Annotated in this window: 124 protein-coding genes, 1 pseudogene and 1 other annotated feature (2 of these 126 cut by a window edge); of the genes and pseudogenes, 77 read left to right on the forward strand and 48 right to left on the reverse strand. The window is 36.6% G+C overall.

Annotation, left to right across the window (positions count from 1 at the left end; genetic code table 11):
- Window positions 1–177, forward strand: the end of a protein-coding gene (locus MHB58_RS08640; RefSeq protein WP_340735048.1) for a hypothetical protein. It extends 294 nt beyond the left edge of the window; 177 of the gene's 471 nt are visible here — the last part of the coding sequence; its start codon lies beyond the left edge, outside the window; its stop codon occupies window positions 175–177.
- Between the two features lie 1,269 nt (window positions 178–1,446).
- Here the strand turns inward: MHB58_RS08640 and MHB58_RS08645 are convergent.
- Together MHB58_RS08645 and MHB58_RS08650 are read right to left on the reverse strand one after the other, a co-directional pair.
- The gene (locus MHB58_RS08645) at window positions 1,447–1,803 is read right to left on the reverse strand and encodes a Fe3+-siderophore ABC transporter permease (RefSeq protein WP_340735049.1); all 357 of its coding nucleotides are present in this window, start codon (window positions 1,801–1,803) and stop codon (window positions 1,447–1,449) included.
- Window positions 1,804–1,929: 126 nt separating this feature from the next.
- On the reverse strand, window positions 1,930–2,319 hold the full coding sequence (locus tag MHB58_RS08650; RefSeq protein WP_340735050.1) for a carboxymuconolactone decarboxylase family protein: 390 nt from the start codon (window positions 2,317–2,319) through the stop codon (window positions 1,930–1,932).
- 114 nt (window positions 2,320–2,433) lie between these two features.
- Between MHB58_RS08650 and MHB58_RS08655 the strand changes: the two genes are divergently transcribed.
- Entirely contained in the window at window positions 2,434–2,844 is a 411-nt protein-coding gene (locus MHB58_RS08655; protein ID WP_014824001.1) for an Lrp/AsnC family transcriptional regulator, read from the forward strand.
- 238 nt (window positions 2,845–3,082) lie between these two features.
- Here the strand turns inward: MHB58_RS08655 and MHB58_RS20290 are convergent.
- Both MHB58_RS20290 and MHB58_RS08660 read right to left on the reverse strand, forming a co-directional pair.
- A pseudogene (locus MHB58_RS20290) lies at window positions 3,083–3,154 on the reverse strand (3-hydroxyisobutyrate dehydrogenase); the annotation flags it as partial.
- Window positions 3,155–3,230: 76 nt separating this feature from the next.
- The gene (locus MHB58_RS08660; protein ID WP_340735051.1) at window positions 3,231–3,920 is read right to left on the reverse strand and encodes a Dph6-related ATP pyrophosphatase; all 690 of its coding nucleotides are present in this window, start codon (window positions 3,918–3,920) and stop codon (window positions 3,231–3,233) included.
- Window positions 3,921–4,295: 375 nt separating this feature from the next.
- Here MHB58_RS08660 and MHB58_RS08665 point away from each other — a divergent pair, with 375 nt between their 5' ends.
- Both MHB58_RS08665 and MHB58_RS08670 read left to right on the forward strand, forming a co-directional pair.
- Window positions 4,296–5,945 carry a catalase gene (locus MHB58_RS08665; protein WP_008408902.1) on the forward strand — a complete coding sequence of 550 codons (1,650 nt, stop codon included), beginning with the start codon at window positions 4,296–4,298 and terminating at the stop codon, window positions 5,943–5,945.
- A 237-nt stretch (window positions 5,946–6,182) separates the two neighbouring features.
- Window positions 6,183–6,605 (forward strand): PhoU family transcriptional regulator, encoded by a 423-nt coding sequence (locus MHB58_RS08670; RefSeq protein ID WP_340735052.1) that lies wholly within the window; start codon window positions 6,183–6,185, stop codon window positions 6,603–6,605.
- A gap of 78 nt (window positions 6,606–6,683) precedes the next feature.
- On the opposite strand, the gene MHB58_RS08675 is transcribed toward MHB58_RS08670, so the two are convergent.
- Both MHB58_RS08675 and MHB58_RS08680 read right to left on the reverse strand, forming a co-directional pair.
- Window positions 6,684–8,231: a hypothetical protein gene (locus MHB58_RS08675; protein ID WP_340735053.1), complete on the reverse strand. Its 1,548-nt coding sequence runs from the start codon at window positions 8,229–8,231 to the stop codon at window positions 6,684–6,686.
- Window positions 8,224–8,763: a sigma-70 family RNA polymerase sigma factor gene (locus MHB58_RS08680; protein WP_340735054.1), complete on the reverse strand. Its 540-nt coding sequence runs from the start codon at window positions 8,761–8,763 to the stop codon at window positions 8,224–8,226. The genes MHB58_RS08675 and MHB58_RS08680 overlap by 8 nt, the downstream gene beginning before the upstream one ends.
- A gap of 267 nt (window positions 8,764–9,030) precedes the next feature.
- On the opposite strand from MHB58_RS08680, the gene MHB58_RS08685 reads away from it, so the two are divergent.
- From MHB58_RS08685 to MHB58_RS08710, 6 genes are all read left to right on the forward strand, one after another.
- Window positions 9,031–9,504 (forward strand): hypothetical protein, encoded by a 474-nt coding sequence (locus MHB58_RS08685; RefSeq protein WP_340735055.1) that lies wholly within the window; start codon window positions 9,031–9,033, stop codon window positions 9,502–9,504.
- A gap of 362 nt (window positions 9,505–9,866) precedes the next feature.
- The gene (locus MHB58_RS08690) at window positions 9,867–10,091 is read left to right on the forward strand and encodes a hypothetical protein (protein ID WP_340735056.1); all 225 of its coding nucleotides are present in this window, start codon (window positions 9,867–9,869) and stop codon (window positions 10,089–10,091) included.
- 25 nt (window positions 10,092–10,116) lie between these two features.
- Window positions 10,117–10,356, forward strand: a complete 240-nt coding sequence (locus tag MHB58_RS08695; protein WP_340735057.1) for a hypothetical protein — start codon at window positions 10,117–10,119, stop codon at window positions 10,354–10,356.
- Between the two features lie 55 nt (window positions 10,357–10,411).
- Window positions 10,412–11,335, forward strand: coding sequence for a hypothetical protein (locus MHB58_RS08700; RefSeq protein ID WP_340735058.1), 924 nt, complete (start codon window positions 10,412–10,414; stop codon window positions 11,333–11,335).
- Window positions 11,336–11,562: 227 nt separating this feature from the next.
- Window positions 11,563–12,504 (forward strand): hypothetical protein, encoded by a 942-nt coding sequence (locus MHB58_RS08705; RefSeq protein WP_340735059.1) that lies wholly within the window; start codon window positions 11,563–11,565, stop codon window positions 12,502–12,504.
- Between the two features lie 280 nt (window positions 12,505–12,784).
- On the forward strand, window positions 12,785–13,246 hold the full coding sequence (locus tag MHB58_RS08710; RefSeq protein WP_340735060.1) for a GNAT family N-acetyltransferase: 462 nt from the start codon (window positions 12,785–12,787) through the stop codon (window positions 13,244–13,246).
- 109 nt (window positions 13,247–13,355) lie between these two features.
- On the opposite strand, the gene MHB58_RS20295 is transcribed toward MHB58_RS08710, so the two are convergent.
- Window positions 13,356–13,625 carry a DUF4030 domain-containing protein gene (locus MHB58_RS20295; protein WP_445683148.1) on the reverse strand — a complete coding sequence of 90 codons (270 nt, stop codon included), beginning with the start codon at window positions 13,623–13,625 and terminating at the stop codon, window positions 13,356–13,358.
- Window positions 13,626–13,835: a hypothetical protein gene (locus tag MHB58_RS08715; RefSeq protein WP_340735061.1), complete on the reverse strand. Its 210-nt coding sequence runs from the start codon at window positions 13,833–13,835 to the stop codon at window positions 13,626–13,628.
- Between the two features lie 771 nt (window positions 13,836–14,606).
- On the opposite strand from MHB58_RS08715, the gene MHB58_RS08720 reads away from it, so the two are divergent.
- Window positions 14,607–15,182 carry a hypothetical protein gene (locus MHB58_RS08720; RefSeq protein WP_014823988.1) on the forward strand — a complete coding sequence of 192 codons (576 nt, stop codon included), beginning with the start codon at window positions 14,607–14,609 and terminating at the stop codon, window positions 15,180–15,182.
- A gap of 204 nt (window positions 15,183–15,386) precedes the next feature.
- Here MHB58_RS08720 and MHB58_RS08725 read toward each other — a convergent pair whose 3' ends face one another.
- The gene (locus MHB58_RS08725) at window positions 15,387–16,355 is read right to left on the reverse strand and encodes an NAD(P)-dependent alcohol dehydrogenase (RefSeq protein ID WP_014823987.1); all 969 of its coding nucleotides are present in this window, start codon (window positions 16,353–16,355) and stop codon (window positions 15,387–15,389) included.
- A 208-nt stretch (window positions 16,356–16,563) separates the two neighbouring features.
- Window positions 16,564–17,148, reverse strand: a complete 585-nt coding sequence (locus MHB58_RS08730) for a Crp/Fnr family transcriptional regulator (RefSeq protein WP_340735062.1) — start codon at window positions 17,146–17,148, stop codon at window positions 16,564–16,566.
- A gap of 254 nt (window positions 17,149–17,402) precedes the next feature.
- Between MHB58_RS08730 and MHB58_RS08735 the strand changes: the two genes are divergently transcribed.
- From MHB58_RS08735 to MHB58_RS08770, 8 genes are all read left to right on the forward strand, one after another.
- On the forward strand, window positions 17,403–18,692 hold the full coding sequence (locus tag MHB58_RS08735) for a methyltransferase domain-containing protein (RefSeq protein ID WP_014823985.1): 1,290 nt from the start codon (window positions 17,403–17,405) through the stop codon (window positions 18,690–18,692).
- Window positions 18,682–21,261 carry an AAA family ATPase gene (locus MHB58_RS08740; RefSeq protein ID WP_014823984.1) on the forward strand — a complete coding sequence of 860 codons (2,580 nt, stop codon included), beginning with the start codon at window positions 18,682–18,684 and terminating at the stop codon, window positions 21,259–21,261. Before MHB58_RS08735 ends, MHB58_RS08740 begins: the two co-directional genes overlap by 11 nt.
- 230 nt (window positions 21,262–21,491) lie before the next feature.
- Window positions 21,492–22,271, forward strand: a complete 780-nt coding sequence (locus MHB58_RS08745) for an alpha/beta fold hydrolase (protein ID WP_340735063.1) — start codon at window positions 21,492–21,494, stop codon at window positions 22,269–22,271.
- 203 nt (window positions 22,272–22,474) lie between these two features.
- Entirely contained in the window at window positions 22,475–22,843 is a 369-nt protein-coding gene (locus MHB58_RS08750; RefSeq protein WP_014823982.1) for a hypothetical protein, read from the forward strand.
- Window positions 22,844–22,889: 46 nt separating this feature from the next.
- Window positions 22,890–23,369, forward strand: coding sequence for a YjdJ family protein (locus MHB58_RS08755; protein ID WP_014823981.1), 480 nt, complete (start codon window positions 22,890–22,892; stop codon window positions 23,367–23,369).
- A 14-nt stretch (window positions 23,370–23,383) separates the two neighbouring features.
- Complete coding sequence (locus MHB58_RS08760) at window positions 23,384–23,593, forward strand: hypothetical protein (protein ID WP_014823980.1); 210 nt, start codon at window positions 23,384–23,386, stop codon at window positions 23,591–23,593.
- Between the two features lie 198 nt (window positions 23,594–23,791).
- Window positions 23,792–24,568, forward strand: a complete 777-nt coding sequence (locus MHB58_RS08765; RefSeq protein WP_014823979.1) for a GNAT family N-acetyltransferase — start codon at window positions 23,792–23,794, stop codon at window positions 24,566–24,568.
- A 151-nt stretch (window positions 24,569–24,719) separates the two neighbouring features.
- Window positions 24,720–24,860 carry a DUF6366 family protein gene (locus MHB58_RS08770; protein ID WP_014823978.1) on the forward strand — a complete coding sequence of 47 codons (141 nt, stop codon included), beginning with the start codon at window positions 24,720–24,722 and terminating at the stop codon, window positions 24,858–24,860.
- 203 nt (window positions 24,861–25,063) lie between these two features.
- Here MHB58_RS08770 and MHB58_RS08775 read toward each other — a convergent pair whose 3' ends face one another.
- Both MHB58_RS08775 and MHB58_RS08780 read right to left on the reverse strand, forming a co-directional pair.
- Window positions 25,064–25,252: a hypothetical protein gene (locus tag MHB58_RS08775; RefSeq protein WP_014823977.1), complete on the reverse strand. Its 189-nt coding sequence runs from the start codon at window positions 25,250–25,252 to the stop codon at window positions 25,064–25,066.
- Window positions 25,253–25,826: 574 nt separating this feature from the next.
- Window positions 25,827–26,213 carry a DUF5071 domain-containing protein gene (locus tag MHB58_RS08780; protein WP_014823976.1) on the reverse strand — a complete coding sequence of 129 codons (387 nt, stop codon included), beginning with the start codon at window positions 26,211–26,213 and terminating at the stop codon, window positions 25,827–25,829.
- Window positions 26,214–27,506: 1,293 nt separating this feature from the next.
- On the opposite strand from MHB58_RS08780, the gene MHB58_RS08785 reads away from it, so the two are divergent.
- Window positions 27,507–27,923 (forward strand): hypothetical protein, encoded by a 417-nt coding sequence (locus MHB58_RS08785; protein WP_041865757.1) that lies wholly within the window; start codon window positions 27,507–27,509, stop codon window positions 27,921–27,923.
- 148 nt (window positions 27,924–28,071) lie between these two features.
- Here MHB58_RS08785 and MHB58_RS08790 read toward each other — a convergent pair whose 3' ends face one another.
- From MHB58_RS08790 to MHB58_RS08800, 3 genes are all read right to left on the reverse strand, one after another.
- Complete coding sequence (locus tag MHB58_RS08790; RefSeq protein WP_014823974.1) at window positions 28,072–28,938, reverse strand: DUF2785 domain-containing protein; 867 nt, start codon at window positions 28,936–28,938, stop codon at window positions 28,072–28,074.
- A gap of 539 nt (window positions 28,939–29,477) precedes the next feature.
- A complete protein-coding gene (locus MHB58_RS08795; protein WP_014823973.1) occupies window positions 29,478–29,750 on the reverse strand; it encodes a hypothetical protein in 273 nt (90 codons plus the stop codon).
- A 96-nt stretch (window positions 29,751–29,846) separates the two neighbouring features.
- Window positions 29,847–30,137 (reverse strand): PepSY domain-containing protein, encoded by a 291-nt coding sequence (locus MHB58_RS08800; protein ID WP_014823972.1) that lies wholly within the window; start codon window positions 30,135–30,137, stop codon window positions 29,847–29,849.
- A 122-nt stretch (window positions 30,138–30,259) separates the two neighbouring features.
- Between MHB58_RS08800 and MHB58_RS08805 the strand changes: the two genes are divergently transcribed.
- The 6 genes from MHB58_RS08805 (at window position 30,260) to MHB58_RS08830 (ending at window position 33,933) form a co-directional block, all read left to right on the forward strand.
- A complete protein-coding gene (locus MHB58_RS08805; RefSeq protein ID WP_340735064.1) occupies window positions 30,260–31,312 on the forward strand; it encodes an S-layer homology domain-containing protein in 1,053 nt (350 codons plus the stop codon).
- A 292-nt stretch (window positions 31,313–31,604) separates the two neighbouring features.
- The gene (locus MHB58_RS08810; protein ID WP_014823970.1) at window positions 31,605–31,751 is read left to right on the forward strand and encodes a hypothetical protein; all 147 of its coding nucleotides are present in this window, start codon (window positions 31,605–31,607) and stop codon (window positions 31,749–31,751) included.
- Window positions 31,752–31,906: 155 nt separating this feature from the next.
- Window positions 31,907–32,080 carry a hypothetical protein gene (locus MHB58_RS08815; protein ID WP_014823969.1) on the forward strand — a complete coding sequence of 58 codons (174 nt, stop codon included), beginning with the start codon at window positions 31,907–31,909 and terminating at the stop codon, window positions 32,078–32,080.
- Between the two features lie 514 nt (window positions 32,081–32,594).
- Entirely contained in the window at window positions 32,595–32,816 is a 222-nt protein-coding gene (locus MHB58_RS08820) for a serine/threonine protein phosphatase (RefSeq protein WP_014823967.1), read from the forward strand.
- Between the two features lie 155 nt (window positions 32,817–32,971).
- Window positions 32,972–33,235 carry a hypothetical protein gene (locus MHB58_RS08825; RefSeq protein WP_340735065.1) on the forward strand — a complete coding sequence of 88 codons (264 nt, stop codon included), beginning with the start codon at window positions 32,972–32,974 and terminating at the stop codon, window positions 33,233–33,235.
- 110 nt (window positions 33,236–33,345) lie between these two features.
- The gene (locus MHB58_RS08830) at window positions 33,346–33,933 is read left to right on the forward strand and encodes a hypothetical protein (RefSeq protein ID WP_014823965.1); all 588 of its coding nucleotides are present in this window, start codon (window positions 33,346–33,348) and stop codon (window positions 33,931–33,933) included.
- A 257-nt stretch (window positions 33,934–34,190) separates the two neighbouring features.
- Here MHB58_RS08830 and MHB58_RS08835 read toward each other — a convergent pair whose 3' ends face one another.
- The 3 genes from MHB58_RS08835 to MHB58_RS08845 are packed head-to-tail and all read right to left on the reverse strand — an operon-like array spanning window position 34,191 to window position 37,028.
- Window positions 34,191–34,970, reverse strand: a complete 780-nt coding sequence (locus MHB58_RS08835) for an ABC transporter ATP-binding protein (RefSeq protein WP_014823964.1) — start codon at window positions 34,968–34,970, stop codon at window positions 34,191–34,193.
- A gap of 10 nt (window positions 34,971–34,980) precedes the next feature.
- Entirely contained in the window at window positions 34,981–36,018 is a 1,038-nt protein-coding gene (locus tag MHB58_RS08840) for a FecCD family ABC transporter permease (protein ID WP_014823963.1), read from the reverse strand.
- Window positions 36,019–36,026: 8 nt separating this feature from the next.
- Window positions 36,027–37,028: a FecCD family ABC transporter permease gene (locus MHB58_RS08845; protein WP_041865755.1), complete on the reverse strand. Its 1,002-nt coding sequence runs from the start codon at window positions 37,026–37,028 to the stop codon at window positions 36,027–36,029.
- A gap of 150 nt (window positions 37,029–37,178) precedes the next feature.
- Here MHB58_RS08845 and MHB58_RS08850 point away from each other — a divergent pair, with 150 nt between their 5' ends.
- The 3 genes from MHB58_RS08850 (at window position 37,179) to MHB58_RS08860 (ending at window position 39,348) form a co-directional block, all read left to right on the forward strand.
- Complete coding sequence (locus tag MHB58_RS08850) at window positions 37,179–38,162, forward strand: ABC transporter substrate-binding protein (protein WP_014823961.1); 984 nt, start codon at window positions 37,179–37,181, stop codon at window positions 38,160–38,162.
- Window positions 38,163–38,352: 190 nt separating this feature from the next.
- The gene (locus tag MHB58_RS08855) at window positions 38,353–38,808 is read left to right on the forward strand and encodes a GNAT family N-acetyltransferase (RefSeq protein WP_014823960.1); all 456 of its coding nucleotides are present in this window, start codon (window positions 38,353–38,355) and stop codon (window positions 38,806–38,808) included.
- 54 nt (window positions 38,809–38,862) lie between these two features.
- Window positions 38,863–39,348 carry an NUDIX hydrolase gene (locus MHB58_RS08860; protein ID WP_014823959.1) on the forward strand — a complete coding sequence of 162 codons (486 nt, stop codon included), beginning with the start codon at window positions 38,863–38,865 and terminating at the stop codon, window positions 39,346–39,348.
- Window positions 39,349–39,653: 305 nt separating this feature from the next.
- On the opposite strand, the gene MHB58_RS08865 is transcribed toward MHB58_RS08860, so the two are convergent.
- The 3 genes from MHB58_RS08865 to MHB58_RS08875 are packed head-to-tail and all read right to left on the reverse strand — an operon-like array spanning window position 39,654 to window position 41,397.
- Window positions 39,654–40,790 (reverse strand): zinc-dependent alcohol dehydrogenase, encoded by a 1,137-nt coding sequence (locus tag MHB58_RS08865; RefSeq protein ID WP_087617328.1) that lies wholly within the window; start codon window positions 40,788–40,790, stop codon window positions 39,654–39,656.
- 22 nt (window positions 40,791–40,812) lie between these two features.
- Window positions 40,813–41,175, reverse strand: coding sequence for a spore coat protein (locus tag MHB58_RS08870; RefSeq protein ID WP_008407171.1), 363 nt, complete (start codon window positions 41,173–41,175; stop codon window positions 40,813–40,815).
- Window positions 41,176–41,187: 12 nt separating this feature from the next.
- Window positions 41,188–41,397: a hypothetical protein gene (locus MHB58_RS08875; protein WP_008407170.1), complete on the reverse strand. Its 210-nt coding sequence runs from the start codon at window positions 41,395–41,397 to the stop codon at window positions 41,188–41,190.
- Between the two features lie 976 nt (window positions 41,398–42,373).
- On the opposite strand from MHB58_RS08875, the gene MHB58_RS08880 reads away from it, so the two are divergent.
- The 5 genes from MHB58_RS08880 to MHB58_RS08900 all read left to right on the forward strand — a co-directional run bounded on the left by MHB58_RS08880 (window position 42,374) and on the right by MHB58_RS08900 (window position 44,881).
- Window positions 42,374–42,865, forward strand: coding sequence for an RNA polymerase sigma factor (locus tag MHB58_RS08880; RefSeq protein ID WP_014823957.1), 492 nt, complete (start codon window positions 42,374–42,376; stop codon window positions 42,863–42,865).
- A 4-nt stretch (window positions 42,866–42,869) separates the two neighbouring features.
- Window positions 42,870–43,358 (forward strand): hypothetical protein, encoded by a 489-nt coding sequence (locus tag MHB58_RS08885; RefSeq protein WP_340735066.1) that lies wholly within the window; start codon window positions 42,870–42,872, stop codon window positions 43,356–43,358.
- 14 nt (window positions 43,359–43,372) lie between these two features.
- Window positions 43,373–44,029, forward strand: a complete 657-nt coding sequence (locus MHB58_RS08890; RefSeq protein WP_065216030.1) for a YesK family protein — start codon at window positions 43,373–43,375, stop codon at window positions 44,027–44,029.
- Between the two features lie 98 nt (window positions 44,030–44,127).
- Window positions 44,128–44,559, forward strand: coding sequence for a DUF4279 domain-containing protein (locus MHB58_RS08895; RefSeq protein WP_014823954.1), 432 nt, complete (start codon window positions 44,128–44,130; stop codon window positions 44,557–44,559).
- A gap of 199 nt (window positions 44,560–44,758) precedes the next feature.
- A complete protein-coding gene (locus MHB58_RS08900; RefSeq protein ID WP_014823953.1) occupies window positions 44,759–44,881 on the forward strand; it encodes a hypothetical protein in 123 nt (40 codons plus the stop codon).
- Window positions 44,882–44,938: 57 nt separating this feature from the next.
- On the opposite strand, the gene MHB58_RS08905 is transcribed toward MHB58_RS08900, so the two are convergent.
- Complete coding sequence (locus tag MHB58_RS08905; protein ID WP_014823952.1) at window positions 44,939–45,124, reverse strand: DUF4017 family protein; 186 nt, start codon at window positions 45,122–45,124, stop codon at window positions 44,939–44,941.
- A 709-nt stretch (window positions 45,125–45,833) separates the two neighbouring features.
- Here MHB58_RS08905 and MHB58_RS08910 point away from each other — a divergent pair.
- The 5 genes from MHB58_RS08910 (at window position 45,834) to MHB58_RS08930 (ending at window position 49,136) form a co-directional block, all read left to right on the forward strand.
- Window positions 45,834–46,532 carry a class I SAM-dependent methyltransferase gene (locus MHB58_RS08910; RefSeq protein WP_014823950.1) on the forward strand — a complete coding sequence of 233 codons (699 nt, stop codon included), beginning with the start codon at window positions 45,834–45,836 and terminating at the stop codon, window positions 46,530–46,532.
- 53 nt (window positions 46,533–46,585) lie between these two features.
- Entirely contained in the window at window positions 46,586–47,020 is a 435-nt protein-coding gene (locus MHB58_RS08915; RefSeq protein ID WP_339264461.1) for a hypothetical protein, read from the forward strand.
- Window positions 47,021–47,053: 33 nt separating this feature from the next.
- Window positions 47,054–47,575 (forward strand): AAA family ATPase, encoded by a 522-nt coding sequence (locus tag MHB58_RS08920; RefSeq protein ID WP_232504563.1) that lies wholly within the window; start codon window positions 47,054–47,056, stop codon window positions 47,573–47,575.
- A gap of 115 nt (window positions 47,576–47,690) precedes the next feature.
- Complete coding sequence (locus MHB58_RS08925) at window positions 47,691–48,485, forward strand: aminoglycoside phosphotransferase APH(3') (RefSeq protein WP_014823947.1); 795 nt, start codon at window positions 47,691–47,693, stop codon at window positions 48,483–48,485.
- Window positions 48,486–48,854: 369 nt separating this feature from the next.
- Entirely contained in the window at window positions 48,855–49,136 is a 282-nt protein-coding gene (locus MHB58_RS08930) for a hypothetical protein (RefSeq protein WP_014823945.1), read from the forward strand.
- Between the two features lie 85 nt (window positions 49,137–49,221).
- Here the strand turns inward: MHB58_RS08930 and MHB58_RS08935 are convergent, their stop codons facing one another.
- On the reverse strand, window positions 49,222–49,431 hold the full coding sequence (locus MHB58_RS08935; RefSeq protein WP_008407147.1) for a hypothetical protein: 210 nt from the start codon (window positions 49,429–49,431) through the stop codon (window positions 49,222–49,224).
- 199 nt (window positions 49,432–49,630) lie between these two features.
- Between MHB58_RS08935 and MHB58_RS08940 the strand changes: the two genes are divergently transcribed.
- The 3 genes from MHB58_RS08940 (at window position 49,631) to MHB58_RS08950 (ending at window position 51,684) form a co-directional block, all read left to right on the forward strand.
- A complete protein-coding gene (locus tag MHB58_RS08940; protein ID WP_014823944.1) occupies window positions 49,631–50,137 on the forward strand; it encodes a GNAT family N-acetyltransferase in 507 nt (168 codons plus the stop codon).
- 83 nt (window positions 50,138–50,220) lie between these two features.
- A complete protein-coding gene (locus MHB58_RS08945; RefSeq protein WP_014823943.1) occupies window positions 50,221–50,997 on the forward strand; it encodes a class I SAM-dependent methyltransferase in 777 nt (258 codons plus the stop codon).
- A 261-nt stretch (window positions 50,998–51,258) separates the two neighbouring features.
- Window positions 51,259–51,684 carry a cytidine deaminase gene (locus MHB58_RS08950; RefSeq protein ID WP_340735067.1) on the forward strand — a complete coding sequence of 142 codons (426 nt, stop codon included), beginning with the start codon at window positions 51,259–51,261 and terminating at the stop codon, window positions 51,682–51,684.
- A 114-nt stretch (window positions 51,685–51,798) separates the two neighbouring features.
- On the opposite strand, the gene MHB58_RS08955 is transcribed toward MHB58_RS08950, so the two are convergent.
- From MHB58_RS08955 to sspO, 3 genes are all read right to left on the reverse strand, one after another.
- Window positions 51,799–52,401: a DUF2812 domain-containing protein gene (locus MHB58_RS08955; protein WP_340735068.1), complete on the reverse strand. Its 603-nt coding sequence runs from the start codon at window positions 52,399–52,401 to the stop codon at window positions 51,799–51,801.
- Window positions 52,388–52,711 carry a PadR family transcriptional regulator gene (locus MHB58_RS08960; protein ID WP_014823940.1) on the reverse strand — a complete coding sequence of 108 codons (324 nt, stop codon included), beginning with the start codon at window positions 52,709–52,711 and terminating at the stop codon, window positions 52,388–52,390. The genes MHB58_RS08955 and MHB58_RS08960 overlap by 14 nt, the downstream gene beginning before the upstream one ends.
- A 686-nt stretch (window positions 52,712–53,397) precedes the next feature.
- The gene (gene sspO / locus MHB58_RS08965; protein WP_014823938.1) at window positions 53,398–53,547 is read right to left on the reverse strand and encodes a small acid-soluble spore protein O; all 150 of its coding nucleotides are present in this window, start codon (window positions 53,545–53,547) and stop codon (window positions 53,398–53,400) included.
- 499 nt (window positions 53,548–54,046) lie between these two features.
- On the opposite strand from sspO, the gene MHB58_RS08970 reads away from it, so the two are divergent.
- Both MHB58_RS08970 and MHB58_RS08975 read left to right on the forward strand, forming a co-directional pair.
- Window positions 54,047–54,331: a hypothetical protein gene (locus MHB58_RS08970; protein ID WP_014823937.1), complete on the forward strand. Its 285-nt coding sequence runs from the start codon at window positions 54,047–54,049 to the stop codon at window positions 54,329–54,331.
- Between the two features lie 62 nt (window positions 54,332–54,393).
- Window positions 54,394–54,807 carry a hypothetical protein gene (locus MHB58_RS08975; protein ID WP_014823936.1) on the forward strand — a complete coding sequence of 138 codons (414 nt, stop codon included), beginning with the start codon at window positions 54,394–54,396 and terminating at the stop codon, window positions 54,805–54,807.
- Between the two features lie 101 nt (window positions 54,808–54,908).
- On the opposite strand, the gene MHB58_RS08980 is transcribed toward MHB58_RS08975, so the two are convergent.
- Entirely contained in the window at window positions 54,909–55,709 is an 801-nt protein-coding gene (locus tag MHB58_RS08980; protein ID WP_014823935.1) for an SAM-dependent methyltransferase, read from the reverse strand.
- A 358-nt stretch (window positions 55,710–56,067) separates the two neighbouring features.
- On the opposite strand from MHB58_RS08980, the gene guaC reads away from it, so the two are divergent.
- On the forward strand, window positions 56,068–57,048 hold the full coding sequence (gene guaC / locus MHB58_RS08985; protein WP_039967217.1) for a GMP reductase: 981 nt from the start codon (window positions 56,068–56,070) through the stop codon (window positions 57,046–57,048).
- A gap of 174 nt (window positions 57,049–57,222) precedes the next feature.
- Window positions 57,223–57,456, forward strand: a binding site (T-box leader).
- A gap of 79 nt (window positions 57,457–57,535) precedes the next feature.
- On the forward strand, window positions 57,536–59,125 hold the full coding sequence (locus MHB58_RS08990) for a 2-isopropylmalate synthase (RefSeq protein WP_340735069.1): 1,590 nt from the start codon (window positions 57,536–57,538) through the stop codon (window positions 59,123–59,125).
- Between the two features lie 182 nt (window positions 59,126–59,307).
- Here MHB58_RS08990 and MHB58_RS08995 read toward each other — a convergent pair whose 3' ends face one another.
- The 6 genes from MHB58_RS08995 to MHB58_RS09020 form a co-directional block, all read right to left on the reverse strand.
- A complete protein-coding gene (locus MHB58_RS08995; RefSeq protein ID WP_014823933.1) occupies window positions 59,308–60,303 on the reverse strand; it encodes an LLM class flavin-dependent oxidoreductase in 996 nt (331 codons plus the stop codon).
- Window positions 60,304–60,364: 61 nt separating this feature from the next.
- Window positions 60,365–60,937, reverse strand: a complete 573-nt coding sequence (locus MHB58_RS09000; protein ID WP_014823932.1) for a YdcF family protein — start codon at window positions 60,935–60,937, stop codon at window positions 60,365–60,367.
- 64 nt (window positions 60,938–61,001) lie between these two features.
- Window positions 61,002–61,973 carry a TDT family transporter gene (locus MHB58_RS09005; RefSeq protein ID WP_339264474.1) on the reverse strand — a complete coding sequence of 324 codons (972 nt, stop codon included), beginning with the start codon at window positions 61,971–61,973 and terminating at the stop codon, window positions 61,002–61,004.
- Between the two features lie 82 nt (window positions 61,974–62,055).
- A complete protein-coding gene (locus MHB58_RS09010; RefSeq protein WP_014823930.1) occupies window positions 62,056–62,370 on the reverse strand; it encodes a DMT family transporter in 315 nt (104 codons plus the stop codon).
- Window positions 62,370–62,708 carry a DMT family transporter gene (locus MHB58_RS09015; protein ID WP_014823929.1) on the reverse strand — a complete coding sequence of 113 codons (339 nt, stop codon included), beginning with the start codon at window positions 62,706–62,708 and terminating at the stop codon, window positions 62,370–62,372. The genes MHB58_RS09010 and MHB58_RS09015 overlap by 1 nt, the downstream gene beginning before the upstream one ends.
- 12 nt (window positions 62,709–62,720) lie before the next feature.
- Window positions 62,721–63,281 carry a TetR/AcrR family transcriptional regulator gene (locus MHB58_RS09020; protein WP_340735070.1) on the reverse strand — a complete coding sequence of 187 codons (561 nt, stop codon included), beginning with the start codon at window positions 63,279–63,281 and terminating at the stop codon, window positions 62,721–62,723.
- A 95-nt stretch (window positions 63,282–63,376) separates the two neighbouring features.
- Here MHB58_RS09020 and MHB58_RS09025 point away from each other — a divergent pair, with 95 nt between their 5' ends.
- Window positions 63,377–63,934 carry a DNA-3-methyladenine glycosylase I gene (locus MHB58_RS09025; protein ID WP_014823927.1) on the forward strand — a complete coding sequence of 186 codons (558 nt, stop codon included), beginning with the start codon at window positions 63,377–63,379 and terminating at the stop codon, window positions 63,932–63,934.
- A 219-nt stretch (window positions 63,935–64,153) separates the two neighbouring features.
- On the opposite strand, the gene MHB58_RS09030 is transcribed toward MHB58_RS09025, so the two are convergent.
- From MHB58_RS09030 to MHB58_RS09045, 4 genes are all read right to left on the reverse strand, one after another.
- Window positions 64,154–64,417: a hypothetical protein gene (locus tag MHB58_RS09030; RefSeq protein WP_014823926.1), complete on the reverse strand. Its 264-nt coding sequence runs from the start codon at window positions 64,415–64,417 to the stop codon at window positions 64,154–64,156.
- 262 nt (window positions 64,418–64,679) lie between these two features.
- Window positions 64,680–65,159: a hypothetical protein gene (locus MHB58_RS09035; RefSeq protein ID WP_340735071.1), complete on the reverse strand. Its 480-nt coding sequence runs from the start codon at window positions 65,157–65,159 to the stop codon at window positions 64,680–64,682.
- A gap of 121 nt (window positions 65,160–65,280) precedes the next feature.
- On the reverse strand, window positions 65,281–65,700 hold the full coding sequence (locus MHB58_RS09040) for a universal stress protein (RefSeq protein WP_008407126.1): 420 nt from the start codon (window positions 65,698–65,700) through the stop codon (window positions 65,281–65,283).
- 10 nt (window positions 65,701–65,710) lie between these two features.
- Window positions 65,711–67,144, reverse strand: coding sequence for a SulP family inorganic anion transporter (locus MHB58_RS09045; RefSeq protein WP_065216009.1), 1,434 nt, complete (start codon window positions 67,142–67,144; stop codon window positions 65,711–65,713).
- A gap of 240 nt (window positions 67,145–67,384) precedes the next feature.
- Here MHB58_RS09045 and MHB58_RS09050 point away from each other — a divergent pair, with 240 nt between their 5' ends.
- Window positions 67,385–69,202 (forward strand): dynamin family protein, encoded by a 1,818-nt coding sequence (locus tag MHB58_RS09050; protein ID WP_014823923.1) that lies wholly within the window; start codon window positions 67,385–67,387, stop codon window positions 69,200–69,202.
- 135 nt (window positions 69,203–69,337) lie between these two features.
- Window positions 69,338–70,441 (forward strand): radical SAM/CxCxxxxC motif protein YfkAB, encoded by a 1,104-nt coding sequence (gene yfkAB / locus MHB58_RS09055; RefSeq protein ID WP_014823922.1) that lies wholly within the window; start codon window positions 69,338–69,340, stop codon window positions 70,439–70,441.
- A 109-nt stretch (window positions 70,442–70,550) separates the two neighbouring features.
- On the opposite strand, the gene MHB58_RS09060 is transcribed toward yfkAB, so the two are convergent.
- A complete protein-coding gene (locus MHB58_RS09060) occupies window positions 70,551–72,485 on the reverse strand; it encodes a right-handed parallel beta-helix repeat-containing protein (RefSeq protein WP_014823921.1) in 1,935 nt (644 codons plus the stop codon).
- 282 nt (window positions 72,486–72,767) lie between these two features.
- On the opposite strand from MHB58_RS09060, the gene MHB58_RS09065 reads away from it, so the two are divergent.
- The 6 genes from MHB58_RS09065 (at window position 72,768) to MHB58_RS09090 (ending at window position 84,218) form a co-directional block, all read left to right on the forward strand.
- Window positions 72,768–73,886 (forward strand): AAA family ATPase, encoded by a 1,119-nt coding sequence (locus MHB58_RS09065; RefSeq protein ID WP_014823920.1) that lies wholly within the window; start codon window positions 72,768–72,770, stop codon window positions 73,884–73,886.
- Between the two features lie 24 nt (window positions 73,887–73,910).
- Window positions 73,911–75,293: a VWA domain-containing protein gene (locus MHB58_RS09070; RefSeq protein WP_008407120.1), complete on the forward strand. Its 1,383-nt coding sequence runs from the start codon at window positions 73,911–73,913 to the stop codon at window positions 75,291–75,293.
- A gap of 114 nt (window positions 75,294–75,407) precedes the next feature.
- Window positions 75,408–76,238 (forward strand): DUF2785 domain-containing protein, encoded by an 831-nt coding sequence (locus MHB58_RS09075; RefSeq protein ID WP_232504562.1) that lies wholly within the window; start codon window positions 75,408–75,410, stop codon window positions 76,236–76,238.
- Window positions 76,239–76,547: 309 nt separating this feature from the next.
- Window positions 76,548–79,244 (forward strand): aconitate hydratase AcnA, encoded by a 2,697-nt coding sequence (gene acnA, locus MHB58_RS09080; RefSeq protein ID WP_008407118.1) that lies wholly within the window; start codon window positions 76,548–76,550, stop codon window positions 79,242–79,244.
- 174 nt (window positions 79,245–79,418) lie between these two features.
- Window positions 79,419–81,572 carry a 5'-nucleotidase C-terminal domain-containing protein gene (locus MHB58_RS09085; protein WP_340735072.1) on the forward strand — a complete coding sequence of 718 codons (2,154 nt, stop codon included), beginning with the start codon at window positions 79,419–79,421 and terminating at the stop codon, window positions 81,570–81,572.
- Window positions 81,573–81,911: 339 nt separating this feature from the next.
- Window positions 81,912–84,218 (forward strand): YhgE/Pip family protein, encoded by a 2,307-nt coding sequence (locus MHB58_RS09090; protein WP_014823917.1) that lies wholly within the window; start codon window positions 81,912–81,914, stop codon window positions 84,216–84,218.
- Window positions 84,219–84,273: 55 nt separating this feature from the next.
- Here MHB58_RS09090 and MHB58_RS09095 read toward each other — a convergent pair whose 3' ends face one another.
- Together MHB58_RS09095 and MHB58_RS09100 are read right to left on the reverse strand one after the other, a co-directional pair.
- Entirely contained in the window at window positions 84,274–84,567 is a 294-nt protein-coding gene (locus tag MHB58_RS09095) for a YxcD family protein (RefSeq protein ID WP_008407115.1), read from the reverse strand.
- Window positions 84,555–85,013: a hypothetical protein gene (locus MHB58_RS09100; RefSeq protein WP_014823916.1), complete on the reverse strand. Its 459-nt coding sequence runs from the start codon at window positions 85,011–85,013 to the stop codon at window positions 84,555–84,557. Before MHB58_RS09100 ends, MHB58_RS09095 begins: the two co-directional genes overlap by 13 nt.
- A 251-nt stretch (window positions 85,014–85,264) precedes the next feature.
- Between MHB58_RS09100 and MHB58_RS09105 the strand changes: the two genes are divergently transcribed.
- The 8 genes from MHB58_RS09105 (at window position 85,265) to MHB58_RS09140 (ending at window position 92,553) form a co-directional block, all read left to right on the forward strand.
- A complete protein-coding gene (locus MHB58_RS09105) occupies window positions 85,265–86,248 on the forward strand; it encodes a diaminopimelate dehydrogenase (RefSeq protein WP_014823915.1) in 984 nt (327 codons plus the stop codon).
- Between the two features lie 203 nt (window positions 86,249–86,451).
- Complete coding sequence (locus MHB58_RS09110) at window positions 86,452–86,724, forward strand: YhdT family protein (RefSeq protein ID WP_039967203.1); 273 nt, start codon at window positions 86,452–86,454, stop codon at window positions 86,722–86,724.
- Window positions 86,724–88,169, forward strand: coding sequence for a sodium/pantothenate symporter (panF, locus tag MHB58_RS09115; protein WP_173364554.1), 1,446 nt, complete (start codon window positions 86,724–86,726; stop codon window positions 88,167–88,169). The genes MHB58_RS09110 and panF overlap by 1 nt, the downstream gene beginning before the upstream one ends.
- A gap of 135 nt (window positions 88,170–88,304) precedes the next feature.
- The gene (locus tag MHB58_RS09120; RefSeq protein WP_008407110.1) at window positions 88,305–89,039 is read left to right on the forward strand and encodes a GTP cyclohydrolase II; all 735 of its coding nucleotides are present in this window, start codon (window positions 88,305–88,307) and stop codon (window positions 89,037–89,039) included.
- A gap of 12 nt (window positions 89,040–89,051) precedes the next feature.
- The gene (gene ribD / locus MHB58_RS09125; RefSeq protein ID WP_014823912.1) at window positions 89,052–90,167 is read left to right on the forward strand and encodes a bifunctional diaminohydroxyphosphoribosylaminopyrimidine deaminase/5-amino-6-(5-phosphoribosylamino)uracil reductase RibD; all 1,116 of its coding nucleotides are present in this window, start codon (window positions 89,052–89,054) and stop codon (window positions 90,165–90,167) included.
- Window positions 90,160–91,236 (forward strand): FAD-dependent monooxygenase, encoded by a 1,077-nt coding sequence (locus tag MHB58_RS09130; protein WP_014823911.1) that lies wholly within the window; start codon window positions 90,160–90,162, stop codon window positions 91,234–91,236. The genes ribD and MHB58_RS09130 overlap by 8 nt, the downstream gene beginning before the upstream one ends.
- Before the next feature lie 9 nt (window positions 91,237–91,245).
- Window positions 91,246–91,818: a 5' nucleotidase, NT5C type gene (locus MHB58_RS09135; protein ID WP_014823910.1), complete on the forward strand. Its 573-nt coding sequence runs from the start codon at window positions 91,246–91,248 to the stop codon at window positions 91,816–91,818.
- A 141-nt stretch (window positions 91,819–91,959) separates the two neighbouring features.
- Entirely contained in the window at window positions 91,960–92,553 is a 594-nt protein-coding gene (locus tag MHB58_RS09140) for a hypothetical protein (RefSeq protein ID WP_014823909.1), read from the forward strand.
- Window positions 92,554–92,779: 226 nt separating this feature from the next.
- Here the strand turns inward: MHB58_RS09140 and MHB58_RS09145 are convergent, their stop codons facing one another.
- On the reverse strand, window positions 92,780–93,160 hold the full coding sequence (locus MHB58_RS09145; protein ID WP_008407105.1) for a nucleotide excision repair endonuclease: 381 nt from the start codon (window positions 93,158–93,160) through the stop codon (window positions 92,780–92,782).
- Window positions 93,161–93,615: 455 nt separating this feature from the next.
- Here MHB58_RS09145 and MHB58_RS09150 point away from each other — a divergent pair, with 455 nt between their 5' ends.
- Both MHB58_RS09150 and MHB58_RS09155 read left to right on the forward strand, forming a co-directional pair.
- The gene (locus tag MHB58_RS09150) at window positions 93,616–94,488 is read left to right on the forward strand and encodes a DMT family transporter (protein ID WP_014823908.1); all 873 of its coding nucleotides are present in this window, start codon (window positions 93,616–93,618) and stop codon (window positions 94,486–94,488) included.
- A 102-nt stretch (window positions 94,489–94,590) separates the two neighbouring features.
- Window positions 94,591–95,325 (forward strand): alpha/beta fold hydrolase, encoded by a 735-nt coding sequence (locus MHB58_RS09155; RefSeq protein WP_014823907.1) that lies wholly within the window; start codon window positions 94,591–94,593, stop codon window positions 95,323–95,325.
- Window positions 95,326–95,366: 41 nt separating this feature from the next.
- Here the strand turns inward: MHB58_RS09155 and MHB58_RS09160 are convergent, their stop codons facing one another.
- Window positions 95,367–96,188, reverse strand: a complete 822-nt coding sequence (locus MHB58_RS09160; RefSeq protein WP_014823906.1) for a TetR/AcrR family transcriptional regulator — start codon at window positions 96,186–96,188, stop codon at window positions 95,367–95,369.
- Between the two features lie 93 nt (window positions 96,189–96,281).
- On the opposite strand from MHB58_RS09160, the gene MHB58_RS09165 reads away from it, so the two are divergent.
- Together MHB58_RS09165 and MHB58_RS09170 are read left to right on the forward strand one after the other, a co-directional pair.
- Window positions 96,282–99,368 carry an efflux RND transporter permease subunit gene (locus MHB58_RS09165; protein ID WP_041865753.1) on the forward strand — a complete coding sequence of 1,029 codons (3,087 nt, stop codon included), beginning with the start codon at window positions 96,282–96,284 and terminating at the stop codon, window positions 99,366–99,368.
- Window positions 99,369–99,468: 100 nt separating this feature from the next.
- Window positions 99,469–100,647 carry a M14 family zinc carboxypeptidase gene (locus MHB58_RS09170; RefSeq protein WP_014823904.1) on the forward strand — a complete coding sequence of 393 codons (1,179 nt, stop codon included), beginning with the start codon at window positions 99,469–99,471 and terminating at the stop codon, window positions 100,645–100,647.
- A gap of 39 nt (window positions 100,648–100,686) precedes the next feature.
- On the opposite strand, the gene MHB58_RS09175 is transcribed toward MHB58_RS09170, so the two are convergent.
- A complete protein-coding gene (locus tag MHB58_RS09175; protein ID WP_014823903.1) occupies window positions 100,687–102,096 on the reverse strand; it encodes an MDR family MFS transporter in 1,410 nt (469 codons plus the stop codon).
- Between the two features lie 170 nt (window positions 102,097–102,266).
- On the opposite strand from MHB58_RS09175, the gene MHB58_RS09180 reads away from it, so the two are divergent.
- Window positions 102,267–102,803, forward strand: a complete 537-nt coding sequence (locus MHB58_RS09180) for a TetR/AcrR family transcriptional regulator (RefSeq protein WP_041865752.1) — start codon at window positions 102,267–102,269, stop codon at window positions 102,801–102,803.
- A gap of 74 nt (window positions 102,804–102,877) precedes the next feature.
- Here the strand turns inward: MHB58_RS09180 and MHB58_RS09185 are convergent, their stop codons facing one another.
- Window positions 102,878–103,516 (reverse strand): TetR/AcrR family transcriptional regulator, encoded by a 639-nt coding sequence (locus MHB58_RS09185; protein ID WP_148271511.1) that lies wholly within the window; start codon window positions 103,514–103,516, stop codon window positions 102,878–102,880.
- Window positions 103,517–103,689: 173 nt separating this feature from the next.
- Between MHB58_RS09185 and MHB58_RS09190 the strand changes: the two genes are divergently transcribed.
- From MHB58_RS09190 to MHB58_RS09215, 6 genes are all read left to right on the forward strand, one after another.
- On the forward strand, window positions 103,690–104,904 hold the full coding sequence (locus tag MHB58_RS09190; RefSeq protein WP_340735073.1) for an ABC transporter permease: 1,215 nt from the start codon (window positions 103,690–103,692) through the stop codon (window positions 104,902–104,904).
- A gap of 226 nt (window positions 104,905–105,130) precedes the next feature.
- Window positions 105,131–106,084: a cation diffusion facilitator family transporter gene (locus MHB58_RS09195; protein WP_014823899.1), complete on the forward strand. Its 954-nt coding sequence runs from the start codon at window positions 105,131–105,133 to the stop codon at window positions 106,082–106,084.
- A 40-nt stretch (window positions 106,085–106,124) separates the two neighbouring features.
- The gene (locus MHB58_RS09200) at window positions 106,125–106,436 is read left to right on the forward strand and encodes an ArsR/SmtB family transcription factor (RefSeq protein WP_008407096.1); all 312 of its coding nucleotides are present in this window, start codon (window positions 106,125–106,127) and stop codon (window positions 106,434–106,436) included.
- 203 nt (window positions 106,437–106,639) lie between these two features.
- Window positions 106,640–107,179, forward strand: a complete 540-nt coding sequence (locus MHB58_RS09205; protein ID WP_014823898.1) for an NADPH-dependent FMN reductase — start codon at window positions 106,640–106,642, stop codon at window positions 107,177–107,179.
- Between the two features lie 383 nt (window positions 107,180–107,562).
- Window positions 107,563–109,083, forward strand: coding sequence for a succinate CoA transferase (locus tag MHB58_RS09210; RefSeq protein ID WP_014823897.1), 1,521 nt, complete (start codon window positions 107,563–107,565; stop codon window positions 109,081–109,083).
- 30 nt (window positions 109,084–109,113) lie between these two features.
- Entirely contained in the window at window positions 109,114–109,623 is a 510-nt protein-coding gene (locus MHB58_RS09215) for a YfiT family bacillithiol transferase (protein WP_014823896.1), read from the forward strand.
- 56 nt (window positions 109,624–109,679) lie between these two features.
- Here the strand turns inward: MHB58_RS09215 and MHB58_RS09220 are convergent, their stop codons facing one another.
- Both MHB58_RS09220 and aac(6') read right to left on the reverse strand, forming a co-directional pair.
- Window positions 109,680–110,120, reverse strand: a complete 441-nt coding sequence (locus MHB58_RS09220) for a GNAT family N-acetyltransferase (RefSeq protein WP_014823895.1) — start codon at window positions 110,118–110,120, stop codon at window positions 109,680–109,682.
- Window positions 110,121–110,135: 15 nt separating this feature from the next.
- Window positions 110,136–110,570, reverse strand: coding sequence for an aminoglycoside 6'-N-acetyltransferase (aac(6'), locus tag MHB58_RS09225; protein WP_014823894.1), 435 nt, complete (start codon window positions 110,568–110,570; stop codon window positions 110,136–110,138).
- Window positions 110,571–110,765: 195 nt separating this feature from the next.
- On the opposite strand from aac(6'), the gene MHB58_RS09230 reads away from it, so the two are divergent.
- The gene (locus tag MHB58_RS09230) at window positions 110,766–111,137 is read left to right on the forward strand and encodes a VOC family protein (RefSeq protein WP_014823893.1); all 372 of its coding nucleotides are present in this window, start codon (window positions 110,766–110,768) and stop codon (window positions 111,135–111,137) included.
- Window positions 111,138–111,294: 157 nt separating this feature from the next.
- Here the strand turns inward: MHB58_RS09230 and MHB58_RS09235 are convergent, their stop codons facing one another.
- Window positions 111,295–112,536 (reverse strand): erythromycin esterase family protein, encoded by a 1,242-nt coding sequence (locus MHB58_RS09235; RefSeq protein ID WP_014823892.1) that lies wholly within the window; start codon window positions 112,534–112,536, stop codon window positions 111,295–111,297.
- A gap of 331 nt (window positions 112,537–112,867) precedes the next feature.
- On the opposite strand from MHB58_RS09235, the gene MHB58_RS09240 reads away from it, so the two are divergent.
- Window positions 112,868–113,431, forward strand: a complete 564-nt coding sequence (locus tag MHB58_RS09240) for a glutathione peroxidase (protein WP_014823891.1) — start codon at window positions 112,868–112,870, stop codon at window positions 113,429–113,431.
- 47 nt (window positions 113,432–113,478) lie between these two features.
- On the opposite strand, the gene ku is transcribed toward MHB58_RS09240, so the two are convergent.
- Window positions 113,479–114,303 (reverse strand): non-homologous end joining protein Ku, encoded by an 825-nt coding sequence (gene ku / locus MHB58_RS09245; protein WP_014823890.1) that lies wholly within the window; start codon window positions 114,301–114,303, stop codon window positions 113,479–113,481.
- Between the two features lie 104 nt (window positions 114,304–114,407).
- Between ku and MHB58_RS09250 the strand changes: the two genes are divergently transcribed.
- Window positions 114,408–115,343, forward strand: partial view of a DNA ligase D gene (locus tag MHB58_RS09250; RefSeq protein WP_340735074.1) — the 5' portion only. The gene runs 906 nt beyond the window's last position; 936 of the gene's 1,842 nt are visible here — the first part of the coding sequence; it begins with the start codon at window positions 114,408–114,410; the stop codon falls past the right edge of the window.

Genomic DNA, 115,343 nt, shown 5'->3' on the forward strand with positions numbered 1-115,343 from the left:
GATCAGGATAGAATCAGTGTTTCTTTATTAAAAAATGAAGATAATATTGAATTAGAGTACAATGGAAAACAACAAACTTTCAACTTACCTATGGAAAAAGGTGAATTCATACTCGTTGTCGGCGTTGATACTAGCAGGGGAAATGCACAGTATGTAGGATATTTAGTTATTCAGTAAAGTACTACAGTGGCGTTGCTGTATAAAATTGTGCATATTCTTAACGTTGTAAATCTGCTTTTTGTATAGCTAATAAAGTCATCTAAAATTATGTTAGCCACTCTATTCAACAATCGGGCGCGATTCTTCAATAAGAAGATCGCGTTTTTCAGTTAAAGGGCCGTATATAACATAAAGAAACAATAGTATTTAGATAATATGAAACAAATAAGAATTTTTATTCGTATATTAGTTACTATATACTTTGAGGCGGTGTTGTAAGTGGATTGGATAACTATAATAATAACTTTGCTTATACCATACGGTATTATCATTTGGATTTATTTAAATCCCAAAGAAAGCTTATTGATGGGAAGGCGAGGAATATACAAGGAAGAACCTGAAATAACTGAAAGTGCAATTAGAAATATGAAAGCAAAAGCTTTAATCACTATAATCGTCTATCCTATAGTTAATATTATATTTTTTGTTTATATGTTCAGCTTGTGAAAATATATACCTTACTTCAACAATCGGGCGCGTTTCTTCAATATGAAGATCGCGTTTTTCCGTTATAGGGCCATATTGTGGAGTAACGTTTTTATTGGGGAAGTGTAAGAGAAGATTCAGATTTATACCGATAAAAGAATGGCTATACAAGTTTTTATGCAAATTAAAGATCATGCCCAGCAATTATAAAAGCTGCTTTAGTAACGTTTCATTGACTTGCATAAATCACGTATAAATAATGTTCCATAAGAAAAGCGAGAAACGTTATTAAATCAACGTTTCCCGCGTTTTGGTGTATTCCCAAATTTTGATTTGGGAACGTTATTTAGCTATGAGATGTATAAGCTATTCGTAAAATTATAGCACTATATCTATTTAAACTAAGTTTCTTTCTGGTATTTTTTATTTTGAATAGCAAAGAAAGCCCAAATCATAACTAAGGTACTAGCAGGTCCATTTCCTTCAGGGAAATTTACGTTAAATATAAACTCAACTATGTTTTTTGTAATTATAGATATTAATATTATAAGGGTCATTAATAGCAACCCGTGTAATATTAATTTGGAGAAACGTATTTGAGAGATTTTGGGGAATTTTATTATTTCCACCTCTATTCGTTTTAAAATTGGGATAATTTAATAATGCACTTTCTGTTAAATAGACATCAAGAGTAAATATCCAATTCAAAATGAATGGAGGTATAATCCCCAAATTTAATGCCCCCAAAGCAATGTTTGGGCACGTTTTGAAATGTTTGTTACACTAAAGCCCCCCGTTAGCTTATAGATAGGTAACCATAAGCCCATAAGCTGCTATTCCTAAAACGCCTAACAAAATAAGTACAGCACTTTTTATAAAATCTGTCTTTCCTTTTTTCCAGTTTACGACACTTGTGGTAAACCAACTAATAAATACCATAGTTGCACCAATATGCTGAATCAATCCAATCGCTAGGATATTTCCAGAAAGTGATAGCAAAAAGCCTATGACTAGTAATCCCACACAAAAAAGTGCTAAAGGTTTTTTAAACTCGCTTTTAAATTCTTGTCGTTCTTCCTCATCCATTTTAAAATATGCATTTGTAAGAAGGATAATCGGTATAACCCATATTAAAATAACAAATAAAACCTGTATCACTTCGTATGCCCCAATCTATCATGTTTTGCAATCTGGTCCGTTAGTTGAAGTATAACCTTCCCAAACCCTCGTTTGGGAACATTAACACTGTAAATGCTCATTTTTACTGACTGGTCCCTAATATGGTTATTTAATGATCGTTGGTTGAAGCTGATGTAAAGCACCAAGATATTGCGAAGCTGTGATAAAACATATGAACGTTAATAATTCATCCTTCTTTTCTTTAGTTAAATATTTATCTAAAACATTTGTAACAGAAGGAGAAGTTTGTCCCTTTGATTGAAGAAAAGCTTCCGCATATCCAGTACATACTGCAGTTTTTTCATCATATAATTGTGGATTAGGTGTCCCTTTCACTTTACAATACAGGCAGCCATTAACTTGTGCTAATGTTTTCCGTACTTCTTCTTTCAATTGAGCAGATAGATAGTTATCTTTTTCAAGTTCTACGCTAATATTTCTCCATAACAGTTTTACGGTAGGATTGAAATTTAATAGTTTTTGAAATGGTGTCATTTTATTACCTCCAAAAGAATGATAATTTATTTTACCAACTCAAAATTAAATTTTACATTTGAAATTTAAAGTATTAATATAAAAGAACTTTAAAAATTGGGGGAATTTTTAAGAATGGATTTAATTGATGAGCAAATTATAAAAGAACTTTCAATGAATAGTCGATTATCAATGAGTGAATTAGGTCGACGTGTACATTTAAGTTCACCAGCAGTAAAAGAACGTGTACTACAGCTAGAGGAGCAAAAAATTATCACGAAATATACAATTGAATTGAATAAAAAGAATTGTGGTTATCCAATTAGTTCAATTATCGAGGCTACAATTAAAAATACATTGTATGAAGATTTTAAAAATCATATTGAAAAGCAACATAATATCGATTTTTGCTACCGAATTGCTGGAGCTGCATGTTTTATGTTGAAAGCGAACTTTGCTACGTTTGAGGAGGCAGAATTATTTATCGACGGTTTAATCCCATTTGCACATACGAAAACAAATTTCATTTTTTCTAAAGTTATTTAGTCCCTAACATTGTAAATCTGCATGGTGCAATCCTTATTACACAATCGGGCGCTATTTTTTGAATAAACCTTAGATTTTTAAATGACTTTATAGATATATTTTTGATTACAGTGAAGTAACGTATATAGAAAATTAAACAACTATATTTTAACCCCGTCCTAAATTTAGAACGGGGTTATTGCTTGTTTGGCTTTTTAAATTAAATTACTTTAATGATAGGTCTGCCTAATTGATTTTAAACCCAAACACTTTCAACTATCCCGTTCTCAATTTCTTCAATTTTATTGTCTCGAAAAGGAAAATAAATTGAATATAAAAAAAGCGTGTTTTGATCATTTTTTCAAAACATGCTTTTTCGTTTTGCACTTTTATCAAGGTTTAATAAGTTACTGGTCTAGCTCTAAAGGTAAAAAGGCATATTCTCCGTCCTTAAAAATCTCACATTTACGAATTGGAATAGGATGTTTAAAAATGGGCCCATCTAGTACTGTGGTATGGAACTCTCCACCTTCTCCGCAGGGGTCAATACCACGAGCTTCAAGCTCCTTCACGTATTCATGAGTTAACGTTCGCCCTAAATCGTCCTCTCGCATTCCAAGTGATAAATTTACTGTTACAATAATCGTTACAAATCCTAAATTTATGAACTCTTCGACAGCTTCATGATGGTTCATTTCCCATAAGGGCATTCCAAGCTTTAATCCAGCATACTTCGTAACCTTTTCATGCCAACAGCCATGTGCAGGCATATCTAAGTCTCCAGTTACTAACACTTCTGATCCTTGATTTTTAGCCTTTTCTAAAAGACTTATAAATACTTTTTCATAATCTCTCCAACTTGCAGCTGCAGTATATACGGGCAAACCTATAGATCTAGCTTGGGCATGTATGAGTTCCGAAGACATTCCATGAGATCTAGAACGTTTTCCTTCTTCCTCCAGCATGACGATCAGTCCAACCGCTTCTCCAACCATCATTGCTTTATATAGAGCTAAGGCACTATCCTTTCCTCCGCTAAAAGAAGCTATATATTTTTGCCCGTGAGCACTATTTTTCCAATCCATTAATTCTGCCATTTATATCTTTCCCCTGTAATTTAATGACTTTTTCACAATTCGTGTTATTAGCCAATATCATATTTCATATATGAGTTTTCATAGCTCTAATTGTTTGTTTAATTTTATCACGATTGGACCTTACAGATAGCCTATTATTGCATCCTGATAGAAAAAAATTGAAATTGTAATGATGAATAAAAGAGAAAATCATCTCAATAAAACTACTTCATTCGACAGAGACCTGTATTCATATAGTGTGGGACAGGACAAAGTTAATTTTTCTTTGATTATAAACAGATAAATTAGGGTATAAAGATATAGTAGCAAAATGTTTTTTATTATCATGATTATAAGCAATGTATTTTAGTAATTGATTAAAGGGGAGGATTTATTTTGGCAGAGAACAAAGACAAACATGTTGCAAAAAAAGAGGATGGGGAACGTGAAATTCTAACTACTCGTCAAGGACATCCTGTAAGGGACAACCAGAATATCCGTACAGTAGGTAACCGTGGACCAGCGACTTTAGAAAATTACCATTTTATTGAAAAAATTTCGCACTTCGATCGTGAAGAGGTTCCTGAACGTGTAGTACATGCACGTGGTTCAGGTGCTTTCGGTTATTTTGAAACTTACGGTAAGGTTGGAGATGAGCCTGTAGAAAAATATACCCGCGCAAAAGTCTTTTCTGGTGCCGGTAAACAAACGCCACTTATGGTGCGTTTTTCTACAGTAGCAGGTGCAAAGGATTCACCTGAGACTGCACGCGATCCACGTGGCTTTGCGGTGAAAATGTATACGGAAGATGGTAACTGGGATCTTGTAGGGAACAATTTAAAGATTTTCTTTATTCGTGATGCGATGAAGTTCCCTGATATGATTCATGCTTTTAAAGCAGATCCGGCTTCCAACGTACCGAATCCACAGCGTATGTTTGATTTTGTTTCACGTTCACCGGAAGCGACGCATATGATTACGTTCCTATTTTCACCTTGGGGGATTCCAGCGACATACCGCCATATGCAGGGTTCAGGGGTTAACACATATAAATGGGTTAATGAAGAAGGGAAAGCTGTACTTGTGAAGTATCACTGGGAACCAAAACAGGGCATCCGTAATTTGACACAAGAAGAGGCAAACTCCATCCAGGCTACAAACGTAGGACACGCTACTCAAGACTTGTATGAAGCAATTGAACGTGGTGAGTATCCAGAATGGGAGCTGTTCGTTCAGATTATGGAGGACGACTATCATCCAGAACTGGATTTTGATCCACTTGATGATACAAAACTTTGGCCAGAAGACAAGTTTCCTTGGCTGCCTGTAGGTAAAATGGTACTTAACCGTAATCCGGAAGACTTTCATGCAGAAATCGAGCAGGCTGCATTCGGTACTGGTGTTCTAGTAGACGGTATGGACTTTTCGGATGATAAAATGCTGCAGGGACGTACATTCTCTTACTCAGATACACAGCGTTACCGTGTAGGCTCAAACTATTTGAAATTGCCAGTCAACGCACCAAAGGTACCGGTTCGGACAAATCAGCAGCGTGGTCAGATGGATACTCGTGATCCGAAAGAATCCGGCGAAAGCCCACATATCAATTATGAACCGTCAATGATTGGTGGCTACCGTGATGCAGGGGATAAAGCATATCCACCACATCAACCGTCTTATAATGCGGCATTAATGAGTGAGCCTATTGATCGCCCGAATAACTATGGCCAAGCAGGTGAAACGTACCGCAGTTTTGAAGACTGGGAACGTGATGAGCTTATAAATAACTTATCGGATGCTTTGGCAATCTGTGACAAGCGTATTCAGGAAGCGATGTTTAATCACTTTACACAGGCTGATGAAGATTACGGCCGCCGTGTGAAGGAAGCGACTGAAAAGAAAATGAAAGAAATTGAAAAGATGGCTCAGGAAGGTAAATTACCGGGCAGAGAGTCAGGAATTTCTAAATATGGTCAGGGTACGATCGCTGCGAATGAGGCAACAAAAGATGCAGTGAAGAAGAGCCATGAGGCAGACCCGTATTAATGATTTAAAAGAACACCTGGATGAATGACTTTGATTTAATCTAAAGTTAAATTTAGATAGATGTAATTGGCGAAATTAAAAGACTTAGGTTTGGTATTACACCAGGCTTAGGTCTTTTAATTTTATGGCGGTTGGCAGTGGAAGCTATATGAATCGAAATTTAGCAAAATGATTGCAGAGTTTGAAAGTGTTCTGAAATAAAATTTACACGTAGCAATCAAACAATGGGGGAATAGCATGAAAAGGATACTACTGACTGTATTATTAAGTTTTTTATTAGTTGGTTGTTCAGATGTATATAGTGAATCAGATTCGAGTCCCATATTAGATAAAGAGTTTATAGAAGCAAATGCAAAAATAGGTCAAACTAAAGATGAAGTAGAAGAAATATTCGGAACAGAATATTTCGCTGGGGAAGGCGAATTCGAGACCAATGAAGTATGGGTTTACGATAAAGTGAACGATGATTTCGAGTATGAAAAAAGTATACAAAGAGTCCCATTTGATGCAATTAGAGAAGGAAATGTGGATTATCAGTTATATATAAATTTTGTTGAGGATGAAGCATTTATGTATCTGTACATTTACAGAGGGGAAGATGGGGAACTTTGGCAGTATCAAGTAAATCCAGATGGAACGACTCAAGATAAAAAAATGTAGCGATGATGAAATACGCATAAAAGCGCTCAAATTTTTTCTGAGCGCTTTTACTTCTTTTTATATGGCTATTACTCATCCCTAATTTACTGGATGAAAAGATTCTAATAAAGCCTTCATTTCTTCGAGGGATATTTTTTGACTCACGACCTCATATATATAATCACCTTTCATGCCTATAAACTTGGCGCCTAAAACATCTTTTAATTCATAGCTTTTCCATTCAATGCCGTTTAACGTGAACAGTTCAAGTTGTTTTCCTGTAATCACATCGAAATTATTCGAAGGACGCATAAAGGAATCCTGGTGATAAGCGGTTACGTATACTATTCCCGCTTCATTTTTGGGAATATACGTAAGGTAAGCGTGGCTGAATTTTTCTTCAAATTCCATATAGGAAGCTGAAGATATTTCAAGATCGGGATGCGTGAATTCATACAGGAAAGGCAAGTCCTTTCGCATTAAATCTACTATAGCTTCCGTATCTTCTTTATTGGTATCTACAGCTTCTATTTTTTCTTCTTTTGAATCAAGCTCAGGCTTTTTTCCATAAGGAACAAAAGGAGTATAACCATCTAAGTTTGGCACAAAATCTTGCGGATCAATCGGTATATTCACTTCCAAACTTTCAGGATGGAGATAGCCTGTAAGTTGACCGTCCGCATCATACGTTTCATATTTAACTAAGATTCCAGTATCTTTATCTACCCAAAAGCGAAAAGTGTCAGTAGTTCTTTTCATTTTGAATCTATTTATCACTTGCTCATCCATTTTTCCATATAAAACAATGGTATTATGACCTAACAATTCTTCGTTTTGTTTTTCTATATCCCAAAGCTCTGTATTTCTCAAGTAACTTGCTGTGATTTCATAGGGAAACAAAGAATTTCCGCCAGGGGAAATTTCCGGAGTTTCCCTAAAATTGGCTTTATCTGAATAAATGTCTTTCAATTCTAAATTAAACGCTTCCTCTGGCGTAATCGGATCTCGTGTGGGTGTCGATTGATAGTCCAGAACTTTATATGTGTAATTTATATTTTGTTTAAGCCAGACCTTTTCTTCATTATAAATAAATTCGTTTATAAATTCCTCATACCCCGTTTCCTTGTCATCAGATTGAGGGGTATTTTTCTGATAACCACCAATTTCATTTTTTATACTTATTTTGTACTCAGTCACTGACTTACTATCTGAATCATCATTATATATTGAATAGTCTTCGAATTTTCCAGTAGCTGTGTAAAAATAATCCACCGTATTTAAGAGCTTGGTAACCACATCTTCTTTTGTCATATCTTCATATGATTCTTCTTGTGCGGGAGGTGTATAGAAGTTGGTTTCAACTTTGGGGCCAGGTGGAACATCTCCCTTGTTGGTATTTAAACCTGCCGTCTGCTCTTCACGTGAGAAAATTTCCATCTCCGTAGTAACATAATAGCTTGTGCCTACAAAAAACAGACACGCTACAGCTATTGGTAATAGATAATTCAACGTTGGCTTGATAGGGAACTTCTTTTTCCTTTTGTATATAACCTGCCTTACGTTTTCTTTCTGTTTCGCATCGAAGTGAATGTCCTTTAACACAGTTTTGTTCATAGTCTCTACGATTTGTTTAAACATGTCATCCATGTTTGATGCTCCCTTCTAGTAACTTTTTTAACAACAGGCGCGCCCTATGTAATCGAGACTTTATCGTTTGTATACTCAAATTTAATAAATCTGATATTTGGTTATATGACATTTCTTCATAGTAATATAAAATAATTACTTCTCGATACTTCACGGGTAAGGAAAGTATTTTTTCTGCAACTAATCGCCTTTCCTCTAGACCGACTAATTCCATTTCAGGTGATTTATTTGTACTCTTTATTTTTGTGAAAAATTCAGTAAGTACGATATTTTTAAAAGACCAGCTCCTTAACTTATCTTTACATAGGTTCACCGTAATACGGTATAACCATGTTTTATAAGTAGATTCATTCCTAAAGTTGTCTAAGTTCTCGAAGCACTTAATAAATACTTCTTGCGCAATATCTTCTGATAGTTGCTTCTGCTTAGTATAAGTAAATGCTAAACGAGCTATATTTTGGCCGTATTCATTCAACAACCATTCAATTCTCTCCTCTTTATTTAACTCACTTACTTCTACTTGTTCTAGCACTCGTTCAAGCATCCTCCTCACCCTTTCAATTATTAGACGGAGCAAATCTAATTTGGTTGTAAAAAAATTACTGTTGTGAAATATTAAAACATATTGACCTCTCTGAGGGTAGGGGGCGGAAATAGAGGAAGAAATTCCGCTTTAGGGTTTCAGGTTTGATTTCAGGTGCTTTCCTGGGATAAAAGGATTGCCCCCTTTTTGGCGTTTTTTGAAGGGCTATCAAAGTAAGATAGAGAATAAGCATTATAAGTCAGTGGGGGTGTATTTATGTTGAAAAAAAGAATCCTTTTAATCTTCGCAGTAATTTTATCGTTTGCAACTGCAGGCTGTAAGGAAGAGGAGTCCATTGGAAAAAATGAAAAAGTAATTAAAAACAATTGGAATGAAAGTTCACTTTTTGAATCAGGCGGTTACACAATGATTGGAGAAGAAGGTCGATTAGGTTTTATTTACGATGATAGCGAAGTAGTTAGGTTCTATCCTGATAAAGAGCAAAAGTACATGTGGCATTTTTGGGGGGAAGAACAAGAGTTAGAAGGAGAACTAAAAGTTGTAGCCACACATGAAAATGAAGATGAAGAAATCTTCGTAACCAGTGGCGGACTAGGTGGTGCTAATAATGGCGCAGACAAACACGCCCCATCTAACATGGCATTACCTAAAAGTGGAATATGGAAGTTAGATGCTTATATAGGGGAAAGCCTATTTGGAAGTGTATATGTGAAAGTTCATGAAAAGTAATTTAAATTTGTTTGAAAATCACTGTGAAATATTAACAGTAGCTCAATTGAAAAGTTATTAGATTTAAATTCGTGCGCCTTCTTCTAATATAGAATCATTATAGTTAGCTAATATAGGATATCCTTTTTTATACAAAAGGGTATCCTTTTAAAATTTTTACTTATTTCTAAAAAATGTACACCTCAATTCGAAACATAATTAGTAATACCGCATAAATTTATGTGGTCTTGCTATAATCGATGTCAAAACTGGTGCTAAATGTTCGCATAATATCAAACACAGAGGTATGGAAATTTATGCTAAAATAAATTGATGAGTTGTGAAAAAATGTGCTTAAACAAACGAGATAAGGGGGATTTAAGTTGAAAATTATTAAAATCATCCTTGCTTTAGCTGCAATGGGAATATCAGCATATGGCTTAATTACAAAAGATTTTTCGTATGGTCCAATATCATCTTTACTACTTGGTATTTTCTTTGCACTTATTGGAATAGAGGAATTTAAAACGAAAGGTAAAAATAGCTGGGCAATGTTTTTTATGCCCGTATCTTTGATCATTATCGTGATGACTCTTTTTAGTTTCTAAGTATATTTAGCAAGGAGTGGCGTACATGAATAAACGTGGAACTGGGGTTGCTTTTATAGCGATAGCTGCATTTTTATTTTCTGCAAAATATATTAGTGCAGCAATCTTTGGTTCGGGTGTTTTAAGTTGGAACGACGAATTATTTAATGCCATGCTAACCTATGTAGAAAGCCCTTTAAATGTAAGTAGCATTGTTGCTTTAATGATAGGTATTGCTTATATAGCCTGGGGAGAATATGAAGAGTTTAAAAGTAAAAAGCAATAATTAATGGCCGTTAAGATATAGAAATTCTTTATAAAGAAAAGGTTGGTGAAAGAATATGAAATCAATACTCAAAATACCGATGAATCCAATTGCTAATCTTAAAGAAGAGCTGAAAAAAATGACACCTCTTTCAATTGCACTTGGACATGACAACGATGTATTTGTTCTGCTGAGGGAGGAGCAAATTCCACTAATTGGTGGTTCCTTCCCTGCAACTGTTACGGAAAAAAGCTATAGATATCAAGTCGTTCATCTAAAAGATGGACAAAAGAAAGTGCTGGATTTGCCGGAAGAGACATGGAATTATCATCACATACAGCCGATAGATGACGGACACATTCTACTTGTATGCGCGCGGTCGTATTACCATGATGCTCAAAATATTGAAGAAAACTCACGAGTCTATGATGAAAATGGTTGTTTCATCCGATCCTTTTGTTTAGGGGATGGTATTGAGCATGTATTCGTAACAAAGAATCAAGAGATTTGGACAGGATACTTTGATGAAGGCGTTTTCGGCAATTACGGCTGGAAGGATCCGGTTGGCAGTAGCGGGCTAGTTGGCTGGGACGCGTCGGGTGGTAAGATGGATTCGCTTGAAGAGGATACGGAATATTATATTTTTGAGTGTTTAGCGTTGAATGATGTACCTAATGAAGGAATTTGGTTTTTCTTTAGCCTGGAATCGATGATTGGTGTACGGAAAGAAGGTCTCACAAAGTATTATCCAACTGAAGATATGCATTTTCATGCATTTGCGGTAAAAGGGGAGACAATCATTGCGTACCAAGGGAGAGGGGAACATGCATTTTTTGAGTTACAACGTGAAGGCAATGAATATAAGACGGTCCGTAAACTCGAACTAATGAAACCAAATGGTAAGCCTCTCGAACCGCAATTAGTGAATAACCGTGAGAATAAGTTGCTGTTTTTGGACGGGAATGAGCTGTATATTTATGAATTGAAATCCGATGTGTGATGGTTATCGCTCAGTAAATGAGACGTTTCAGTACTTAAAAACAGAAGTGCAACTATTATAGTTATTAGCATTTGGGAGCAATTGTTATGCTAGAATCAGCTATATTGTTGAATAACGCGAGTGGGATAAAGTAAAGAAGTTCAATTAAATTAAATATACAATTATGTGGAATGATAATGAGAATAATGTAAAAATACCGACATACCTTCTTAATGGGAGGCGGTATTTTGAAAAAAGTCCTAACAGGCTTTGTTGTGTTATTACTCATAATAACGGCATCTAATATGATACTTAAAAAAAGTTCAAATAAAACAGCATCTGTAAATACCGAAGCAATAGAAAGTACATTAGTTAAAAGTATGGAAGAAACAAAAGCGGAAAAAAAGAAATTAGAGCAATTTTTAACAAAAAGTGCTAAGGAACTAAAAGATAATGGGTTTAAAGTTGGTTTAGGTTTTTCACATGAAGAACGAAACGTAACTGTGCAGGTTCAGAATAAGGCATTTTTAGAAGCCAATAAAACAAACATTGAAAAGATCATCCATAACATGGCAAATATGATTGGGTTTCAAAATTATACGGTAGATTTTCTTGTTCTCGATAACTATCCTGCATTAAGTGAAGAAGATGAAAAGCAAAGGGAAACTATGATGCAAGTAATTGAAGAAATTTCGGCTTTATTAAAGGAAAAGGGGTGTCCGTCTAATTCAATCTCAACTAATTCCAATAATGAAATCCTTATTGAAATGCAAGGAATGAAGGAAGATTTCGGGAAAAGTAAAGAAATTGAAGATCTCGAAAAAATCATCGATCAAACGATTCTCTCAAAAATGGATTTAGAATATACGGTTAAGATACAAAAGAAAAGCGAAAGTGCGATACGTGATCAACAATGGCAACCAATCTTTAGTGCGATAAGTGAAGAAACGAATAAGAGGTTTAAGGAATATCGGGGGTTTGCCTACTCATTCCACCCTGAGCCATTACAAATTATAATTAAAACTAACATCCATTCATCTAAATGGTTCGGGAATTCAGATAAAAAGATAAATCAAATTACAGAGTATGTAGATAAAATCATAGAGTTGAAAAGAGAAGAGTTATCGATTGAAGAAATTCCATACGAAATTATTATTAGGGATAAAAATGATAGGGAAATCAAACAGTAAGATTTAGGTCAATATTATTTTCTAAAGCTTTAGCTCTTTTAAATATTTATGTTATTCCATTAAAGGGCGTGATTCTTCAATAAGAAAATCGCGTTATTCCGTTATAGGACCATATTGTTGAATAACATTTTTTCTGGAGTGATCCTAATTTAACTAGTATGTAGAATCAAAAATATGAAACGCTACCAAAGTGTTATTTGGCACATATTCTGAAATTATTGCAATATTCAAAACAAAAAGTTAAAATAGGAACATAGGTTCTTATCTGGAGGCGCTAATTATGGAATTACAATCGTTCAATCAATCATATCAACATTTAATTAACGAATATCAATTAGTTGAAAGCCAGCTGAAATTTACAGGGCACCCACGTGAATGTTTAAAACTAGCAAGTAATAGTAGAACGCCTATATTAGCAATCGTTGAAGGAAAGCTTGTAACATATTTTGATTTACATCAGCAGGAAGGAGTAGCACCATATTCGGATAATAGTAATGCGATTTTAGTACGTGCTTTTTCAACAGAGGTTAATGAACAAGGGAAAGGCTATGCAAAGCAGGCATTGCAGTTACTACCCGCATATGTACAAAAGAATTTCCCTCATATTAATGAAATCGTACTTGCTGTTAATGTTGCAAACACTGCTGCCCAAAATCTTTATAAGAAGTGTGGTTTTAAGGATTACGGTGTGCGCCGTCAAGGGCCTAAGGGTGAATTAATTGTGATGAGTTTCTTAATCTAAGAGGATTAGTGAGATCAGCAATCAGGCGCGATTCAAAAGTAACTTTAAATAGAAAAAGAGCAACGCTATAAAAGAGGTTGCTCTACTATGTTGGTAAGTATTTTTGTTTTTAAAATAGAAAATCCTTGCCGTTCTTGTCTTGGATTAGTAACTCATATACCTGATTGTCTATCTTTATTTTTACTTCTTCACTATTTAGGAATTCAGTAATTCTTTCATGGATTTTGTTCACTGCCTCTTTAGATTCAGTATGTGATGAGTTCATGTTCAGCTTGATGGTAATAGACACTTTTTCAGGGTTGAAGGTATAACTAATGTTATCTACCCGGTACTCTTTTTTTAGGTATAATTCTTCTTCAATACTTGTAATTACGGGCATCTACTTTGTCTCAAGTTCTTCAACCGAAACATCTTTTGTTATAATCTGTACACTTTTCAATGAACCGTTTGAATTCAAGAATTCACTCGCTACTGTGTTAATTTCTGCTTTCTTAGCTTCATCAGTAACCGGTATATATACTTTGATGATAGGTGAGTATGCGTTAATATCCAAAATCGTATAGCCTGCTGCCTGCAAGTCCGACTTCAACTTTCCGCCTATTTCTCCCCTTTGATTAAATACCTAAGATAGCTCGGGTGATATTTCATTCGTCTTAGAAATCATTAACTCGTAGTTATCATAACCTTTTTTCGAAAATTCCGAAAAAATAGCTAAAACCTTGTCCTCTTCTTGATGACGTATTCTTCCGTTCCTTTCAGCTGTATGTCAAATAGTGTCATATCCTCCCATTTGCTCATACCGACTCCTGCCGAGTTATATCCTTCTTTCTCCAACACATCTGTAATTACTATTTAGAACGGTTTTTGGAATACTATGTCCTACATATGGGATTTTTGAAACCATTTAGGATAACCCCCTTTTTTGTTTTTACCTTATAGGCGATGGCGGAGGAGCTTGGGATGCACAATCTGGAAATTAAAAAGAATAAGATTATGAACAGCTCGCTTTTCGAATGAAATAATAGTTAGTTTCAAAAATTAACTTTTTGTTATTTTACAGCACATATGATTTTTATTGCCAAAATCTGGTTTGCGTAGTAAGTTTAACGAAAAGATTGGTTAATCAATCAAAAATAGGTAGAACAAAATGAAAGAGACAATTGAAGAAAAGTGAAAAGAGAAAAGATGTTTTAGAGGTGGCGACTAAATTATTCGCAGAAAAAGGAAACGAAGCCAGTGCTATCTTATAGGTATATTAATTGAAGAATATAGGGGTTTATACAGATTTAAAATATTGAGAGTGAAATGTATCTTAACTCACTGAAGGTCAAATTCATTAACAATTGAAAGGGTGAGTAAGTTGAAATTTAATTATAAAATTACAGGCGTAGGATGGGCTATATGCGAAATACAGACAGCAAATGAATCGTTAATTTATAGAGCGAGTTATCTTTCTGATGCTTTAGGCGATTTGTTAAATGCTTTAATGTCGCTGAATTCTGATATGAATACAGAATTTTATGGCGATGAGATGAATTTTAGTTGGTATCAAGAACCAGGATTAACAGAGTGGCATATCAAAGCGTTTGATCTAAAAAGTAACGGAGAAAACCTACACTTTAAAATCAACCAGTATGTAGACGACACTGAAAAAGGTGAGCCAGAGACTACATCAGCATTTGCGTGCAATTATGATGAATTTGTATATTCGGTAGTAGAAAGTTTGGACCGTCTGATGCAAAAATTTGGCTTAGTAGGTTATCAGGCAATATGGGTTGATTCAGATTTTCCAGTGGTCGCCTATTTAAAGTTAAAGCATTACGCTATTCACAAATCAGCTTTTCCATTTGTTGATGGAAAAAATGGTACTCTTAAAACAATGACAAGTATGGACTATGAAATGAAATTGCTCACGACGGATTTAAAAGATTGTTAAAGGAGTAGGGTGTTGAAGGGGAATTAGCTTCCAGGTGTATAAATGTACAACTGACTATAATAAGTAGATAAAACAGGCTCGATTCCACGTATAGAATCGAGCCAGTAAAATAAACCAACTAGCAGAAATGCAACCTATATACAGACATCGCACTGTGTAGAAATCGCTAATTTAGACTTAGTATAAGGCAAAGTAATTATGCCCTTATATAGTAATCACCACTTTACCTTGTGCATGACCTTCCTGAAAATATTTGAATGCCTCAGTTATTTCACCTAGATTAAACCGCTTATCAATTATTGGTCTTACTTTATTAGTTTTAAGTAATTCTTTTAAATCATTTAAGTCATTTTGATTTGCTCTTTGCAACAGGCTACTTAATTTTTTGCTTCCAACCATTGAAATAAAAGGACCCAGAAATAATGTTTGATAAAGTTGAGACTCGGAACCTCCTACGTGTACAAAATTCCCGTCTTTTTTTAATACTCGTGTATAATCTGAAAGGGAATTCGAGCCATTCACGCCAAGGACCAAATCAAAATACCCCTGATGTTGAGTAAAATGCTCTTTTGAATAGTCAATGACATGATCAGCTCCTATCGAACGTAATATTTCAACGTTTCTTGTACTACACACACCCGTTACTTCAGCACCGAATGCTTTAGCAATTTGTACCGCAAAAGTTCCAACGCCACCAGAGGCACCATAGATTAATACTTTATGTCCCAATTTAAGTTTACCTTTATCACGTAGTCCCTGTAAGGCAGTTACACCAGCCATAGGTGCAGCAGCTGCTTCCTCAAAGGAGATATTAGTTGGCTTAAAGGCTAAGGCATATTCGGGTACGGCAACATATTCAGCAAAACCTCCCCAACCACAACCAGATAAGTCGCCAAATACTTCGTCTCCTACTTTGAATAGTTTAACCTCTTTCCCTACAGCTTCAACTGTACCAGCTATGTCACCACCTGGAATTGAGTATTTTGGTTTCGTTAATCCGAAGGCAAATCGGGCTAAGAAGGGTTTGCCTTTCAAAAGAATTAAGTTCCCAAAGTTTAAGGATGCTGAATGAATCTTAACCAATACTTGATTCTCAGCAGGGTAAGGCTTTTCAACCTCTTTTAATTCAAGGACATCAGGTGAACCATATTTATTACATACGATTGCTTTCATAAAAATCCCCTCCACATTCGTCTTTTTGGTAACTAAATAATAACAAGGGGGTAAATATCGTTCATTGACTTAAGTTAATTTGCAAAGGATATTATAAATTTTCCAAGGGATAGGAGGGATTTGGTTCATATTAGTTGGCTAGATAGTCTTCAGTGAATTATTGCTAATAAAGAGATGAGATGATTAAGAAAGGAAGAGGGTATCAATTTTAATAACTGTTTTTCATTCGCTTTTTAATTCTACTTAATGATTCAGGTGTAATTCCAAGATAACTGGCTAATTGATGTTGTGGTACACGTTCAATTAACTGAGGGCGTTGTCTTAAAATGATATTGTATCGTTCTTCTGGAGAAGAGCTGATAAATTCACATAATTGATCTTGCATTTCACCAAGGTTTATTTCCATCATTTTTCGTATCATCATTTCAAGTTGTGGATATTTGTTAAACATCGTACTTTCTGAAGTAACATCACCAACAACTAATATACTATCTTCAACACAGACTAATGAATACTTTGACAGCTCTCCTTGAGTCTTTTCGTTGATTATTGGTATAGCTTCTTCTTCAGTAAAAAAATTTGATGTTACCTCTTTACCTGATTCATCTACAAAAAACTGCCTAACACACCCCATTAATACGAAATAACATTTAATATCTGAAATATTTCCTTGCATAAGAAGGTATTTTCCTTTTTTATATTTCCCAATCTGTAAACTTTCAGCAATTGCTCGCTGTTCATCTTCGCTCATCGAAGTAAAATCAGACATATATTTTTTGAGTATATCAATCATATATTCTCTACCTTTCTATTGAAACAATTAAATGTATTTTAATCTATTCAACACTTTTATACATTACCCCTTCATAAGAAAAAGCAATGCTTTTGGATTCAACATTCAACAATCGGGCGCTTTTCTTGTATATGATGAAAAGGCACAAAGATTTTGAAGGCCTGAAACACCAACTACAAATTTACAAACATTTCGGCTGCCACTCATTTATAATAGACACTAGTAATAATCCCTTAAAGGAGAAAATTAACTTTATGCAACTATCTATTTATACAAAAAATCCGCATGCAAGAGCAATATCGCATTTACTGGCGAAAAACCCGTCAACCATATATGAGCGCAAAGTAAAAGGGCATTCGGTTCGATTTGCTTATCATAAAATGACAGATGACGAATTATACGCTTCCATTTTTGTTACTCCTGATTCATTGGCACTTGTAAAAGATAATGAAGCGTATGATATTACCCATTATATTAATGACCGGGAATTTGCTGTAAGTACCATTTTCTTATCGCTTATTCGTTCAGCTTTAGGTACTGCGCTGAACGGAAAACCTAAGGAAGAATATATACAATATGCAGCGATGGACTTTCCGTTTACATTTGAGTTTGGCCCAATTTCATCAAAGCTCACAGACGAGGTACTCCGAAATTTATGGGAACCGTTAGGCTATGAAGTAACGATTAACACGATGACTGACGCTAAACGCGCACGATTCTTAACGCTTGCAAATACCATTACGTTAAAGAAAGCACTACATCAAATTTTTATATTAATCCCGGTTATGGATGACTATAAGCATTATTTTATTGATGAAGCCGAGAGGGAGCGTATAGAAAACTACGGTGAGGGCTGGCTTGAAACTCATCCGATGCGTGAATTTATTTACAAAAAAGCATTGCGCTTTAAACAATTGTACATGACAGAAGAGAATGAGCAAAAAGTCAATAAACCATCTTTAAATACGCGTCGCTATGAAACAATTGCCGAGGCAGTTACAGCATTAAAACCTAAAACGGTTATCGATATGGGGGCAGGAGAAGGGAAATTATCGATGCTTCTTGCGCAAATCGATACGATTAAAAAACTGTACAGTGTAGATCCTAGTAATCATGCACTTGCTAAAATGCATAAACGTTTTGCCGATCAGCAATTTGCTACAAAACCTATTATTAAGTGGGGATCACTTTACTATGAAGATAAAGAGTTTACAGAGGCGGATGTCTTTATTTTATGCGAGGTTATTGAACATATAAATGAGGAACGACTGCCTCAAATGATGCAGCTCATCACACAAAATTATACGCCTAAGCATTTAATTATTACGACACCAAACGCAGAGTATAATACGGTGTACGAACTTGAAGATATGCGCCACGATGATCACCGCTTTGAATGGAATCGCAAGCAGTTTGAAGCATGGTGTAAAGCAGTTGCGCCAAACTATGATTTACTATTTGAAGGGATCGGTTCTGTACATGAACAATATGGTGCTCCTACTCAAATGTGTATCATGACAAGGAGAGATTCACATGCAATTTAAACTTCCAAACGGGGCCATTGTACTTGTAATAGGGCCATCAAATAGCGGGAAATCCACATTACTGCAATCATTAGTCGATTCAGGTCAGCTCCTTGAAAGCGAGATCATTAGCTCTGACTACTATCGTCGGCTTGTGGCGGATATCGATTTTATCGATTTTTCAGCGGTATCTAAAGATGATGAGGATATTGTTTATGAAGAATATCAGCGTATTTCAGAACAGGCGTTTCACGCACTTCATACGGTTGTGGAAGCCCGTGCAAAGCTAAATAAAGTATCGATAATTGATGCCACAAATTTACGCGGCTTTGAACGTGTCAAATATTTTGAAATTGCTAAACGTCATCATGTACCGGTTTTAGCGCTAATTTTGAATACATCAAAAGAGCAGCTGCTTGCACGTGATGTGTTGCGTGATAACCCTAGAGGTCGTAAACGTGTGCTGCAGCAATTCAATACGCTGAAATATGAGTTGAAAGCAATAAAGAAAGAGCCATTTGCCAAAATTTATAAAGTAAATGACGAAAGCGTCGAGATAGTACGAGAAACGAATAAGCTTTGTTTAGAAATCGAAAGCGGTTTTGATATTATCGGGGATATTCATGGCTGCTATGATGAGATGCTTGTGCTCTTGAAGGATCTTGGCTATGAGCAGCGCGGCGATGTATATATTCACCCAGCTGGGCGACGGTTAATTTCTGTAGGCGATATTATGAGCCGCGGACCTAAATCAATTGAAACGATGCAATTTTGGTTGAATCAGATTGAAGCGGGATTAAGCTTTATGACAGACAGCAATCATGGTTGGAAAATAGCGCGTTGGTTAGATGGAAAAAATGTTTCGCTCAACCACGGGGATGAGCTTGTCCAGCAAGAATTTACCGAGTATGAAAAGGAGCATGGCGAAGAGGCTGCTGAGGCACTAAAAGAACGTTTTGCAAGCATGCTTCTAAAGGCACCTTCACATTATATTTTAACGAAAAATAAGATCACAAAAGCTGTTGTTGCACATGCCGGGATAAAGGACCATTACATCGGCAAGGAATCTAAACGCATATCTGATTTTTGTCGATACGGTGATATACAGCAAACGGACAGCTACAGTAAGCCTGTACGCGGTGATTGGTTCTCGCAGCATAAAACAAGCGAGTTGATCATTTGGGGACATGATGTGAAAGTACAGCCATTTAAAGCAAATCGAACAATAAATATTGACCAAGGAGTTGTATTTGGCGGGGAGTTAACGGCATTTCAATATCCTGAGCAAACATTAAGAAGTGTGAAAGCATTCGCAAACTATGCCGGCACTGAGGACAACCCTATTTTAGAGGCGGAAAATAAGCGATTCATTCCACCAAATGTGGCCCAATTTATAAATGGCTTTGCAGTTCATACAACTAGTGGGGATCAAATAACAATTCCGAAAGAAAATGCTATGGCAGCAATGGATACATTCTCTCATTACACATTGCCTTTGGAGCAGATTATTTACATTCCGCCAACAATGAGTCCAACACCACAAACAGCTGCATTACCGGACTATTTGGAACACCCTGCAGAAGCGTTTAATTACTATAAGAAAAACGGTATTCAAAAAATGATTGCCGAGAAAAAGCATATGGGCAGTCGTGCGGTCATCTTTATTGCAAAAAATAGAGAAGTTGCAAAGAAGCTCATTAACAGTGACAGCTTAGGCTACATTACAACACGTACAGGTCGTGCCTTCTTTGAAAAATTACAGCAGCAACAGATGGTGGAAAAAATCCATGCTGAGCTAATGGCTAAAAATTACTTCGAGCGATTTAATACAAGCTTCGTTTTAATGGACGCCGAAATTTTACCATGGAATTTAAAAGCACACCGCTTAATCGATCAACAATATGAAACGGTCGCTGAAAATGCATTAATGGATCGCTATAAACTCATCGAAAAGTTGAAGGCTACTAAACATGTGGATGTTACAAGCTGGCTGGAGGAATACACAGATAAATATAAAAATGCTGCACGCTTTGATGCGGTATTCAAAAACTATTGCTGGCCAACAAATGAACTATCCGGTATACAAATCGCACCATTCCATATTCTTGCCCATAGTTCATCAACTAACTTCCATCAGCCTCATAGCTGGCATATGCAAATGAATGCGCATTTGGCTGAAAATAGTTCGTTATTTATAGCGACAGAATATCGTGTAATCGAAAGCGAACAGGATAAACAGGAAGTAATAGATTGGTGGCAGGACATGACGGAAAATGGTCATGAAGGCATTGTTATTAAGCCATTCGATTTCCTCGCTTATCATAAAGGGAAATTACTGCAGCCGGCAATTAAAGTACGCGGCCGGGAATATTTACGCATCATATATGGCATGGACTATACAGATGAAGCAATTATGAAAAAGTTAAAACAGCGGAACCCTTCCCGAAAAATGAAGAACGCTTTATTGGAATTTAAGTTAGGCATAGAGGGAATTTCACGTTTTGTAAGTTTGGAAAGCAGCAATCGTGTACATGAATGTGCACTTGCAACGCTTGCATTAGAAAGCGATACAACCGATCCGCGATTATAAAATGATATTTACAAATTACCGCATACCTAAAAGAAACAACTCTATTTATGGTTTATGTTGACCCTTCTTCCTCTTTAAAAAAAGGGTTTGCATAGGTTTTATAGGCCCTTTAAGCATCCGTAACAATCATATTTTCATTAGATAGTTTAGTTGCAAGCACGAAACACCATTTAAAGAATTTCTGAAAGATTTATGGAACAGAATTAATTAATATGAAAGAGGTGAATTGTTTGGATTTAAGTTATCGAGAGTATGGGGATAAGAACGCTCCATTAATGGTATTTTTACACGGTGGTGGAGTAAGTAGTTGGATGTGGGATAAACAAATTCAATACTTCAGTAATTATCATTGCATTACAATAGATTTGCCAGAACAAGGGGCAAGTAGAAATATCGAAAATTTTTCAATTCAATTAAGTGCAGAAAAAGTAAATAGGTTAATAGAAAAGATAGCTGATGGTAAAAAAATTATTGTTATTGGCTTCTCATTAGGGGCACAGGTAACTATTCAAATGTTAAGTAATAATTCAAATTTAATTAATTATGCAATCGTAAACAGCGCATTAGTAAGGCCTAATTCATTTATTAGAAAAATGATAAAACCATCTATAAAGCTATTTTTTCCATTAGTTAAAAATAAAACTTTTTCAAAACTTCAAGCCAAAACACTTTATATTGATGAAGAATTCCTTGAAACATATTACTATGAAAGTTCTCAAATGAAATCTGCTACCCTTATAAGAATATTAGAAGAAAATATGTCATTTAAAATTCCTAACGGCTTTAATAATGCAGAAAGCAATATATTAGTTACTGTGGGTGAAAAAGAAAAAGCAATTATGAAAAAGTCTGCAAGAGATATAGTTGCAAGTAATTCAAATTGTACTGGGATAATTATACCTAATGTTGGTCACGGAATATCATTGATGAATCCTAATTTCTTTAACCAAATGATAGAAAATTGGATACAGGACTTTTCTCTACCACAAGGCGTGGTAACAATAAAATAATAAATTGTTTAATCTACTAATTGGACTTAGTACATAAAGGAAACCTATATATAATAGGTTTCCTTTAATTTTTATGTAAATATTAACATTAATTATCCATATTATTATCCGCATATTTATCCTTAAAAGGAACTTATTTCAAGTGCTTTCGTTAAGTAACTATATCTATTAATTCTTGAAACAGTATGAAAGGGTGCAGAAAATTGAAAAAAACTATAATTTCAGGGATTGTATTTTGTTCAATCTTGTTAGGTGGATGTAATAAAGTTGAGGTATTAGAAAGCGAGCACGAAGTAGCAGTTTCTCATAAAGCCTTATTTGCTGAATTACAAACAGAAATAATAGGATCGATTACAAAGTTAACAGAACTTGAAAGTGATGCACTCGCAATAATGTTAGATGGTGGAGCTGGCGAATCAACGGTTGCAGTAGGTTTTCCAAAGAAATCAAATATTGAAGCTACGTTGATTCAACAAATAGTTGAAGATTCGATTAAGAATATTTCTGAATCAGAAACCGAAACAACAAGTGAAGAAAAATTAAAAATAACTATTAAAATCGAGAAATACTAACAGATCCCCTAATGGGCGGTAGAAAAATAGTAAGAGGAGAGTGGAGATGTTTAAGTATGTAATACAAATTATTGTTGGGATATTAACTTTCATAATATCAACTTTTATTGCATGGTATGAAGGAAGCGCAATTATAGAAAAACCATTCGAATGGAAGCACACAACGCCATTTACCAATTTGTTTAATACAGAGATTACAAATGGGCATGATATTAGCCCACTCGATTATTTCGTTTATGCAGCTAAATTTCAACCCTTTTTCCCCACAATTATGATCGTAAGCGTCCTCTATATTCTAAGTATAACCGGCTTATATCTAATCAAAAGTAAATCTAAATGGGGAATTGGTTACTGGGGAATAATAGGTGTAATACTGTTGATATTTAGTAGCTCGATTTTTAATTCCTCGACTTTAGGAAGAAGTATTTTTTTCTCGTTTTCTTTAATTAGCGGATTTTTCTTTTTAACAGTTGCAGTATTACTATATAAATTACATAGTACGCCAAAAGGTGAGGTAAATAGTTGAAGGAGGTTAAAAAAATGCCGGTAATTCTAACAAGTGTTTTTTCCGCTTTCATAATTTTTATGACAGTTTTTTCAATGATTAGAGTATTAAATATAGCCTATAAAAGAGAAGATATTTCGATTTTACAATATAGAATTTTAACAACTTCTTTTATAATAGCAGGAATTTGTATTGTTTCAATTTTACCTTTTGGATATCAAAAAATATATGAAATCATCCTCTAACTGAATCGTACAATTAAATTTAATTCATGGCGAGAAAGAGTAAGCCTATCTCGATATTCAATCATGCGTGATTCTTTAATAAGGAATACGCATTCCTCAAATTATGGGCTTTTTAAATAAGTAAATAGATGACATGCTTTGAATTGTGGTTAATATGTAATTTACATTAGTTGGTATAAAATAGAAAGGCGTGATTTTATGATATCACTTAATCAAAGTGAATTTAAAAATTTAAAAAGAACATTGAACAAAAATAATATAACTTGTCCAACTTTCGTATATTCAATTTTAGATGGCTATATACAAGGAACAGTTTATGTTGACTCTAGTTCTCAGAAGTCAGTTCTGATTGGGACTAAATCAGGTATATATTTTGTGGGGGGAGAGGTAGATAACTTAGATTTCAATAATTTCCTCTTTGAGCTATATAGGTATAAGAAAAATAATAAGTCAAGATTCACTTTATTCTCTTCATCGAGTAAATGGAAATGTGCAATAATGAGTCAGTTAAAAGAGGAAATTAAACAAAGGAGAAGATTTTCTTTTAATTATAATTTTGATAAGGAAATAGACAAAACAATATTACAATCTAGTGAATATTCTATAAAAAAAATAAACGCAGAAATAATAAAGAATAGCTTGGAATTTAATGAGGTTTACTATAAAGAATATTGGGGCTCCACATTAAACTTTCTTAAAAATGGTTTTGGATTCAGCATACTACATAATGAAAGAGTAATTAGTGAATGTTCTTCAATTTTTTCTTCACAAGAATTTGCAGAGATTGATATTTTTACTCACAAAGATTATAGAGGAAAAGGATTAGCTAATATAATCGCAACTTCATTTATAGAGTATTGTTTAAAAAATAGTATCGTGCCTAAATGGGATTGTGATGTAACAAATGAGTCTTCTATAAACTTAGCAGGGAAGCTAGGGTTTGTTGAACCTGTTGAATATTCAATTTTCGTTTAAAAAAATTAATTAGTCCAAACTTCAACAATCGGGCCAGATTGTGGAATAAAATTCTTTTAGGCAGTACTACTAAACGATGTTTTGGGAAGGGTTAAAGGGATTTATTGAACTCTGCTAGAAATACTAATATAACAACTTAGGATGTGTTCAGATGTTTAGAAAAGAAACACCAGAACAGGAAAGAGAGCGTTTATATCGAGAAGAACAAACGAGGAATCCAGCTGGAAATTTCAATGATAATCTAAATCGCACACAAGCAGGTACGCCTAATACTACTGGAATGAGTATCTAAGAAATCGGAGTATTAATTATAATCATCCTTGTAATTTTTATTGTATATAGTATATATAAGTCATTATAATCCCCATTTGAAAGTACAGGGACACAGAAAAACGATCTTCAACAATCGGGCGCTTTCCTGGAAAAAAGGAAGACCCTAAAGTGATTTTATAAGGAATTCCAAGAGCAATAAGATAAAACAAAAAACCACTGAGGTCATTCTTCAGTGGCTTCTTCTTGTTTCTTTGATTCAAGAATTTTACGGTTTTGCTCTATTACTTCTTTATTTTTCTCTATTGTAACCTTGATGTTTTCAAGCATTTCTTTATCTTCATTACTACTAATTTCAGAATTATTCTTTAGGTGTTCATCTAAATGGGATGATTTATTATCTTTAATAATCACTAAATTCACCTCTCAGAATGACTATATTTTTAGTATAAATGATTGAAAGCAACTTTTATATTAAATTTATGTATCATTTTCAGAATTTTGATTATTCTACTCGTTTACTGGGTAAGGACTTGCTGTTTTCGGTGAACGAAATAGCTTCTTTTCCAATCTACGACTCTCTGTTCCTGTCCTTATATGCTCTATGAAATATGTGGAAATCTTTGTGCTTATAGATTTGATGCTACCCTTTTCAGATAAAGGGCCATATTGTGGAATAAATTCGTTATGGGATGGCGTCTGAATAGATTTAAATTTTGCCGATAAGAAATATTTTATACAAGTTTCTATACAAATAAATGAACAAACTCAGCAAGATTAAAGCTTTTATATCAATGTTTTATGCGACTTGCATAAAACACCGCATAAATATTCTACACAAAAATCCACAAACACTGATTTAAAAGCGTTTGTGGATTTTTGTGGATTCCCAAACTTTGATTTGGGAACGTTATTAGGTTTATATATGTATACGTTATAAATTCTTGTTGTACTAAAGTACATCGTTAGTGAAGTAAGAAGGGATGTTTTAGATTGTTTCCAAAATCTTTTTTGCTATTTCATCAAGTTCTTCTGCGAGTTCATTACCTGTAGGTGTTTCAGATACTCTTGTTAAATACTCTCTAAACTGAACTCTCGACTCTCTCGGTAATTCTATAACTAAATAATGTAAAATGAACCACTTCCAGTTATCATCATCAGAAGATAAAACATCTTGCACATATGGAACAATTTCTTCTGGAAAAGTTAAAAGTAGATCTAACACGCTTGGTGCCACTGGCCAATTCATATCTTGAATCCATTCAAGGAGATTAGGCAATAAAGGCAATATTTTATCTCTATCCATTTTTTTAATCATTGCTACACTATCATTATCAAATTTATGTCTTGGCAAAAGACTTTCGAAATTCTCCATATACACCCACCCTCCTTGCTTACGATAGTTGAAGTTTAACATTCCCAATGAGTCATTTGGGAGCTTTATTTTGTATGTATTTGTATTACTCGAATAATTCAACAAATAAAAAGTTATTTTGAAGGGGATGTTTCTTTAAACCGTTTAAGCAAAAATAAAATTAAGTTGTAGAAAACTAATGTGAAAAGAAAGAGAAAAAGATTATCCCCCCACTGAATCCCGTTATCTTGATAAATATTTAAAATAGTCATACTTATAAACAAAAGACTTGGATATACAAGAGGACGTATATATTTATTTGTAAGAATGTTCTTAACCTCCTTTTTAATGGATTATTTATTATTCAATTTAAAAATGTTATAGCAATACTCTAGTCTAGACAATTAAAACAAAAGATGTTGTTAATTACAGTCTATTCCCGTACTCAAAATCGTATTTGGTACTTCTTTTTTATGTAAGGTAGTATACCACATGAATATGACTATCTCTAATTCCACAATCGGGCGCTTTTCTGAATAAGAAAAGTGCTTTATTCAATTATAGGGCCATATTTTCGTTAAATATTACCAAACGACTGATTGGTAAGGTTATACTTTAATTAATAGAAAAAGTATAGCGTTTTTGATATGGAGGTATTGATATGTATGTATTCTTTTAACAGGCTGCGGATTAGAAACGAAAAACTTTACAGAATTTTATAAAAATGACCTTGAAGATGTCACAAAAATTCAAGTAACAGATGGGAGTACAGGTTATTCAAAAATCATAACAGATAAAAAAGTAATTGGTGAATTTTTGAGTGAAATCAAGGATGTACAGTTTTACCTGAAGAAAACCAAGAAGATAGAGCTGGATTTCGTTATGCCATATCCCTTTATGAAGGTGAACAAATGACTTTTATATTTACGGAAAATGAGGTAACTGACTATTACTATTATACAGAGCCTGATATTTACCCAATAGTAGATAGTCTTTATAAAAATACTAAACTTGAAGAAGAATAAGCATTTTCTTATGCACTAACGATAGAAGTAGAAATATTGGCTGATAACAATCGGGCGCGATTTTTCAATATGAAGATCGCGTTTTTCCGTTATAGGTCCATATTGTTGAATAATATTCTTTTATGAAAGGTCACTTAACGACGCTTAGGGAATGTCTATAAGCAAAATCATTCATAAAATGGTAATATATAAAAATATATAAAGATTGTATAAATTTTTAGGAGAATATACATATGAAAAAAATATTTTTTTAACAGCCATTTGTGCCCTCCTTATCGTTGGAGCATTTATGGGAGGAAGATTGTATGAAAGCAAACAAAATACCGCTCAAGAAAAAAATGAAAATATATACACCATAAAGGATATTTTAACTGAGGCTGATTTCGATATAGAAGGTACAGAACTGTCTTATCGACCAGATACGTTAGAATCTCATGCGATTGTCATAAATCCAGAGGAAAAGCGCAAACAAATTATTAAGGAATTGCTTGATTTAGAATTTATACCATCTGCTATGATTTACAATTTTAAAGAAGGCGCAACAATGAAATTAAATCTTAACCAAAACTACACTATATATGTGTACGAACACGAAAAAAATATGTACTTCCGTAATGATTCTAATGAACTTCACTCTTACAATATTATTAATCCAGATAAGTTCTTCACCCTATTAAATACGCTTACTAAATTATATTCCGAATAGTAAGTTGATTTCCTTACTTATTCCACAATCGGGCGCTTTAATGAAGCACGCATTTAGTATTGTTAAGTTGGAGCCTTTAAGTAGACATAGATGCCAGACAATCCCTCAGTTAATCATAGCTTTTGCTTTTGGGATTGTCCGTTCTCCTTTAGTTGATAGAAAACCTGTTTAATTGTGCCTCAGTATCAAGCATAACAGTGTTAAGCTCATTCCCTCGGCTTTCTTGTCTCCTTCTGAAATAAAGACTGCGTAAAAAATTTTTGGAGTTTACACGAGCTACCACCTGACTGCGACTTCTAGGGAAATTGCAGCATTGCGCTAAACTGTTAACCCAATCAGTCAAATATTGATGTGGAAGTAAAACTTGGTCAATCATCGTATCCACGATGTTGACCAACCGCTCATCATCTTCATCACAAAAAATATGTTTACCATTTTGAAGCATGCCAGAAATAGCGACAAGAACCTCTCGTAGCATTGGGACGCTACTCTCCTCACACTGCACTAACTCGACAAAAACATCCGCACCGTGAGAAGCGCTGTGAGCCCAGCCTCCTATTGTAATGTAACCTCGCAGATCCTTCTCCTCTTTATAATAACGGAGCATTACATGCATTAATTGTTCAATTTCCGATTGCTTTAAAAATTGTTTCTGTTTGTGTCGTTGCACAATCAAGGCGATAGGCAATGCAGAGAACGACCTTGTAAAAACTGACTGGTCCTCCACGCTACCAATATTATAGAACAAATGATTTTCATCAGTCAGAACAGTTAAGAGGCTACGCAACTCCTCACCATTAAACCTCTTCTCTTCTTTGATCCACATATAAAACATCGGATAAATCAGGTTATCCCGCAATTCTGGCTCAGGATCACCAATGTATTGAAGTAACAAAGGTAAGAAGTCTTGATGTTGCTCACCTTCGCGTAACTGATACTTATCCTTCTCAATTCTTTGCAAATCTAACATCAATTTGGTTCTCGTACCCTCAGAAGTTCTTACACTTTTAGACATAAAAGCACCCCCCTAGAGAATTATAATCTAAGTGGATAATAATTTGTATTTTTTTACAAATGGTACGATTAATTCAAATCTATATTCGCAGAAAACTTTATAGGTGTGCTATCTTAAAAAGTGTATTCAGACAAATTATAACGCTAGAAATCTACATACTTTAATCGAACTCGACTACAACTAACAGAGGCATTAGTTAACGATTTTCAACAATCGGGCGCGATTTTTCAATATGAAGATCGCGTTTTTCCGTTATAGGGCCATATTGTGGAGCAATATTTTTCCTTTGGAGAGTCTTAGAGAAGATGCAGATTTATAACGATTAAAGAATGGATATACAAGTTTCTATACAAATTAAAGATCATGCCCAGCAAGTATAAAAGCCTTTATATAAAGGGTTTCATCTGACTGTAAAAAAATTCGTATAAACAATGTGATACAAAAAAGTCGAGAACGCTGTTAAATCAACGTTTTCGACTTTTGCAATCTGCCCAAACTTTAATTTGGGAACATTTTTCGGTATAAAGTTGTATAACAAGTTAAACTGGTAAGCCCCAAATTATATCAACTGCTAAAGAACTTAAAATACCGCCAATTATAAAAGACACACTCTTTTTAATATTTTCCTTTTTGAAAGAAATTTCATTATATTCACTATAACTTAAGCAAAAATAAACAATAGCAGGTATAAATATTATTAATGCAATCCAATGCTGTTTGAACGACAACGGAACCTTTGTAACAAATGACGGTGAAGTGAAGATTAAACCAAATAAGACTCCTAATGCATAACCTTTTAGATATTTTTTCAATGCAATACATCCTTATAAATTTTTAGATACGCTATTATATCAAAAATGCACCCAAAGCGGTGTTTGGGGATGTTTGTTGAAGGATATATTTTTTGTTTAACTAAAACCGCCAATCCATTCTATAAATTTTCCAGTATGGGCGTCAATTATAACAGTTGTAGAGATTTCTGAAGAATTTATCGTAATTTCCCACTGCATTCTATTTATTAATTTATTCCAAAAGCCGTTTTTCTGTATCAGGTACATACTAATATTTTCTTCTTTAAGTTCTTCTAAACCGTTAAAAGAGAGTGTGTTTACCCACTCCTTTGGAGGATTCAACAAATATTGTTCTGCGTTATTTAGCGCTACTAAAAAAATTAGAATAAATTTGAAACTAATTTTCATTTTTTCCGTCTGTACAGCGTTGTACAGCAGGATAGGTATGTGTAGGTATGTCAATCATAAGACGATGTACAGAAATATAAACAAACTTAAAATGGAATAAGTGTTATAGGAGATGAAGGGAAATGAAGAAGACATTAATTACAGCAGGGTTAGCAACAGGTTTATTTTTCACAAGTATGATGGGTACAGGTGCAGATGCAAGCGCTAGTTTAGTGCATTACCAAGATGTAAAGACATCAGACAACTTCTATTCAGCAGTAGAAAGCTTAATAGATCAAAAAGCTATTAGTAGAACTAATGACAAATTTAGACCATACGAGAACGTAACACGAGGTCAAGCTTCTAGTATAATTGCAAAAGTTTTAGAACTTGATATAGAAAATGTTAAAAATCCTAAATTTAAGGACGTTCCAAAGGATCACCAATTCTATAAATATATTGCCGCTTTAGAGAATGCAGGACTTGTTAAAGGAAAGGGTAACGGTGTATTCGGCATCAACGACCCTTTAACTCGTGGTCAAATGTCTTCAATTTTAGTAAAAGGATTTGAAATACCATTAATTGGTGGTCACGATGTAGGATTAAATGGTTTTGATGACACTACATGGTATGTAGGTGGCGGAGAAAATAGTGCCATTGAGAATGGCGATATAATGCTTACATTAGAGGGGCAATTCAGTCAAGCAATCGAAACGATGCATTATTATGGATTTGTCTCTGGTTACAAAACAGGTAAAACTTATAAAGACAAGGAAACTTTAGAGTTTAGACAAGGAGAAGCCCTTAAGCGCTCTCAGTTATCATTGATGATTAATAGTATGCAAAAAGGAACTCAATATGAATATTTATATTTCAAAGACTTTGATATAACTAATAGAAGTGTCGGTAAGGTTGCAACTGGAGGATGGGTACATGACAAAGCTGAAATTGATGATTCTTCTATTATCTCTATTAAGGAAATTTCTAACTATGAAACAACAGCATTCCTTGATGGGACTGGTATAGAACATACATTAAACAATGTATACGCTATTCTTGAGCCTAAAAAAGTTGGTAAGACTTTTGCAAGATTTGATAATGGTGGAACTGGTAAGGAAAAAGTTCTAGAGGTTACTGTTACAGGAACAAAGGGTAATTTTGAAGTTTCTTATAAAGATGTGACACCAGAAAAATAAGGAACAATAGAAATACAATGGGATGCTTGCCATCCCATTGTTTTGCTTGAATTTATAAGCTTGACTCGTAAGATGTTTTTATCATTATAAATTAAGTTATTCAACAATCGGGCGCGATTCTTCAATAAAAAGATCGCGTTTTTCCGTTATAGGGCCATATTGTGGAATAACTAGAATAACCTTCTTCAATAAAATGTAACCAAAAATCAATTAATGTGTGTTTTTCTATTTATAGATAAATTATACAGTTTGCATTATAATAAATTTAAATACCTAAAGGTGGAGTGATTGAATGTTAAAATTTGTTGATGACTTGGCAGGCGCAGTCTTTAATATATTAAAGTCAACTTTATACTACATTTCTTACTTCATTGCTGGTTTTACTTTAGTCGCTTTACCTTTATTTTTAATTGCTAAAATATTTGAATGGCTGTTATAACTTTGTTTAGTTGATGAATATTCTATAACAATCGGCGCTTTCCTTGAATAAAGGGAAGGGTCTTTTTTCATTAAAGGGCCATTTAATGGAATACGAAACTTTTCTTTAGAGTTAAACGTAATAAAGATTAACATAATAGAGAGGAAGGATATACATTGTTTAAAATTGTACCTAAATGTACTAAATGCGATAAAGAAATTAAAGGAAACGATGTAGTTTTTGTAAAAATGTGTTATCCAGAACGAAAAGGTATGACTGAAATTAAAGCCTATATACAAAATGAAGGAAAACTAATTTGTGAGGATTGCTATAATAATAAGACTAATTAATTGTTAAAGAATTATGGCGCGCTTTTCTTGTATAAGAAAAGTGCTTTATTCAATTATAGGGCGCGATTCTTCAATTAGAAGATCGCGTTTTTCCGTTAAAGGGCCAGATTGTTGAGCAACCCAAAAGGAATTGGCGATTGAATAAAGATTTTGAAACTATCAAGAAATTTAATCGTATATTAGTTACGGACTACTTTAGGAAGGTGTGGTAAAAGGTGGGAGTATTACTAATCATTATTATATATGGACTTTTAATATGGATCTATTTCTATCCAGAAGAAAGTTTATTATGGGGGAAACGAGGGATGTACAAAGAAGAACCTCAATTAACTGAAAGTGCAATTCGTAATACAAAATCGAAAGCCTTAATCAGTATTATAGTGATAACGCTTATTAATATTATTTTTATAATTACATAAATTTTGAATAAGTAAATGCCTTCCTCAACAATCGGGCGCTTTTCTTGAATAGAAAAGTGCTTTATTCAATTAAACGTACGTTCTCTTGAGGGGTTATGTTAAATCCACCAGATGAGGGTACGATGGGAATTGTTTTTGCATATCCTGAAGCGATTGAAGCTGAAAAGGAAGTTGAAGTCCGTGATAGTATTGTTAAAAGATTAAATAGCTTTTTTGCTATGTCAAATCTTGATACTATCAGGCTATTTAGAAAAACAAGACCAGGTGAGCCGCATTTTTTCTTTTTACGAAAAACAAAAAATTGGGAGGAAAAATGAAAAACAAAAATATTCTTATAACGATAAACTGAGTCACTTTCACTATTATGTTATTGGTGGGAATTTCAACAGCAGCATTTACGCTGTATGATTTAAATACTCAGATTAGGTTTGGGGAGGAATTACAGTCACGTGCGGGGTTCCGATGGGGTATAATGCACATCATCATTTTAATTGTAGTTTTACTGTCTACTTCCTTATTATGTTTTGGTTGGAAACGACTATTCCCATTTAATGTACCTATTGCAATCATAATAGCTGGTTTATGCTATTTACTATTTTTCTTTACATTTACAATTGGATGGGTCGGTATTGTAGGGATATTTGGCTTCCTTATCGCATTCATGGTTGGCGTAATATTAATCATTTGTTACTTGGTGTTCAAGTTTCTTGAAGTTCGTAAAGCTAGTCAGACCTAAATAGTAATTATGTGATACGGATATCACGACTCCTGAATCATGCGCTATTCTTCATTAATATAATAATTTTAGCGATGACTTATTCACTGAATAATATTAGGGGTGATGACATGAACCGAAAACGATTACTATTAAAAGCGATGTTAATAGGCCTTCCAATAGTTGTATGCCTTCTTTGGATTACAGGTTCTATAAACTTGTGGTTTTATGGAATGGGTGATATTGCGGATAACGTAAAGGATTATTACCTTGAGCTTGAACCCATCGATGGTACGTATTCCGTCTTGATTGATTTAAGTGATCCTGAAAGTAATGAAGGAAAAGTTCTTTTTGATGATGGTGAACATCAGATTTACGTATCTGATGTAATTACTCTAAATGAAGCAAATTACGAAGTGTTTTTTCGAACAAGTGGCAAATATAATTTACATGGTGCAACGTTAGTATCAGGTATCGAACATAAACGGGTACAGGGTGGATTTTCTTTCGATTTTTTAGCAACTGCAAGGGCAACTTATCGTGGCAGCAATTTTAAAATATACGAGTCTGGTACATCTGGAATAAATTATAAAGATGGCGATTCTTTTGGATTGTATTTAATCCCACATGATACAGAGGTGAATGTAAATATTTCAGAAGATCCTATTATAGAAATTACGCTCACCAATCTTATTATGCATAAATGGGGGAGGAAATAGGGGGATTGATTAAGGAATACAAATGAGGTATGTAAATGGAAGATCCTTTGATTGAAAGTCTAAGTTTACAACCCCTTATTTTATAGTCCAAGTTAGTGTTAGCCTCTCCACTTTAGAAAAAAATGATATTCATTAATCGGGCGTTTTCTTTGAATAAGGAAAGGCTCTTTTTGCATTTTAATGGCCCAATTTATTAAATACAACGTTCACGAAAATGTGTTTATGAGTAAATAAAAATAACCAAGACAATGCCTTGGTTATCTTTTATTTCCATACGGAATACACATAGGTGTTCCGTATATTGGATCTTCTATAATTTCACAATTCAGTTGAAAAACATCTTGAACGAGCTTTATTGACAAAATATCCTTTGGCTTTCCTTGCGCATATATTCCTTTATTAACGAGGGCGATAATATTGGTAGCATAGCGGCAAGCCAAATTGATGTCATGCAGTACCATTACGATTGTACGATTTTTTTCTTGGTTAAGTTTGTACAATAAATCTAATACTTCAATTTGATGTGTGACATCTAAATAGGTTGTTGGTTCATCAAGTAAAATAATATCTGTTTGTTGCGCCAAAGTCATCGCAATCCATGCCCGTTGTCTTTGTCCACCTGAAAGATTTTCAACTTCCATATCCTTAAATTCTATCAAACCTGTGGCAACAATCGCTTGTTCAACAATGAGTTGATCCTCATTAGACCATTGTTTGCGCCAATTTTGATACGGAAATCGTCCTTGTTTCACTAATTGTAGGACGGTTAAACCTTCTGGTGCCATTGGTTGTTGTGGTAAAATGGCTAATCTCTTAGCAGTATCTTTTGCGGATAATTTTGTAATATCCTCATTATTTAATAAGATAGATCCATTTTGGGGTTTCAATAATCGAGCAATGGATCTTAGAAGTGTAGATTTCCCACAACCATTTGCGCCTATTAATACGGTGATTTCTCCTTTAGGCACAACTAAATCTAAAGGCTCGATAATAATTTTTTCACCGTAATTTAACTGTAGCTGCTTTGTTTCAATCATTGTTATCAGCCTACCTTTTTTGCATTTTAATTAACAAATAAATAAAGTAAGGTGCCCCTATTGCGGCAGTAAATACCCCTGCGGGAACAACAATAGAACCGAATAAGCTCCGTCCGATCGTATCAGCAAGTACAACTAAAATTCCACCGATACAAGCTGAAGCAGGAATTAGCGAACCAAATGATGATCCAACTAATTTTCGAGCAATATGGGGAGCCATTAACCCTACAAACCCAATTGTACCTGCAAATGATACGGCACTCCCTACAAGAGCGGTACATAAAAGTAACAATGCCAGTCTCGTTTTTTGCACATGTTGTCCTAGGCTAGTTGCCACATCATCACCAAATTGCTGTAAATTTAAATGGCGAGTAACGAGCAAGGTAATGATGAATAAGCAAGTGACTATAGGAATAATAATTTTCACTTGTTGCCATGTTGCACTATTCACACTTCCGGTAATCCATACATTTGCTTTACTTGCCTGATAAATTGGGCCAATGAGCATCAATAAGGTTGTGACGGCCTGCATCAATGAAGCAATTCCAACGCCGATCATGACGAGCCGTGTAGCTGAGACGCCATTTTTCCAAGCTAAACTGTAGACGAGTAGTGCCGTAGCTAAAGCACCAATAAACGCTGCAAACGGCATCCATTCAATACTTACAGTTAGTGAATTGTTAGCATCGCTAAATAGTGCCAAAAATGCAACAACTGCTGTGCCTGCACCAGTTGAAATACCGATCACATCTGGTGAAGCTAAAGGATTACGAATAATTCCTTGTAAAATTGCACCCGAAATTGCTAACCCCATACCAGCAAATAATGAGATAAAAATTCGTGGCATTCGAAATTCTTGAACGATTAATGTGTCAAATGCGGAACCATTACCAAAGAGTATCGAAATAACTTTAAGCGGAGAAATAAAGGAATCACCAATCGATAAACTCAAAATAAACGTTAAAGCAACTATAAGCAGTAATATGAATAGCTTTTTTACAGCGCTTAAATCTACTAGTTGTGAAAAATAATTTGATTGTAAGTTCATTAACTTTTTCATCCTTTATTAAATCCCTTTCTAGCTATATATACAAAGATTGGCGTACCAATTATGGCAGTCATGACGCCCACGGGTACTTCTTGTGGCATGATGATATAGCGTGCACCTAAATCTGCAAATAGTAATAAAATCGCTCCAAGAAGTGCAGCTAACGGAATATACCATTGATGTTCCGTACCAATTATTTTGCGGGCAATATGCGGAATGATCAAACCGATAAAGCTTATTGGTCCAGCGATTGCAACTGAACCTCCAGCTAGTAGCACAACAATGAGTACAATTAATAACTTGGTTTTAAGAACATTCAATCCTAGCCCTTTTGCAACATCCTCACCTAATGACAACAAATTCAATTGTTTCGCCATAATCGCAGTAATAAGCCAGCCTATAGCAAAAAAAGGCAGTACTACCCAGAGCATTTGGAGATCCCTTCCTTGTACAGATCCTGCAAGCCAAAATAATACCTGATCGAGCTGTGCTTCATTGATCGCTAACAAGCCTTGAGTTATGGAATAAAACAACGCACCTAGAGCAGTCCCGGCTAAAGTCAAGTTCATAGGCATCATTTCTCCATGACCAATAGAACTAATTGCTAAAATACTAAGGGCTGATACAGCCGCACCTAAAAATGCAACTAATGTAAAACTAAAGAGACTTGTCATTTGGAAAATACTTATAGCAAGTACTACAAATAAGCCAGCACCAGCATTGATTCCTAATATACCTGGAGAAGCTAAAGGATTTCTTGTCATTGTTTGGAGTAAAGCACCTGCTATTGCAAGGGAAGCTCCAACAAAAGTGGCAATAAGCGCCCTAGGTAAACGATGCCTAAGAATAATGATATGTTCATTACTTTTATTAAAATGGAAAAATGCTTCCCAAGTTGTTTGGAGATTTGTATTAGCATAGCCATATGTAATACTTAGCACGATCCCTATTATCATCATAATAAAACCAAATAATAATAGAATTACTTTCGAAAAGTTACTTTTCATCATATGAATTCCTTTGATAAGAATGAATATTTAAAAAATAATGTTGACAGAAATTTCTTAGTCAAATATGATTTAAACTGTTAGAAAATGATAATCATTATCAATTATGTATTAGCACAATAATACTAACACACATATCGGAGGAAGAAAAGTATGAAAATGTCATTGAGTAAGATCTTAGGAGTTTTATTATTGTTAACGGTTTGTGTTCTGGCTGCGTGTAGCGATTCAGGAAAAACCCAAGAGGCAAGAAGTGCTGAGCCGACAGAGGAAAAATCTACATCATATACAGTAGAGCATGCGATGGGTTCTACAAATATTACATCAACAGCTGAAAAAATTGTCGTACTAACAAATGAAGGAACAGAGGCATTACTTGCTTTAGGAATTAAACCGGTTGGCGCGGTATCTTCATGGTCAGGTGAACCTTGGTATGAACATATTGCAGAACAAATGGATGGAGTAGAAGTTGTAGGGCAAGAAACAGCTATCGATTTAGAAGCGATTGCTAAGTTAAAGCCAGATTTAATTATCGGTAATAAAATCCGTCAAGAAGCTGATTATGAAAACTTAAGTAAAATTGCGCCGACAGTTTTTGCTGAAACATTAACAGGACAATGGAAAGATAATTTCACATTATATGCAGAAGCAGTTAATGCTGTAGATAAAGGCGAAGAAGTGTTGGCGAATTATGATGCTAGAATTCAAGAAACAAAAGAATCTTTAGGTGATGTAACTAATCAATCTGTATCTGTCGTTCGTTTTTTATCAGGCACTTCTAGAATTTATTACACTGACTCATTTTCAGGTGTTATTTTAAAAGAATTAGGCTTTAACCGCGTAGGAGAGCAAGCGGATTTATTTACTAAAGATAATCAAATGGCAGTAGAAGTTGGTAAAGAATTAATTCCACAAATGGATGGGGATTTGCTATTCTACTTTACTTATCTACCAACAGGCGACGATTCAGCATCTGCAACAGAAGCTGAATGGACAGCTGATCCATTATGGCAAAATCTTAATGCAGTAAAAAATGGCAAAGCTATTAGCGTGAATGATGCTGTTTGGAATACAGCAGGTGGTATTTTAGCAGCTCGAAAAATGCTTGAAGAAATTCAAGAATTATTAGCTCCTTAATTGCTACTTAATTTAAAAGAGCAGACGTTTAGAATTGGTTTCATTGCAATTTTATAACGTCTTTTTTATTTAAAGTGAAATTAAAAATACATAGGGAAGCTTTTCGAAAATAATTACAATCTATTAGAGGGAAATACCACATTCTTATCTAATTATTATGTAATACCTATCACTGAAAGGAGTAGCGCAAATGTATCAGTATTTTAATGGTTTCGTAATTAGAGAAGGTACTGATGGGATTCCAGCCGATTTTGTTGAGTCCTTGTTTAAAGATGCTGGATGGGCAAAAAATATTCCATCGTGGCAAAAAGAAAAATACTCACTCATCTTTAAAAATTCCACTTGGGCATTTACAGTTTGGGATAATGAGAGAATGATTGCAATGGTGAGAGTGATATCCGATCAAATCATGGCAGCAAATATAATGGATTTAGTCGTTTTAACGGAATATAGAGGCAAAGGGTTAGGGAAAAAACTTGTTGAGTTATGTATTCAAAAACTTCCGCATGGGGATTGGTTTGCGCACACTTCAGCAAACAATTTTAAATTTTACGAGAGCTGCGGATTGGAAGTGAAAGACGTATCAACCCATGGTACTTGTGTATATTATGGCTATATACAAGCTAGGAAAGATGGACACCGTTAAAACCTTTATTCAAATTCAGTAGAAAATAAGAAGCTTTTTTAATGGAGGAGAAAAATGACTACAACTTATGTTAATTGGGGAAAATCAAGAGTTAAACTAATTTGGGAAAAAAATACTTTACTTCCTCAATCTAATTTGATTACAAGTGTACACGGTTTTTGTTTTAAAGAAGATCAACTGTTACTAGTCGACTTAAAGGATCGAGGGTGGGATTTTCCGGGAGGACACATCGAATCAGAGGAAACTCCAGAGGAATGCTTTAAACGGGAAGCTTTGGAAGAGGGATATATTGAAGGGGAATGTAAGTTATTGGGACATATAATTGTAGACCATTGTGAAAATCCAATGTGGACAGAAGGGAGTCCATATCCTAAAATTGGTTATCAAGTTTTCTACAAAATGAATATCACAAAATTGTTACCATTTGAAGGTAAATATGAATCGACCCGACGTATTTTTATAAACCCTAATGATATTTCCGACTATTATTCAAAATGGAATGGGCTTTATCAGGAAATAATGGACTGTGCTATACAATAAATGCCGTATGAAATTTTATACATATACCGTTCATAACTAAGGACACAGAAAAACGATTTTACGCAAGGAAATACACAACGGTCTTATACCATTATAGTTATGCTTTAATTTATAACTTCTACAATCTGATGTTATCTTTGAAATAAATAAGGATAAGCGTTCATCTTCATTTTAGGACCAGATTTGAAGAATGGTTGGGGTAACAATATGTAATAATTAAAGGCAGTTTTTACATTAGACTAGCTCTTCCAATAATGAAAAGGTACTTTTGAAATAACAGAGACAAAAGTACCTACACACTAAATTTAAGGTTTTAAAACCACTTTAATGCAATCTTCTTGTTTTGTATCGAATATTTCATAGCCATGTTTTGCTTTTTCGAGAGGGAGGACATGTGTGATGATATCACCTGCATTCACTTTACCATCAGCAATTAAATTATAGACATGAGGCATAAGATGAACAACTGGTGCTTGTCCAGTACGTATCGCTACATTGCGTTGGAAGATATCACCGAGTGGGAAGGCATTATATCGCCCACCATAAACACCGGTAATTTGAATTGTTCCACCTTTACGTACAGCTTGACTGGCTGTGACTATCGCTCCCATAGCGCCACTTTGCAGTTTTACGCCACTTGCAAGGAATTCTAGAGGCGTCATTTTTCCGCTCATCCCGACACAATCAATGACAACGTCTGCGCCGCCTTTTGTAATCTCTTTCAAATATTCACCACAATTTTCATGGTCTTCAAAATTAACGATTTCCACTTTATTTGTCTTCTTTGCATGTTTGAGACGATATCCGATGTAGTCAACTGCGATTACTCTTTCCGCACCTTTTAACCAAGTAAATTTTTGCGCCAATAGCCCAACTGGTCCGCAGCCAAGAATAACAACCGTATCTCCTTTTTTTACACCGGCATTCTCTACACTCCAAAAAGCAGTAGAGGCAGCATCGGCAAGGAGAACGAGACTTTCATCAGGAACTTCTGATTTTTCCGGAATTTTGAAAGGGAGAAAATTTCCATAGGGAACGCGCATATACTCTGCCTGTCCTCCCGGAAAACCGCCTGTAGTGTCTGAATAGCCAAAGTAGGCACCCATTTCACCATTGTCATTGGAATTATCACATTGACTTTCCAGCTCGTGATTGCAGTACCAGCATTGACCACATGCAATATTAAAAGGAATAATAACCCGATCACCCTTTTTTACCTTCGTCACATCCTTACCGACTTCTTCTACAATTCCCATCGGTTCATGGCCAATAACATAATCTTGGCCAAGATTTGGAATCATTCCATGAATCAAATGTAAGTCTGACCCGCAAATGGCCGTTGTTGTTAGGCGGACAATAATATCATCGGCTTTTTTTATTTTAGGGTCTTGTACTTCTTTAACCTCAACATTTTTAACACCTTGATAAGTAACAGCTTTCATTTAAAATATCCCTCTTTTTTAGTTAATTTTTTGGTGGGGTAGGGAACATTCCTTTGCGGTTCATGCTCTTAGGAAATAATTCCAACTGTGCAATACTAATCGCATTTTCTGCAGATTTAATATCCAGTTCTTTTTGACCTTCAAGATTAAAGGGCTTCAGCCATTCTTTTTTTTGCATTAGATCAGAAATCTCAAAATATAAATCAATCATGACATCTAGCTGAGTTCTCATGATTTTTTGAAGTGCAGGGGAAGCTGTTTCGGTTAAGGCGATTGAAAGATTTCGAATACCCGTTTTGGTAGTAAGTAAAAACTCAAGAGCAACTCCCGAATCAGTTAGTTCAGGCATTCCAACTGAATTTATAGGATCTAAATAGTCTTGCATATCATTGTCCTCCTAATATTCTAATTCTGATTTAGAGTAAAGCTTGACCATGGCAGTGAGTGCTGGGGTAGATAATTTAACATTTTTGTCTAATAAGGCTCTTAAATCATCATCAAAGACAACCCCTTGACTCAGCTTCGATTTGAGTAAACTCGTTGTCATAAAGTTTATGACTTCATGAAATTCCATTGTTTCATGAAGTGCTAATTTTTTTTCTAACACGTTTAGCACACCTCCTGATTTTTCTTTAAAAAGTTACCACGATGAAAGTCTACCCTGTAGAAGTCTATATATACATTTAGGTTTTGGATTAGAAATGAAGATACTAAAGTGTATAAAAGGACGGTATGATTGAAATAATTGTAGAAAAGCAAAGAAAGGTATCGGTGCCATGTTTTCATTTTTTAAAGGGAAAAGGGAAATGAAGAATAGTAAAAATCAGCAGGGAAATAGCCCTACTGAATCTACTGATAAATCGCCGAATAACATCGATACCTCATTGTCCATGAATGTGGAAATCATTAAAAAAGACTCGAAGAGGTTAATATCCGGGCATTTGCGGTGAACGGGGAGACGATCGTTGCACACCGAGGCAGAACAGAACGTACAATCGAGCCGCAATTAGTCAGTAACCGTGAGAGTTAATTGGTGTTTTTGTAAGGGGATGAGCTGTATATGTATGAAGCAAAATCGGGTGTGTGACGATGTGAAAGTAGATCTCATAGAATTAAAACTATGAGTAGTTTGCAATTGATGGAAAAAGTAATGCAATCCATATACATTTTATGATGTTTTAACGGGTTGTAATAGTTCTAATCAAGAGACAATCAAATGAAAGTTACATGGAAAAATGGCGTAGGAACTTATGTTTTTGATGTTAATGTGAATTAACTGAACAATTAGTTTAAAGATAGGTGCAAGGTATCCAAATCTCCTTGCGCCTTTTTGCATTTTATAAGTTGTTGGTATTACAAACGGCTTATATTATTTTCAATATCCTCTTGTGAAAATTACTAGTATATACAAGGGTTGCCTGGTAACAAAAAAATTGGAATTTTACAGGAAGTAAAAACGAGTGGTAATGGGTAATTTTAGTTAAATTATCCTTACTTTTGTTAATTAAAGAAAATAAAAGCAACTTTAGAAGTTGCCTAGTCGTCTCACTTTTGAAGGGAAAATGGTTCAGGGAGATTAAAAAATGTCTAAAATGAATCCTTTAGTTCTTATTGAAGAAATATACAATGAGCATTATGCATATTTAAGAAATTTTTTAATAGGTCTTACCAAAAGTGACGTAATAGCTGATGATATTATTCAAGATTTTTTTACAAAAATTTTAGTTTCACCCTCCATAGTTACAGAAGTTAAGTATATGAGGAGTTGGTTAATAACAGGGGTTAAAAATACTCTACTTGATTATTATAAAAAGAAGAAGCCTGAGTTGCTTCAAGATGAGAATATTATAGAGACGTTGTTGGTTGACAATTATACACCAGAAGTAAGTGCAACAATAAACAATGAATTGGAAACAATTTTAGGCAAGCTGTCAACTTCTGAAAAAGCAATTATTATAGCAAAAGAATATTATGGTTATGACTATAATGAAATTAGCAATCTTTTAAATATACCAGTATCTACAATTAAATCGATAGTGTTCAGAATGAGGAAAAGAATGATTAAAGTGAGGTAATTCTATGGATTCTTTTAAAAAAATACATCTTTTATCTCAGGAGTTGATTCCCATAATTAACGACCTTGATGATGAACCGAGACAGGTTATTTTAGAACATATCACAAACTGTGAAGATTGCAAAATATTATATGATAGTACAGAGAACTTTAATAAAACTATGCCAATGCACGATTACTCAGAGAATGTGGAGTTAAAGCCCTTAAAAAAATTAGTGCAGTTTAATAATGGATTAAAGTTATTACTGATTACTGTAAGAGCGTTAATTTTGTTTTATATTGTTTACTCCAGCTTTAAATATAATGGTGCGGAGTCTGTACCATCATTGCTAGAGTATTTTAGATCAGGAATCTTTTTATTTTACATACCATCTTCCATATTTTTACTGGTATTTACATTTACTTTCTTTAATAAAAAATGGATCTGGATATCCCTGGTGACTGATTTGGTGATTATTTTATTTTTAGAAAAAGTGTTGAAGTTATTTTTATAAATGGAGGTGCTAGCATGGCCTATTTAATCATGTTGGTTGGATTGTTTTTAGGTATTATATTTTTTGCGTTTGTATTTATTGCTTCAAAAAGGAACGGCAAATACTATTTGGCACCTGTCATCACTTTTCTCTTTTCAGGAATGATTGTTGCGTACAGCATATTCATGGTTGGAGGATTTGAAGGGATGGGTTATTTATTTCTAGCAGTAGGTTTTTTTATTGTTAGTATATTGGGGACATTATTTTTACCCTTACTAATACGTAGAATTGAATCACAGTATCTTAATAAGAGAGATAAAATCAGTTTATTCCTTTTACCTATTATATTTTTTACTACAATCGGGATATCAATATTTTCACAAGATGGATATTGGATTATTGAACAGGCAAGTGCTACTCCTGTAGAAACAGAAGGTTATCAGGTTTCCACTATTTCTGAAGGAAGTAAAGCAATTACTTTACTACTAGGTGAAAAATATCTTGGAAAAGAAATTGAAGTGGAAAGCGTGAGTAAATGGGGCTCTACGGAAATTATTTTGAAATTTGTAGATGGAGGGGATAAGGATAAAGTTCCTTTTATAAAAATAGGTCTTAATGAAATAAACGAATCTTTGAAAGTACAAACAACAGAGGGTAAAATCTTTCAACCGATAGGAAGTGCAAGGGATTGAATCTAATTGGAATAGCATCAGAACTATATATTCACAACGTAAATTTTTTTAAATAAACACCGCTTTAGTGGTTTTTTACCAAACCTTTGGAGGGCTGTATGGAGAAAACAAGTTTATATGCATACATTAGTTTTACTGGTAAGGATGATGTTGACGATTTTCCTGTTGAAGTAATAACAGATATGTTAGGTGTACAGCCAACAACAATATATCGGATGGGTGAAAGAATAAATGATGTACGTACGCGTTCATTTACATCGTGGCAATTCGAAACGGAAACATTAGAAACACTTGATACAGATGATGTTTTACTTCCCATTTTAAATGTTTTCCAGTACAAAACAGTTACAATTAACCGATTAAAAGAAGAATTGAATTTGAATATACAAATTCAATTAGTGATAACAATGATAAATGGTTATACACCAGGATTAGTAATCTCCCCTGAGTTTAGTAGGTTTGCATCTGCTATCAATGCATCCATTGGTATTGATATGTATGTATATCCTTTTAGTGACCCTGAAGAATAACAACTTTACTTTAAAAATACCAATTACTCAAGGGTCTTATTTTTATTTTATTGTCAAACGATGCTTTGGCAATATTTCCGAGCAGAATTGCTTTAACAGGAAAGTGTTTAGCAACTATAGTTATATAAGATATTTTGGCACTGAGCCAATGCCTGAGGAATTAGAACTTTCTCTTGATAATGGAGGGGGTACTATTTCATTGGATGAAAATGGTATGTTTTCATTATTAAAAGGATGTTCTAATTTAGTAAATGGATCAGAGGTAGAAGCGATTATTAAATGGGACAATAAAACTGACATAATACCATTAATATTGAAATAAAAATGTAGCGATGCATCAAAAAATGAACAGTATTTACTGTTCATTTATTATTTCATATTAATGTGAAAGTCTTCTATGCAGAAAGAAAGAGATTAAAAAGGCAATGATTAAGACGGGAAATGCGTATATTTGGCCGATTAGCAATTTCCAACCTATCGTATTGTATCCATCAGAAGCAGGTAGCATAACAGCAATTATACAAACAATTAAATAAACTAATAATGGAACCATTATTTTTTTCATTTATTCATTCAACTCCTTTAAACATTTGTTATATACTTATTTTACAGAACTTACCAAGGTAATTCTACTACGCATAAACTGCAGACTTTACGAAAACAGTCTTTTTATAAACCCAAACATAAAAACAAAAAAGAAGAATCCATTTTGTACATTCTTTTTTCACAATGAATTTTTCTGGATTTTAATCGGAGGAAAGACATGAAATTTTATATTGCATCAAGTTTTACGAATAAGGATAAGGTTAGATATGTTAGTGAAAAATTAAAGAGTAATGGATATAGGTCAATTACTTGTAACTTGAGTACCCTTTATTTTTTTGATTCCAAAAAAAGTAATCTTCCATTTACAAATGGCTGGCTAACATACGAAACAACGCGATAGTGAGCAGACAATACCTTCAAGGAAAGTCATCATACAAAGGTTTAGGTATGATTTATTCATGTAATATTTGTAATATATGTAATAATACTATTTTTATCCTCTGAATTAAACATTCTTTAATTGCTTTATAAGCATTTTTTATCCATTACTATATGTTACTATCTCCTAACCGTTTTATTCATTTCAGAGGAATACTAGGCCCATTTAATACAATGATTTAGGAACTTTCCCCAACGGTAGATAAAGAAATTTAATGGTACTTTAAATATAATGTAATAACGAATTAATTCCTTTATATTACAATTGATATTAAATAAGGAGGGGTTAGATGTTAATTAAAAATAATGAAGATTTATATGAATTACTAGATTCTTTGTTGAGAGAGCCAACAGAATTTTGGAATACATTTTATAAAGATAAAGAAAAAAATGTCCCATTTTTTTGTGATAGACCTGACGAACATTTGGTTAAAAATTTTGAAAAACAAATTATTAAGCCTCGTAAGGTACTTGAAATTGGCTGTGGGAATGGGCGAAACGCGATTTATTTAGCTCAAAAAGGTTGTACTGTAACCGCTGTAGATATATCTCAACGAGCAATTGATTGGGCAAAAGAGCAAGCAGAGGTCAATAGTGTAAAAATTCAATTTGTTTGTGAGAATATCTTTAATTTAAATCTGGAATTACAAGAGTTTGATTACATATATGATTCCGGTTGTTTTCATCACCTATCACCACATCGAAGAGTATCTTACATTCAATTTATCAACAAATATTTAAAGAATAATGGTTATTTTTCGATTAGTGCATTTAAAGAAAACGGAAAGTACGGTGGATCATCGCTATCCGATAAACAATATTATATGGATCGAACTTTATACGGTGGTTTGGGATATTCCAAAGAAAAGTTACAGATCCTTTTTTCGGAATTCCAAGAAATTGAGATACGTGATATGCAGCACAATAATTTAAATCACGATGAATTTGGTCTTGAGGATTTTATTGTATGCACTTTTAAAAAAGTATAACTCCAGATTAAATTACGGATTTATAGAAGTGACCTACAATTTTATTAGGGTGGGTGAATGAACTGAAGAAGATAGGTAGTTTATGTTTAGTGTTCTTCTTAGCAGCGTGTCAATCTGTAACTAGTAGAGCTTATATTGTTGAAGCAGAAGTAGTAGAGGCGTTTCAAAGAAATAAAATGAATTTAGTCGAAATACATACCCCAGAAGAAGAAGACATATTTGGTTCTAAATTAAAAGGGGTGAAGCCAGGGGCATATCAGTTAAAAGAAAAGTTGGTTTTTATTTATGAATTCGACACAGCAGCTGATCGTGAGGATGGTAAGAGAGTATTTGTTGAAAAGACGGCTTCTATGAATTTAGTTTCGTACAGTCAATTTGAAAAACAAAATATCTTAATATTTTATGTACATGGAGGAAATTTAAATTCAGATAATGTACTCTTCGAAAAAGAAATACAACAAGCATTGGATAGTCTTGTCGAAGGTTAACTGGACAACAGGAGAGATGGTATTTTGATTATAATGATAAATGGAGCATTTGGTGTAGGCAAAACTACAATAGCAAATCAGCTCCTGAACGAAATTGAAAATAGTATGTTATATGATCCTGAAGAAATAGGCTATATGTTAAGAAATGTTATTCCGATTGATATAAAAAGGACAGAATCCGCTACAGGAGACTTTCAAGATTTAGATTTATGGAAAGAGTTAACGGTTGATATGGGAAAGAAGTTGATTACTAAATATGAACTCAATTTAATCGTGCCAATGACGATCAGGGAAATAGAATACTTTCACTATATTTACAATGGGTTTAAAAGTATTGATAAACAAACCTATCATTTTTGTCTCAATGCAAGTAAAGAGACAATATACGAAAGGTTAAGAGAACGTGGAGAGGAAGAAGGCAACTGGTGTTTTCAACAAACCGATAAATGCTTAGCTGCCTACAATCAATACGAATTTGGAGAGTATATAGATACTGAAAAAAAAAGTATCGATGAAATTATTCAACATATAAAAGGAAAGTTAAATCTTCTTTAAACAAAAGTATATCTACTATTATTGAGCGCATTTTTTAATAAGAAATGCGTATTTTCCATTTAAGCTCAAGTGGGTGAAAATCGGCTTTTAAGAGATTACTAGAGGAGGTGTACTATTGCTGCCAATTCGAATTGAAGAGATTCCAAGAGAAATACAGGAATACGTTAACAAGATTAATTCCATAAGTTTCCCGCGACAAGGACATAGTTCCAATGTTGGTTTAATCGAAAATAATCAAGAGATCTATGCACTCAAGAGGACAATGGGAGAGTTAAATTGTGCTTTACTAAATCGAGAGGTGACAGTACTTAACTGTTTGACTCAAAAAACAAAATTACCTATCCCAAAGGTGAAGAGTTTCGTTGAACAAGTATCCGAAAAGGAATCTTGGGCTCTTATTGAGTTTCTAGAAGGGGAAACTGTTAGAGCCGCTTTATATAACGAAAAAAGTAAGGGAAAACGACACGAAATAATATATAACTTTGGTAATATTTTGCGGCAAATTCATTCAACACCTTGTCCTTCTGAACTAATAAGTGAACGTCCTTGGTTAGATGAGAAGCTATGCCAGGCAGAACTTAATTTTAAAAAATATCATGTGGGTTGTACTTTAGAATTATTGGGAAAAATTAAATCTTTTAAACCGAAAGAATGCCCTCAAACACTCATACACGGAGATTTTACGATCGATAATGTTTTAGTCAAGAACGGAGTAATTACAGGCGTAATAGACTGGGGTGGTGGTGCATACGGAGACCCAAGATATGACGTATCTTTAGCTATTCGTCCGAAACCCAATGCTTTTGAAGATGAGATAGATAAACAAATATTCTTTGAGGGCTATGGGGGCAAAATCATTGATGATAATGAGTACGATTATTTTGTAAACGGTTTATATGAGTTCTTCTAAGTAAATGTTTGAAAAGACTCTTCAAATTGGAGATTACTATCAGGATAAACGCTAAGTTAGTCTATCGTAAAGGGAGGTGTTAATTTGGAAATTTTATATCTGGTAGGGGCTATATTGTTCTCGATTTTATGGTTTACTAATTTGGTTCAGCTCTTAGAAAAATTACATCAAGGGAAAAATATACATAATCAAAAAATTTTAGGCTGTGTTTGGAGTGCTTGCTTAACTATATTTATAATTATTTCCACATCTATAGTTTTCTAACTCCTTGAGTTAACAGGATAACAAATTAAGGGAGAAGATGGAACCATGTACTTACAATTCATGTCTATATTAGAAATGAAAGAATAATGATTTGGAGGCATCATGATGTGGTTATTAATAGGTCTTATTGCAATCGTAGCAACTTTTATAAACCTGTATAGGTTTATAAAAGGTAAAGATTACAAACTTGCGATGGCCATTGGGTTATCATTTACAGCGTTGACCCTTTGTACAGAATACAGTCTAGTTTCGGAGTGGGTTAAAAACGAAAATTGGCCAGCTTTATGGGAAGTACCCAATTTTGAGAAGGTGCTATGGTTTTTAACAATTGTTTCTATATTATTAAATATAGCACCGATATTTTTAGAGCGGAAAAGGAAACAGTAGCAAACAGCTTTTTCCACTATTTAAAGACCTAAAAGACAATATGTAATGGATTGCATAAAAAGATTTTAAATAATTTCTTTTTATGCTATTTTTTTACGCAAATTACTGGAGACCAAAATCCATCCTTCTTTATCACCACTTCATCTACTTTATCGAAGTTTTCAAAGCACTTCTCAATAATAAGCTCATTTGCCTGATGATTCTTATAAATTTGGTTAAACAGTACACCGCCAATAGTTAGAATAAGAATGCTTCCAACTATTGCAATAGCCATATTAAATTTATTTTTATTCAAGGAACCCTTCTCCTTTCTTATAATTCAATTTTAACATTTTCGAGTAAATTATAAAATAAGAGTAATTAATCCTGTATACGGGTTTTGGAACAAACCTAGCGAAGTACTGCGTTGAGAAGATCGGTAAGGCAGGTTTATAGTAGTGTTTTGTAGAATTTAATACTGTGAAAAAAATTATTTATGAGGAGTTAAAAAAGGCATGGTTAATGTTGAAGGTTTCGAAGTCAAAATTGCAGCAATTGAAGATAGTAGCGTAATAATCAAAATGTTAAAGCAGTTAGCACAATGGATGAAGGAGCACGATATAAATCAATGGCAGTATTTATTGGACGGGGGTGATGATGAAGAAATCAAGCAAGCTATAGTCAATCAAGAAACATACATCGTATTGAAGGATAAGGAGATAATCGCAACTTTTTCATTATCATCGAAACAAAGTGAATGGGATAAACAATTATGGGGGAATGACACTACTTTATCCTCGCTTTATTTGCATAGACTTGCAATAGTTCCTGCTTATATGAATAAAGGTATTGGTAAAAGTATTTTAAAATGGATACAAGAATATGTGAGTGATAAGCAATTGCTTAAGCTAGATTGTATTGCGGCTAATGTTAAATTAAATAATTTTTATGTAGACAATGGGTTTGAATTTATTGGTGTTACGGATGGACATAGTAAATATCAGAAATTGATAAAAAAATAAGAATTTCTTCTATTAATTCGGTTATTGGAAAAGCGTATATTATAAAATTAAGTAAATTTAGGATAGTACGGGGAGGATCTACTATGGGGATTGATTTTCATAATGAAAAAAGCCGTAATACTTATACAACTAGGAAAGCAGATGATTCATGGGTTAATGTAATAACGGACTTGGTACCGTTGGATAATATCACTAAGGCGTTGGATATAGGATGTGGTGGGGGTATTTATTCAAAGGCATTAGCTGAAATGGAAGTAGCTTCTGTCACAGGGGTTGATTTTTCCGAAGAAATACTTAAAGGTGCGAGGGAAAATTGCAAAGAATATCCAAATATATCATTTAAGCAAGGTAATGCGCTGAATACCGGCTTAGAAAGTAATGATTATAACCTAATTCTTGAAAGAGCGTTAATACACCATATCAATGATTTGCAGAACTGTTTTGAAGAGGCCTATCGATTATTGGAAACCAAAGGAATCTATATTGTTCAAGATCGTACACCTGAAGACTGCTTATTAAAAGGGAATGAACATCATATTAGAGGATATTTCTTTGAGCGATTTCCACAATTGATCGAGAAAGAGACAAAGCGCAGATACGATAGCGAATTTATATTAAAAACACTTTCGGAGGTTGGGTTTAAAGAGATTCAAGAAGTTAAGCTTTGGGAAACAAGAAAAGTTCATAAAAATAAAGAGGAATTATTAAACGACCTGGGTGAGAGAACAGGAAGAAGTATTTTGCACGAATTAGATGATGACGAATTAAGTGCATTGATTTCTTATATAGATAAAGCCATTACAAATGAAGAAAATATAGTGGAAAAAGATCGTTGGGCAATTTGGAAAGCTGTAAAATAATATCTTTTAAAAAATTACTTAAAATAACAGAGCGTTAATCTATAAAGTTGTACGCTCTGTTATTGTTTTTCCTAAAGTAAATCAGCTTAACCTTCAACCATCCGATACATCCAATCATACACGAACTTGCATTACTTGAAGTCTAAGCTCTTCAAAAGAAAGAATAGCTAATCTTTTTGTAAAAAAGGACCAAAAGGGATATTAAATCTTTGCTAAAATAATGTTGAAGGATACTGAATTTAATTTAGGGGTGAGGGAAAAGTGATCGAGGTAGAATTATCTAATGCTGTTAGAACTTTAGTGGAAGCAAGATACCCGAAAGGTTGGGGTGGTGCAGCAGCAGTTCGTGTAGAAGATGGTACGATTTATACAAGTGTGGCACCGGAAGTGATTAATGATGCAACAGCTCTTTGTATGGAAACAGGTGCTATTTTAGAAGCACATAAATTTAATAAAAAAATAACACATAGTATTTGCTTAGCACGGGAAGATGAATATTCACCGTTAAAAGTACTTTCGCCTTGTGGAATCTGTCAAGAACGCTTGTTTTACTGGGGTCCTCAAGTGCAATGCGCGATTTCAAATGATACTGAAGCTATTATTTTTAAAACATTAGAGGAACTGCAACCTTACCATTGGACAGATACCTATTATGATGAAATGGTCGATCATTGGCAAAAACGATAGTTATATTACCTTTTTTATAAATCAGGTATAAAAAGTTTGAGGAAGCCCATGCGTTGGATTTCCTCTTTACGTCGTTTTGCAGTTAGTAGCTACAATGAAACATTTCCTAATGTCCTATCCAATCGATTTAGCGATTTCCTTTTTGTATTTAAAGTACATATTTAAAGAAACTAAGCCGAAAATTAGCATTAGCCATGGCGAGCCGAATCTTGTAATGGCGAAAGGTGTCTCGAAAAAAAAGGCACTCCAGAAGTCAAAGCCATTTTTATCCCACAACCCTGGTGTATAATAAGCATCTTTAAGACTAGTAAATTGCGCTGAGTTTTGGAATACGCAAAATGTAATAAAAAGGGCGAAGCATGCGTATGCACCGTAGATTTTGCTAAGACGCTGAAAATAATACTTTATTGAGGAATGATCGGAAAAGAGGGAATCGTCTTTATTTGTTGGGTTTAACCAATACTGTAAAGTCGAGAACCGTGAGCCTCCTACATGCACCCAGCCAAAATCCTCAAAAAATGTTTTGTATTCCTGAAATTTTTGTTCAGATTCGAATGATTGGCAATCTAATCGAAAAATTTGTTCTTTGTTTGATGTTTTTTCAAATGTGTACAGATTAAAGGCATTTACACGATTTAATTGCCATCCTTTTTGAAGCATCATGTTTAACCACTGTTCTTCTTTTTGAGCATTTGAAAATAATTTAAGCCTTCTCATCATTAAACCCTCCCTCGTAAAGTGAAAGAATATGTATGAAACGTCTTTTTTCAATTTCTAAAATCTCTAAGCCTTCATCTGTAATACGATAAACTTTTCTTCGCGGGTCGTCTGAAGGAACGAGAATAATCCAGTAGTACTTCAATAAATTTTCAATCGCACCATACAGAGTACCGGCAGCAATCCGTACTTCTCCATTACTCATCGTTTCGACCTCTTGCATAATTGCGTATCCATGCAATGGACTTCTCAACGCAAGTAATATATAGTGCATTGTTTCTGTTAATGGTAATAGCTTATGTCTTTTCATTACAGCGCTCCTTGCAAACAAAAATACAGTTAAACTTAATGTTATTATATACAGTCGAACTATACATTTCAACTGTATATATGGATAAATCAAAGATGTGCTTGTTCTTCAATGAACAAGCATCGGAACTGGTGAAAGGTAGTTGTAGTTAAGATTTAAAGTTTGCGAAACGAACCGAAATCTGGACAGTAAAAGAATGGGTAGAATAGCATCCTTTTCATTGAAACATCTGGTATCTAAAGGAATTCTACAAAAAATATGGTATTATTCTGGTAAGCGCAAGATGAGAAATTAAAAGAGATACCTAATGTTAAACCTAACGGGCAGGTTATTTGAATCATCACATGTTGAGGAAGGCGGGGGAATATGGGTAGTTTTAATACTTTTAAAGACAGACGTTACTGGATTCTATTGATGCCATTCCTAATCACTATGGTCTTATACGTTTATTTTACCCCTAAGAATGTTCTTGAAAAATCGTATGTTTCAACACTTTCAATTCTTATTTTTCCAACATTATTTTGGTCTACATACCATCTTTGGAAATATTTTGGCGATAAAAAGAAGCGGGATAGTATAGATGAACGTGGTGACTTATGACGTATGTGATTTTTATTAGTAAAACTTTTTTATTGTAAACATCAATTAGCCCCCAACTTAAATTTACTTTAAATGGGGGCATGCTGTTATTGGCGCTTCTTCGTTTTCTTATTGTTCAGTCTCTCTGCAGCTGTCAAAGGTTCGTTGGCAAGTTCGTGATCAAGCTCCTTTGATAAATTCTTTCGTACTGCTTGCTCATCACTAGTGCTGCGAGTGCTTTTATTGTTATTACTCACTATATACACCTCCATGATGTTAGTTTGCCACGTGATGTCATGAATATGCATTTCAGTTAAACGTACAACAACGCTGCATTATATATTTAAAATTTTAAAATAATAGTCTTCGTGAAATTGTTTAACAAACAAAGCCAGCTATTGGAGGGGAATTTATTTGAATAAAGGAAAGGTTGGGGTAACTCTAGGGGTTTTTTCTCAATAACCGGTAATCGTTAGTATTATTTATTTCTTTTCTGTACGAGGACCGGAAGCTGATATTTATCGTATCATTACGGTGTTAACCGTTTTATCATTTATTGGTCTTATAACTGCTGGATTCTCGTCATGGATATCGAAGGGGCGCATGAGCAAATTATTAATCGGTTTGATAGGAATCATCGCAAATCTGGCCGTTTTAGCTGTTGCATTTCTTTTATTATTAGCCATGGGAATTAGCGAACCATAATAATTTTTAATTGAAGAGAGAATTACTATTATGAATTATGGAGGCATCATAATGTGGTTAGCAATAAGTATTATTGCAATAGTAGCAACTTTTATAAATCTGTATATGTATATGACAGGTAAAGATTACAAACTTGCGATGGCAATAGGGTTATCATTTACAGCATTAACACTTTGTGCAGAATACAGTCTTGCAGCGGATTGGGTGGAAGTGAAAGATTGGGCAGCGTTAGAAGATGTAGTACCCACTATGGAAAGGGCATTATGGTTTTTGACGATTGTTTCAATCTTTCTCAATATTGCACCTATCCTTTTAGAACGAAAGCGTAAGAAATAAATTACTTATTGTTGCATATTGCTTTTATGAGGTTTAGCGCGATCTTACAGCCAGGTGGTTAAATGAATGGACGTTTACTAAGAAACGAGGGAATGTATTTGAAAAGGTTATTTACTTTAATGTTAGTTGCTGGCATCCTTTTAGCAGCTTGTAATTCTTCACAGTTGAGTATTCGTGAATTGGAAAGTGTTCCTAGCAAAGTACAAGATGTCATCAACTCTGATTCTACCCTGCAAATGATTACTAGTGGAGAAAAGAACACCTACATTGTTTTTCACTCAACAGAAGAAGTTTCAGTTGAACTTGAAGTGACAGAGAATATATTAAATATAAAATTTAATACAACCAATCATGGTAATACTGAGTTAAAACAGTATGTTTATCAATTACATGGTGAGGATTCAGAACATGATACATTTAATGTGCTAGTTAACGGGGAAAATGCGCCTTTTGATGGAGGTATGACGATTTTATAAAATATTTATTTGTAATTTTTTGCTTAAGATCTATAGCGATGAAAAAACAGTTTTCCTATCATAATGGAAAACTGTTTTTTGAGTTTGTATAACCATTAATTTTACAAATCAGCACACAGTACAAAACTATTCAGCGATAGGGGAGGCTTTGCTTGCTCATTCATTAAATAGGCATAACTATGAATTAATGACTGAATTTTTGTGGGAACCTCCGGGAATTCATTTAACAAATAATTGCTATAGTCGACTTCCCAAAGCCCGTCCTGTAAATAGCTGGCATCGACTGTTTGTTCTAAGGTGATTAAAAAGCCTTCACTATGCATAAGTTCCTTTATTTGCGTTTTATGAAAGAGATTCTGGATATTCCCATCATTTTCTGCAAAAGCTGTATAAAGCAATGCAATATTGGCTGCGCAAAAATGGGCACGCTGGGACTCCAATGTATAATCGATGTCCCACTCAGCAAAACAGATCCGGTCAGCGACTTGCTTGATTTTTTGTAAATAATTTTTCAACAGTTCGATACTTTCGAAATACCATGAACAATGGGATAGAACGATAACATCAAATTTTTCATCGAACGCCATTTGCAAAAAGTCTGTTTCAAAGTGGAAGTCGATTCGCTGTCCTAAAGGCGATTGTGAAATAGTTTCCGCTGCTTCGCCTAATGTAATTGGTGCACCGTATTCCGGAGATGCGATATCGATTGCAACAATATGTCCTGTTTCTCCGACGGCATCCGCCAGTACTACTGCAGTATCTCCCTGACCGCACCCGATTTCCAGTACCTTCATGCCTTTTTTTACTTGAAAGGTTTTTACCAGTTCAATACGATGTGTTAATTGTGTACGTTGGATTGTATCGTCTCCGATGATTTTCATGCACTTTAATAAATGTTCCAATGTTTTCAGCTCCAATAATGATTGATTATTGAGCACAATTTTTGGCTCAATATTATTTCTGAACGTTCAACCATTTCTCTAACATCAATTCATCGACTCCTTTTTAATAATTCTATTAAAACATTATGATGAGTCAGTGGACAATAGTTATTTAAAAATAAGGGCAAAATTAATATTTAAGGGGTTTACAACGGAATATTTTATTAAATTCTCTTAAAAACCGAACGTTTATGTTAAATTAAAATAAAATATTCGTTTTATGGTTGACAACGTTTTCATTGTTTTGTAAAGTAACAGATGTCGAATGATTATTATAAAAAACACGAAAAATGTTCGTATTTAGGAGTGTAGTGAAATGATAGATACAGTTTTTGATTATGAAGATATTCAATTAATCCCTGCAAAGTGCATAGTGAAAAGTCGTACAGAATGCGATGCAACCGTTACTTTGGGAAATCATACATTTAAACTTCCGGTAGTTCCGGCAAATATGCAAACAATTATTGATGAGCAATTAGCAGAAAAATTAGCTGCACAAGGCTATTTCTATATTATGCACCGTTTCCAGCCTGAAAAGCGTGCGCAATTTATTCGCGATATGCAAAGTAAGGGATATATTGCCTCAATTTCTGTTGGTGTGAAAGATGAGGAATATACATTTATCGAAGAACTGAAAGATGCTCAGCTTGTACCGGACTATATTACGATCGATATCGCACATGGTCATTCAAACCAAGTCATCGAAATGATCGGCCACATTAAAAAACATTTACCAAACAGCTTTGTGATTGCAGGAAATGTCGGTACACCGGAAGCAGTTCGTGACCTTGAAAATGCTGGAGCTGATGCGACAAAAGTTGGGATTGGTCCAGGTAAAGTATGTATTACGAAAATTAAAACTGGCTTTGGTACAGGTGGCTGGCAGTTAGCGGCACTTCGCTGGTGTGCAAAAGCGGCTTCAAAACCGATTATCGCGGACGGCGGTATTCGTACACATGGCGACATTGCAAAATCAGTGCGTTTCGGTGCATCAATGGTAATGATCGGTTCACTATTTGCAGGTCATGAAGAATCACCAGGTCAAACAGTGGAAATCGATGGCAAACAAGTGAAAGAATATTTCGGTTCTGCATCAGAATTCCAAAAAGGTGAGCGCAAAAACGTAGAAGGCAAAAAAATGTACGTTGACTCAAAAGGTTCGATTTTCGATACATTAACTGAAATGGAACAAGATCTACAGTCATCAATCTCATATGCTGGCGGCAAAACGCTATCGGCGATTCGTAATGTAGATTATGCAATTGTTAAAAATTCGATTTTCAATGGTGATAAAATTTAATTTTCTTCAGTGTGCTAAATGAAGTTAGCCCTAATGGTTGCCAATGATTCGGTTACTTTGTGTGAGCCCAAAGCCGAATCGAGATGCCAATACATGAGTATGTAATTTTTAAATTTTCTGATAATAAAGGTTGACATTTTATTTCATTGCCGGTAAACTTCATTTCAAGGTAATATCTAGGCAATGATTGGAAGCAGTAAATAGCTTGTATACTTTTAGAGAGCCAGTGGGTGGTGCAAACTGGCAGATACAACTGTTGAACTCGTCCATGAGCTACGACCTGAAATTAGAGTAGGGAAGTCGGAAGTCTCCGTTAAAAGACTGGCAAATGATTTGTCGTTAAGTGGAATGTTTCAGCAATGGACATTCAATTTAGAGTGGTACCGCGAGTTTAACCTCGTCTCTATGGAATTTTTCATAGAGACGAGTTTTTTTTATTTTTATTTACTGTTTAAAAATCAATTTGAGAAGAAAAGGGGAAATGAAAATGAGCAGAAAAATTTGGGTTTTTGATACAACATTACGTGATGGTGAGCAAGTGCCTGGGGCTAAACTAAATTTATATGAAAAAGTGGAAATTGCCCAGCAGTTAAAAAAGCTCGGTGTTGATATTATTGAAGCCGGATTCCCAGCGTCTTCACAAGGTGATTTTGATGCGGTAAAAGCTGTGGCGCAAAAGGTCGGCCATAATTCCAATATGATGATTACGGCACTTGCTCGTGCTGTAAAAGATGACATTGATTCTGTTTACAATGCAGTCAAATATGCAAATAATCCGATGATTCATATGGTTCTAGGGACATCCGATATTCATGTGGAGAAAAAGTTCAGTAAATCGAAGGACCAGATTCTGCAAATCGGTGTAGACGCAGTGAAATATGCGAAAACGTTACTGCCGCAAGTACAATATTCAACAGAGGATGCATCCCGCTCTGATTTTGAATACCTTTGGAAAACGATTGAAGCGGTTATGAAGGCCGGAGCTACGATAATTAACGTACCGGATACAGTCGGGTACGCAGAGCCGGAACAATGGGGTGAAATGATTGCCAAGCTGAATTATCGAATGAAAAACCTGGATGATTCTGTGCTGCTTTCAGTTCACTGCCACAACGATTTAGGGATGGCTACTGCCAATACATTAGCAGCGATCAAAAACGGTGCAGATAAAGTAGAAGTGACAATGAACGGTATTGGCGAACGTGCCGGAAACGCGGCATTAGAAGAAGTGGTTATGGCAATTAAAACACGTGGGGACGTTTACGATGTGTTCACAGATATTAATACAAAGGAAATAATGAATACATCTCGCTTAGTGTCGAGCTTTATGGGACTGGATGTCCAAGTAAACAAAGCGATTACAGGTGACAATGCTTTCGCCCATTCATCAGGTATTCACCAGGATGGCTTACTGAAATCACGTGATGCTTATGAAATCGTTCATCCGGAAGATGTAGGCCTTAATGATATGGAACTTGTATTAACAGCACGCTCTGGTCGTCATGCAGTAAAAAATGCACTGTCTAAATTAGGCTTTGATGATTTTGCGGAAGAAGAGTTTGAAGGCATTTTTGAAAGCTTCCTAAAGCTGGCTGATTCGAAAAAAGAAGTTTACAATCATGATTTATATGTCATCGTTGAAAACTACTATGAAAAAACAGAAAAGAACAATCCGAATAAAGAATCATACTCTGACCAGTTTTATGATATTGAAGATTTACAGATTATTTCAAACGCTGCTTTCCCGTCTGCCAGCGTAAAAATCCGCCGCGGAGAAGATATTTTCAAATCAAGTGCGGTCGGCTCCGGTCCGATCGATGCCCTTTACTCAGCTATTGCGGATGTTACTGGAATCAAGGTAAAGCTTGTTGAGTACAATATCAGCTCCGTATCACGCGGCCAAGAAGCATTAGGGAAAGTTAAAATCTTTATCGAATACGGCGGGGAAAACTATATCGCAAAAGCAGCAGATACTGATATTTTAAAAGCTTCTGCAATGGCTTACATTAATGCGGTAAACAGCGTCATCGTAGCAAAAATCGCCCCGCAACCCGTTACGACGACAGCTACAGTTTAGTTAAACAGGTAAAAGTGAAAAGGATTTAAAAATTAGAGGCAGTTCGAATTTTACGACAAGTAAAGTTTGGACTGCTTTTTAGTTGATTATTATTCTTAGACTGCAATACCAACTGACTATATGTAAAAGAAAAAGGTAGTGCCACTTAAAATTTTAAATGGCACTACCTTATTAAACTATTATTATTTATTAAACTGTTCCATTAAAAGACGGTAGCTGTTCAGACGTTGATCGATCGTATATAAGTTACAGTTGATCATTGCTTCATCAAAGCCATAATAGGCCTGTTCTTCTCGAATCTGATTTGCAACATCCTCAGCAGAACCGATCAGCATAAGCGGACGATTTTGCTCCAAAATCATTTTATCCATCTCAGTTAGCGGATAGTCATTTGCTTCTTCAGGAGAAAGTACGCTTAGTAGCTTACCGCGCATTAAGTTCAGGCGGGTAATTTGCATCGGCATCGATAAGTATTCCGCTTCTTCCGCCGTCTCAGCTACACTGATAGCATAAGTTGTAATAATTTGCGGTTGTTCCATAAAGTATGATGGCTGGAAACTGTTACGGTACGCATCAAAAATTCCTTTTGACATTTGTCCATTGAAGAACTGGGCAAATGAATAGCCAACACCGGCTTCACCGGCTTTTTTCGCGCTTTGTCCGCTTGATCCAAGCAGCCAGCTTTGCGGCAGCTGAACTTTAAATGGAACTGCTACGACATTATCATAAACAGCTTCACCAGTACGCTGTTCATTCATTAAACGTAAAATGACTTCAAGTTTATCATATTGTTCTGTCAGATCCGGTCTGCGTCCACTTGCAAGTGCGGTCATTGCCGGCATATCCCCGCCAGGAGCACGGCCTGCACCGAAATCAATACGTCCTGGTGCCAGTGCTGCCAATGTTTTAAATACTTCTGCCACTTTAAATGGAGAATAATGCATCATCATAATGCCACCCGTTCCGACACGGATGCGTTCTGTTTTCGCAGCTATATAAGCAGCGGTTACTTCAGGAGCAGAGCTGGCAAGGGAAGTCGTGTTATGGTGTTCTGCAAACCAGATTCGTTCATAACCTTGCTCATCACCAAGTTGGGCAAGCTTCACTGCATTAGCAAGTGCTTCTGCTGATGTCATGCCTTTTGAAATGGGTACTTGATCTAATATACTAAGTTTCATCGAAATTCACCTCAACTGTTCGTTACAGTTTACGATAACGAATTGGACCCGAAATGTAAAATTATTGGCCTCTCGTATAGGCTTTAATGATCGCAAGACGTTCGCGAATACGGGATTTTGTATTGATGACTTTCGGGGTAGGGGCTGCTACGACATCCGCCTTTAAACCGAGCTTGCGGGCAAGAATTGTTGCACGTTTCAAGTGAAAATCATTTGAAATAATCGTGATGCTCGCGGTATTATCGGGCAATAGTTTTTTTGCGAATAACAGATTTTCATAAGTCGTTGTAGACTGATCTTCCAGTGAGATTCTATTTTCAGCAACCCCATGTTTGATTAAATAGTCAGCCATGACCGACGCTTCCGTACGATCCTCATCAGCACCCTGGCCACCTGTAACAATCGCTTTTACAGTGGGATATCTTTTCAAATAATCCACTGCCGCATCTAAACGGTTTTTTAAAGACTGGGAAGGGATGCCGCCTGGTTTCACTTTTGCTCCTAAAATGACAACATATTCATTTGAACCATCTGCCTCATTTTTTAACACAGCATTCATTTCATGGTCGAGCCAGTAGAAAATTAACACGAGTATAATTAGAATAAATAATAGTGCAAAAATAATTCTTTTCAAAAAAATCCCCCCTTTATATAGTATACGGTGCATAAAGGGGGAATGTTTCGCTATTGCGGAACAATTATGAAATTGCCTCTTTTTCTTTTCGAATGACTCTGCGCTGTTGTCGCACTTGTATAGATAAGTAATTGATATAGCGGATTAAAACGTAAAATACAATAATTGCCGAGAATGTTAACTGAAAATAAAAATACGTTTCAAGCCAATTCGTCGACAACCCATTTTGTTCAAAATAGTGAATGACACCATTAGTTGCTGTAGCAGAAATGACTAATGGGAATGTAAAGGCCGCATAGCTCGGATAAAAGGGAAGCTGCAATGCGCTGGGTAATTTCGACAATACTAAAAGATACAAGATTTGCGCGACGATGAATAATGTCAAAACAATACCGAATCGACTTTCAAACTGCTGGAAGTAAGCGGCTAAACTAATCGAAGCGGGCGCGGTTAAAATTGTTAGCATCGGAATTGTCGGCTCCGGCAAATCCTTTCTTACAAAACCGCGCAAAATAAGAATCGGCACTAAAACAATTAAGGCACATACCGCAAAAATCACGATGGCTTTTGTGAAGATTCCTGAAAGATCACTCGCCGTTAATGGCATAACAGCTGTCCCGACAAACATGATTAGCCAGCTTGGATAAATATCGGAAATCGTGATCCGTTTTTTCCAAATAAATGTTCGAACAAAATAAAAAATAATAAACACTTGAGTCGTCGCAGCCAAAATCCAGATCATATGTATAACGAATTCATGTACACCGTAATAGTGCAACCCGCTGCTTATTGATAAAGTACCCATCGTAAAAGTGGGGGATACCGATGCAATGATCGGGTTTTGCATTTCTGTAAGGATACTGGAAAACGCAAAGATTAGTTTGCCAATGATTAATAGAAATAAAAAGATTCCTATAAAAAAACAGACATGACCGAAAGCGGTTTGGCCCATACTTAAAAATAAATTTCCCAATGAAACCAATCCGAGCATCAGCCCACTGATCGGAATTGGGACTACTTGAAATAAATTTCTCATAATGGCCTCCAAATATAACAACAATGTGCACAATCTATGAAAATATTCATAAAATGTACACATTGCTTCTAGTACCTCTATTCTACTGCGTAATTTTTAATCCGACAACCGCAATAATAATAAACGAAATAAACAGAATTCGTTTCCAGTCTTTTGATTCATGATAGAGGAACATTCCGACAAGGGTACCGCCAACCGTACCAATTCCTGTCCATACAGCATAGGCAACCCCCATCGGCAATTCTTTCATCGCCATTGAAAGGAGCGAAAAACTAAAAATAAAGGAACCGATTAGAAACGCATAGGAGCCAAGTGACTTTTTCTGGGCAACTTTGTTCATTCCGATGACGCCACCGACTTCAAAAAGTCCGGCAAAAATTAAATAGACCCAAGCCATTATGCATCCCTCGTTTCTTCTGGTTCATTTGAAATCAATTTAAGTCCAATGACACCGATTAATAATAATCCAATAAAGCCGATTTTCGTTAAGCTGAACGGCTCGTTGAAAATGACCGTTTCCGCAATGACCGTACCGGCAGTACCGATCCCGGTAAAGACCGCATAAACGGTAGCAACCGGCAATTTCTCCGTAGCGATGATTAAAATATAAAACGATAAAACGATCAATGCGGCAACACCGACCCAAAGCCACAATGAGTTTGCATATTTCAGTCCCATTGCCCAAACAATCTCAATGATGCCTGCCAATAGGACGAGTATCCAGTATTTTGTCATGATGTGTACACCTCAGCTCTTAATTCCTCTGTAAAATATTGTCCATCCAGCCTGCAGCCGCCTTTCGCAACGTTCACTGCCACCATAAAGCATTTCGACATAAAGACTATCAAGTAATGCCAAAAAACCGATTGCTGCATCGTTAGCGGAAACGGAAAGTGTTTGTACTTTTAAATAATCCGTGAAAAGCCTTTCCAATTCGTCCAAATAAATATACGTTTGCTCACTTAACTGTTGCTCCAAATGCTGGGGCATTAAGAAAATCGAGCGCATGAAAAATTTAGTTTCGGCTATAGTTTCAAAGCGCTCCTGAAAAGACTGCAGAAATGGCAGCAATACTTTCTCGACAGGAAGTTGTTGGTGTTTAGCGATAAATTCTTTTGCAAACAACAGCTCAGCCTCCATTGCCTGTTTCGAAATCGTTAAGTAAAGAGCATCTTTACTTTTAAAATACGTATAAATGGATTGTTTACGTATTCCTACTTCTTCTGCGATTTGGGCCAACGATCCGCCGCTGTATCCGTGTTCGCTGAAATTAAGCAGAGCGGCCTGTATAATTTTCTCTTTTGTCACATGTTCACCTTCCTGACGTTCGTAAGGTAAGGATAACAAAAATTATTTGCGATTGCAAACGAGTTGGATTACAGTGGATTAAAAGAGGTGAGGACATGGAGCGTTGCAGTTGGGTGAAGCTGGATGAACCTATCTATGTGAAATATCATGACGAAGAGTGGGGCGTACCCGTTTATGATGACCGGAAGCTGTTTGAAATGCTCTGTTTGGAAGGGGCACAGGCAGGCTTAAGCTGGCTGACTATTTTAAAAAGAAGAGAAGGCTATTTGGCTGCTTTTGATCAGTTCGATGCGGAAAAGATAGTACAATATGATGAAGAAAAACTTGAAGCATTAAGAAATGACGAACGCATTATCCGCAATCGGTTGAAAATTAAAAGTGTTGTGACGAATGCCGAAAGCTTCTTGGCCATTCAAAAACAATACGGTTCCTTTTCAAACTATATTTGGTCATTTGTCGACGGCAAGCCAATGATCAATTCGTGGGAATCATTCGGACAAGTCCCCATTACAACAGAAATAAGCGACCGGATGAGCAAGCAACTGAAAAAAGACGGCTTTAAATTCGTCGGCAGCACGATCTGCTATTCCTATATGCAGGCAGTCGGCATGGTGAACGACCATACAGCAAATTGCCACTGTTATAAAAGGTAAAAGAGGGGGCGGGCTCCAACAGGAAACGAATGCGGAGTTTCTAACCCCAGTTTTTAGAAATAATCGATTTGAGGATTATATACTTGAAAGTGAGGATTAACAAACAAGAATTGGGGATTATGCAAAAGCAAGTGAGGATTATATAGCCGGAAGTGAGGATTATATTTTGGATCAGCATAATTTAACCAGATAACTTTTAAAATAGGCTGTGGCAGAAGTTTAAGGTACATTCGGTTCTGCAGATATTAAAACAGCCTTTTTACTTTTCTTGACTTCGTAATTAAAAAAATATTCTTTCTCTACTTCAAAAGAATAATCATTAGTTTTGGGAATAACGATTTCTTTTGTTTCTCCACCCCAATTTCGAATGATAATTGAATTCACCTTAATTTTCTTCACAGTAGCAAACTCTGCAACTACAGTATTGCTGCAACCAAACCAAATAATAACAGGAACAATGAGTAATAAAAGTAGTTTTTTCAAAATTATCTCCTCTGTAAGTATTTTAATAATTTATCTACGCATTCACGTTAAATAAAATGAGAACAATAAATGTTGAAAAAGGGATACAGTTAATAGAATTGCCGATAAAGTTCCTGCGGATAATAAAGTGATCATCTTTCGTTTGTTCACCTCTTTTGTAGGCTTTGTAGCTTCTTTAGATACAGTAATCCATATCATAGTTGAAACTATGGCTAGTATTATTAGAGCATCATTGGACATAAATAGTTCCTCCATAGGAAGTCTAGTTTTTAATCGCGTCTTCTACATATGCCAAAAAATTATCATAGTTGGAATTGCCATCAAAGTATTGCTTCACTTCATAAATTGGACACAATACGTGATCCAATTTTTTAGAATAAAGAACAGATTCATCGTCTACACTCAATACATAATTATTTAAATGTATGGTATTTTCTTGAATCGAATTAAAATCAAACCAGCGATATTTCCCGTCTTTGTGATTTTTAATTACTTCGCCTAAATAGGCACCAATACGTGTGATGAAATTTTCTGAATGCTCTTTTAAAAGCTGCTGTCCAAATTCTGTATGGATTAACCGTTCAGCATACTCCTTAACGAGACGAACACTATCTATTGAAAAATCCAAATTAGCTTTCGTTAAATGCTCCTGATCCCATTGATCTGGTGAAACATCTTTAAATAACAATTCCGCATTAGATTTCTTACCATTTTTAATTAGTTTAGGCTTTAAGAAAAACACAGTTCCCACCTCATCCTGAATTTGACATGTTGACCCCAATTATATCAGATATACATAAAAAAAAGACAAAACATATTATTCGCTCTAAAAATGTTTTGTCTTTTCTCTGTTTAGTTTTCCCTTACTTCACAAGCATTGCAGGGCATTGAACGCGCTTCATCACTTTATGCGACACGCTGCCTAATACCATTTCTTGCAGACTGTTTAACCCGCGGCTGCCGATTACGACCAAATCCACATTTTGTGTGTTGGCATATTTGATGATTTCAGGTCCTGGTGAGCCATGAATGATTTCCACTTTATAGCGAACTTGATGCTCGTTGAACAATTCCTCAATTGGCACAAGCTTTCGACGGCGTTCCATGTATAGACTTTCATTGGAACTTGAATGAAGTACATCCGTTTTTGCTTTTTCCATATCAATAATAAAAATGATCGTCACCAATGTTTCGGCATGTACTTGTGCTATTTTTAAAGCTTCTTTTGCAGCACGTATCGAGTTTTGTGAACCATCAGCGGCCAGTAAAATATGTTGATACATACGCCACCTCCTAATCGATTAATGTCGTACCGGTTAACTTCTTCAACAGCTGTTTACTTGATTCATCAATATTCAAGTAGGTTACTTCTATATTTTTCGCTTTCAGCTGGTCCTTTACCTTCATTAAAGCACCGATTGCCGAATCATCCCACACTTTACATTGTGAAAAGTCGATTTCGATGGAAGAATGATCATTTTGAACCGATTTGAAATGGTCGATAAAGCCTTCCGTAGAAGCGAAGAATAGTTGCCCTTTGACAAAGTATGTTTTCCCTTGTTGTGAAATACTTACCCGTGAAATTTCGTTGACGAAAAACAGCGCACTGACAATAATACCGGCTACAACACCTAACGCTAAGTTATGTGTATACAGGACAACCGCGATTGTCAGAAGCATAACAAATACATCTTTTTTCGGTGCTGTCACAGCGTATTTGAATGATTGCCAGTCGAATTGAGTAATACATACAACAACCATTACACCGGCCAGCACCGGCATAGGTATTTGTACAACATAATCACCTAAAACGAGAATTAAAAACATTAAAAACACACCGGCTACAAAAGTGGAAAGTCGGCCGCGTGCACCGGATTTTACGTTAATGACAGACTGGCCGATCATTGCACAGCCGGCCATACCACCGAAGAAACCGTTAATCACATTGGCGATTCCTTGTCCGCGTGCTTCTTTGTTTTTATCGCTCTCAGAAGCCGTCATATCATCCAAAATAGAAGCGGTCAGTAATGATTCGACTAGTCCGACAACAGCCAAAGCAAGTGAATACGGCAAAATAATCATCAACGTTTCTAAGTTAAACGGAATATCAGGTATTAAAAATGATGGCAGCGATTGTGTAATCGTGCCCATATCTCCAACCGTATTTAAATTGAAGCCTGAATAAATGGCTACTGCCGATAAAATTACAACAGCAATAAGAGGGGCAGGGATACCTTTAATGACAAAAGGAATTGCGTAAATAAGAGCAATTGTCGCTAAAAGAAACGCCCATGTGACGATATCGCCACCGATAAAGTGCGGTGTTTGGGCGATGAATACCAAAATCGCCAATGAGTTAACAAAGCCGATCATGACCGCATTTGGAATAAACTTCATTAGGCGTGCAATTTTCAGCAATCCAAATATGATTTGAATGATACCAGTTAAAATTGTTGCAGCGAGTAAATACTGCAATCCATGGTCTTTTACAAGTGAAACGATCACAAGTGCCATCGCTCCTGTTGCAGCGGAAATCATCGCAGGTCGACCACCGACAAAGCTGATTGTTACAGCGATGACAAATGAGGCATAGAGACCGACCATCGGATCTACACCGGCTAAAATAGAAAAAGCAATTGCTTCAGGGATGAGGGCCAGTGCGACAACAAGTCCTGCCAGCACATCTGAGCGTACATTCCCAAACCATTGCTCACGGATATTGTACATATATTGTGTAGCTCCTTTTAAATATTCTTCTTCTATAATAGCATGCAAACAATGTCGAGCAATAGCAACATTATGATGAAATTTAATTTACTCAAGAAAATTTCCATGTGTTAATACCTAGTCATTGTTTTGTCGATTAAGTATGAGGAACCAATTATTTCGTTTTTCGTAATTACTTGTCCGTGTTGAAATCACTGCGTTTATAATAGAATAATAATCGATTGTAAAGGAGTGACCCGTATGACTGAGCGATTCAGCGAACAGCTAAACAACTTTGATGAACACAATCCGTTGGAACAATTAATTGAACGGCTAAAACCTTTGCATAGTATTCTGTCTCAAAATAGTTATGTAAAAGATACGACTACCCGTTTAAAAAGGATCATTGATGATGCGGACAGTCAGCCAATCGTCCTCTTTATCGGAAAAGAGCGGGTTGGGAAAACGACAGTAATTAACAGTTTAATCGGCAGAAACCTGTTGGAAGACCGCCCTTCAGAACCAACGAGGACAAATACATTTTTGAAATACAGTGATGAGGAATATATAAAAGCTGTTTTTCTGAATGGTATGGAAGTAATATTTGATATTGCCAACCTCTCGCTATTTACTATTTCAAATTCAGAAAGTGCGCAAATAATTCGTAAGCATCTGGATTATTTGGAAGTGTATATAACGTGTGAGTTATTAAAGAAAGTGACCATTGTCGACTCGGTAGCGCTGGAAACAGGCGCAAACAATACGGCCTACTTTTCACCGGCGCTATTACAGCGTAGTGATGAAGTATTCTGGGTGTTACAAGCGGGTTCGCCTGCAACAGAAGCAGAAGTGAATTTTATCGAACAACTGAACAAGACGGGGATAACGGCCCATTTAGTCGTAAACGGGATTGATCGGGTAGATGGGGAAGTGGAAGCCTTTCTTGAAGTGGAGAAAGAACGTTACGGCTACTATATTGGGGAGGATGTACCAGTTTCTGCTTTACAGGCACAAGAAGCCCGTAAGACGAACAGTACACAGCTGCTCATTGATTCCCGAATAACACAGCTGTCACAACTCATGTTCCAGTTAATTGATAACAAGCAGAAGAAGACACGCCATACGACGGAGCGGTTTTTACAATGGCTGGAACGATTGCGAGTAGAAATGAATACAATTCCGGCAAGAGAACCGTATGTATCGGCGTTTGAATATATCGTACATCATCAAGGCAATCTTCATATTGATGCCGCTCAATTACAACAGGATAAAGCGCTCATTACTTCCTTTGAAAAACAATATGAAACTGTTAGTAAAGTGTTCAAAGAAGTACAAACGCTTTTTCAGCTGTTGCAGACACTGGAGAGCTATTCCTATCTACATGACCCCGTCGTGGACATGTATGAGGAAACGGCAGCGCTTTATCAAAAAAATGTACGTGATTACCGAAAATTGCATGTAGATTACATGATGGAATATGGCCAATTGGAGAAGCTATTCAAAAAGCAAACCGGGATGTCGCTAGCATTTCCATTGGAAGAGAGTGAACTTTCGTTGATAGTATCCGAGCAAATTCAAACATTGAATAGAATCCAGACAGAATGTGAACAGAAATTGATGTATATAAAAAAATACGAACAATTTATCCTGGAAAAACTGGATTCAGTCCAAGCCCGGCTGAACGATCTGACAAAAAAGCAACTGACAACAATACGTAATCAGGTGAAAGAACTGGAAGCCCAACAAAATCTTGAACGGTCCAAAATGATATCATATACGAATAAACTGGCGGAATTCAGCTGTATGGCCGAAGCACAAAGCTTTCTGAAAGCTGCGATAGAGCCCCTTTTATTGGAGAGAGTGCTGCCGATTAAAAAGCAGGAAGAAGCATACATCCGACAGACGGTTGAACATATTATGACGGCAGATTATTCATATGAAGCCCCAGCAGTAGCAGACTCGGGTGAAATGCTGGCACAGCTGAATTTGAAAGAAAAATACCCCCTGTTTGAGTTGCGGTTGTCCGAAGAAGATATCGTTTCGGACATTCCGGAATTACCGGGAATAATCGAAATCTAAAAAAACGGCTGCGCGGAAATTCATCCCGTGCAGCTATTTGCATGTAACGCCCCTCTGCGATTTCCTTGCAAACAATAGCCTTTGCAATACAACTGTTTTATGAGAAAATTGAACTCGCAGAAAGGAAGTATTTAAATGAATACAATTTTTAAACCGCATGATGAGTGGGAACCATATATTGATATCGATCAACATGGTAAATTAACTTTATCGAATATAGAGTTTACAACAACAAACTTATGTAATATGAGATGCTCGCACTGTGCAGTAGGCTATACATTACTAACGAAAGAGTTACCGGCCATTCCGGCAGACGAAATCATCCGTAAATTGGATGAAGTTGAAACATTACGCACGATGAGCTTTACAGGCGGGGAACCTTTATTAACGAAAAAGGGAATTAAAGATAATCTGTTACCATTATTGAAATATGCGAAAAGCAGGGGGATCAAGACACAGATCAACTCCAACCTCACTTTGCCGATGTCACATTATGAGCTGGTTGCACCTTATTTAGATGTCATGCACATATCACACAACTGGTGTGATGAAAAAGAATTTGTTGAAACAGGATTCGCTATGATGGAAAAAACGCCGTCAGTTGAATATAGAGGGAATTTATATCGTAATATTTTTGACAATGCAAGAGAACTGTCAAAAGGCGGCATGTTTGTATCCGCCGAAACAATGCTAAACCGTAACACAGTGCCATTTATGGAGAAAATTCATCATGAAGTGGCAAATGAAATGCTATGTAAGCGTCATGAGATTCATCCGATGTACGCCAGCGATTTTGCTGAAAGTTTAGAAACGATCGGTTTGGATGAATACAGAAAAGTAATCAACGAAATTCTCGATTACCGAAATAAAGATATTTGGGTATTATTCGGAACAATGCCATTCTATCCGTGCAGCCGTGATGAGCGTGATCTAGCATTAATCAAAAGAATCAATAACGCATCAAATACGACAATGAGAAACGATGTGGATGGTCGTTCAAGAATGAATCTCAATATTTTCTCCGGTGATATTTCGGTTACCGATTTCTCGGATGACGGTCAGGCGTTCGGCAATATTAAAAATGAATCATTGACTCAAATTTATAAGAGATGGCTAGATTCAAATATTTCTAAATCGATCAATTGCCATTGTCCTGCGGTGAAATGCCTTGGGGCGAATGTTATTGTTAAAAATATGTACTATCCTGAGACAGAATTTGTAAGTGGGAGTATTAAATAAACCTTCATAAATCAGTTTACCCTTCATCCTACATGGAATGAGGGTAAACTGTTTTTTATTGTCCGCAAAAAACTACCTGCAACTGAAAAAAGTTACAGGTAGTAATGACCTAACTGATTTCATCCAAATTCGATGAAATTTCGCTGTTATTTTCACTGTAAAACTTTGAACCGAACGAATTGTCGACCATTGTTTCAGACAGATAAATTTTCGAGAAGTTGACCGCTTGGATATTGAAATCAAATTTCGCATTTTGGATAATGCATTTCGAAGCATGGAGAACCGATTTATTTTGTACAAAAATATCAGATTCATGGCCTTCGATAATTTGTGTGGCGTTCACCTCCGCAGAAGATTCGGAGTCAATCCATAATTGAGAATACATATGATTGGAAATGAACGAATCTTGAATTAATGCTTCTGCATGGTTTTCAATAATTAAACCATTTCGTTCACCTTCCATCAATTCGCTGTTCTTTAATACAAGAGAGCTGTCATTGACGATGATTTGCGGCATTTTATGACAAGATATTTGGCTATCGATAATATGGACCGATGTATCTTTCATCGCCACAATCCCATTTGTCTCACCGCCGCTAATTTGGGTTTGTTGAATCGTGGCATTTGTATTGCCCACCATTTCAATTTGAATTCCCGTACCATCTTTAACAACCGATTCGGTTACTTCCAGTTCACATTGATCCATGACAAATATACTTTTGCCGCCGACTAATTCACTTTGGTAAATCGTCACAGTACTGTTATTTTTCCCTGCAATATGTGCCAATTCATTGTGATTGAAATGGCAATTGTCCACAGAAGCCTTTGAATGATTGACCGCTAAAATGCCATTCCCTTTATTATGATGCACTGTTGTGTTTAAAAGGAATAGTTCTGCCTCCATCACCGTTAGCGCTGCGTTTTTATGTCCTGTAATCGTACTGGAAACAATCGAACACGAAGCCCCTTTTTCCGTATAGATCCCAATCTGTTTGCCTTCCTGAATCGTCGCATCTTTTATTGTACAAATGGAGTTTTCGGTAATGAAAAGCTGTGGCAGCACATTATATGCAAAGACCGTACTGTTGAAGTTTGCAATCGATTTTTCCTTTATATGAATGCCGACCCCTTGGCAACTGTACACCTCACAGTCCGTCATATTGAGTAAAGATTCAAGCAATAACTGGACATTTGCGATTTTATGGAAAGCAATCAATGAATTTTCGATCATTGCTTCCGAACCATCCCGTAAAATAATACCGGATTCATTGCCGTATTGAATTTTGCAATCTGTTACGTTTAGGGAACTTTTTTGCATCCAGATTTGGGGAAGGCGATGGTGCTGTATAGCTGTTTTTATTAAATGAATGTTTGAATGGTCTGATGCATATATACCATTACCTTCGCCGTGCATGATTTCGCTGTCGTTCATTTCCAATGAGGCATGGTCTTGAATAATGAGCTGGGTGCCGGAATGATGCTGGACTTTTACATGAGTCAAATAAGCCTTTGCATGAGATTTTACCCAAAGTGCCTGATTTGCTTTTGAAAGTGTACAATCTGTTAAATGAATTGTTGAATTTTCCGCTAATATATGGACTTTTTTATTATTTTCAAAATGACAATTTTCCAAATGGGCCTCACTATTGTATACCAACGTGACTGCCGCATCAGATGCACCGATGAATGTTGTATTTTCGCATTGTAATGTCCCGCCGTTCAGTGCCAACAGCACATTTGTACGTCCACCTTGAATAACGCAGTTTTTTAATATAATTTTACCTTCGACGTAAATTTGCGTTGTAGGCTGAATTGTCATGTTCTCAAATGTGACGGTCGCACATTCAGCAATCACGATCGTTCCTTTTATACAGACCGTTGCATCATTTGGTGCGGTAATCGTTCTGTTTTCCTCAAAAGTTAAAGTTTCTTTATATGTCCCGGATGCAACGATAATTTCATCATGGTTCATTGTTCGCTGCACCGCTTTTTGAATAGTTTTAATTCGTGAAAAAATTGAAGATGACACTCTTACTAACGCCATACGATTCCTCCTACAAAACATGCTATATCTAATATGTTCACGTAAAATAACAAAATTAATCATTTGTAACTAAAATTGTGTGGAAACATGAAAAAAATTTTTTCCTATGCTCTTACTAAAATAGTGCAAAGTCGCCTGAAATATTCCTAGTTCTTTAGAGGAAGAATTAAGACAAGCAAAGGTTTAAAAATCGTACAGGAAGTGTAACGTTATAAGTAGAGTATTACATAAACGTGCGGGTATACGGAATTACGAAAAGATAGAGGGAAAGGTGGTCAATCAATGTGTGAACAGCTGCAAACCATCCGTCAGCAACTGAATGAACGTTTTTATGATCGGGAAGAAGAGATTGAGGCATTATTAATTGCCTTATTATCACGACAGCATCTTTTATTTATCGGACCGGCGGGGACAGGAAAAAGCGTGCTGTCGTCCATGCTTGGTTCCATTGTCGAGGGAAGTCATTGTTTTCAGCATTTATTGACACCATTCAGTACACCGGAAGAATTGTTTGGTGTACTGTCTTTGAAAGATTTGGAACAGGGGATTTATAAACGGAATGTGACAAATATGCTCCCGGAAGCCCATTTTGCGTTTATTGATGAAATCTTTAAAGCAAACTCTGCGATTCTGAATTCACTGCTCACACTTATCAATGAGCGGATTTATTATAACAACGGGTTTCCCATTGCTTCACCGCTTTTGACGATGGTCGGTTCCTCCAATGAATACATCGAAGAAGGGGAGGGACTAGAAGCATTATTCGACCGATTTTTGCTGCGCTATGAAGTGAATTATATTCGTGAAGAAGAAGCCTTTATTGCGATGTTAAAGGATGAAAGAAAAAAGGAAATTTCGAAAATAACATTGGACGAGCTGACCGAACATCAGCAAAGGACAGATAAGGTTGCCATTTCTGATACGATTTTTAAAGTGGTCGCTAAAATTAGGCAGGCACTTCATGATGAAGGGATTCGACCGTCCGATCGCCGTTTTAAACAGTCATTGTCAATTTTGAAAGCGAAGGCTTATTTAGACGGGCGTACAGAGGTGATTCGAGAAGACTTGACGATTTTGACGAATATTTTGTGGGAGACAATCGAACAAAAACCGTTAACAGAACAAATCATTAATGAAGTTGCCTTTGATACAGTAGAAGCGTTTATTCACAGGACAGCGAACGAGTTTGAAATGATTATTTTAACAGCAAGAAATGCGATGCTTCAAAAATCCCCGTTTGCTAAATCGGAGCTGAGTCAACTGCTCCTGCAGGGAAAAACATTATTTGTAGAAGTACAAAATATGAGCCGTCAAATCCCGAGCCGTCCGGAATTGCACAATTTAAAAACGGAAATGCATAAACAATTGCTTCGAATTACTTCAGATGTCATCGGATTTTAAAGAATACAGAAGGTGGGAAGCTTCATGAGTGAGAACATACATGTAATCTACAGCCGAACAGTTTTTGAGAGCAGCACTGAGCAAAAGACCCGTTTTAACGAATTGTTGAAAATGGCCACTTTATTGAAAGACAGCTGCATCGAAGGTGAAAAAATTGTATCCGGCTTTACGAATATCATCGGAGATTGCTGGCATGCTTTCTATTATAAAGCGCCTGTAATAAATGAAAATGCAAAGCAACTGGACAAAGTGCAATATGATTTTATGAAAGAGCTGCTGAAAAATGAAGAATACAACCAATGGCATGCGCTGACAAAGGGCGACGAGCTGTTGAGTGTCCTTACTTCCGTCAGCATTGCCGAACAGCTTCTTAAAAGTTTCCAATATTATGAGGAGCAAAAAAACCCATTTCAGATCGAGCAACTGGAAGCCTTTCAAAAGCAGCAACAAATGCCTAGTGCTGCAAATGATTTACCGCAAAAAAGAGAGTATTTAAAACAGTTATCCAAAACATCCATCGGCATGATGCTTCAGGAAAATAAAAAGAATATCCATCAAACAAAAACTGCGGTCATGAAAGTAGGAACGATGGATGGGAAAAAATTGGAGCAAGTTCCTTTAAGCGATCAGTTTAAACTGGCAAAAATGATTAGCGAGCGAAAAGAATTGCATAAAATTGCCGAATTAGTCGGCCGTTTTAAAAAAATTGCGATGAAAAAGCAGAAAGCAAAACAAGCACAGACAATTCAGCATCACTCGGTTTCTTTTGGGCATGAACTGTCCCGACTACTTCCGGCAGAATTGGCGAACTATATGCTTGGACACAGCAAACTGGATTTTTTGAAGCGATTAAGCGAGCATCAAACACTCGTTTTTAATAAGAAAGGAAAAGAGCGTCAAGGAAAGGGACCGATTATTGTATGCATGGATGAAAGCAGTTCTATGACATCAATTAAAGCACAAAGTAAGGCGTTTTGTATTGCGTTGCTGAACATCGCCAAAAAGCAGAGAAGAGATTTTGCGATTATTCCTTTTGCAACAAATGTTGGGGAAATCAAATTTTTCAGAAAAGGTCAGGCAAAGACGCAGGAGCTCATTCAGTTTAGTGACAGTTTCATCGGTGGCGGGACGAATTATGAGCTGCCATTGCGTGAAGCATTAAAACTTTTAAAGAAAAGTGAATTTAAAAAAGCGGATTTGTTGTTCGTAACGGACGGATCCAGCTTTTTACCGTCACGTTTTATTGAGGAATTTGCACAAACAAAAAAGCAGAAACAGTTTGAATGTACTTCGATTGTATTAACAAATTTAATTAATACGGTCGATCTGAATGTTGTGGATCGGTTTTCAGATCGTGTTATTGAAGTAAATGAATTATTTGAAGCAGAAGATGCATTTGTTTTATAAAAAACGGGTATATTCAGAAGGTGTGCGTCTATTAGAAGAGCTTTTACCTAGTCAAATGTTGGCACGTCTCTTACAATGATGTTATGCATTTGGTAAGGAGGCGTCTTTTTGGCAGTGGAAGATTATGAAAAGTTTTTTGAAATGACGACGGAAGAGCGAAAACAATCGATTCAGGAGCACCCGTCGATATTGAATGATTTACTGGGAACAATCGGTCATGAAGAAGCAGCAATCCGTGACCAGCTGAACTATCGACTGTTCATCATGCTGTTATCGGAGAATGCACTCGGCGAAACAGTTATTACCGAATTTGTGAGCAAACTTTCTTCAACTGACGGTTTACTTTTTAATATCGGTGAGAATGGGACAAGTTCTGTTTTTCAGCGTTCCTATGCGGCACTTTATTTAGCCGCAATCGTGAATGCCGATCGACAGCTTAACATTTTGACGAGTGAGCAGTTGGAGTTGCTTGCGCAAAATGCAGTGGCACTGTTAGCGAAGGAGCAGGATTTGCGAAGCTTTGTCGATACAAAGTCTGGCTGGGCACATAGCATTACGAATACAACGGAGTTAATTAGCGCAATTATTGCACATCCGCTTTATCCGATTCGCTTTACGGCTCAAATATTGCAGGCAATACGCGCGAATATTTGGAAGGGCTATGTTTTTATCGATGATGAGGAAGAACGTTTCTGCAATATCATTCAGGCATTGTTAGCCAAAAATATTGACGAAGAACTTTTCATTGAATGGTTTGAACAGTTGTTTGACCAGCTGGAAATGGTCGCCTATGAGCGGGGCTATGATGCATTGTGGTTTAAAGCAAGAACAAACCAGCTGAACTTGGCAAAAACGATTTATTTTTATCTGAAATTTGCCAATCGGAATGAAAAACTGCGCAGTATCGTATCAACATTCATTCAGCGCTGGCTCAAATTAAACTAATTATTTTATTTTAGTACAATAATAAAATAATTTTTATTCAAACTTTTTTCAAATAGGTACTAATAAAAATGCAATTTACAATGCATTAGAAATTTGTTGAGGAATACAGTGTGAGAAGAACTTTCTGACAAAGTAGGATTTCTAAATGTATTGCAGAAGAAAATGGTATTTCCGATAGGTCATAATTTTAACTTATCGCAAAAGATAATAATAATGCAATTTACTTATGTATGAATGTGCGTTATTATTGACTGTGGAGAAAAGAGCTTTACAACCTTTTCAATTAAGAAAAACTAGGGGGAACACAACATGGCAAACTTACACAACAGTCGTTCGACTTTTGAAGTTAACGGTAAAACTTATAACTATTTCCGTTTAGCTGCAATTGAAGAAGCTGGTATCGCAAAAGTATCACGCCTACCTTATTCAATTAAAGTATTATTAGAATCAGTATTACGTCAATATGATAACTACGTAATTAAAGACGAGCATGTTAATGAATTAGCTAACTTCGGTAATCACAATGCAGATGCTGAAGTACCATTCAAGCCTTCTCGTGTAGTATTACAAGACTTCACTGGTGTTCCAGTAGTAGTTGACTTAGCTTCATTACGTTCTGCAATGAAAGAAATGGGTGGAGACCCAGCTAAAATCAACCCTGCAATTCCGGTTGACCTTGTAATTGACCACTCAGTACAAGTAGACAAATACGGTAACGCAGCAGCATTACAAGCGAACATGGATTTAGAGTTCGAGCGTAACGCTGAACGTTATAACTTCTTAAAATGGGCTCAAACTGCTTATGATAACTTCCGCGCTGTACCACCAGCAACTGGTATCGTACACCAAGTTAACTTAGAGTATTTAGCTCCAATCGTTCACGTGAACGAAACAGAAGAAGGTTTAGTAGCATTCCCTGACTCAGTAGTAGGTACTGACTCTCACACAACTATGATCAACGGTATCGGTGTTCTAGGTTGGGGTGTTGGTGGTATCGAAGCTGAAGCTGGTATGTTAGGTCAACCATCTTACTTCCCAATTCCTGATGTTATCGGTGTTAAACTAGTAGGTGAATTACCAAACGGTACAACAGCTACTGACTTAGCATTAAAAGTAACTCAAGTATTACGTGCTCGCGGTGTAGTAAACAAATTCGTTGAGTTCTTCGGACCTGGCGTACCTGGTTTACCACTAGCTGACCGTGCTACAATCTCAAACATGGCTCCAGAATACGGTGCTACTTGTGGTTTCTTCGCAGTTGACGAAGAATCATTAAACTACATGCGCTTAACTGGCCGTGACGAAGAGCACATTGCTGTTGTTGAAGCTTACTTAAAAGCTAACGACATGTTCTTCAACCCGGACTTAGAGCCTGTTTATACTGACGTTTTAGAAATTAACTTAGCGGACATCGAAGCAAACCTTTCTGGTCCTAAGCGTCCACAAGATTTAATTCCTTTAACTGAAATGAAACGTGTTTACCGTGAATCAGTAGTAGCTCCACAAGGTACTCAAGGTTTCGGTTTAACAGAAGAAGAATTCTCTAAAACATCAACTGCTAAATTTGCAGAAGGTGACGTAGAAATTCCTGCAGGTGCTGTAGCAATCGCTGCCATCACTTCTTGTACAAACACATCTAACCCATACGTATTATTAGCTGCTGGTTTAGTTGCTAAAAAAGCGGTTGAGTTAGGCATTAAACCTGCTAAATGGGTTAAAACTTCATTAGCTCCAGGTTCTAAAGTAGTAACTGGTTACTTAGAAGAATCAGGTTTACAAGACTACTTCGACCAAATCGGTTTCAACACAGTTGGTTACGGTTGTACAACATGTATCGGTAACTCTGGTCCGTTATTACCAGAAATCGAAGATGCAATCAAATCAAACGATTTATTCGTAACTTCTGTATTATCAGGTAACCGTAACTTCGAAGGCCGTGTACACCCATTAGTAAAAGCTAACTTCTTAGCTTCACCACCATTAGTTGTTGCTTACGCTTTAGCGGGTACTGTAGATATCGATCTACAAAAAGACGCAATCGCTGTAACTCCAGAAGGCAAAGAAGTATTCTTCGCTGATATCTGGCCATCAACTGAAGAAGTTAACGAAGTATTAAATAAAGTTGTAACTCGTGAATTATTCCAAAAAGAATACGAAACAGTATTCACAGCTAACGAAGCTTGGAATGCAATCGAAACTTCAACTGAAAACTTATATACTTTCGATGAAAAATCAACTTACATCCAAAACCCACCATTCTTCACTGGTCTTTCTAAAGAGCCAGGTGCTATCCAAACATTAGCTGGAATGCGTGTAATGGCTAAGTTCGGTGACTCTATCACTACTGACCACATCTCTCCTGCAGGTGCAATCGGTAAAGATACACCAGCTGGTAAGTACTTAATCGAAAACGGTGTTGCAATCCGTGACTTCAACTCTTACGGTTCTCGTCGTGGTAACCACGAAGTAATGATGCGCGGTACATTCGCAAACATTCGTATCCGTAACCAAATCGCTCCAGGTACAGAAGGTGGTTTCACTACTTACTGGCCAACAGGCGAAGTTGAGTACATTTATGATGCTTGTATGAAGTACAAAGAAGCAGGTACTGGCTTAGTAGTATTAGCTGGTAACGACTACGGTATGGGTTCATCTCGTGACTGGGCTGCTAAAGGTACATTCTTACTAGGCGTTAAAACTGTAATCGCACAATCTTACGAGCGTATTCACCGTTCTAACTTAGTAATGATGGGCGTATTACCATTACAATTCATGGCTGGCGAATCAGCTGAAACTTTAGGATTAAAAGGTGACGAAACAATCGACGTTAACTTAACTGACAATGTTAAACCACGTGATATCCTAACTGTTACTGCAACTTCTCCAGAAGGAAAAGTAACTGAGTTCAAAGCGTTAGCTCGTTTCGACTCTGAAGTAGAAGTAGATTACTACCGTCACGGCGGTATCCTACAAATGGTATTACGTGCTAAAGCTGCACAACAATAATTCCATTCGATAACTTTAAAGACAAAGTCAATTTTTATTGGCTTTGTCTTTTTTTGTGCCTTTAGTATGAAATTTTTTGTTAATTAGAAGTAAAATTTTCCGGAATATGTGGAAATTTTTATAATATTTCGTTACTATCAAAAGGTAGGTTAAAATTTTGTAGGGGGTCTTTTGATGAAGAAAAAGAGAATGTATTCAGCAACAGCTTTAGCAGCATTTACGGCAGTAGCTGTAGGCGCAACAGGTGTTATGGCAGAAGAGACAATTTTTACGGATGTTAGTGCTAGCCATCCATATGCAGAAGGGATCAATTCATTAACATCTGCAGGTATCGTAAAAGGATTTGGAGACGGTACATTTAAACCGGATGCAACGGTTACACGCGGACAAGCAGCAAAAATGATTGCTGGCGCTCTTAAACTAGATACAACAAATGTAAAAAATCCTAACCTTAAAGATATTAAAACGTCTAACCAGTATTATAGTCAAATAGCAGCATTAGTAGCGACTGGATTTGTAAACGGTTATGAAGACGGTACATTCCGCACAGCGGATAAAATTACACATGGTCAATTGGCTAAAATTTTAACGAATGTATCAGCGGTATACCCGATTGATGCAACGGCTTTATTAACAGAGGCTAAAGTAGTATTTAATCCTACTAAACAACTTACACGTGGCGAACTATCAAGTGTATTGGCGACTATGATGGCTGCAGCTGCACCAGCACCACAACCGGAACCGGAAACAAATAATTATAAATTATCGATTATGCATGTAAACGATACACATTCTCGTGTAGAGGCGCTTCCAAAATTAATGACGGCTGTCAATGAACAACGTGCGAAAACACCGGATGCGCTATTATTGCATGCGGGTGACGTTTTCAGCGGAACTTTATACTTCAACGAATTTGAAGGACAAGCAGATCTTCCATTTTTAAATGCATTGAAATTTGATGCGATCACATTAGGTAACCATGAATTTGACTTAGGTTCTTCACCAGAAGGACATAAAGCATTGGCAGAATTCATTAAAGCTGCACAATTCCCGGTTCTAACAGCGAATGTTGACTTTACAAAAGACAGCCTGTTTACAGGTATGTTCTCTGATTTAGTATCAAGCGAGCCTGAAAACGGCAAAATTTATGCAGGTATGATTAAAGAAGTAAACGGTGAGAAAGTCGGGATCTTCGGTTTAACAACAGCTGAAACAAAAGACATCGCTTCTCCAGGCAGTGTCGCATTTGAAAATTATATTGACGAAGCGAAAAAAGCGGTAAAAGCGTTTGAAGATAAAGGTGTCGATAAAATTATTGCATTAACTCATATTGGATTTGACGATAATCCTGCATATGATAATGATCAAATTCTAGCAAAATCAGTCCCTGGAATTGATATTATCGTAGGCGGTCACTCGCATACAGAGCTTAAAGAGCCATTCGTAGTGGATACGAACACAGTCGGCGAGAAAAAAGACGTAACGTTAATCGTACAAGCGAAAGAGTATGCTGGTTTCCTAGGAACATTGAATGTAGAATTTGACGAAAATGGTGTCGTTGTTAAACATGACGGTCAATTAGTTGAGATCGGTAAACTGGCTGATGATGCAGAAGGTTTAAAAATGCTTGCACCATTTAAAGAAAAAGTGGATGCTGTCTCTAAAGCAGAAATCGGGGTTAAGTTGACAGAAGATTTAGTGAGTCCTCGTAAATCCGAAACAAGTGCAGTAAGTGTGCGAAACAGCGAAACAGTATTAGGAAACATCATTACAGACGGCATGCTGGCAAAAGCGAAACAGTATACGGATAAAAAAGTAGTGATGGCATTACAAAATGGCGGTGGTATTCGTGCTGCGATTCCGGCAGGGAATATTACGACTGGACAGGTTATTACAGTATTGCCGTTTGGTAATACACTGGCATTAATGGATGTTACAGGTGCTGAATTAAAAGCTGCATTTGAACACTCTGTAAAAAGTGCTCCAGAGGAAAATGGCGGATTCCTGCATATCTCAGGTGCTAAACTAGAATACGATTCTTCTAAAGAAGCGGGCTCTCGTGTCGTTTCATTGAAATACTATGATGAAGCAACAAAAGCATACGTAGATGTAGCGGACAACGAAACGTACACAGTAGCAACAAATGCCTTCACAGCTAAAGGCGGAGACGGCTTCAGCTCGTTTGAAAAAGCATATGGCGAAGGCCGTGTAACAGACTTAGGTTTATCAGATTGGGAAAACTTAAAAGAACAATTACTATCAATGAAAGAAATTAAGTTTACTACTGAAGGCCGCATTGTTGATACAGCTGCACCACAAGAAAAATAATCTCATAATTAAACCACTAATTTGGGCAACCAATTAGTGGTATTTTTTTTATTTTTTTTTGCAAAAAACATTATGGAAACTGAACTATTATCTTAATTACCGATAATAATTTAAGTTAGAATACTCGGATAACTAAAGAGAGTCCTAAAATAGAAAATTATTTAGCGATTATTTTGTCCTATTTTTTGAATATTAATATGAACAAAATTCACGTACTAACAAGAAAATATTTACATTTTCTAGTAGAAATATGTAAAAACTTAGAATATATTATTGTATATACGCAATGAGTCTTTATTCATTCGTATAGGATTATTTTCATAAAAAGGGGGGGTTTTTATGGGGTCGTTTCAGTTGTTTGGGAAGGAATTGCAGTCACTGAAAAATCGCAAAGGTTTACTCATTGCATTGATCGGTGTCATGCTCATTCCGATTGTTTATGTAGCAGTTCTTCTGTCTGCTACATGGGGGCCGTACGACAATCTGGATAACTTACCGGTTGCATTCGTCAATAAGGATGCCGGAGGGGTTTCAGGTGGTCAAGCGATCAATGTCGGCAATGATTTAATGGAAACATTGAAAGAAAGTAACTCATTGGGCTGGCATTTTGTGACGGAAGAAGAAGCGATGGAAGGGCTGGATAAGCAGGAATTTTACTTAGTGGTAGAAGTACCGGAAGACTTTTCCCAAAAGGTGACCACTGTTCTTGATGCAAATCCGCAAGTGCCGGAATTGCGTTACATTCAAAATGAAGGATTAAACTTCATGGGTGCGCAAGTTACGAACAGTGCTGTAGAAAAACTTCGCGAACAATTAGGGGACAAAATTACAGCGACCTATGCCAGAACGGTATTCTCCAGATTTACGGATATCGAAACAGGATTTGCTAGTGGAGCGGATGGTTCGAAGCAAATTGCAGATGGTACAGAGCAGCTGGCGGACGGGACGAACACATTGTTAACATCGTTGACGGAAAAATCGGCAGACATTAACAAACTTGCTGCCGGTGCGAAAACGGCTGATGCGGGGGCAGGTCAGCTTCTTTCCGCAATCAATGGTGGAACAGGCAATATTAATAAACTAGCGTCCGGATCACGTCAAGTGGCATCTGGTGCGACACAGTTAAAGGGCGGCTCACAGCAAGTGTTAGCGGGTCTTAATTCATTAAAAGGCGGTTCAACGGAAATTTATACAGGTTTACAGAAATTGCAGCCCGGTTCTGAAAATCTTCTGAATGGATTACAGCAGCTTTCAGCAGGAGCAAATCGGCTTTATGCTGGCATCGCTCTAGGGGACGGCACGCAGGGGAATCCAGGGTTGGCAAAAGGCTTAAACCAGCTGGCGACCGTATTGCAGTCAAAACAGGCGGATATCGAACAAATGGCACAAGGTGCAGCGTTACTGCAAACATTGGCGCAAGCACCTGGCATGGAAGCATACCGTGAAAATTTACTTGCTTTAAGTGCAGGTTTAGGAGAGCTTGGTACCGTTTATCCGGTTGCCGTTCAAAGTGCAAATGCATTAAGCAATGGTGCCAACCAGATGGCACAATCAATGCCTGCATTGACAGCCGGAATTGAAAACGCAATTGCCGGTCAGAAAACGATTGTATCCGGTATTAGTTCATTAACAGCTGGACAAGGGCAGGCAGTAAAAGGAATCGATGCGCTCGTTGCAGGACAGACAGCGGTCGTTTCAGGTGCATCTACTTTAGCGGGTGGTGCTTCCCAAGTAGCAAATGGTAACGCATCGCTAACAAGTTCATGGAACAAATTAGGCGCAGGTGTTTCCAGTCTGAAAAGCGGGCTGACACAAATCAGCACGGGTAATGAAACCGTTGCAGTCGGCTGGCAAACAATGACAGAAGGTGTTACTTCATTAAATGATGGTGTCAATCGTCTTCAGGCAGGTTCATCGGAATTGGTGACTGGTTTGGAAGGTGGTCGTGAGCAAGTGGCGGCATTACGAATTACCGATAAAAATATTGCAATGTTCTCTTCACCGGTCACGTTGGCAGGGGAGAAGGTTAATGCTTATGAATATTACCGCGATTCAACAGCTCCGTATATTTTATCGTTGGCATTATTTGTAAGTATGCTTGTGTTGTCCATGTTTGTTGACTTTAAAAAGCCGGCTGTATTGCCAAATTCTGCAATAAGCTGGTTTGTGAGTAAATGGCTGCAATTAGCACTGTTTGCTACAATTCAGGCGGTATTGGTTACAGGATTTACATTAGTCGTATTACAGCTATCGGTAGATCATGTAGTACAGTTTATTTTATTTGGGATTTTTGTCAGCATTGTGTTCATGTCAATTATTTTCTTCCTTGTATCGGTTGCAGGCAATATCGGACGATTTATCGCACTTGTACTTGCTGTTGCACAATTATCGATTACAGGTTCGAATTTGCCGATTCCAATGCTGCCTGAAAATTTGCAGGCTGTAAGTGCGTATTTACCATTTACGTATTCAATCTCAGGGTTTAAATCGGTTATTTCATTGGGTGATCTATCAATGTTATCATCGAATGCTTTAGTCCTTGTCATTTATTTAGTCGCTGCTTCTGTATTGGCACTGATTGCGTTTATCGTAAGCTACAAATCACTTACGACGAAGTATACGCCGGAAGTACAGCCGACTGCATAAAATAAGACCCGTCTTCTCTCAGATCTGAGAGGAGACGGGTCTTACAGTTTTTTTATTAAAACTCTACGTGAGCAATCATGCCTTCTTCATCATCAATAGCAAGTGAAATACGGGCTGACATTGAATCACGGCCAAGCTGCTCATCAATATACAGACGAAGTGCCATAATGAAATTTACAGAGTTGTAAACGTCTAGTTGTCCATTGTAGAAAGCTTCCGCTGAATAACCCGCAACATCATCATACATCAGCTCCACTTCCACATCTTCAGGTGCTGTGTTTTTAAATTTTGCATGGAAAAGACAAACGGCATTAATTAAATCTTGTTCAAGTAATGTTAGTTTTTCCACGTATCCGTAACCTCTTTATCTTTTTTGCGTTTGATCAACTGGTAAATCTTCACTAGGAAGAAGACAATTGCCGCAATTGCTGCTACGTTGATTAACAGACCTAAAATGTTACCTAACATACCCATGCCGGCAAACATGCTACCGAATAATAAACCAGCTAAACCACCAAGCATTAAGCCTTTCATTAAACCGCCTTTGTTTGATGAAGCTGTATTTGAATCATTCTTTTTCGTTGTATTGTTATTTTGTTTTGTTGTTGTCGGGTTTGTTGCATCGTTGTTGTTTTTCTGAATATTAGAATTGTTATTGTTGCTGTTGAAGCCTTTTTTCCCAGATTTGTAACCTTTTGCTTCAACTGACTGTGCATCATTAGCAAATAAAATTGTAGTCCCTACACTTGAAAAGACAAGTGTAAATGCTAATAAAATCGCTGATAACTTTTTCATGTTTTTCCCCCAATTAGTCTATTTTTTACTTTATCAGTATATCAAAAATTCACCTAAATAGAAAATGAAAACACTTTTATGTAAATAATACAAGCATCGCGCGAAAGATAACATTTCTTGTGAAAATAACGAAAAATATTGTATTCATAAAAATGAAACTGTATGATGAAATATAATTTAGACGAAAATTCTGAATTTACATCATGATGTAAATGAGCAATCGTCGAATAATTAAGTTGGGGGAATGAATAATGAGTAAAATTCGCATTGGTATTGTAGGTTACGGGAATTTAGGTCGTGGTGTAGAAGCAGCAATCGGACAAAATGCTGACATGGAATTGGTAGCTGTATTTACACGTCGTAATCCTGCTACAGTTTCAATCCAATCATCGAACGTACCGGTTTATTTAGTGGAGGATGCACCGAATTACAAAGAACAAATTGATGTTATGATTTTATGTGGTGGTTCGGCAAAGGATTTACCGGAGCAAGTTCCTCATTTTGCGCAATGGTTCAACACGATTGACAGCTATGATACGCATGCAAAAATTCCGGAGTTTTTTGATGCAGTCGAAGCGGTGGCACAAAAAAGTGACACAGTTTCAATCATTTCGGTTGGCTGGGACCCGGGTCTGTTTTCGTTGAATCGTCTATTAGGTGAAACAGTACTGCCTGAAGGAAATACATATACTTTCTGGGGAGACGGCTTAAGCCAAGGTCACTCAGATGCAGTGCGTCGTATTGAAGGCGTAAAAAATGCAGTGCAATATACATTGCCGATTAAAGAAGCGGTTAACCGTGTGCGCAACGGTGAAAATCCGGAGCTGACAACACGTGAAAAACATGCCCGTGAATGCTTTGTTGTATTGGAAGAAGGTGCAGATGCAGCAACGATTGAAAAAGAAATTAAAGAAATGCCAAATTATTTTGCGGATTATGATACGACTGTGAACTTTATTACGGAAGCTGAATTTAAAGAAAATCACCAAGGTATGCCACATGGCGGATTTGTTATCCGTTCTGGTCAATCCGGCGAATCAGACAAACAAATTATGGAGTTTTCATTAACGCTTGAATCGAATCCGATGTTTACATCAAGTGTTCTCGTTGCCTATGCCCGCGCTGCATACAAATTGCACGCAAAGGGAGACAAAGGGGCAAAAACGGTGTTCGACATTCCATACGGTTTATTATCCCCAAAATCACCGGCAGATTTGCGCAAAGAGTTACTGTAATTTCCAAATGGAGCGTCGTCTAGTAAATCTAGGCGCCGCTTTTTTATTTTTGCTAGACAAATCGTCGACAAAGTCTTTTCATTCAAGGTTTGGCAACGTAGAATAGAGAGGTTAAGTCTCTAAAATGACGGTTGTCCATTTAGAGCGAGTTAATTCCCTAATGAATCTGAAATTACAGCAGATTTAAATGGTAAACAGAAAGGATGTTTAATGTGCAGGATAAGCGTTTTAAAATCGCACATAAAGAAGCACTGATCGGTGTCGTGCTTGTCATCATCAACTTTGCAATCTGGTTCGGATTTGCGTATGGGCTTGGTTCTGGTGACCCGCTTGAGTATGACTATGTATTCGGATTTCCGGCATGGTTTTTCTATAGCTGTATCGCAGGAACTATATTCATGATTATTGCCATCTGGCTTGCGATGAAGCTTTTCTTCAAAGATATTTCACTTGAAGAGGAGGACGATCAAAAATGATACATTGGTCTGTGATTATTCCATTACTCATATTTTTAATCATCATTTTTGGCATCGGTATTTGGGCAAATCGCCAAGTCCGTACATCTAATTCGTTTTTACAGGAATATTTTTTAGGCGGTCGCGAAATGGGCGGTTTCATCCTGGCGATGACGATGATGGCGACATATGGCAGTGCCTCAAGTTTTATCGGGGGACCAGGAGTTGCCTATAATACAGGTCTTGGATGGGTTCTGTTGGCAATGGCACAACTGCCTGCAGGTTATTTTGTTTTAATGGTGCTCGGCAAAAAATTTGCGATTGTGGCACGCCGAATTGAAGCGATTACATTAATCGACTTTTTAAAGAAACGCTATGACAGCCATACCATTGTTATTTTATCGGCAATCAGTATCATCATCTTCCTTTTTGCTTCCATGACAGCGCAATGGGTAGGTGGGGCACGTCTGATTGAATCGTTGACAGGGCTTTCTTATACAAGTGCATTGCTCATTTTTGCGGTAGCCGTATTGGCGTATGTAATTATCGGTGGTTTCCGGGCTGTTGCGTTAACGGATGCATTGCAAGGATCGATTATGATTGTAGGTACGGTCATCCTTCTTATTGCTACAGTCATTGCCGGTGGTGGTGTTGACACAATTATGCAAGGATTGGTTGCAGAAAATCCGAATTTAGTGACGCCATTTGGTGCGGAACAAAACCTGACACCATTGTATGTTTCAACATTTTGGATTTTAATTGGACTTGGTGTTATTGGTTTGCCTCAGATCGCGGTTCGTGCGATGAGCTACAAAGATTCGAAAAGCTTACATAAAGCCATTTTAATCGGGACAATCGGAATCGGGACAATCATGTTTGGCATGCATTTAATCGGTGTATTTGCACGTCCGGTCATGCCGGGAATTGAAGTCGGCGATAAAGTCATGCCGCTGCTGACATTGGAAGTGCTGCCGCCCGTTCTGGCTGGAATCGTACTCGCAGCTCCAATGGCGGCCATTATGTCGACGGTTAATGCACTGCTGATACTAGTAAGTTCTACGGTTGTCAAAGATATTTATTTAAACTATATCAACCCGAAAGCAAGCGATGCACAAATTAAAAATCGCAGCTTCTGGGTGACAAGCATTATCGGGTGCGCGGTAGTTATTTTTGCCGTTAAACCGCCTGAGCTGTTAATCATGCTGAATTTGTTTGCGTTCGGCGGACTGGAATCGGCCTTTTTATGGAGTGTTGTTTTTGGCCTGTACTGGAAGAAAGCAAATAAATACGGGGCTATCAGTTCGATGATTGTCGGCCTGACATTATATATTGTCATCTACCGTTTTGCGGAAAATATTTATGGCATGCATTCCGTAACAATTCCGATCATAGCTTCTCTTATCACATTTGTAGCAGTAAGTTTGATTGCACAAAAGGTGAAAAAAATAGAAGATTACCATTTCTAATAGCCAGAATCGTTTTGGCTCTGTATGATAGAAACCAGGACTATCAATTGATAGTTCTGGTTTATTTGACGTTAAACGCTTATTATTGTAAACTAGGTTACATAAAGTAACTTAATAAAAAATAAAGGTGATAAGATGAAAAAAATAATGGCTATTTTAGAAGATAAAATTCAGCTTGTACGTCGTGATGATCTGCAGAATATTGCAGTTGTCGGACCGGTAAAGCTACCTATAAAACAAGAAAATCTAGAAGCAACATTCCAGTGGTACTCATGGACAACTGTTGAAAAAAACCAGACGAAAGAACAGGTAGTAGACTCTGTATCATCGATGCATTTAGCTTTTGGCCAGCAGTCATCTGTACTTGTGTATGGTGATTTTGCCAATCAGGATGATGCATTGATCCGTATGCACAGCATTTGTCATACAGGTGATATTTTCGGTTCACAGCGTTGTGACTGTGGCTATCAACTACATGAATCCATGAAGATGATTGTTGAACACGGCTGTGGCGCTATCTTTTATTTGGCAGATCATGAAGGTCGCGGTATTGGTCTGTTTTCCAAATCACTTGCTTACTTATTGCAGGAAGAAGCGTTTGATACGGTGGAAGCGAATCATGCACTCGGTTTTGAAGATGATGTCCGCTCATATGATGATGCAATCCGAGTATTGCAAGTCCTGCGGGCAAAACCGGTAACGCTCATTACGAACAATCCGAAAAAACTTGCAGCATTGCAGGAAAACGGTTTACTTGCGGATGGCCATATTCCATTATGGGGCGGCCTGACGGAAACGAATGAACAGTACTTGAAAACTAAAGTAGAAAAGTCTGGACATATCGGAATTGTTGAAAAGTTAACTGTGTAAGGAGAATTTCAAATGAAAACTGATCAGGACTATATGCAGCTTGCGCTTGAATTGGCAGCAAGTGCCAGAGGGAATACAAATCCAAATCCGCTAGTTGGAGCCGTTATCGTAAAAGATGGTGTCATTGTCGGTACAGGACTTCATCGAAAAGCAGGGGAACCCCATGCAGAAGTACATGCGGTGAATATGGCAGGTGAACATACAAAAGATGCGACAATTTATGTCACACTGGAACCATGTTCACACTACGGCAAAACACCACCTTGTGCGAAGCTGTTGAAAGAAAGCGGATTTAAACGCGTCGTCGTTGCCACGGAAGATCCAAATCCTGAAGTAGCTGGGCGCGGTATTCGTCTTTTACGCGATGCGGGAATCGAAGTGGAAGTCGGTGTGCTTCAAGAGGAAGCACAAAAGCTGAATGAACGCTTTATTCATAATATGCTGACAGAGCGTCCGTTTGTAGTTGCGAAATTCGCCATGACACTTGACGGCAAAATTGCGACATATAATGGTCATTCACAATGGATTACAGGGGAAGAAGCGCGCGCGGATGTACATGAATTGCGTCATGAAGTGGACGGGATATTAGTAGGTGTACAAACGGTTTTAAATGATAATCCAAAGCTGACGACGCGACTAAATGATGATCGACAAGGTCGTAACCCGATACGTGTCGTGTTGGACAGTACTTTGAAAACACCGGTTGATGCACATATTGCGGACACAACGGATGCTCGTACAATCATTGTCACTTCACTCGATTCTGATGAAGAAAAGGCACAGCAATTGGAGCGCAATGGTGTTGAAATTATTCGAGTAGATAAAGAAAAAACAGGCTTGCACATAGAGGATATGTTGAAAGCATTATATAAAAAGGGTATTACGCATCTACTTGTTGAAGGTGGAGGCAATGTGAACGCGTCATTTTTACGAGGCGGCTTCATTGACCAGTATATCGTGTATATCGCACCGAAAGTATTGGGCGGGAAAAATTCCATTACACCGTTTACAGGAACTGATGTAGAAACAATCGATTTGGCAAATCAGCTTGAATTCGGTGAAGTCACTCACGTCGGGGAAGATTTGCGTATTATTGCCTATCCAAAGAAGGCTGGTTTACATGATTAAAAAAGTGGATGTATGCATTGTTGGCGGTGGTCCAGGCGGTGCGCTTCTTGCCAATATATTGGCGAAAAATAGTGTGTCTGTTCTTTTAATTGAACGGACAAATGGCTTTGCAAAGGCATTCCGCGGGGAACATTTAAATGAAGAAGGCGAGCGTATTTTAAAACAGTATGAGCTATTCGAAAGAATTGAACAGCTCGGTTTGCTGCGTATGGAAACATTGGAATATTGGATGAGCGGTGAAAAGTTTAAAACAATTGAACCGGATCCGGCTGTAGGGCATTTAGGCATCCATGTTCCGCAAGCTCATTTGCTTCAAGCAATTATCGAGCAGGCACAAGGCTATCCAACGTTTAACTATTTATTGAATACAACGGTTAAAGAGCTTGTTCAAAATGAGCACGGACAATATACAGCAGTTCGCGCCAAACAAGGTGATAACGATTTGACAATTGAAGCACAGCTTATCATCGGTGCGGATGGGCGCTTTTCAACAGTTAGAAAATTGGCGAATTTGGATGTAACGATCCGCGATCATGGCTATGATCTGCTCTGGGCAAGAATACCGGCACCTGCAAATTGGACACCTTCCATTAAAATGGCCCTTGTTGATGGCATGCAAATTTCCTTGTTTACACAGGCAAAAGGATTTGTACAAATCGGCTGGAATATTAATAAAGGAAGCTATCCGGAATTACGCAAACAGCCTTTTATGCCGTTTATTGAAAAGCTCGTAAAAGCATTTCCACAATTGGCCCCTGTCGTACAGGAACATATCCAGTCATGGAAAGACTTTGTGCTGCTTGATGTATTCAGCAGTACAACGGAGCAATGGGGTAAAGAAGGTGTTGCATTAATCGGGGATGCTGTGCATACGATGACTCCGACCGGCGCGTACGGATTAAATAGTTCGTTAATGGATGCCCATGTGCTGGCTCAAATGCTACTGGAAAATGAGAAATTTGATTTTATCAGCTGCGCAACAGCACGAAAACAACAGATTGAAAAAATCCAGGCAATACAAATAGAAAAAGAGCAAAAGTTTCATGAAGCTTTTCTCGTATTAAGTTAGGTGAGGGATATGAAATTCGGATTTGACATAGATGATACGTTAATCGATTTACGTCGACATGCGTTTCATTTATATAATAAAAAATTGAACAAAACGATTGGCGAAGATGTGTTTGATACAATTGCAACTGTCGAAATTCATGAACCATTTGGGCTAACAAATGAAGAAGGCAGCCAAATGTGGAAAGACTCAATGGAAGAAATCTATTTCACGAATTGTCCAAGCTTTGAAGGCGCAAAAGAGGTATTGAACGCTTTAGCAGAAGAAGGGCATGAAATTTACTATATTACATCCCGTCCGAAAGGGTATTGTGAACAGACCCGCGCATGGGTAAAAGCACAAGGGTTCCCGGTTGTGGATGAGCGTTTTTACTGCGGGATGGCAGATCATGAGAAAATCGATATTATCAAAAACCTGGAACTTGATGTATATGTAGATGATAAACCAGCTGTTTTAAACACATTGGCTGGTAGCACAACGAAAGTAATCGTGAAAAACCAGTCATACAATCAGACTGTGGAATATACCCGTCTTACAAGTTGGGATGAATTCAATAAACTGGTCGGTTACGCATCGGTGTAATCGATATGGGAAAGTCACGGAGCCATTCCGAGACTTTCTTTTTTATATAAAAGTTAAAATAGTTTGAATTTTTTCCTTTCAAGAGAAAGAATATGTGGTATTGTTAACAATGTATAGACATACTGGTTGGAGGATTTTACTATGATAACACAACAACATTACGAAGCAAGCGTTCATTACAACGGGATTATATTACTGTCGGCCTACTTACAACGCCAATATGTATATCGTACAATTCAAGTACGTCTGAATGGAGCAAGTGAAGAACCATTAAATAAAGTGAAAAATATGCTTGAACATACAGAATTGATGCTAAATATTTTCGAGGAATCTAAAGATTTGATGGAAGGACAGCGCAACAAACTCAAATCTTTCGCAGATGAGGTTGCCCTCCTGATGCAAAACTATATTAAAGAAGAGCCGGATTTTAAAGAGCGTTTAGCAGTTGTCGGATCGACACTTTACTCGGAGCAGCTGATGAATAATGGAATTATTAAACTCGGCTATATTTTTAAACAAAACATCGGCAAAGATTTTCCGGCACGCGTCAAGTTTTACGAAGAACGTACAAAAGTAATCGACGTGATGGTACAGCTCGTATCGGAAGGAAAAGAAATCGAGAAGGGCATGCAGGACATTTTAAACAAATGGTACGACGGCATTGCCATCCAGAAAAAAGGCATTATGGAAGATTTATCGAAAATTAACGAAATGCTCGATTTTAAAGCAGAATAATTAAAGATTTGTGCAGAAAAGTAGAAGTAAATTAATAAACGGATATTTTGTAAAATTGATTGGAATGGAGGGCGACTCCAGCGGGAACAGCACGACGCCTGAGACTACAGGCTCAGGCCGTGCCCGCGGAAAGCGTCCCGGAATGGAAATCAATTTTCAACGCATAGAAAAAATGCCATTTTTCTCTCTCGGAGGAAAATGGCATTTTTGGGCTATGTCTCACAATTTATGCGCGTTCGAAAAATACTTTATCGATATTGTATTTTGACTGGAATTGATTGATTGCAAATGTTTCGTAAATTTCACGTTCCATTGGATCTTCAATTTCATAAACTTCAATTTTGTGAATTTCTGCACGGTGGTTTTTCATTGGTGATACATTGTCTTCAAAGTGCTTTTTAATACGTTGACGGATTTTACGTGCTTTACCTACGAATAAAAGCTCGTTCTTTTCATTATAGAAGAAGAAGATACCGCCTTTATCACGCGTAATTTTATGGAAATCAATAAATCCGAAGTATGGTGTAATTTCAACATCCCCTGGTTTTAACACTTGTTCGCGTTGACGAATTACTAAATCTGGTTTTGGCATTTCAATTTTAATCAAACTGTTCACGTCCCTAAATTATTCTAAAAGTTTATTTTACACGATAATACGATAAAATGCTATTGATATAGTAGTCCAGGCATTGGAGAAAAGTAAAATAAGCGGATTTTTTACCGTTATTTTCAAAACTATAGATATTTCCGACTATATAATAGGAATTTCCTTAATCAACTACACGAACTATATACATATTATCCGACACTATTTAACTAATTTTATTAATTTAGTTACTCCGAACAAAACTAAATCAATTCCATAATCTCCATACCTTTTAGCTAATATAAAACTACTTGTAACGTACTCAGTCAAGCAAAAAATTCTAACTTTACTACAAGTTAAGATAATTTTTGAATTTTCGCTTTCTTTTTCCTCGAAGTTTGTCTATTGTAATAGTAGTTTGTTCAGCTAAAAACAATTATACATAAACAGCAGTTTAAAAAGAGAGAAGGAATCATATGCAAAAATATAAAGGTGAGCTTCTCATGCTCATCACCGCTGTCATGTGGGGAAGCGGTTTTGTCGGAATGGCGAAAGGGCTTGAACATTGGACCGTTTTTCAATTGATGGCCGGGAGATTTTTATTAGCTTCCATTATTTTAAGTTTCATTTTCTATAAAAAATTAAAACTCATTTCAAAAGCTGTAATATGGAAAGGTGCGATTCTCGGCGCAATCTTGTTTATCGCCTTTACCCTGCAGACTATGGGCTTGGAATATACAACCCCATCTAAAAATGCATTCTTGACAGCGATTAATGTCATTATCGTTCCAATTATCGCTTATGTCATTTACAAAAGAAGAATTGACCGGTTTGAGTTTATTGCAGCTGGTGTGGCAGTGGTCGGAATTGGATTTTTATCATTGCAGGATTCGATGACGATTAATTTTGGCGATTTCCTGTCGATTCTTTGTGCGGTCGGATTCGCTTTCGATATTTTTTATACAAATGTATTTGTTAAAACTGAAGATGCTTTAGCGCTGACAATTGTCCAGTTTTATACGGCGACTGTCCTAAGTGTAATTAGTGTTGTCATGCTAGGGGAAGTGCCGACGACTTATACTTCAGAAGGGTTGGGCATCATTGTGTACTTGGCAATATTTTGTACTGCTGTGGCGTATGTATGTCAAAATATCGGCATGCAATATGCAAACCCTACGAAATCTGCCATTATTTTATCAACGGAATCGTTGTTCGGTACGATGTTCTCCGTCCTTATTTTAAATGAAATTTTAACTGGGCGTATGCTTGTTGGTTGTGTTCTCATCTTCTTTGCGATTTTGTTTGCAGAAGTCAAACCGACCTTTAGACGTAAGAAATCCTATATATAATGAACAGCCATTTTAAGCAATCCGTTTAAAATGGCTGATTTTGTTTATTATTATAGAAATACGGAAAAGGATAAGAGATGAATTCAGGGGAGGACTGGTTATATGTTAAATTATACGCGAAATGGTTCTGGGGAAGTTGTAGTATTAGTACATGGATTTTTAGGGAGTACAGCAATATTCGAAAAAATTATGGAACCTTTAACAAAGCAATTTGATGTCATTGCAATCGATTTACCAGGGCATGGAAAAAGTGAAATGCCGGAAGGGGAATATACAGTTTATCGCTATGCCGAAGATATAATCGATGTATTAGTGACGGAAAAAGTTGAAAAGGCATATTGGATCGGGCATTCGATGGGTGGCTATATTACATTGGCGGCAATCGAGAAACAATATTCTAAAATCGAAAAGGCCGTCTTATTGTATTCATCCGACTCATCGGATACACCAGAAGCAATCGATAAAAGAACGAAACAACAAGAAGAGATTCAGGAACATGGGACAGGCTCGTTCGTAGACGGAGTGATTCATAACTTCCTTGCGCCCGATGCGAAAACGGAAGATGTGCTGTTTGCAAAAGAAGTTGCCTATGAAGGAAAAGAAGAAGGCCTTGTTGCTGCACTAGGTGCTATGAAGTCACGTCCAAACCAACGAGATCTTGTCGATACAATATCAATTCCAATTCTCGTCATTGAAGGAGAACAGGACAAAGCTGTCACACCGATTACGACATCCAACCCGAATGTGGAGAAAGTAAAAACCAATACAGGACATCTTGGTATGGTGGAAGATTCTCAAACGGTAGCAAGAGAAATCATTCGTTTCCTAAACAGCTAAAACTAAAAAGAGAGGGATCCATTTTTTGGGTCCCTCTCTTTTTAACTGTATTGCTTTTTCAAATATAACGTAATCCAATTAAAGGACTCGTTTTTTTCTAAATTGGAGACGAGACCAATAATGATCGCATTTCTTGGATTTTCACTTTTGAGTTCTTCTATTAATAATTGGAGGGAATCGAGTTCCAAATTGTTCGTCGTCTGCTGTTGAAGCAACATCAGTTCCTCCACTATATGATCAATCGAATAATTTTCGATCCGTCTGTAAAACTGTGAAGTATTTTGCAACAGCGCTATTTTACTTTTTGTCGCTAATAAAGTTGTCTTCTCAACAAGCGAATCTGCAAACCTAACCGCATCAAATGTCTGGCACGAGTCGAAAATATACTGCATATACGATTGAACCATCCCATTTACAATAACGACTAAATCATATTGTCGTCCCTCGATTTGTTCGCCAAATACTTCAAATAGCAGCTTTTCCAAATTTTTATTGGAAAGCTCTACATAATAATGAATCCGTTCAATTAATGCCTTATTGATGGCAGAAACGTTTTCCTTCATCAAAATATCCGCAAATCCAGCATAGTGTGACAATACTTTCATAGTATGAACAAAGTAGATATGGAGCTTTTCTGAAGGGGTATTACCTTCACTGACTGCTTGGTCAACTTCGCGAATTATATTGTTCATAAAATGTTCAATAATAGAAAAAACGAGCTCGTCTTTGGATTTAAATGATAAATAAAAAGCACCTTTAGAAATTCCGCAATGATCGGTAATTTGCTGTACTGACGTAGCTTCTATCCCTTTTTCGGCAAATAAATGTAGTGCTGAATCGATTATCAATTGTTTTCTTGTCATAATATTTTCAAGCCCCTTTCAATTGACACGTGACCGACTAGTCATTATTATAGAATGGTGGTTACATATAGTCAAGAAAGGTAAGGTGGAACTGTGAGGGGCTTGGTTAATTTCGTATTAAAGAATAAGCTTGCAGTATGGTTACTAACAATCATTATCGTGTTTTCCGGTATTTATTCATCCACGCGTATGAAAATGGAGTCGATTCCAGATATTTCGATCCCGTTCCTAATCGTTATGGGTGTTTATCCTGGAGCAACACCAGAGCAAGTAATGGATGATCTTTCAATTCCTTATGAAAAGGCAGTTGAAAGTTTAGAAGATGTAAAGGCTGTATATTCTACATCTTCATCAAATGTTTCACAAGTTCAAGTGGAATATGAATATGGCGTGGATATGGATGAAAAGAAACGTCAGTTAGAAGCTGCTTTAGATAATATTGAGCTTCCTGAAGGTGCACAAGAACCTTCAATCATGGCAATCAGTATGAACATGATGCCTGTTATTGCATTATCAGTAAGTAGTTCGGATGAAGATATTGTTGAACTGACGTCGACAGTAGAGAAAATAATTTTGCCGAAACTAAACAAAATTGACGGTGTTGCATCTGCGACAGTTACAGGTCAACATCTTGAAGAAGTTGCCTTCACATATGATGAAGAAAAGATGGCACAATTAGGTTTAACGGAAGAATCTGTTAAGCAAATGATTCAGGCAAGTGACCTTGCAGTCTCGTTAGGATTATACGAGTTTGAAGATGGCGAGCAAGCTGTTGCAGTTGACGGCAAGTTCAAAACAGAAGAACAGTTAAAAGAAATGCTGATTCCTGTAACACCTTCTGAAACCAACCCGGTTCCTTTCGTAAAACTGGGGGATATTGCTGAAATCGAAAAAGTAGGTAAAGTGCAATCAGTATCTCGAACAAATGGTAAAGATGCGATTGCGATCCAAATCGTAAAAGGCCAGGATGCCAATACGGTGACTGTAGCAAATGCGGTTAAAGATTTAATCGAAGAAGAGCAGGAAGCCATTTCAGGTCTTAAAATCGATATTTCTTTAGACCAAGGGAAACCAATTGAAGATTCCGTCTTTACAATGGTTGAAAAAGCGGTATTTGGCGGTTTAATCGCAGTATTAATTATCCTATTATTCCTACGTGACTTTAAATCAACTATTATCTCGATTATTTCAATTCCAGTATCAGTATTCATGGCTTTAATGGCATTGCACTGGCTGGATATTACGCTGAATATTATGACGCTTGGTGCGATTACGGTTGCAATCGGACGGGTAATTGACGACTCGATTGTAGTAGTGGAAAATATTTATCGTCGTATGCACCTGAAAGAAGAAAAATTACAAGGCCGTGCGTTAATTCGCGAAGCAACAATTGAAATGTTCAAGCCGATCATGTCTTCAACATTAGTAACAATTGCAGTATTCGCACCACTTGTATTTGTAGGCGGTATGGTAGGGGAATTATTCGTACCATTCGCATTAACAATGTCATTTGCTTTAATCGCATCATTAATCGTTGCGATTACAATCGTACCTGCACTTTCACACACATTATTCCGTAAGAAAATTTACGGTGAAAAGTCTGAAAGTCAGCATAAAGAAGTCGGTAAGCTTGCAGTAACATACCGTAATTTCTTGGAAAAATCTTTAAACCATAAATGGATTTCGTCAATTATTGCGATTGTTCTATTAGTTGGTTCACTAGCGCTAACACCATTAATCGGCTTTAGTTTCATGGGTTCTCAAGAAGAGAAAGTAATGTATTTAACATACACACCAGGTACTGGCGAATTGATGGAAGAGACACTTACGAATATTGAAGAAGTAGAAAAAGAGTTGTTGAAACGTGAGGACATCGATATTTTACAATTATCGGTGAACACAGAACCTTCTACTGATGCTGCTGCAATGATGACTGGCGGTGGTGCAGGCGGTGGTTTAATCTATGCGATTTTCGATCCGGATATGGAAGATTTCCCGAAAGCGAAAAAAGAAGTAGAAGACTATATCTTTAACATTGGCCAATCCGGCGAGTGGAAAACGCAAAACTTCGCGATGGGTATGTCATCGAATGAAGTAAGCTATACACTATACAGTGAAGATTTAGATAAGCTAAACGAAGCAGTTGCTCAAGTAGAAGATGTTCTAGTTGATGTTAAAGGGCTTGATGAAGTTGAGTCTAATGCTTCTGCACCATATGTAGAAAATGTAATCAAAGTAGATCAGGAAAATGTATTACAATACGGTCTGACTACTGCTCAAATATTAATGGCTCTACAAACAAATAATACAAAAGAAGTGCTGACAACTGTTGAAAGTGACGGCGCTGATATTAATGTAGTTGTTCAACGTGAAGCAAAATCTGCGGCAGCGGATATTGATGAATTATTGGAAACACCGATTCAAACGGCAACTGGTCAAACAATGACAATTGGTGACATTGTTGAACTTGAAGAAGGTACGACTTTAAATTCATTATCTCGTCAAAAAGGCGAATACTTTGCAACTGTATCTGCAACGATCACAGACAAAGATATATCAAAAGCAACATCTGCAGCAGATGAAAAAATTGCTGATCTAGAATTACCGAAAGGCGTAACGACTGGTGTAGGTGGTGTGGCGGCAGATATGGCTGAAACATTTACTCAACTAGGGGTTGCGATGATTGCAGCTATTGCGATCGTTTACTTTATCTTAGTTGTAACATTCGGTGAAGGTTTAGCTCCATTTGCGATTTTATTCTCTTTACCATTTACAGTAATCGGTTCATGGATTGGATTGTTCGCAACAGGTCTTACAATTTCGGTTTCAGTTATGATGGGATTACTGATGTTAATCGGTATTGTTGTCACGAACGCGATCGTACTTGTTGACCGTATTATCCGTATGGAACATGAAGGAATGAACATGCGTGAAGCAATTCTGGAAGCCGGTGCAACTCGTTTACGTCCAATCTTAATGACGGCGATTGCAACGATTGGTGCAATGTTACCAATGGCATTCGGTGGTGCTGGTGGCGGTCTGATTTCTCAAGACCTTGCTGTAACAGTAATTGGTGGTTTATTATCATCAACATTATTAACATTAATCATCGTACCGATTGTATATGAAGTATTATCAAAAATGCTGAAGAAGAATCGTAAAGATGTAAAAGACAATTAATACGAACAGCCTGTAAGAAGTAATTTCTTGCAGGCTGTTTTTTATAGTAAAGTTATGGGTATAGAAGAAAATTTTTGATATACATAGCGGGAGGCATTTTATGAAGAAACTATTGTTGTTCAGTCTATTAGCTGCAGCCATTTTCAGTTTTGGTTCGATTTCTGCCGAAGCAGCGTCAGACGCAATCGGGCTTGGTAAATACCCGGTGCATGTAATTGCGAAAAAGAATACGGAACTAAAAGATGAACACGGCACCATCATAAAAACTGTAGCAAAAGGTGAGAAGTTATTATTGAAAGCATTAAAGGGTACATCCGGAGTTATCAACTATTCTTCCAAAGAAGCCTACATCCCTTTAACCGATGTTCACTATATCCAGTTAGTCGATGGTTCGAAAATAATCACGTCCGATGAAGTGGCAGCAAAGCTAAAGCTCGTTTCTCAAATGTATCCATCACTGACGAAATTGAAGATGATCGGGAGTTCGGTGGAGGGACGTCCTTTATATTCATTGAAAGTGGGAACGGGTAAAAAGGAAGTATTGATGGATGCATCTTTTCATGGACGTGAATATATGACGACAAATGTATTGATGGAAATGATTGATACATATTTAAAAGCATATGTGTACGGAACGAAAATTGGAAAATACGATGTGAAGGAAATTTTAAGTGAAGTGAGCATCGTATTTGTGCCAATGGTGAATCCTGATGGGGTAACACTGGCGCAAGGAGGCAAAGTAAAAACATCGATGACAAAGCTTAAAGCAATGAACAACAACAGCACCAATTTTAATCGTTGGAAAGCGAATATAAACGGTGTCGATCTGAATCGTCAATTTAATGTAAACTGGCATTTAATCAAAACGACAAAGCCCTCATTCAAAGAATATAAAGGAAAAGCGCCAAATACTGAACCGGAAGCGCTTGCGATCAAAAGACTGATTGACCGTGGGGATCATTTAGCGTATATTTCATATCATTCTTCCGGTCAACTTATTTACTGGAGCCAAACGAAATCAAAGTTCAGCCGAACGAAAAAGTTGGTGAAAGGGGTATCGTCCATTACTGGCTATAAAGTAATGCCGGTAACAAAGAAAAATGAACCAATAGCGGCATCTGAAGATTACTTCACAAAAGTAAAAGACCGCCCTGCAATGACGGTTGAAATCGCCCCATATGCCGGAGAAGCATCCGTTCCGTTAAAAAGATGGAATAATGTTTGGAAGCAAAATAAAACAGTCGGACTTTATTTAGCCAATGAGGCCCGGAACTGGTAAAAAAACTGGTGAACCCCGATTACGGAGGTTCACCAGTTTTTAGTTTGTTTCTTGAGCGGGCATTGTCCGTTTATGTTTAGGAACGAAAAGTACGACAATAAAGGCAACGATTGCTAATAGGAACATATAGAAATACGTCGAACTAGCCGCAGTTGCATAACTTTCGTTTACCTGAACGGATGTACCCGTTAACTGCAGTGTATACACTGTTACAATGACAGCCGTTCCGATTGCACCAGCAAGTTGACGGATTGTATTGTTTACGGCAGACCCGTGTGAGGCCAGTTCTCTTGGAATCGCATTAAGGGCAGCCGTATTTAACGGCATTGTAATAAATGCCAGCCCAATCCGTAAAATAATGGTGCGTACTAGAATATATACATACGAAGTAGTAGAAGATAAGTCGATAACGAGCCACATCGAAAGTGCAACTAAAACTAAACCGAATATAAATAAAGGCTTCGCTCCGTACTTATCAAATAGTTTCCCTGTAACCGGTGACAAAAACGCATTGATAATCGCACCGGGAAGCAGCAATAATCCTGCATCCAATGCAGAAAAACCACGGCCATCCTGTAAATACATCGGGAGCAAAATCAAGTCTGCATACATGATGATCGTAATTGCGACATTTATAATCGTCGTCATGGAATACATTTTATATCTGAATACCGATAAATTCAGTAAAGGATCCTGTGAAGACAATTGACGTTGGCAAAACAGAAAAATAATGATCAATCCCGCACCAATCGTTGTTAAAATAACTCCATCATCCCATCCGCGGCTTCCGGCACTACTAAACCCGAACAATAAGAGACCGAATCCGAATGTTGAGTAAATTAAGCTGATCAAATCGATTTTCAATTTCGCACCTTCATTTACATTCATCAAGTATTTATACGCTAAGACAATAATAATAACGATAAATGGAATTAAGCTGATGAACAGCCAGCGCCATGATAAATAATCAATAATAAATCCAGCAAGAGTCGGGGCAATGGCAGGTGCAAAAATAATTGCAAATCCGACTTTCCCCATAATAGCGCCCCTTCTTTCTTCAGGGAACAAGTAGACAATTACGGTCATCATTAAAGGCAAAATAATACCTGCTCCTACAGCTTGAATCATACGTCCTGTTAAAAGCATGCCAAAGTTCATCGCACATGCTGCGACAACAGAACCGGCTAATAAAAATAGCATCGCACTAATAAACAGTTGGCGTGTTGAGAAACGCTTTATTAAAAATGCCGTAATTGGAACCAAAATTCCGTTCACAAGCATAAAGCCTGTTGCGAGCCATTGAATTGTTGTAGGCGATACCGAAAAGGTGTTCATTAAATCACTTAGTGCGACATTAAGTAATGTCTGATTTAAAGTGGAGAAAAAACAGCCTGCAATCATGACGATCAGCAGTATTTTTCTTGTTTGTTCCGATAATTCATTTTGCATTTTAAAACCCCTTACGCTACGATAACTTTATAGACGGTTTGTCTAATAAGTATTTTAACAATGAGCAGGAGCCTTTGACATACACAATATGAAGCACTTTGTAGACTAATCGACAAATTGTTCAAATATGTAGATTTAATAATATTTAATAGACAGGAATGGTAATTCTGATGATGAAAATAGATCCACGAACAATCCGTACAAAAGAAATGTTAAAGAGAGCGGTATTCGAACTTTTGGGAGAAGGAGTAATGCTTAGTCAGTTGTCTGTACAAAAAGTAACAAAGCAAGCCACGTTAAACCGAACTACATTTTATTTGCATTATGAAGATATCAATCATTTGATGGATGATTTAACAAAAGAGATTTTCAATGAAGTAACTGAAAAAATAACAGATTTAAACCATATTCATCTGTTAAACGAAAAGGAACATTTAGTTGAGCTGCTCAATTATTTAGCCTCACAAAAACACGCTTTACGATTACTTTTCCAGTTTGAACAATTTGAAAAAGTGCTATATCAATTAATGAAACAATTGATTGATACGAGAAGGCTGAACAGTGACCGAGTTTCCTCAAAATCGCTTGTCGACAGTCATATAAAAGCGGCGTCCCTTGTCGGTGTGATCTCGTGGTGGTTAAAAGATGGCGGGCAATTTAGTGGGCCATATATTGCTGATCAGATTCATCTTATGTACAGAACGTAATTGAGCTGCTCTTCTTTTTCCGGTATAAAAAGACAGGGGATTCAAAGTGGTAAAGCAGTTAAAAACAATCAGAATTACTCGTTCGAAATTAACCCAAGCGTTTTTGCTGGCCCCTGCATCATTAATTTGATTAGAAAGTTTGCCAATTCCTCAGAATTAATCGCTGTATCGGTTTTATACGCATATTCAGCGAGACTTAAAGAAGCCGAAGTAAAAAGGATGACGAATAAATCAATTGGCACGTTTAATTCGGACTTACTGATTTTCGGTAAAACTTGTTCCGTCATAACGACTTTTAACTTTTCCCGCAATTTTAATTGAAAAGAAGTATTATTGCTTGATCTTAAGAGGAGCTGCAATAATTCTTTGTTATTCGTATAACATTTCAGAATTTCAATAATCGTTGTATAGCGGGATTCAAGAAATTGTTGATTGGATTGTTCGTCAGGAAGATTTTTTACTAGTAAGTTCTCAATTTTTTCGATCATTTCATTTTCAAAACTGTTCATCATATCAAATTTATCTTCAAAATGGAGATAAAATGTGCCTCGATTAATATCAGCAGTTTTTACAATTTCATTAACCGTAATTTGCTGAAAATCCACTTCTTTTGTAAGTGATACACACGCATCAAATATAGCTTTTCTCGTTTTTCTTTTCCGTCGATCCATTGTAATCACCTCGATTGTAATGACTGTTATTTTAAAGCCCATTTCACAATAAATCAACAAAGTGTTTATTAAACTTAAAGTTAATCACCATTATTGCTTGGAATGTTGATTAATGCACAAAACAGCGAATTTTAATGATGGTCGATTAAAACTGCTAACCATATAATATCCTCAGAACATTAATCAACATTATGTTCATTAAGGGAGGGATATTTATGAAGTTGGGCAATTCAAATCGGCTTTTTATCGTGCCAATTATTGCAGCTTTAGTATTAGGCTTAATTTTTATGACGGCCATATTGCCAATGGTTAAGATGGATCCGAAAAATGTACCAATCGGACTGGTTGTTGTAGATGAAGGAGAGATGGGCGCTAATTTAGCCAATACATTACTTGAACATGCGCCGGAACTTGTGGAATTTTCCCTGTATGACTCAGTAGAAATGATGGGAAAAGCGATGGATGAAAAAGAAGTATATGGCGGGTTAGTGCTGCCAGCTGATTTTTCAGCTCAAGTAGCGACTCTTCAAACAGAAACTCCTGAAAGAGCATCTGTGCAAATCTACATAAACGAAGGAGCAAATGCAACAGCAGCTACACTTGTTCAAACAGCACTATCCAATATTGTAACTGGACTAAATACACAATTAAGCGGTCAAATATTATTGGCAGTACAGGCAAAAACCGATGTAATAAAAGAGCAGCTTGCACCTGTTCTTCAAGCTGAGGGTGGCAGTATGTTGGCCCAAGTAAGTGCGATGATTTCGCCTATTCAGCCAAGTGTAGTACAAGACTTTGCCAACCCGATTCAATCGGAAATTATAAAAGTAAATGAAACCGGAAAGCTCGGCAATGCACCACTAGCCTTTATGACGGTTACGTGGTTTGTTAGCTTAATCGGTGCGGCAATGCTTTATTTAGTTGGCAATAAGCGTACATTTTCATCAAAAGGTGCAAAACTGAAATTCAATACTATTCAATCAGTGATGCCTTTTATTTATGCGTTCGTAGCTGGCTATATGGCAACGTGGTATTCAACTTGGCTATTAGGCTTTGATCTCGAATATTTCAATCGTACAGCATTGTTTTTAGCACTTTGTATATCGGCATTCATGTATATGATTTTCGCAACAGTACGTTGGTTGAAGCTTCCAAGTATCGTTATATATGTATTGCTAACATTTTTCAGTATGTCAGCAGTTCAGCTTGCACCGGAAATGATCCCGGCATTCTATAAAGATTACATTATTTCTTGGTTACCATTGCGTTACTTCGTAGAAGGGTTAAAAGAAGTGCTATTCTTCAGCCATAATGTCATTAACAGCTATAGCATCATCCTTATCTGGGTATTAGTCATTGCTTTCATATTAGTATGGGTGAAAAATCTGTCCGAAAAAACCGAAATTGCAGAAACAGAGGAAATCGAATAATTCTTATTAAAATGTGTTCAAGGCTAAAGCTTTGAGCACATTTTTTGTTCAGTAAACTCAGGCGGTAACAGAATTTTATCGCCCACCTGCCAAGATGATCAACTCTTTTCATTTAAAAAAATTTCAGCTATTAAAACCGGGCATATGTAATTGACTATTTTCTGAATTCATAATATATTAATATATGAGTATATGTTCATATATAAAATAAATGGGGGCGTTTTAAATGGGAGAGCACCATCATCACCATCATCATTCACATAGTACGAACAAGAAAGTACTGTTTATATCCTTTTTAATTATAACCGGGTTTATGATTGTCGAAGCGATTGGTGGGGTGCTGACGAACAGTCTTGCGCTGCTTTCTGACGCAGGACATATGTTAAGCGACGCCGTTTCACTTGGAATTGCATTAATGGCTATTGTATTTGCACAAAAAGTAGCAAATGCCAGTAAAACATTCGGCTACAAACGTATTGAAATATTGGCTGCCACACTAAATGGACTGACGTTAATCATCATCGCGCTGTTTATTTTTTATGAAGCGATCGGCCGTTTCATGAATCCTCCTGCAGTTGCTTCAACCGGGATGCTCGTCATCAGCAGTATCGGATTGGCAGTAAATATTCTAGTGGCATGGATTATGATGCGCGGTGCGGATACGAAGGAAAATTTAAATATGAGAGGCGCCTATTTGCACGTGATCAGTGATATGATCGGTTCAATCGGTGCCATTGTTGCCGCATTGCTTATACTGTTCTTTGATTGGGGATGGGCAGATCCATTGGCCAGTGTCTTTGTAGCTGCGCTTGTACTTCGAAGCGGATATCATTTAACGAAAGCTTCATTGCATATTTTAATGGAAGGCACACCTCAGGATATAACTGTTGATGAAATCATAGAAACGATTGAGAAATATGAAGAGGTAAAAGCGCTTCACGACTTGCACATCTGGACAATTACAAGTGGATTAAATGCGCTGTCATGTCACGTTGTTGTAAATGATGACTTGACGATTAAGGAAAGTGAGCAACTTTTAGAGAAAATTGAACATGATCTTCTACATCAAAATATTCATCACGTGACGATTCAAGTTGAAACAACTACGCATCAGCACGACCATTCGGTTTATTGTACAGCGAAGCAAGATTCAAGCCATCAGCACCACCACCATCATTAATCAATTACGCCGGGCGTATAAGAGAAAAGAGGTAAATCGTATGACAATGGAAAAAAGAACCCAACATGAATTGGATGAAGAAACATTGTTTGTCGTTTCGCAAACGTTCAAGGCGTTAAGTGATCCGACACGAATCCGTATTTTAAACATGTTATGCTGTGAAGAGCATTCGGTAAATGACATTGCAGAAAAGCTCGATTTAAATCAGTCGGCGGTTTCCCACCAGTTACGTTTTTTGAAGAATTTACGTTTAGTAAAATTCAGGCGTGAAGGGACGACATTGTATTATACAAGTGCAGATGAACATGTTATCAACTTGCTCCATCAGGCAATCGATCATGCTCATCATTAATTAAATAGAAACAGTCATCAACACGTAAAAGTTTTCTTAAATGAACGATTACGTGTTTTTTTCATTGGTTTCGACATTGAAGAATGTAGGGTATATCAATAAACGGAAGTCGCAAACTAAAATCATTGCCCATTTACATGGTGGCAGCAGCAAGTTTACAAAACATTTATAGTTGAATTCTAAAATAATGGAGGTTTTTCAATATGAAAGTTGTAGCAATTGTAGGAAGTATCCGAAAAGAATCATACAATCTAAAAATCGCAAAAAATATTCAGGCACGATATGCTGATAAGTTCGATTTGGAAATTCTGGATTTGACCCCTCTGCCGATGTATAACCAGGATATCGAAATGGATCCTCCAGAAGCTGTTTTAAACTTTAAGGCAAAAGTAAAAGAAGCTGATGCTGTTCTTTGGATAACACCTGAATATAACGCTACAATCCCCGGTGTGTTAGGAAACGCCATCGACTGGCTAAGCCGTGTGGATAAAGTGATGAACGGCAAACCATCCATTATAATGGGGTCATCAATGGGAATGTTAGGTTCTGTTAAAGCCCAGATGCATTTGCGTGATATTTTATTTGCAATCGGGTTAAATTCCCCGATTTTACCTGGTAACGAAGTGTATATTGGAGCAGTTCATGAAAAAATCGATGCGCTAGGACAGCTGACAGATGGAGCGACAATCGCATTTTTAGACGGCGTGATTGCGAACTTCCTGGAATGGATGAAGAAGTTTTAAATATTGCTGGCACCTCTTTTTTCAGAAGAGGTGTTGTTTTTTATGAAGGCGAGTTTTCCTGGAAATGTTACTGCAACAAAAGAGACTCCGACGGTAAGGTTCAGTGTAGAGGATAAAGGTATCGCATTTTGTCAATAGAATGGTGTGACGAAAAAATATTGTTTTAAGTGAAAGAAAACTCCTTAAATCTGCTTTTTTTTTTACTATAGTTTTTATCTATCAAAATTATAGGAAGTATCTAATGGACGAAAGACGAATCTCTCATTACAATATAGATAAGGCGATTAAAAAAAATTAGGTAACGGATTTTTTAATTGGCTATATGGATTTACAGAAATTCATCGTAACATCGAACTAAAAATATTATTTTGGGGTGATTGTTAATGGGAAAAGATTTAAGTCAGTTCATCAGAAATGAAGCGTTTTTAAACAAAGTTGTTTCAGCAGAGGAAGCCGCGTCTTGGATTGAAGACGGCATGAATCTGGGAATGAGTGGTTTTACACTTTTTGGAGAGCCTAAAGAATTTCCTCTTGCACTTTCTAAACGGGGAGAGCAGGAAAATTTCAAAGTAAATCTATATACAGGGGCATCATTAGGTCCAACTGCCGACCAATCGATGGCAGAAGCAGGGATCATCAACTTACGTGTGCCTTATCAAGGGAATGCGATTATGCGCGGTAAAATCAACAACGGGGAAATTTACTATATTGATCAGCATTTATCACATACAGCGGAAGAAGTACGTAAAGGTTCACTAGGTAAAATTGATTATGCGATTATTGAAGCAGCAGCAATTACAGAAGACGGTCTCGTAATTCCAACAGGTTCTGTAGGGAACTCACCGATTTTTGTAGAAAAAGCAGAAAACGTGATTATCGAAATTAATACAACAGCCCCAACAGCATATGAAGGGCTTCATGATATTTATGTTCAAAAAGCACAAGGCGAGCGTAAAGAAATCCCTATCTACAATACAGGGGACCGAATTGGTGAAATCGGAATTAAAGTCGATCCTGCGAAAGTTAAAGGGATTGTTTTATCGGAGCAGCCGGATATTCCGTCACCTTTATTCGAGCCAAACGAGGAAACACAGAAAATTGCCGATAATTTATTAGCATTCTTGGCAAATGAAGTGGAAGTAGGGAATTTACCTGAATCTTTAGCGCCGCTACAATCAGGCGTTGGTTCGGTAGCAAATGCCGTATTAAACGGCATGCAAAAGTCTCAATTTAAAGATCTTGAAGTATTCTCGGAAGTACTGCAGGATGGTGTGTTTGACCTGATTGATGCGGGTATCGTTAAATTCGCGGCAGGTACAGCATTCTCGCTTTCCAAAAAGCGCGTGGACTCACTAGCGGAAGACTTGGAAAAGTACAAAGATAAAATTATGTTCCGACCACAGGAAATTTCGAATAACCCGGAAGTAATTCGACGCTTAGGTGTTATTTCGTTTAACACAGCAATTGAAGTCGACATTTACGGTAACGTCAACTCAACACATATTAACGGCACAAAGATTATGAACGGTATTGGTGGTTCTGGTGACTTTGCACGTAATGCACGCATTACTATTTTCGTTACATCTTCATTAGCGAAAAACGGGGCTATTTCAACAATTGTTCCATTCGTTTCACATATCGACCATACAGAACACGATGTCGATGTCATCGTAACGGAGCAAGGCTATGCGGACCTTCGCGGACTTCCACCAGTGAAGCGAGCAGAGAAATTGATTGAAATTGCACACCCGAAATATAAAGAACAGTTACGTGCTTATTTCGAAGAGGCAAAAGAAAAAGTAGGCGGCCAAACACCGCATATCCTTGAAAAAGCATTCTCATTCCATAACAATTTAAAAGAGAATGGGACAATGTTATTTGAAGACGACAAAATTAAACACTAATGGATAAACAGACAAAGGTGGCGTTTTAACATGGATGTAAAGTTTCCTATTGGTCCATTGCAAGTACCTGAACAAGTGACACTTGCCAATGTAAAGGAATGGTTACAACAAACGGAATCATTTACGACACGTTTAAGAGAAGTGGTCGATTCATTAAATGAAGAGCAGTTAAACAAAACTTACCGCGAAGGTGCGTGGACAGTTCGTCAGCTTGTTCATCATATTGCTGATTCACAGCTGAACATGTATCAGCGGCTGAAGCTGGCACTAACGGACGATAACCCGACAGTGCCGGGATTTAATCAAGAAAAGTGGGCAGTACTGCCAGACAATGACTTACCTGTAGAAAGTTCGATTAAAATGCTTGAAGGTATTAATGAGCGGATCGTTTCGTTAGGTCAACGTATAACTGAAGACCAGCTAAAACGTGAATTTACACATGAGACAAACGGGCCAATCACAGTTTCCAAAAAATTAGCGAAATTGGCATGGCATGAAGAGCATCATTTCGCTCATATTAAAATCGCCCTATCAAATTAATTATTTTTATTGTAATGGCTTACCAAACAGTGGTAAGCCATTTTTTTGTAAGTCTACTATTTTATTTCCTTATATAAAAAGACGAGACGTTCAATTTCATCAAAGCCATTGTTTTTATAAAAATGTTCTGCCGGAATATTTCGGTTTGTGAGCAGTGTCATCGATTCAACTGATTTCTCTTTCAACTGGATTTCTAAATAGTTGAGCATCGCTTTTCCAATTCCTTTATTTTGCAACGTTTGATCGACGCACATTTCATGGATGAAATATTCATCGCCACTATACCACTTCCGTTGCACGCCCATTATAAAGCCAAGCAGTACATCATTTTCGATAGCAATTACACCTAGAAAGTTTGGGGTATTGTAGTAATCGGATAAATAATGGTGCGCACTTTCATCGTTCCAGTTGTCATTCCACGGCTCTGCATTAAATACTTTTATAAATGTTTCTGTACATGTTGCTAAATCGGATTCTTTCATTCTTTTAAGTTCCACTATGAATCGCTCCTTTTAAAGTTTTTTCGTAAAACAGACAATGCGGTTTGCTTCTGTAAAGCCTAATTTAAGATGAACGTTTATACTGTCCTGATTAGACAATTCGCAGTCGCTTGCAAACTCTGTACATCCCTTTGTTTTAGCCCAATGTTCACATGCTTGTACTAACCGTTGCGCGAAATGCTGTCTACGGGAAGCCTCCACTACATATAGGCCTTCCAAATAGCCAACTGGTGTGGAATGTGTACCCTCTACATAGTCAAACCGGAGCTGACATTGTGCAAAACCAATTGGTTCTCCATCGTTAAATGCTAAGAAAATAGTACTGTTCTGGTTTGTAATAACGTCTTCCATGTTCTGTACGAATTCTTGTAAATCATTACCTGGCCAAAGGAGTAAAGCAAGGTGAGCTGCTGCAGATGCTTGGTCCAGTGTGGCTTCTTTAATCATAGGTTCCTCCTGTTTATAGTAATAAGTATAATTACTATTATAGAATAAAATGGAAGGTAATAGGTGGTTATGCACTGGATCGTCAAAAAATTTATTTTCATTTAAAGGTCGAGCTATTGCAAAAATTGGAAGGGAAAAGGCTTTTAAAAAGGGAACTCTTTTAAATAGCTGATTTAATAAAGGGGAGAAATTGCTTTGAGTAAGTCATTCATTGAACAAGTCCATTATATTCGAATTCCTGTAAAGCATTTAGAAGTGTCTGCACAATGGTACAGTGATATATTAGGGTTCCAATTACTAAACAATACTGTGGAAAGAGCCATTTTAAAAGTAAATGAAGGACCATTCTTATTAATCTTAGTTCCTACTGAAGATGAAACATTTGCCCATTTCACAATTGATAATAACCAGGAATTTAGCATTGGCTTCACGAGTCCTGAACTATTTAAATTTCATCAACACTTAATTGATCATCAAGTTACGGTCGAAGATATAAAAGAAGATAATGGGCATGCCTTTTTCCATTTTTATGACCCAAATGGGAATAAACTTCAAGTTCACTGGTGATTAATGATAAATATATTACCTAATATCATTACACAACAAAAATGATGAAAAGATAAAAATATTAAAGCGAATCTATCTTTCCTTAATACGTTATATCACAGCGTTTCAACAGAGCCTAAAAATAAAAAGCAAGCCATACGATCAACGTAGGCTTGCTTTATAAAGGTTTTAAAGCTTTCGTCTGCTCAATGTAAATAAATGCATCGTATCTTGAACCAATATTGGATGGAACATAATTCCCGTATACTTCATATTCAGGATGATAGACAACACCAATTGCACGATGCCCAATCCGATCATTGAATAATTTCCGATTCTCATCAGTAAAAATCAGTATTTTATCTTGTCCTCCAGCTGCGTGGAGCTGTCCTTCCCATGTGTTGAGTTTGGAAGAGGGAACTTGGATTATTTGCAAAGGATCTCCCCAGCTGTCAGCAGCGATGACCGTACCTTCATACGTCCCGAAGCCGATCGCAAAAGTATTGTCCATTCCATATTGTTCACGAATAAGTTGACCGACGTTGATCATCTGATCTTCTTTCATGCTTGTGGCGGATGCATCTCCGATATGTGTATTATGTTCCCAAATAATGATTTTTGCATCATCACCGTGATACTTCAATAATTCATTGATCGCTTCCACCATATGTGAATCGCGTGTATTCCACGAGATTGCATCCTGCATCATTTCGCGGTAATACGTTTCAGCATTTTTCGCGACAAGCGCATTCATCATGACATTTAAATCTTCCTCATGTTTATTCGAGTACTGTTCCTTGTTATTTCGAAGTGATTTCAGCAAATCTGTTACTTCATGGACACATTCATCCGTAAATTGAGCAGTGGAAAGGGCATAATGTTCGGGCATTCTGTTGTAAGGTTCAAAGCAGGAAAATGCCTTCTTTGCGTGCTCAAAATCTGCTTTATACTTAGGGTTTTCAGATAAAAAGTGTATTACTTCATCCATCGATTCAAAGAGACTGTATAAATCAATACCATAAAACCCGACTTTATTGCTCAATGTGTCATTTTTATCCTTTAGCCACTCTACGAATTCTTTTACTTCTTCATTTGCCCACATCCATTGAGGCCACCGGTTAAAAGATTCCTTTAAAATTGTTGTGGCAGTTGCATTGTCATCTTCATAACCTTTTACATAGCGGTTTACTGCCTGTGCAGATGGCCAGTCTCCTTCAACAGCGATTATATTAAACCCTTTTTGATTGATCAGAAGTTTAGTTAACTCTGCGCGGACTGTGTAAAACTCCGATGTACCGTGCGACGCTTCACCGATCATCACAATTTGGGCATTTCCAATCGATTCGACAATTTTATTTAAATTGTGTTCATTAAAGGGAAGGGCGTGCTCTTTTATTGCAGCTACCAGTTTTCTTGGCATGTTTTTTTCGCTCCTTTCATACAACGTTATCTTTCCCGTACTACTCATATGAATACCCAGCTGCGTGTAAATTACTCGGGATCAAATTAAAAAAACAAAAGAAAATTATTTTGTATAAACATAAAATAAGTGGTGATGCTAGTAACGATGGTCGGTTAGCCATCGAATGATTTTGGCGCATGATTCCTCGTGAATCCAATGCGCCTTTAATTTTGCTCATTAAATCTTAATCGTCTTAATCTTTTTACAACTTTCAGGTTAGTAATTTTGTACTTCGTAGAATTTTATAATATGATAGTTTTATACTAACTGAATTAGGGAGAATGACTTAATGAGTATTTATAATTATTTAGTGAAAAAAACGAACGGTGAGATCCTGTCAATGGAAACTTATCGTGATCAAGTGATGTTGATTGTGAACACGGCAAGTAACTGCGGATTTACTTTTCAATATGAAGACATGCAAAAGTTATATGAACGCTATGCAGCAAAAGGGTTCACAGTACTATCATTTCCATGCAACCAATTTGGCGAGCAGAACCCGGAAGACGGAGAAACGTCCGCAAGACAATGCAAGCTACAGTTCGGTGTTACATATCCAGTATTTGATAAAATCGATGTGAATGGCAAAGAGACTCATCCGCTATTCAACTACTTAAAACACGAGGTTGATTGTCCGGAATTTGTACGTGATACAATGCAGCAAAAACATTTGTACAATACAATCCAAACAAACTATCCTGATTATTTAATCGGCCGCAATATTCGCTGGAATTTCACGAAGTTCCTAGTAGACCGAAACGGCCGTGTCATCCAACGTTTTGAGCCGGATGCTTCATTCCTGGATATCGAAAATGCGATTGAACAGCTTTTGGAAACTGCAGCTGTAAAATAATCACATTACAAATAATGCCCATTCCTTCAAGGGAAATGGGCTTTATTTTATGCATTCTTTTTCGTCCTTGTAGTGGTTGCACGTTTTCTCGTTTTCGGCTTCTTCGTCTTGTCCAGGGATGCTTGTAATGCGGACATTAAATCGGTCACATTATCAGGCAGCGGTCGTTTTTCGTTTGCCACAACCGTACTTTCCGTTTTCTTTTCCTCGATCAGCTGCATGAGCGCTGTACGGTAATCATCCGTATATTTGGTTGGATCAAACTCTGTTGTCAATTGTTCAACAAGCATAAGGGCCGTATCCAGTTCCTTTTGCACGACTGCTTCAACACTTGGTATATTCGGTACATCCCCGACATCTCGCACTTCATCCGGGAAATGAATGATCTCCATAACTAATGTATTTTTATAGACACGGACAATGGCCAATTGCTCTTTTGACCGGATCGTAATTTTAGCGACACCGATTTTACCTGATTCCTCCAACGTTTTTCGTAATAGGACATAAGCTTTTCCACCTGTATTATCAGGTGATAAATAGTATGTTTTTTCAAAATAAATCGGATCAATTTCTTCTAGCTTAACAAAATCTATAATCTCTACGGATTTGTCCTCATTTTCTTTACGCAAGTTTTCCAAATCCTCTTCATCTAAAACGACGAATTTGTTCTTTGTATATTCGTATGCCTTTACGATATCTTCATCCTTTACTTCGGCCTGACATCCTTCACACACCTTTTTGTAGCTGATCGGTGTATGGCATTCCTTATGGAGCTGCCGAAGTTTAACGTCTTTATTATCAGTTGCGGCATGTAGCTTTACGGGAATATTTACTAAGCCAAAACTAATACTACCTTTCCAGACAGTATGCATGTTGTCACCTCATTTTTCCTTACTATGGGACTAAAAATTTAATTTATGTATTGTCTGCGAAAAAAAAACAAAGCATAAATATAAAAATGAAAGTTGGCCTATATGTGAAACCTATGTTATTAACCGATGTACCGGATATTCCATTAGGTGACGATTGGTTGTATGAGGCAAAGTATGACGGTTATCGCTGTATTTTAGTTTGGGACAAGGGTAAAAATATTCCTGAGATGAAAAGCCGAAATGGGAATGTATTAAATGAAAAATTTCCAGAAATCATTCGTTTCTGTAAGAGTATTTATGCTGAAATCGAACCATATTTACCGCTGATTTTTGACGGAGAAATCGTTTATTTAATCAATCATTTTCAAAGTAAATTCTCGTTTGTGCAAAAGCGCGGAAAAATGACGAATCAAAAAAATATCGAATCGAATGCAAAGACATTTCCATGTCATTATATTGTGTTTGATTTACTGAAATTAAAAGGGAAAGATAAGGGAAATAGCCGATTAACAACAAGAAAACAATTATTATCCGATCTTTTTGAACGGCTCAATTTACTTGACACTGTTCAATATAATGATCCAAAGAGACTTCAAGCGATTGATGTATTTGAAGATCCGCATTTAATTTGGCAAAAAGTAACGTCCCATAATGGGGAAGGGATCATTGCGAAAAAGCGCAGCAGCAAATGGCTGGAAAATACGAGAACGAAAAGCTGGCAGAAAATAAAAAACTGGAAACATGTAAATGTCATCCTCACGAAATTTGATCAATTAAACGGTTTTTTTAATGGTGCAATCTATCAAGAAGACATGCTTATGGAAGTGGTTTCGTTTAAACATGGTTTGTCAGAGGAAGAAAGCAAAACATTGATCGCCTTTTTTAAATCGAAAGGGACAGTGAAGGAGAAAAGTATATTCGAGATTCCCCCTTCAATTTGCGTAACCGTTGCCTGTATTGATTTCGATGGCAGTAAACTGAGAGAGCCGCGCTTTCATTCGTTCCAACATCATCTGGACGTTACCGAGTGCAACTGGCAG

It is taken from the genome of Solibacillus sp. FSL K6-1554, from assembly GCF_038005185.1.
Taxonomy (GTDB): Bacteria; Bacillota; Bacilli; order Bacillales_A; family Planococcaceae; genus Solibacillus; species Solibacillus silvestris.

What these genes read in the sequence shown, in the direction of transcription:
- MHB58_RS08650 (WP_340735050.1), bottom strand. Translation starts at nt 2,319, where the DNA reads ATGACACCATTTCAAAAACTATTAAATTTCAATCCTACCGTAAAACTG.
- MHB58_RS08655 (WP_014824001.1), top strand. Translation starts at nt 2,434, where the DNA reads ATGGATTTAATTGATGAGCAAATTATAAAAGAACTTTCAATGAATAGT.
- MHB58_RS08660 (WP_340735051.1), bottom strand. Translation starts at nt 3,920, where the DNA reads ATGGCAGAATTAATGGATTGGAAAAATAGTGCTCACGGGCAAAAATAT.
- MHB58_RS08670 (WP_340735052.1), top strand. Translation starts at nt 6,183, where the DNA reads ATGAAAAGGATACTACTGACTGTATTATTAAGTTTTTTATTAGTTGGT.
- MHB58_RS08675 (WP_340735053.1), bottom strand. Translation starts at nt 8,231, where the DNA reads ATGGATGACATGTTTAAACAAATCGTAGAGACTATGAACAAAACTGTG.
- MHB58_RS08685 (WP_340735055.1), top strand. Translation starts at nt 9,031, where the DNA reads ATGTTGAAAAAAAGAATCCTTTTAATCTTCGCAGTAATTTTATCGTTT.
- MHB58_RS08695 (WP_340735057.1), top strand. Translation starts at nt 10,117, where the DNA reads ATGAATAAACGTGGAACTGGGGTTGCTTTTATAGCGATAGCTGCATTT.
- MHB58_RS08700 (WP_340735058.1), top strand. Translation starts at nt 10,412, where the DNA reads ATGAAATCAATACTCAAAATACCGATGAATCCAATTGCTAATCTTAAA.
- MHB58_RS08710 (WP_340735060.1), top strand. Translation starts at nt 12,785, where the DNA reads ATGGAATTACAATCGTTCAATCAATCATATCAACATTTAATTAACGAA.
- MHB58_RS20295 (WP_445683148.1), bottom strand. Translation starts at nt 13,625, where the DNA reads ATGCCCGTAATTACAAGTATTGAAGAAGAATTATACCTAAAAAAAGAG.
- MHB58_RS08725 (WP_014823987.1), bottom strand. Translation starts at nt 16,355, where the DNA reads ATGAAAGCAATCGTATGTAATAAATATGGTTCACCTGATGTCCTTGAA.
- MHB58_RS08730 (WP_340735062.1), bottom strand. Translation starts at nt 17,148, where the DNA reads ATGATTGATATACTCAAAAAATATATGTCTGATTTTACTTCGATGAGC.
- MHB58_RS08735 (WP_014823985.1), top strand. Translation starts at nt 17,403, where the DNA reads ATGCAACTATCTATTTATACAAAAAATCCGCATGCAAGAGCAATATCG.
- MHB58_RS08740 (WP_014823984.1), top strand. Translation starts at nt 18,682, where the DNA reads ATGCAATTTAAACTTCCAAACGGGGCCATTGTACTTGTAATAGGGCCA.
- MHB58_RS08755 (WP_014823981.1), top strand. Translation starts at nt 22,890, where the DNA reads ATGTTTAAGTATGTAATACAAATTATTGTTGGGATATTAACTTTCATA.
- MHB58_RS08760 (WP_014823980.1), top strand. Translation starts at nt 23,384, where the DNA reads ATGCCGGTAATTCTAACAAGTGTTTTTTCCGCTTTCATAATTTTTATG.
- MHB58_RS08765 (WP_014823979.1), top strand. Translation starts at nt 23,792, where the DNA reads ATGATATCACTTAATCAAAGTGAATTTAAAAATTTAAAAAGAACATTG.
- MHB58_RS08770 (WP_014823978.1), top strand. Translation starts at nt 24,720, where the DNA reads ATGTTTAGAAAAGAAACACCAGAACAGGAAAGAGAGCGTTTATATCGA.
- MHB58_RS08780 (WP_014823976.1), bottom strand. Translation starts at nt 26,213, where the DNA reads ATGGAGAATTTCGAAAGTCTTTTGCCAAGACATAAATTTGATAATGAT.
- MHB58_RS08785 (WP_041865757.1), top strand. Translation starts at nt 27,507, where the DNA reads ATGGGAGGAAGATTGTATGAAAGCAAACAAAATACCGCTCAAGAAAAA.
- MHB58_RS08790 (WP_014823974.1), bottom strand. Translation starts at nt 28,938, where the DNA reads ATGTCTAAAAGTGTAAGAACTTCTGAGGGTACGAGAACCAAATTGATG.
- MHB58_RS08800 (WP_014823972.1), bottom strand. Translation starts at nt 30,137, where the DNA reads ATGAAAATTAGTTTCAAATTTATTCTAATTTTTTTAGTAGCGCTAAAT.
- MHB58_RS08805 (WP_340735064.1), top strand. Translation starts at nt 30,260, where the DNA reads ATGAAGAAGACATTAATTACAGCAGGGTTAGCAACAGGTTTATTTTTC.
- MHB58_RS08810 (WP_014823970.1), top strand. Translation starts at nt 31,605, where the DNA reads ATGTTAAAATTTGTTGATGACTTGGCAGGCGCAGTCTTTAATATATTA.
- MHB58_RS08820 (WP_014823967.1), top strand. Translation starts at nt 32,595, where the DNA reads ATGTTAAATCCACCAGATGAGGGTACGATGGGAATTGTTTTTGCATAT.
- MHB58_RS08825 (WP_340735065.1), top strand. Translation starts at nt 32,972, where the DNA reads ATGCACATCATCATTTTAATTGTAGTTTTACTGTCTACTTCCTTATTA.
- MHB58_RS08830 (WP_014823965.1), top strand. Translation starts at nt 33,346, where the DNA reads ATGAACCGAAAACGATTACTATTAAAAGCGATGTTAATAGGCCTTCCA.
- MHB58_RS08835 (WP_014823964.1), bottom strand. Translation starts at nt 34,970, where the DNA reads ATGATTGAAACAAAGCAGCTACAGTTAAATTACGGTGAAAAAATTATT.
- MHB58_RS08840 (WP_014823963.1), bottom strand. Translation starts at nt 36,018, where the DNA reads ATGAACTTACAATCAAATTATTTTTCACAACTAGTAGATTTAAGCGCT.
- MHB58_RS08845 (WP_041865755.1), bottom strand. Translation starts at nt 37,028, where the DNA reads ATGATGAAAAGTAACTTTTCGAAAGTAATTCTATTATTATTTGGTTTT.
- MHB58_RS08850 (WP_014823961.1), top strand. Translation starts at nt 37,179, where the DNA reads ATGAAAATGTCATTGAGTAAGATCTTAGGAGTTTTATTATTGTTAACG.
- MHB58_RS08855 (WP_014823960.1), top strand. Translation starts at nt 38,353, where the DNA reads ATGTATCAGTATTTTAATGGTTTCGTAATTAGAGAAGGTACTGATGGG.
- MHB58_RS08860 (WP_014823959.1), top strand. Translation starts at nt 38,863, where the DNA reads ATGACTACAACTTATGTTAATTGGGGAAAATCAAGAGTTAAACTAATT.
- MHB58_RS08865 (WP_087617328.1), bottom strand. Translation starts at nt 40,790, where the DNA reads ATGAAAGCTGTTACTTATCAAGGTGTTAAAAATGTTGAGGTTAAAGAA.
- MHB58_RS08870 (WP_008407171.1), bottom strand. Translation starts at nt 41,175, where the DNA reads ATGCAAGACTATTTAGATCCTATAAATTCAGTTGGAATGCCTGAACTA.
- MHB58_RS08880 (WP_014823957.1), top strand. Translation starts at nt 42,374, where the DNA reads ATGTCTAAAATGAATCCTTTAGTTCTTATTGAAGAAATATACAATGAG.
- MHB58_RS08885 (WP_340735066.1), top strand. Translation starts at nt 42,870, where the DNA reads ATGGATTCTTTTAAAAAAATACATCTTTTATCTCAGGAGTTGATTCCC.
- MHB58_RS08890 (WP_065216030.1), top strand. Translation starts at nt 43,373, where the DNA reads ATGGCCTATTTAATCATGTTGGTTGGATTGTTTTTAGGTATTATATTT.
- MHB58_RS08895 (WP_014823954.1), top strand. Translation starts at nt 44,128, where the DNA reads ATGGAGAAAACAAGTTTATATGCATACATTAGTTTTACTGGTAAGGAT.
- MHB58_RS08905 (WP_014823952.1), bottom strand. Translation starts at nt 45,124, where the DNA reads ATGAAAAAAATAATGGTTCCATTATTAGTTTATTTAATTGTTTGTATA.
- MHB58_RS08910 (WP_014823950.1), top strand. Translation starts at nt 45,834, where the DNA reads ATGTTAATTAAAAATAATGAAGATTTATATGAATTACTAGATTCTTTG.
- MHB58_RS08920 (WP_232504563.1), top strand. Translation starts at nt 47,054, where the DNA reads ATGATAAATGGAGCATTTGGTGTAGGCAAAACTACAATAGCAAATCAG.
- MHB58_RS08930 (WP_014823945.1), top strand. Translation starts at nt 48,855, where the DNA reads ATGTGGTTATTAATAGGTCTTATTGCAATCGTAGCAACTTTTATAAAC.
- MHB58_RS08940 (WP_014823944.1), top strand. Translation starts at nt 49,631, where the DNA reads ATGGTTAATGTTGAAGGTTTCGAAGTCAAAATTGCAGCAATTGAAGAT.
- MHB58_RS08945 (WP_014823943.1), top strand. Translation starts at nt 50,221, where the DNA reads ATGGGGATTGATTTTCATAATGAAAAAAGCCGTAATACTTATACAACT.
- MHB58_RS08955 (WP_340735068.1), bottom strand. Translation starts at nt 52,401, where the DNA reads ATGAGAAGGCTTAAATTATTTTCAAATGCTCAAAAAGAAGAACAGTGG.
- MHB58_RS08960 (WP_014823940.1), bottom strand. Translation starts at nt 52,711, where the DNA reads ATGAAAAGACATAAGCTATTACCATTAACAGAAACAATGCACTATATA.
- MHB58_RS08970 (WP_014823937.1), top strand. Translation starts at nt 54,047, where the DNA reads ATGTGGTTAGCAATAAGTATTATTGCAATAGTAGCAACTTTTATAAAT.
- MHB58_RS08975 (WP_014823936.1), top strand. Translation starts at nt 54,394, where the DNA reads ATGAATGGACGTTTACTAAGAAACGAGGGAATGTATTTGAAAAGGTTA.
- MHB58_RS08990 (WP_340735069.1), top strand. Translation starts at nt 57,536, where the DNA reads ATGAGCAGAAAAATTTGGGTTTTTGATACAACATTACGTGATGGTGAG.
- MHB58_RS08995 (WP_014823933.1), bottom strand. Translation starts at nt 60,303, where the DNA reads ATGAAACTTAGTATATTAGATCAAGTACCCATTTCAAAAGGCATGACA.
- MHB58_RS09005 (WP_339264474.1), bottom strand. Translation starts at nt 61,973, where the DNA reads ATGAGAAATTTATTTCAAGTAGTCCCAATTCCGATCAGTGGGCTGATG.
- MHB58_RS09010 (WP_014823930.1), bottom strand. Translation starts at nt 62,370, where the DNA reads ATGGCTTGGGTCTATTTAATTTTTGCCGGACTTTTTGAAGTCGGTGGC.
- MHB58_RS09015 (WP_014823929.1), bottom strand. Translation starts at nt 62,708, where the DNA reads ATGACAAAATACTGGATACTCGTCCTATTGGCAGGCATCATTGAGATT.
- MHB58_RS09025 (WP_014823927.1), top strand. Translation starts at nt 63,377, where the DNA reads ATGGAGCGTTGCAGTTGGGTGAAGCTGGATGAACCTATCTATGTGAAA.
- MHB58_RS09040 (WP_008407126.1), bottom strand. Translation starts at nt 65,700, where the DNA reads ATGTATCAACATATTTTACTGGCCGCTGATGGTTCACAAAACTCGATA.
- MHB58_RS09045 (WP_065216009.1), bottom strand. Translation starts at nt 67,144, where the DNA reads ATGTACAATATCCGTGAGCAATGGTTTGGGAATGTACGCTCAGATGTG.
- MHB58_RS09050 (WP_014823923.1), top strand. Translation starts at nt 67,385, where the DNA reads ATGACTGAGCGATTCAGCGAACAGCTAAACAACTTTGATGAACACAAT.
- yfkAB (WP_014823922.1), top strand. Translation starts at nt 69,338, where the DNA reads ATGAATACAATTTTTAAACCGCATGATGAGTGGGAACCATATATTGAT.
- MHB58_RS09060 (WP_014823921.1), bottom strand. Translation starts at nt 72,485, where the DNA reads ATGGCGTTAGTAAGAGTGTCATCTTCAATTTTTTCACGAATTAAAACT.
- MHB58_RS09065 (WP_014823920.1), top strand. Translation starts at nt 72,768, where the DNA reads ATGTGTGAACAGCTGCAAACCATCCGTCAGCAACTGAATGAACGTTTT.
- MHB58_RS09070 (WP_008407120.1), top strand. Translation starts at nt 73,911, where the DNA reads ATGAGTGAGAACATACATGTAATCTACAGCCGAACAGTTTTTGAGAGC.
- acnA (WP_008407118.1), top strand. Translation starts at nt 76,548, where the DNA reads ATGGCAAACTTACACAACAGTCGTTCGACTTTTGAAGTTAACGGTAAA.
- MHB58_RS09085 (WP_340735072.1), top strand. Translation starts at nt 79,419, where the DNA reads ATGAAGAAAAAGAGAATGTATTCAGCAACAGCTTTAGCAGCATTTACG.
- MHB58_RS09090 (WP_014823917.1), top strand. Translation starts at nt 81,912, where the DNA reads ATGGGGTCGTTTCAGTTGTTTGGGAAGGAATTGCAGTCACTGAAAAAT.
- MHB58_RS09100 (WP_014823916.1), bottom strand. Translation starts at nt 85,013, where the DNA reads ATGAAAAAGTTATCAGCGATTTTATTAGCATTTACACTTGTCTTTTCA.
- MHB58_RS09105 (WP_014823915.1), top strand. Translation starts at nt 85,265, where the DNA reads ATGAGTAAAATTCGCATTGGTATTGTAGGTTACGGGAATTTAGGTCGT.
- MHB58_RS09110 (WP_039967203.1), top strand. Translation starts at nt 86,452, where the DNA reads ATGTTTAATGTGCAGGATAAGCGTTTTAAAATCGCACATAAAGAAGCA.
- MHB58_RS09120 (WP_008407110.1), top strand. Translation starts at nt 88,305, where the DNA reads ATGAAAAAAATAATGGCTATTTTAGAAGATAAAATTCAGCTTGTACGT.
- ribD (WP_014823912.1), top strand. Translation starts at nt 89,052, where the DNA reads ATGAAAACTGATCAGGACTATATGCAGCTTGCGCTTGAATTGGCAGCA.
- MHB58_RS09130 (WP_014823911.1), top strand. Translation starts at nt 90,160, where the DNA reads ATGATTAAAAAAGTGGATGTATGCATTGTTGGCGGTGGTCCAGGCGGT.
- MHB58_RS09135 (WP_014823910.1), top strand. Translation starts at nt 91,246, where the DNA reads ATGAAATTCGGATTTGACATAGATGATACGTTAATCGATTTACGTCGA.
- MHB58_RS09140 (WP_014823909.1), top strand. Translation starts at nt 91,960, where the DNA reads ATGATAACACAACAACATTACGAAGCAAGCGTTCATTACAACGGGATT.
- MHB58_RS09150 (WP_014823908.1), top strand. Translation starts at nt 93,616, where the DNA reads ATGCAAAAATATAAAGGTGAGCTTCTCATGCTCATCACCGCTGTCATG.
- MHB58_RS09155 (WP_014823907.1), top strand. Translation starts at nt 94,591, where the DNA reads ATGTTAAATTATACGCGAAATGGTTCTGGGGAAGTTGTAGTATTAGTA.
- MHB58_RS09160 (WP_014823906.1), bottom strand. Translation starts at nt 96,188, where the DNA reads ATGACAAGAAAACAATTGATAATCGATTCAGCACTACATTTATTTGCC.
- MHB58_RS09170 (WP_014823904.1), top strand. Translation starts at nt 99,469, where the DNA reads ATGAAGAAACTATTGTTGTTCAGTCTATTAGCTGCAGCCATTTTCAGT.
- MHB58_RS09175 (WP_014823903.1), bottom strand. Translation starts at nt 102,096, where the DNA reads ATGCAAAATGAATTATCGGAACAAACAAGAAAAATACTGCTGATCGTC.
- MHB58_RS09180 (WP_041865752.1), top strand. Translation starts at nt 102,267, where the DNA reads ATGATGAAAATAGATCCACGAACAATCCGTACAAAAGAAATGTTAAAG.
- MHB58_RS09185 (WP_148271511.1), bottom strand. Translation starts at nt 103,516, where the DNA reads ATGGGCTTTAAAATAACAGTCATTACAATCGAGGTGATTACAATGGAT.
- MHB58_RS09190 (WP_340735073.1), top strand. Translation starts at nt 103,690, where the DNA reads ATGAAGTTGGGCAATTCAAATCGGCTTTTTATCGTGCCAATTATTGCA.
- MHB58_RS09195 (WP_014823899.1), top strand. Translation starts at nt 105,131, where the DNA reads ATGGGAGAGCACCATCATCACCATCATCATTCACATAGTACGAACAAG.
- MHB58_RS09200 (WP_008407096.1), top strand. Translation starts at nt 106,125, where the DNA reads ATGACAATGGAAAAAAGAACCCAACATGAATTGGATGAAGAAACATTG.
- MHB58_RS09205 (WP_014823898.1), top strand. Translation starts at nt 106,640, where the DNA reads ATGAAAGTTGTAGCAATTGTAGGAAGTATCCGAAAAGAATCATACAAT.
- MHB58_RS09210 (WP_014823897.1), top strand. Translation starts at nt 107,563, where the DNA reads ATGGGAAAAGATTTAAGTCAGTTCATCAGAAATGAAGCGTTTTTAAAC.
- MHB58_RS09215 (WP_014823896.1), top strand. Translation starts at nt 109,114, where the DNA reads ATGGATGTAAAGTTTCCTATTGGTCCATTGCAAGTACCTGAACAAGTG.
- MHB58_RS09235 (WP_014823892.1), bottom strand. Translation starts at nt 112,536, where the DNA reads ATGCCAAGAAAACTGGTAGCTGCAATAAAAGAGCACGCCCTTCCCTTT.
- MHB58_RS09240 (WP_014823891.1), top strand. Translation starts at nt 112,868, where the DNA reads ATGAGTATTTATAATTATTTAGTGAAAAAAACGAACGGTGAGATCCTG.
- ku (WP_014823890.1), bottom strand. Translation starts at nt 114,303, where the DNA reads ATGCATACTGTCTGGAAAGGTAGTATTAGTTTTGGCTTAGTAAATATT.